General features: G+C 53.9%; 99 protein-coding genes, 1 pseudogene and 1 riboswitch (1 of these 101 running past the window's edge). Of the genes and pseudogenes, 55 read left to right on the forward strand and 45 right to left on the reverse strand.

Annotation, left to right across the window (positions count from 1 at the left end; all coding sequences use genetic code 11):
- The 4 genes from ACLJNW_RS18235 to citS all read right to left on the reverse strand — a co-directional run.
- The coding region (locus ACLJNW_RS18235) for a sodium ion-translocating decarboxylase subunit beta (RefSeq protein WP_107326621.1) at nucleotides 1-881 on the reverse strand (881 nt) is incomplete at its 3' end.
- Nucleotides 882-893: 12 nt separating this feature from the next.
- Nucleotides 894-2,663 (reverse strand): sodium-extruding oxaloacetate decarboxylase subunit alpha, encoded by a 1,770-nt coding sequence (gene oadA, locus ACLJNW_RS18240; RefSeq protein ID WP_129950299.1) that lies wholly within the window; start codon nucleotides 2,661-2,663, stop codon nucleotides 894-896.
- Between the two features lie 15 nt (nucleotides 2,664-2,678).
- Nucleotides 2,679-2,918, reverse strand: a complete 240-nt coding sequence (locus ACLJNW_RS18245) for an oxaloacetate decarboxylase subunit gamma (protein ID WP_001001151.1) — start codon at nucleotides 2,916-2,918, stop codon at nucleotides 2,679-2,681.
- Nucleotides 2,919-3,076: 158 nt separating this feature from the next.
- The gene (gene citS, locus ACLJNW_RS18250) at nucleotides 3,077-4,417 is read right to left on the reverse strand and encodes a citrate/sodium symporter CitS (protein WP_000183602.1); all 1,341 of its coding nucleotides are present in this window, start codon (nucleotides 4,415-4,417) and stop codon (nucleotides 3,077-3,079) included.
- A 244-nt stretch (nucleotides 4,418-4,661) separates the two neighbouring features.
- On the opposite strand from citS, the gene citC reads away from it, so the two are divergent.
- The 10 genes from citC to caiF all read left to right on the forward strand — a co-directional run bounded on the left by citC (nucleotide 4,662) and on the right by caiF (nucleotide 16,788).
- Complete coding sequence (gene citC, locus ACLJNW_RS18255; RefSeq protein WP_072209508.1) at nucleotides 4,662-5,705, forward strand: [citrate (pro-3S)-lyase] ligase; 1,044 nt, start codon at nucleotides 4,662-4,664, stop codon at nucleotides 5,703-5,705.
- A 29-nt stretch (nucleotides 5,706-5,734) separates the two neighbouring features.
- Nucleotides 5,735-6,028, forward strand: a complete 294-nt coding sequence (gene citD / locus ACLJNW_RS18260) for a citrate lyase acyl carrier protein (protein WP_000691461.1) — start codon at nucleotides 5,735-5,737, stop codon at nucleotides 6,026-6,028.
- On the forward strand, nucleotides 6,025-6,894 hold the full coding sequence (gene citE, locus ACLJNW_RS18265; RefSeq protein ID WP_001247811.1) for a citrate (pro-3S)-lyase subunit beta: 870 nt from the start codon (nucleotides 6,025-6,027) through the stop codon (nucleotides 6,892-6,894). The genes citD and citE overlap by 4 nt, the downstream gene beginning before the upstream one ends.
- Nucleotides 6,895-6,904: 10 nt before the next feature.
- Nucleotides 6,905-8,425 carry a citrate lyase subunit alpha gene (gene citF, locus ACLJNW_RS18270; protein ID WP_000665573.1) on the forward strand — a complete coding sequence of 507 codons (1,521 nt, stop codon included), beginning with the start codon at nucleotides 6,905-6,907 and terminating at the stop codon, nucleotides 8,423-8,425.
- The gene (gene citX, locus ACLJNW_RS18275; protein WP_024154859.1) at nucleotides 8,425-8,976 is read left to right on the forward strand and encodes a citrate lyase holo-[acyl-carrier protein] synthase; all 552 of its coding nucleotides are present in this window, start codon (nucleotides 8,425-8,427) and stop codon (nucleotides 8,974-8,976) included. The genes citF and citX overlap by 1 nt, the downstream gene beginning before the upstream one ends.
- Complete coding sequence (gene citG, locus ACLJNW_RS18280) at nucleotides 8,954-9,862, forward strand: triphosphoribosyl-dephospho-CoA synthase CitG (RefSeq protein WP_001103238.1); 909 nt, start codon at nucleotides 8,954-8,956, stop codon at nucleotides 9,860-9,862. The genes citX and citG overlap by 23 nt, the downstream gene beginning before the upstream one ends.
- A 179-nt stretch (nucleotides 9,863-10,041) precedes the next feature.
- Nucleotides 10,042-10,863, forward strand: coding sequence for a 4-hydroxy-tetrahydrodipicolinate reductase (gene dapB / locus ACLJNW_RS18285; protein ID WP_000544032.1), 822 nt, complete (start codon nucleotides 10,042-10,044; stop codon nucleotides 10,861-10,863).
- A gap of 861 nt (nucleotides 10,864-11,724) precedes the next feature.
- The gene (gene carA, locus ACLJNW_RS18290) at nucleotides 11,725-12,873 is read left to right on the forward strand and encodes a glutamine-hydrolyzing carbamoyl-phosphate synthase small subunit (protein WP_000597284.1); all 1,149 of its coding nucleotides are present in this window, start codon (nucleotides 11,725-11,727) and stop codon (nucleotides 12,871-12,873) included.
- 18 nt (nucleotides 12,874-12,891) lie between these two features.
- Nucleotides 12,892-16,119 (forward strand): carbamoyl-phosphate synthase large subunit, encoded by a 3,228-nt coding sequence (carB, locus tag ACLJNW_RS18295; RefSeq protein WP_001126305.1) that lies wholly within the window; start codon nucleotides 12,892-12,894, stop codon nucleotides 16,117-16,119.
- Between the two features lie 273 nt (nucleotides 16,120-16,392).
- Nucleotides 16,393-16,788: a carnitine metabolism transcriptional regulator CaiF gene (gene caiF / locus ACLJNW_RS18300; protein ID WP_000333324.1), complete on the forward strand. Its 396-nt coding sequence runs from the start codon at nucleotides 16,393-16,395 to the stop codon at nucleotides 16,786-16,788.
- 77 nt (nucleotides 16,789-16,865) lie between these two features.
- Here the strand turns inward: caiF and caiE are convergent, their stop codons facing one another.
- From caiE to caiT, 6 genes are all read right to left on the reverse strand, one after another.
- The gene (caiE, locus tag ACLJNW_RS18305) at nucleotides 16,866-17,462 is read right to left on the reverse strand and encodes a carnitine operon protein CaiE (RefSeq protein WP_023204312.1); all 597 of its coding nucleotides are present in this window, start codon (nucleotides 17,460-17,462) and stop codon (nucleotides 16,866-16,868) included.
- 109 nt (nucleotides 17,463-17,571) lie between these two features.
- Complete coding sequence (gene caiD, locus ACLJNW_RS18310) at nucleotides 17,572-18,357, reverse strand: crotonobetainyl-CoA hydratase (protein WP_023204311.1); 786 nt, start codon at nucleotides 18,355-18,357, stop codon at nucleotides 17,572-17,574.
- 53 nt (nucleotides 18,358-18,410) lie between these two features.
- Complete coding sequence (gene caiC, locus ACLJNW_RS18315; protein WP_024154860.1) at nucleotides 18,411-19,964, reverse strand: crotonobetaine/carnitine-CoA ligase; 1,554 nt, start codon at nucleotides 19,962-19,964, stop codon at nucleotides 18,411-18,413.
- Nucleotides 19,965-20,026: 62 nt separating this feature from the next.
- Complete coding sequence (caiB, locus tag ACLJNW_RS18320) at nucleotides 20,027-21,244, reverse strand: L-carnitine CoA-transferase (protein ID WP_001016212.1); 1,218 nt, start codon at nucleotides 21,242-21,244, stop codon at nucleotides 20,027-20,029.
- A 111-nt stretch (nucleotides 21,245-21,355) separates the two neighbouring features.
- Nucleotides 21,356-22,498, reverse strand: coding sequence for a crotonobetainyl-CoA dehydrogenase (gene caiA, locus ACLJNW_RS18325; RefSeq protein WP_024154861.1), 1,143 nt, complete (start codon nucleotides 22,496-22,498; stop codon nucleotides 21,356-21,358).
- A gap of 34 nt (nucleotides 22,499-22,532) precedes the next feature.
- Nucleotides 22,533-24,050, reverse strand: a complete 1,518-nt coding sequence (gene caiT / locus ACLJNW_RS18330) for an L-carnitine/gamma-butyrobetaine antiporter (RefSeq protein WP_000787073.1) — start codon at nucleotides 24,048-24,050, stop codon at nucleotides 22,533-22,535.
- A gap of 480 nt (nucleotides 24,051-24,530) precedes the next feature.
- On the opposite strand from caiT, the gene ACLJNW_RS18335 reads away from it, so the two are divergent.
- The 7 genes from ACLJNW_RS18335 to ACLJNW_RS18365 all read left to right on the forward strand — a co-directional run bounded on the left by ACLJNW_RS18335 (nucleotide 24,531) and on the right by ACLJNW_RS18365 (nucleotide 30,394).
- Nucleotides 24,531-25,301: an electron transfer flavoprotein FixA gene (locus ACLJNW_RS18335; RefSeq protein ID WP_000692190.1), complete on the forward strand. Its 771-nt coding sequence runs from the start codon at nucleotides 24,531-24,533 to the stop codon at nucleotides 25,299-25,301.
- 15 nt (nucleotides 25,302-25,316) lie between these two features.
- Entirely contained in the window at nucleotides 25,317-26,258 is a 942-nt protein-coding gene (locus ACLJNW_RS18340; RefSeq protein ID WP_023204309.1) for an electron transfer flavoprotein subunit alpha/FixB family protein, read from the forward strand.
- A 49-nt stretch (nucleotides 26,259-26,307) separates the two neighbouring features.
- Nucleotides 26,308-27,594, forward strand: coding sequence for an FAD-dependent oxidoreductase (locus tag ACLJNW_RS18345; RefSeq protein ID WP_001287758.1), 1,287 nt, complete (start codon nucleotides 26,308-26,310; stop codon nucleotides 27,592-27,594).
- Nucleotides 27,591-27,878, forward strand: a complete 288-nt coding sequence (fixX, locus tag ACLJNW_RS18350) for a ferredoxin-like protein FixX (protein WP_000203736.1) — start codon at nucleotides 27,591-27,593, stop codon at nucleotides 27,876-27,878. The genes ACLJNW_RS18345 and fixX overlap by 4 nt, the downstream gene beginning before the upstream one ends.
- 146 nt (nucleotides 27,879-28,024) lie before the next feature.
- Nucleotides 28,025-29,365, forward strand: a complete 1,341-nt coding sequence (locus ACLJNW_RS18355; protein WP_001187057.1) for an MFS transporter — start codon at nucleotides 28,025-28,027, stop codon at nucleotides 29,363-29,365.
- An 88-nt stretch (nucleotides 29,366-29,453) separates the two neighbouring features.
- Complete coding sequence (locus ACLJNW_RS18360; RefSeq protein WP_001172089.1) at nucleotides 29,454-29,684, forward strand: YgdI/YgdR family lipoprotein; 231 nt, start codon at nucleotides 29,454-29,456, stop codon at nucleotides 29,682-29,684.
- Between the two features lie 293 nt (nucleotides 29,685-29,977).
- Nucleotides 29,978-30,394 (forward strand): hypothetical protein, encoded by a 417-nt coding sequence (locus ACLJNW_RS18365; RefSeq protein WP_024154862.1) that lies wholly within the window; start codon nucleotides 29,978-29,980, stop codon nucleotides 30,392-30,394.
- Nucleotides 30,395-30,617: 223 nt separating this feature from the next.
- Here ACLJNW_RS18365 and srfN read toward each other — a convergent pair whose 3' ends face one another.
- Nucleotides 30,618-30,908: a DUF1471 family virulence protein SrfN gene (gene srfN / locus ACLJNW_RS18370; RefSeq protein WP_024154863.1), complete on the reverse strand. Its 291-nt coding sequence runs from the start codon at nucleotides 30,906-30,908 to the stop codon at nucleotides 30,618-30,620.
- 898 nt (nucleotides 30,909-31,806) lie between these two features.
- Between srfN and ACLJNW_RS18375 the strand changes: the two genes are divergently transcribed.
- Complete coding sequence (locus ACLJNW_RS18375) at nucleotides 31,807-33,696, forward strand: sulfatase-like hydrolase/transferase (protein ID WP_024154864.1); 1,890 nt, start codon at nucleotides 31,807-31,809, stop codon at nucleotides 33,694-33,696.
- 351 nt (nucleotides 33,697-34,047) lie between these two features.
- Here the strand turns inward: ACLJNW_RS18375 and ACLJNW_RS18380 are convergent.
- Nucleotides 34,048-34,128, reverse strand: a pseudogene (locus ACLJNW_RS18380) (hypothetical protein); the annotation flags it as partial.
- 121 nt (nucleotides 34,129-34,249) lie between these two features.
- On the opposite strand from ACLJNW_RS18380, the gene kefF reads away from it, so the two are divergent.
- From kefF to folA, 3 genes are all read left to right on the forward strand, one after another.
- The gene (gene kefF / locus ACLJNW_RS18385; protein ID WP_000600706.1) at nucleotides 34,250-34,780 is read left to right on the forward strand and encodes a glutathione-regulated potassium-efflux system oxidoreductase KefF; all 531 of its coding nucleotides are present in this window, start codon (nucleotides 34,250-34,252) and stop codon (nucleotides 34,778-34,780) included.
- Complete coding sequence (gene kefC, locus ACLJNW_RS18390) at nucleotides 34,773-36,635, forward strand: glutathione-regulated potassium-efflux system protein KefC (protein WP_000377164.1); 1,863 nt, start codon at nucleotides 34,773-34,775, stop codon at nucleotides 36,633-36,635. The genes kefF and kefC overlap by 8 nt, the downstream gene beginning before the upstream one ends.
- 198 nt (nucleotides 36,636-36,833) lie before the next feature.
- Nucleotides 36,834-37,313: a type 3 dihydrofolate reductase gene (folA, locus tag ACLJNW_RS18395; protein WP_000624379.1), complete on the forward strand. Its 480-nt coding sequence runs from the start codon at nucleotides 36,834-36,836 to the stop codon at nucleotides 37,311-37,313.
- A 105-nt stretch (nucleotides 37,314-37,418) separates the two neighbouring features.
- On the opposite strand, the gene apaH is transcribed toward folA, so the two are convergent.
- From apaH to lptD, 6 genes are read right to left on the reverse strand one after another with little or no spacing between them, the layout of a single operon-like run.
- On the reverse strand, nucleotides 37,419-38,267 hold the full coding sequence (apaH, locus tag ACLJNW_RS18400; RefSeq protein WP_000257211.1) for a bis(5'-nucleosyl)-tetraphosphatase (symmetrical) ApaH: 849 nt from the start codon (nucleotides 38,265-38,267) through the stop codon (nucleotides 37,419-37,421).
- Between the two features lie 10 nt (nucleotides 38,268-38,277).
- Entirely contained in the window at nucleotides 38,278-38,655 is a 378-nt protein-coding gene (gene apaG, locus ACLJNW_RS18405) for a Co2+/Mg2+ efflux protein ApaG (RefSeq protein WP_000610894.1), read from the reverse strand.
- Between the two features lie 2 nt (nucleotides 38,656-38,657).
- Nucleotides 38,658-39,479: a 16S rRNA (adenine(1518)-N(6)/adenine(1519)-N(6))-dimethyltransferase RsmA gene (gene rsmA / locus ACLJNW_RS18410; RefSeq protein WP_001065397.1), complete on the reverse strand. Its 822-nt coding sequence runs from the start codon at nucleotides 39,477-39,479 to the stop codon at nucleotides 38,658-38,660.
- A complete protein-coding gene (gene pdxA / locus ACLJNW_RS18415; RefSeq protein ID WP_000093011.1) occupies nucleotides 39,476-40,465 on the reverse strand; it encodes a 4-hydroxythreonine-4-phosphate dehydrogenase PdxA in 990 nt (329 codons plus the stop codon). The genes rsmA and pdxA overlap by 4 nt, the downstream gene beginning before the upstream one ends.
- The gene (surA, locus tag ACLJNW_RS18420; protein ID WP_000800482.1) at nucleotides 40,465-41,751 is read right to left on the reverse strand and encodes a peptidylprolyl isomerase SurA; all 1,287 of its coding nucleotides are present in this window, start codon (nucleotides 41,749-41,751) and stop codon (nucleotides 40,465-40,467) included. Before surA ends, pdxA begins: the two co-directional genes overlap by 1 nt.
- A 53-nt stretch (nucleotides 41,752-41,804) precedes the next feature.
- Entirely contained in the window at nucleotides 41,805-44,165 is a 2,361-nt protein-coding gene (lptD, locus tag ACLJNW_RS18425; RefSeq protein WP_000746127.1) for an LPS assembly protein LptD, read from the reverse strand.
- A 253-nt stretch (nucleotides 44,166-44,418) separates the two neighbouring features.
- Here lptD and djlA point away from each other — a divergent pair, with 253 nt between their 5' ends.
- A complete protein-coding gene (gene djlA / locus ACLJNW_RS18430; protein ID WP_001200595.1) occupies nucleotides 44,419-45,231 on the forward strand; it encodes a co-chaperone DjlA in 813 nt (270 codons plus the stop codon).
- A 94-nt stretch (nucleotides 45,232-45,325) separates the two neighbouring features.
- Here the strand turns inward: djlA and rluA are convergent, their stop codons facing one another.
- The 4 genes from rluA to ACLJNW_RS18450 form a co-directional block, all read right to left on the reverse strand.
- Nucleotides 45,326-45,985 carry a bifunctional tRNA pseudouridine(32) synthase/23S rRNA pseudouridine(746) synthase RluA gene (gene rluA / locus ACLJNW_RS18435; RefSeq protein ID WP_000525196.1) on the reverse strand — a complete coding sequence of 220 codons (660 nt, stop codon included), beginning with the start codon at nucleotides 45,983-45,985 and terminating at the stop codon, nucleotides 45,326-45,328.
- Between the two features lie 11 nt (nucleotides 45,986-45,996).
- Entirely contained in the window at nucleotides 45,997-48,903 is a 2,907-nt protein-coding gene (gene rapA / locus ACLJNW_RS18440) for an RNA polymerase-associated protein RapA (protein ID WP_023204306.1), read from the reverse strand.
- 173 nt (nucleotides 48,904-49,076) lie between these two features.
- Nucleotides 49,077-51,428, reverse strand: a complete 2,352-nt coding sequence (gene polB, locus ACLJNW_RS18445; protein WP_024154866.1) for a DNA polymerase II — start codon at nucleotides 51,426-51,428, stop codon at nucleotides 49,077-49,079.
- Nucleotides 51,429-51,471: 43 nt separating this feature from the next.
- The gene (locus tag ACLJNW_RS18450; protein ID WP_000877512.1) at nucleotides 51,472-52,092 is read right to left on the reverse strand and encodes a YdcF family protein; all 621 of its coding nucleotides are present in this window, start codon (nucleotides 52,090-52,092) and stop codon (nucleotides 51,472-51,474) included.
- A 718-nt stretch (nucleotides 52,093-52,810) separates the two neighbouring features.
- Between ACLJNW_RS18450 and ACLJNW_RS18455 the strand changes: the two genes are divergently transcribed.
- Nucleotides 52,811-53,230, forward strand: a complete 420-nt coding sequence (locus ACLJNW_RS18455; protein WP_001103147.1) for a DUF4751 family protein — start codon at nucleotides 52,811-52,813, stop codon at nucleotides 53,228-53,230.
- A 5-nt stretch (nucleotides 53,231-53,235) separates the two neighbouring features.
- On the opposite strand, the gene araD is transcribed toward ACLJNW_RS18455, so the two are convergent.
- The 3 genes from araD to araB form a co-directional block, all read right to left on the reverse strand.
- The gene (gene araD, locus ACLJNW_RS18460) at nucleotides 53,236-53,931 is read right to left on the reverse strand and encodes an L-ribulose-5-phosphate 4-epimerase (protein ID WP_000888683.1); all 696 of its coding nucleotides are present in this window, start codon (nucleotides 53,929-53,931) and stop codon (nucleotides 53,236-53,238) included.
- Between the two features lie 140 nt (nucleotides 53,932-54,071).
- Nucleotides 54,072-55,574, reverse strand: coding sequence for an L-arabinose isomerase (gene araA, locus ACLJNW_RS18465; protein WP_000151691.1), 1,503 nt, complete (start codon nucleotides 55,572-55,574; stop codon nucleotides 54,072-54,074).
- Nucleotides 55,575-55,584: 10 nt separating this feature from the next.
- Nucleotides 55,585-57,294, reverse strand: a complete 1,710-nt coding sequence (gene araB / locus ACLJNW_RS18470) for a ribulokinase (protein WP_000951802.1) — start codon at nucleotides 57,292-57,294, stop codon at nucleotides 55,585-55,587.
- A gap of 340 nt (nucleotides 57,295-57,634) precedes the next feature.
- On the opposite strand from araB, the gene araC reads away from it, so the two are divergent.
- Both araC and ACLJNW_RS18480 read left to right on the forward strand, forming a co-directional pair.
- Nucleotides 57,635-58,480 carry an arabinose operon transcriptional regulator AraC gene (gene araC / locus ACLJNW_RS18475; protein WP_000852387.1) on the forward strand — a complete coding sequence of 282 codons (846 nt, stop codon included), beginning with the start codon at nucleotides 57,635-57,637 and terminating at the stop codon, nucleotides 58,478-58,480.
- 118 nt (nucleotides 58,481-58,598) lie between these two features.
- Entirely contained in the window at nucleotides 58,599-59,366 is a 768-nt protein-coding gene (locus ACLJNW_RS18480) for a DedA family protein (RefSeq protein ID WP_001148369.1), read from the forward strand.
- Between the two features lie 38 nt (nucleotides 59,367-59,404).
- Here the strand turns inward: ACLJNW_RS18480 and thiQ are convergent, their stop codons facing one another.
- From thiQ to sgrR, 4 genes are all read right to left on the reverse strand, one after another.
- Nucleotides 59,405-60,112, reverse strand: a complete 708-nt coding sequence (gene thiQ, locus ACLJNW_RS18485; protein ID WP_000915965.1) for a thiamine ABC transporter ATP-binding protein ThiQ — start codon at nucleotides 60,110-60,112, stop codon at nucleotides 59,405-59,407.
- Nucleotides 60,096-61,706, reverse strand: coding sequence for a thiamine/thiamine pyrophosphate ABC transporter permease ThiP (gene thiP, locus ACLJNW_RS18490; protein ID WP_023204304.1), 1,611 nt, complete (start codon nucleotides 61,704-61,706; stop codon nucleotides 60,096-60,098). The genes thiQ and thiP overlap by 17 nt, the downstream gene beginning before the upstream one ends.
- Entirely contained in the window at nucleotides 61,682-62,665 is a 984-nt protein-coding gene (thiB, locus tag ACLJNW_RS18495; protein WP_000915326.1) for a thiamine ABC transporter substrate binding subunit, read from the reverse strand. The genes thiP and thiB overlap by 25 nt, the downstream gene beginning before the upstream one ends.
- Before the next feature lie 31 nt (nucleotides 62,666-62,696).
- A riboswitch (TPP riboswitch) is annotated at nucleotides 62,697-62,796 on the reverse strand.
- Nucleotides 62,797-62,843: 47 nt separating this feature from the next.
- Entirely contained in the window at nucleotides 62,844-64,502 is a 1,659-nt protein-coding gene (sgrR, locus tag ACLJNW_RS18500; RefSeq protein WP_023204302.1) for an HTH-type transcriptional regulator SgrR, read from the reverse strand.
- Between the two features lie 92 nt (nucleotides 64,503-64,594).
- Between sgrR and sgrT the strand changes: the two genes are divergently transcribed.
- Complete coding sequence (sgrT, locus tag ACLJNW_RS18505) at nucleotides 64,595-64,717, forward strand: glucose uptake inhibitor SgrT (RefSeq protein WP_001248755.1); 123 nt, start codon at nucleotides 64,595-64,597, stop codon at nucleotides 64,715-64,717.
- Nucleotides 64,718-65,052: 335 nt separating this feature from the next.
- Here the strand turns inward: sgrT and leuD are convergent, their stop codons facing one another.
- The 5 genes from leuD to leuL all read right to left on the reverse strand — a co-directional run bounded on the left by leuD (nucleotide 65,053) and on the right by leuL (nucleotide 69,908).
- Nucleotides 65,053-65,658 carry a 3-isopropylmalate dehydratase small subunit gene (gene leuD / locus ACLJNW_RS18510; RefSeq protein ID WP_000818267.1) on the reverse strand — a complete coding sequence of 202 codons (606 nt, stop codon included), beginning with the start codon at nucleotides 65,656-65,658 and terminating at the stop codon, nucleotides 65,053-65,055.
- A 10-nt stretch (nucleotides 65,659-65,668) separates the two neighbouring features.
- Nucleotides 65,669-67,069 (reverse strand): 3-isopropylmalate dehydratase large subunit, encoded by a 1,401-nt coding sequence (gene leuC, locus ACLJNW_RS18515; protein ID WP_001140629.1) that lies wholly within the window; start codon nucleotides 67,067-67,069, stop codon nucleotides 65,669-65,671.
- Between the two features lie 2 nt (nucleotides 67,070-67,071).
- Nucleotides 67,072-68,163 carry a 3-isopropylmalate dehydrogenase gene (leuB, locus tag ACLJNW_RS18520; protein ID WP_000042325.1) on the reverse strand — a complete coding sequence of 364 codons (1,092 nt, stop codon included), beginning with the start codon at nucleotides 68,161-68,163 and terminating at the stop codon, nucleotides 67,072-67,074.
- Nucleotides 68,163-69,734 carry a 2-isopropylmalate synthase gene (gene leuA / locus ACLJNW_RS18525; protein ID WP_000082819.1) on the reverse strand — a complete coding sequence of 524 codons (1,572 nt, stop codon included), beginning with the start codon at nucleotides 69,732-69,734 and terminating at the stop codon, nucleotides 68,163-68,165. Before leuA ends, leuB begins: the two co-directional genes overlap by 1 nt.
- An 87-nt stretch (nucleotides 69,735-69,821) precedes the next feature.
- Nucleotides 69,822-69,908, reverse strand: a complete 87-nt coding sequence (gene leuL / locus ACLJNW_RS18530; protein WP_001575587.1) for a leu operon leader peptide — start codon at nucleotides 69,906-69,908, stop codon at nucleotides 69,822-69,824.
- Between the two features lie 656 nt (nucleotides 69,909-70,564).
- Between leuL and leuO the strand changes: the two genes are divergently transcribed.
- From leuO to mutT, 23 genes are all read left to right on the forward strand, one after another.
- Nucleotides 70,565-71,509, forward strand: coding sequence for a transcriptional regulator LeuO (gene leuO, locus ACLJNW_RS18535; protein ID WP_001115420.1), 945 nt, complete (start codon nucleotides 70,565-70,567; stop codon nucleotides 71,507-71,509).
- 321 nt (nucleotides 71,510-71,830) lie between these two features.
- Nucleotides 71,831-73,555, forward strand: a complete 1,725-nt coding sequence (gene ilvI, locus ACLJNW_RS18540; RefSeq protein WP_000425604.1) for an acetolactate synthase 3 large subunit — start codon at nucleotides 71,831-71,833, stop codon at nucleotides 73,553-73,555.
- A 2-nt stretch (nucleotides 73,556-73,557) separates the two neighbouring features.
- Complete coding sequence (gene ilvN / locus ACLJNW_RS18545; RefSeq protein ID WP_001563086.1) at nucleotides 73,558-74,049, forward strand: acetolactate synthase small subunit; 492 nt, start codon at nucleotides 73,558-73,560, stop codon at nucleotides 74,047-74,049.
- A gap of 283 nt (nucleotides 74,050-74,332) precedes the next feature.
- Complete coding sequence (gene cra, locus ACLJNW_RS18550; RefSeq protein ID WP_000762406.1) at nucleotides 74,333-75,337, forward strand: catabolite repressor/activator; 1,005 nt, start codon at nucleotides 74,333-74,335, stop codon at nucleotides 75,335-75,337.
- 605 nt (nucleotides 75,338-75,942) lie between these two features.
- Nucleotides 75,943-76,401: a division/cell wall cluster transcriptional repressor MraZ gene (mraZ, locus tag ACLJNW_RS18555; RefSeq protein ID WP_000488294.1), complete on the forward strand. Its 459-nt coding sequence runs from the start codon at nucleotides 75,943-75,945 to the stop codon at nucleotides 76,399-76,401.
- A 1-nt stretch (nucleotide 76,402) separates the two neighbouring features.
- Nucleotides 76,403-77,344, forward strand: coding sequence for a 16S rRNA (cytosine(1402)-N(4))-methyltransferase RsmH (gene rsmH / locus ACLJNW_RS18560; protein ID WP_000970444.1), 942 nt, complete (start codon nucleotides 76,403-76,405; stop codon nucleotides 77,342-77,344).
- Nucleotides 77,341-77,706, forward strand: a complete 366-nt coding sequence (gene ftsL / locus ACLJNW_RS18565) for a cell division protein FtsL (RefSeq protein WP_000625651.1) — start codon at nucleotides 77,341-77,343, stop codon at nucleotides 77,704-77,706. The genes rsmH and ftsL overlap by 4 nt, the downstream gene beginning before the upstream one ends.
- Nucleotides 77,707-77,721: 15 nt before the next feature.
- Entirely contained in the window at nucleotides 77,722-79,488 is a 1,767-nt protein-coding gene (gene ftsI, locus ACLJNW_RS18570) for a peptidoglycan glycosyltransferase FtsI (protein ID WP_000642235.1), read from the forward strand.
- Nucleotides 79,475-80,962, forward strand: coding sequence for a UDP-N-acetylmuramoyl-L-alanyl-D-glutamate--2,6-diaminopimelate ligase (gene murE / locus ACLJNW_RS18575; protein ID WP_023204299.1), 1,488 nt, complete (start codon nucleotides 79,475-79,477; stop codon nucleotides 80,960-80,962). Before ftsI ends, murE begins: the two co-directional genes overlap by 14 nt.
- Nucleotides 80,959-82,317 (forward strand): UDP-N-acetylmuramoyl-tripeptide--D-alanyl-D-alanine ligase, encoded by a 1,359-nt coding sequence (gene murF / locus ACLJNW_RS18580; protein ID WP_023204298.1) that lies wholly within the window; start codon nucleotides 80,959-80,961, stop codon nucleotides 82,315-82,317. Before murE ends, murF begins: the two co-directional genes overlap by 4 nt.
- Entirely contained in the window at nucleotides 82,311-83,393 is a 1,083-nt protein-coding gene (gene mraY / locus ACLJNW_RS18585; RefSeq protein ID WP_000964138.1) for a phospho-N-acetylmuramoyl-pentapeptide-transferase, read from the forward strand. Before murF ends, mraY begins: the two co-directional genes overlap by 7 nt.
- A gap of 2 nt (nucleotides 83,394-83,395) precedes the next feature.
- Entirely contained in the window at nucleotides 83,396-84,712 is a 1,317-nt protein-coding gene (gene murD, locus ACLJNW_RS18590) for a UDP-N-acetylmuramoyl-L-alanine--D-glutamate ligase (protein WP_000796443.1), read from the forward strand.
- Nucleotides 84,712-85,956, forward strand: coding sequence for a cell division protein FtsW (gene ftsW / locus ACLJNW_RS18595; RefSeq protein ID WP_001239803.1), 1,245 nt, complete (start codon nucleotides 84,712-84,714; stop codon nucleotides 85,954-85,956). The genes murD and ftsW overlap by 1 nt, the downstream gene beginning before the upstream one ends.
- Complete coding sequence (murG, locus tag ACLJNW_RS18600) at nucleotides 85,953-87,020, forward strand: undecaprenyldiphospho-muramoylpentapeptide beta-N-acetylglucosaminyltransferase (RefSeq protein ID WP_000016619.1); 1,068 nt, start codon at nucleotides 85,953-85,955, stop codon at nucleotides 87,018-87,020. Before ftsW ends, murG begins: the two co-directional genes overlap by 4 nt.
- A gap of 118 nt (nucleotides 87,021-87,138) precedes the next feature.
- Nucleotides 87,139-88,614 carry a UDP-N-acetylmuramate--L-alanine ligase gene (gene murC / locus ACLJNW_RS18605; protein WP_001096070.1) on the forward strand — a complete coding sequence of 492 codons (1,476 nt, stop codon included), beginning with the start codon at nucleotides 87,139-87,141 and terminating at the stop codon, nucleotides 88,612-88,614.
- Nucleotides 88,607-89,527 carry a D-alanine--D-alanine ligase gene (locus ACLJNW_RS18610; protein ID WP_000763905.1) on the forward strand — a complete coding sequence of 307 codons (921 nt, stop codon included), beginning with the start codon at nucleotides 88,607-88,609 and terminating at the stop codon, nucleotides 89,525-89,527. Before murC ends, ACLJNW_RS18610 begins: the two co-directional genes overlap by 8 nt.
- Nucleotide 89,528: 1 nt before the next feature.
- A complete protein-coding gene (gene ftsQ, locus ACLJNW_RS18615) occupies nucleotides 89,529-90,359 on the forward strand; it encodes a cell division protein FtsQ (RefSeq protein ID WP_000075728.1) in 831 nt (276 codons plus the stop codon).
- Nucleotides 90,356-91,618: a cell division protein FtsA gene (gene ftsA / locus ACLJNW_RS18620; RefSeq protein ID WP_000588463.1), complete on the forward strand. Its 1,263-nt coding sequence runs from the start codon at nucleotides 90,356-90,358 to the stop codon at nucleotides 91,616-91,618. The genes ftsQ and ftsA overlap by 4 nt, the downstream gene beginning before the upstream one ends.
- 60 nt (nucleotides 91,619-91,678) lie before the next feature.
- Complete coding sequence (gene ftsZ, locus ACLJNW_RS18625) at nucleotides 91,679-92,830, forward strand: cell division protein FtsZ (RefSeq protein WP_000462785.1); 1,152 nt, start codon at nucleotides 91,679-91,681, stop codon at nucleotides 92,828-92,830.
- A 100-nt stretch (nucleotides 92,831-92,930) separates the two neighbouring features.
- Entirely contained in the window at nucleotides 92,931-93,848 is a 918-nt protein-coding gene (gene lpxC, locus ACLJNW_RS18630) for a UDP-3-O-acyl-N-acetylglucosamine deacetylase (protein ID WP_000595488.1), read from the forward strand.
- Nucleotides 93,849-94,126: 278 nt separating this feature from the next.
- A complete protein-coding gene (secM, locus tag ACLJNW_RS18635; protein ID WP_000014333.1) occupies nucleotides 94,127-94,624 on the forward strand; it encodes a secA translation cis-regulator SecM in 498 nt (165 codons plus the stop codon).
- Between the two features lie 61 nt (nucleotides 94,625-94,685).
- Nucleotides 94,686-97,391 carry a preprotein translocase subunit SecA gene (gene secA, locus ACLJNW_RS18640; protein ID WP_000905756.1) on the forward strand — a complete coding sequence of 902 codons (2,706 nt, stop codon included), beginning with the start codon at nucleotides 94,686-94,688 and terminating at the stop codon, nucleotides 97,389-97,391.
- Between the two features lie 151 nt (nucleotides 97,392-97,542).
- A complete protein-coding gene (gene mutT, locus ACLJNW_RS18645) occupies nucleotides 97,543-97,938 on the forward strand; it encodes an 8-oxo-dGTP diphosphatase MutT (protein ID WP_000736055.1) in 396 nt (131 codons plus the stop codon).
- A 33-nt stretch (nucleotides 97,939-97,971) separates the two neighbouring features.
- On the opposite strand, the gene ACLJNW_RS18650 is transcribed toward mutT, so the two are convergent.
- Nucleotides 97,972-98,961: an aldo/keto reductase gene (locus ACLJNW_RS18650; protein WP_001200034.1), complete on the reverse strand. Its 990-nt coding sequence runs from the start codon at nucleotides 98,959-98,961 to the stop codon at nucleotides 97,972-97,974.
- Nucleotides 98,962-99,046: 85 nt separating this feature from the next.
- Between ACLJNW_RS18650 and ACLJNW_RS18655 the strand changes: the two genes are divergently transcribed.
- Complete coding sequence (locus ACLJNW_RS18655) at nucleotides 99,047-99,988, forward strand: LysR family transcriptional regulator (protein WP_001622534.1); 942 nt, start codon at nucleotides 99,047-99,049, stop codon at nucleotides 99,986-99,988.
- Here the strand turns inward: ACLJNW_RS18655 and yacG are convergent.
- The 3 genes from yacG to coaE are packed head-to-tail and all read right to left on the reverse strand — an operon-like array spanning nucleotide 99,985 to nucleotide 101,549.
- Nucleotides 99,985-100,176: a DNA gyrase inhibitor YacG gene (gene yacG / locus ACLJNW_RS18660; protein ID WP_001286419.1), complete on the reverse strand. Its 192-nt coding sequence runs from the start codon at nucleotides 100,174-100,176 to the stop codon at nucleotides 99,985-99,987. The two genes, ACLJNW_RS18655 and yacG, sit on opposite strands and share 4 nt — an antisense overlap.
- 9 nt (nucleotides 100,177-100,185) lie before the next feature.
- The gene (zapD, locus tag ACLJNW_RS18665; protein ID WP_000557443.1) at nucleotides 100,186-100,929 is read right to left on the reverse strand and encodes a cell division protein ZapD; all 744 of its coding nucleotides are present in this window, start codon (nucleotides 100,927-100,929) and stop codon (nucleotides 100,186-100,188) included.
- Entirely contained in the window at nucleotides 100,929-101,549 is a 621-nt protein-coding gene (coaE, locus tag ACLJNW_RS18670) for a dephospho-CoA kinase (protein ID WP_001270913.1), read from the reverse strand. Before coaE ends, zapD begins: the two co-directional genes overlap by 1 nt.
- A gap of 225 nt (nucleotides 101,550-101,774) precedes the next feature.
- Between coaE and ACLJNW_RS18675 the strand changes: the two genes are divergently transcribed.
- A complete protein-coding gene (locus ACLJNW_RS18675) occupies nucleotides 101,775-102,818 on the forward strand; it encodes a GMP reductase (protein WP_001217365.1) in 1,044 nt (347 codons plus the stop codon).
- A 30-nt stretch (nucleotides 102,819-102,848) separates the two neighbouring features.
- On the opposite strand, the gene hofC is transcribed toward ACLJNW_RS18675, so the two are convergent.
- The 4 genes from hofC to nadC form a co-directional block, all read right to left on the reverse strand.
- Nucleotides 102,849-104,051 carry a protein transport protein HofC gene (gene hofC, locus ACLJNW_RS18680; RefSeq protein ID WP_000114101.1) on the reverse strand — a complete coding sequence of 401 codons (1,203 nt, stop codon included), beginning with the start codon at nucleotides 104,049-104,051 and terminating at the stop codon, nucleotides 102,849-102,851.
- Nucleotides 104,041-105,426, reverse strand: a complete 1,386-nt coding sequence (gene gspE, locus ACLJNW_RS18685) for a type II secretion system protein GspE (RefSeq protein ID WP_000650600.1) — start codon at nucleotides 105,424-105,426, stop codon at nucleotides 104,041-104,043. Before gspE ends, hofC begins: the two co-directional genes overlap by 11 nt.
- A 9-nt stretch (nucleotides 105,427-105,435) precedes the next feature.
- A complete protein-coding gene (gene ppdD / locus ACLJNW_RS18690; RefSeq protein ID WP_000414989.1) occupies nucleotides 105,436-105,873 on the reverse strand; it encodes a prepilin peptidase-dependent pilin in 438 nt (145 codons plus the stop codon).
- Nucleotides 105,874-106,094: 221 nt separating this feature from the next.
- A complete protein-coding gene (gene nadC / locus ACLJNW_RS18695; RefSeq protein ID WP_001135135.1) occupies nucleotides 106,095-106,988 on the reverse strand; it encodes a carboxylating nicotinate-nucleotide diphosphorylase in 894 nt (297 codons plus the stop codon).
- Between the two features lie 87 nt (nucleotides 106,989-107,075).
- On the opposite strand from nadC, the gene ampD reads away from it, so the two are divergent.
- Entirely contained in the window at nucleotides 107,076-107,639 is a 564-nt protein-coding gene (gene ampD, locus ACLJNW_RS18700; RefSeq protein WP_000936329.1) for a 1,6-anhydro-N-acetylmuramyl-L-alanine amidase AmpD, read from the forward strand.
- On the forward strand, nucleotides 107,636-108,490 hold the full coding sequence (gene ampE / locus ACLJNW_RS18705; RefSeq protein WP_000172039.1) for a beta-lactamase regulator AmpE: 855 nt from the start codon (nucleotides 107,636-107,638) through the stop codon (nucleotides 108,488-108,490). The genes ampD and ampE overlap by 4 nt, the downstream gene beginning before the upstream one ends.
- 91 nt (nucleotides 108,491-108,581) lie before the next feature.
- Here the strand turns inward: ampE and ACLJNW_RS18710 are convergent, their stop codons facing one another.
- The 3 genes from ACLJNW_RS18710 to aroP all read right to left on the reverse strand — a co-directional run bounded on the left by ACLJNW_RS18710 (nucleotide 108,582) and on the right by aroP (nucleotide 112,475).
- Nucleotides 108,582-109,532: a family 43 glycosylhydrolase gene (locus tag ACLJNW_RS18710; RefSeq protein WP_000024778.1), complete on the reverse strand. Its 951-nt coding sequence runs from the start codon at nucleotides 109,530-109,532 to the stop codon at nucleotides 108,582-108,584.
- The gene (locus ACLJNW_RS18715) at nucleotides 109,532-110,938 is read right to left on the reverse strand and encodes a glycoside-pentoside-hexuronide (GPH):cation symporter (RefSeq protein ID WP_000357534.1); all 1,407 of its coding nucleotides are present in this window, start codon (nucleotides 110,936-110,938) and stop codon (nucleotides 109,532-109,534) included. The genes ACLJNW_RS18710 and ACLJNW_RS18715 overlap by 1 nt, the downstream gene beginning before the upstream one ends.
- Before the next feature lie 163 nt (nucleotides 110,939-111,101).
- On the reverse strand, nucleotides 111,102-112,475 hold the full coding sequence (gene aroP / locus ACLJNW_RS18720; protein ID WP_000969487.1) for an aromatic amino acid transporter AroP: 1,374 nt from the start codon (nucleotides 112,473-112,475) through the stop codon (nucleotides 111,102-111,104).
- A 562-nt stretch (nucleotides 112,476-113,037) separates the two neighbouring features.
- Between aroP and pdhR the strand changes: the two genes are divergently transcribed.
- Complete coding sequence (gene pdhR / locus ACLJNW_RS18725) at nucleotides 113,038-113,802, forward strand: pyruvate dehydrogenase complex transcriptional repressor PdhR (protein WP_000331771.1); 765 nt, start codon at nucleotides 113,038-113,040, stop codon at nucleotides 113,800-113,802.
- 159 nt (nucleotides 113,803-113,961) lie between these two features.
- On the forward strand, nucleotides 113,962-115,343 hold the 5' portion of the coding sequence (gene aceE / locus ACLJNW_RS18730) for a pyruvate dehydrogenase (acetyl-transferring), homodimeric type (RefSeq protein ID WP_000003852.1). Its footprint extends 1,282 nt past the window's final position; 1,382 of the gene's 2,664 nt are visible here — the first part of the coding sequence; it begins with the start codon at nucleotides 113,962-113,964; the stop codon falls past the right edge of the window.

Below are 115,343 nucleotides of genomic sequence, written 5' to 3' on the forward strand. Positions count from 1 at the left end.
TTGCCAAAGCAGAACATCCCCAGCAGCGGCGCGGCGTCCGGCAGCAGCAGCGCCACCAGTAGTAACAGCACCACCGGGAAGAGGATTTTTTCCCGCTTACTCACCGTGCGCAGCTGCACCATGCGGATTTTGCGCTCTTTCTCGCTGGTCAGCGCGCGCATAATCGGTGGCTGGATTAACGGCACCAGCGCCATATACGAGTACGCCGCCACCGCGATGGCCCCCAGCAGCTCCGGGGCCAGCTTGCCCGACAGATAAATCGCCGTCGGGCCGTCCGCGCCGCCGATAATGCCGATGGCCGCCGCCTGCGGCAGGGTGAAGGAAATCAGGCCGAAGTAGTTCAGCGTCAGCGCCCCCAGCACGGTGGCGAAGATGCCGAACTGCGCCGCCGCGCCGAGCAGCAGGGTGCGCGGGTTGGCCAGCAGCGGGCCGAAGTCGGTCATCGCGCCCACGCCCATAAAGATGACCAGCGGCGCGACGCCGGAGCCAATCGCCACTTTATAGAACAGCGCCAGCACCCCCGGCGTGTAGCCCATGTCCACCGCCAGGTTCTCCATCTGTCCCTGCACCGACGGCAGCGCCAGCGCTAATGCCTCTTTAATGGCGTGGACGTCCGGCGCGCAGTTCAGCTTCGCGGCAATCACCGCCAGCTGCCCGGCGTCGTGATGCGCCAGCAGGCTTTCCAGCGCGGTCAGCGCCATGCCCGCTTCCGGGATGTTGGAGAGCAGCCCGCCGAAGCCAATTGGCAGCAGCAGTAACGGCTCGAACTTCTTCGCAATCGCCAGCCACAGCAGCAGCAGGCTGACCAGCAGCATGATGGCCTGGCCTGCGCCAAGGTGCATCAGCCCCATGCCCTGAAGCAGGGCGTTCAGACTTTCCATTTCAGTTCTCCGTTACGCCAGCGTCATCAGGGTGTCGCCGACGGAAACCGCGTCCCCGGACTTCACCGCGATACCGCGTACCGTCCCGGCCTGCGCGGCGCGGATTTCGGTTTCCATCTTCATGGCTTCCAGAATCAGCAGCACGTCGCCTTCGGCCACCGTCTGGCCCTCGGTGGCAATCACCTTCCAGATATTCCCCGCCAGCGGCGCGGTGACCGGGGTGCCGGCGCCTGCCGGGGCGGTGGCAGGAGCAGAAGAGGCAGCAGGTGCAGCCGCAGTGAGCTGGCTGATATCGCCGCCGTCGCTGACTTTCACCACAAAGGCTTTGCCTTCCACTTCCACGGTGTAGATACCGGAAGCTGCGGCTTTTGCCGGGGCAGCGGCAGGCTGCGCGGCTTCCGCCTGCGGCAGTGGCTCAAACGCCGCCGGATTATGGCGGTTCTCAAGGAATTTGAGGCCGATTTGCGGGAACAGCGCCACGGTGAGCACGTCGTCGATGGCGTTTCCCGCCAGAGTGATGCCCTTCTCCTGCGCCTGGCGCCTGACGTCCGCTTCCAGTTCAGCCAGTTCCGGCTTCAGCAGGTCCGCCGGGCGGCAGGTCACCGGAGCGCCCCCTTCCAGCACGCGGGCCTGTAACGCGGCGTTCACCGGCACCGGGGTGTGGCCGTATTCGCCTTTCAGAATGCCCGCCGTTTCTTTGGCAATGGTTTTGTAGCGCTCGCCGGTCAGCACGTTGAGCACCGCCTGGGTGCCGACAATCTGCGAGGTGGGGGTCACCAGCGGGATAAAGCCGAGGTCCTCGCGCACGCGGGGGATTTCCGCCAGCACCTGGTCGAGTTTGTCCGCCGCGTTCTGCTGCTTCAGCTGGCTTTCCAGGTTGGTGAGCATTCCGCCCGGTACCTGGGCCACCAGAATACGGCTGTCGTAGCCCTTCAGCTGGCCTTCAAAGGCGTGATACTTTTTGCGCACCTCGCGGAAGTACGCGGCGATATTTTCCAGCTTCAGGATATCCAGCCCGGTGTCGTGTTCCGTGCCGGCAAGCGTTGCCACCAGCGCTTCGGTGGCCGGGTGGCCGTAGGTGGAGCTCATGGAGGAAATCGCCGTGTCCACGCCGTCAACACCCGCCTCGATAGCCTTCAGCAGGGTCATCTCCGCCATCCCGGTGGTGGCATGGCAGTGCAGGTGCAGGCGCACGTCATAGCGTTTTTTGATTTCGCTGACCAGCTCATACGCCGCCATCGGCGTGAGAATGCCGGACATATCCTTGATGGCAATCGAGTCAACGCCGGTTTCCAGCAGTTGCTCCGTTAAATCCAGCCAGGTCTGCAACGTGTGCGCCGGACTGGTGGTATAGCTCAGCGTACCCTGGGCGTGCGCGCCGTGGCTGCGTACCGCCTGCAGGGCGGCCTTCATATTGCGCGGGTCGTTCATGGCATCGAAGACGCGGAAGACGTCCATGCCGTTTTTCACTGCCCGCTCAACGAAGCGTTCCACCACGTCATCGGCGTAATGGCGGTAGCCGAGCAGGTTCTGGCCGCGCAGCAGCATCTGCAGGGGGGTTTTGGGCATGGCTTTTTTGAGCTCGCGCAGGCGGACCCACGGGTCTTCGCCGAGGAAGCGGATACAGGCGTCAAAGGTGGCGCCGCCCCAGCACTCCAGCGACCCGTAGCCCACATCATCGAGCTGAGCGGCAATCGGCAGCATATCATCAAGGCGCAGGCGGGTGGCGAACAGGGACTGGTGGGCGTCACGCAGGACGACGTCGGTAATGGCAATAGTCATGGATCCCTCCGGGAATTAAGCGTTAAGGCGGTGATGGTGAATGGCGGCGGCAATCACCGGCTTTAAGCGGGTGAAGTCGTCCACGGCGGGAACGGCGCGCGGTGCGGGCGCGGCGACGGGTTCCGGGAAGAAGCGAGTAATCACGGCAGACATGCCGCGAATGGCAAAGATCAGCAGGAACAGAAAGCTCAGTACGAACCCCATCCCTAAAAACATCAGGGTGAAACCTTCACCCAGTAATACAGCTTCATTCATGAATCATTTTCCATAATGAGAGGCACGACGGTGGCCTTGACGACAACCTTCCTGGTGAATCCGGCTAAGGAGTAGAGTGGATTTCCCTTGGCCACCTCTGGCTTTGGCCTCTACTTTTCTCCAGGTCGTTTGCTGCCAAGACACCGCCGTGCGTTTTTTTACACCATCATGCTGAACACGATGCTAGCGATAACCAGCACAATACCGCCGCCCAGACGAGAGGAAATTTGTGCATATGAAATGAGGTTCATACGGTTACAGGCGGAGAGCACTTCCAGATCGCCGGAGCCGCCGCGGTTGGCCATACAAAGACCCGCAGTAATGGATGATTCAATCGGGTAGAAGCCAATCAACCAGCCCCCGATAGCTGCGCCAACGACTGCGCCGACCACAATGATTGCGGCGATAACTACGTTCGCGAACGTCAGGGCATCGATGATCTCTTGTAGATCGGTGTAGCAAACACCCACACCTACCATCAGCACCCACAGTAGCTGTTTGGAGAAGAAGTCAGAAAGACGTTTCGCCCCGGCTTTAATCTCCGGTGAGCAAAGACCTGATGCGTTCAGCGCAGCAACAATCAGAACCATCCAGGCGAAGTAGTGAATAGAGACGCCGCCGATGCTTGGCAGAATTTTCTTGGCAACAACATAGGCCAGCAGGAAGCAGGTGGTGGATAACACCATGCCAACCGCCGTTTCACGATGGGTAATCTGACCGGCCTTTTCATCATCTTCGGTTTTGAAGGAAGCCTTACGAACCAACTCACCTTCACCGCTAAGCCAGGTGTATTTTTTGCCTATCATATCGAGGAGGGCGGCGAAAATAATGGCGAAGATATTCGCAATGGTCAGAATAGCAATAGCCGTTGAGTAATACTCTTCGCGAGAACGTCCGGTAACCGAGTGATAAATTTCAGACAGAGGCACGGCGCCCGCGCCGTTACCACCGCCCATAATCGGCAGAACGTACAGCATCATGATACGGTCGACCGGGATACCGAAGCACAGACCAATGACGATACCGAAAAGGGACGCGCCGACAATCCCGGCGAGGATGGTTGGGATATAGCCCAGCAGTGATTTTAATAGCAGCTTACGGTTTACCGACAGGATCGCGCCTGTGATCAACACTGCGATAAACAGGTTAAGGAAGTTGCTTTTATCCATTACGTTGCTGATCGCATCAATTTCTTTCTGCGTAAATATGCCAGCATAGACAAAATAAGCTGCAACCAGAAATATCATAACCGGTGCGCCGCCAATATATTTATTGAAGATCGGTAAACGTTTGCCGATTTCACCAAAAATGGCCCCCATCACAAACATAAGGGCAAAACCACCGACTAAGTCAGTCGGTATAGCATTATAAAAATGAGAAAGTAATAAAGTAATTAATGCAAAGGCATAAAGCGGTAGCGGCATACCAAAGATTTTGAATCTGAGTAAATCGCTAGCCCCCTTTTTCTCCGTCGCCGAAGCTTGGGTCATGTTGGTCATAAACATTTTCCTGTGTATTGATGGGTAACAAGACCCGCGCATACTAATAAATTCAATGAACCATGAGATGTGACTATCTTCACTGAATGGTTGTGTTTTTAATTAATTTAATTATTTTTATTAACTCTGGTTAATTAAGGAAATAAAAACCATAAAGCTTATAAAAGCAAGGGGGAAAGTGTGATGTCTATTCCAGACGAGTAATACAAACGCTGGCGAAATATGCGACGTTATTTGCTGACGGATGCAGAATAGAGTGAATCTAATATTTAAACGCATTTATTTGCAAAAGGATGTATTGCGTCGCGAGTCGGTCGCCATGTTTCTGGAGGGCGTGGGACTAGCCCTGGAAGACGATTGTGAAATCGCGGTATGCGCATATTGGCAGGGTGAGATAGTCGGGTGCGGTTCTCTGGCCGGGAACGTACTGAAATGCATCGCCGTTTCCCCGGTTTTACAAGGGGAAGGGCTCAGCCTCAAACTGCTGACCGAGCTGCTTACATTGGCCTACGAGTTAAACCGCAGCGAGCTTTTCCTGTTCACTAAGCCGCAAAATCGGTTGCTGTTTTCTGGCGCGGGGTTTTGGCCCATTGCGCAGGCAGGTGAGCTGGCGGTGTTAATGGAGAACAGCAGTGAACGGTTAGCGCGCTTTTGTCGCCAACTGGCGCTTTATCGTCAACCGGGAAAAACGTTCGGCGCCATCGTCATGAACGCCAATCCGTTTACATTGGGCCACCGTTATCTGGTGGAGCAAGCGGCTGCGGCCTGTGACTGGTTGCATCTGTTTGTAGTCAAAGAAGATGCTTCATTTTTTTCCTATACCGACCGTTGGGCGCTGATCGAACAAGGAATCGGGGGCATTGACAACGTCACGTTGCATTCCGGCTCCGCTTATATGATCTCGCGTGCGACGTTTCCCGGCTATTTCCTCAAAGAAAAAGGGGTTGTGGACGACTGCCATTGCCAGATCGATCTGCAACTCTTCCGTGAACATCTGGCTCCAGCGCTGGGGATTACCCATCGTTTTGTCGGCAGTGAACCGTTTTGTCCTCTGACCTGTGCCTATAACCAGCGAATGCACGACATTTTGCACGATCCGAAGCGTAGCGGCCCGGTTATTGAGGTCGTCGAGCTGGCGCGGGTGGAGAAAAACGGCGCGGCTATTTCCGCCTCTCGCGTCAGAAAACTGTATAGCGAACGTAATTGGTCGGCAATAAGCGCGCTGGTGCCTGCTGGCACCCTGGCATATCTGCATCGGCATGCCGCCAGACACACTGAAACCATATGACGTAACACCGTTAACAAGGAACATAACTAATGAAAATCATTAAAGATGCCCTGGCAGGCACGCTGGAATCCAGCGATGTGATGATCAGGATTGGTCCATCCAGCGAGCCAGGAATTCGGCTGGAGCTAGAGAGTCTGGTGAAGCAGCAGTTTGGCGCGGCGATTGAGCAGGTGGTTCGGGAAACGCTGGCGAAGCTGGGCGTTGAACGCGCGCTGGTTAGCGTCGATGACAAAGGCGCGCTGGAGTGTATTTTACGCGCCCGAGTGCAGGCGGCGGCGTTACGCGCTGCAGAACAAACGGAAATTCAATGGAGTGCGTTATGAGACCACGTCGCAGTATGTTGTTTATCCCCGGCGCAAATGCGGCCATGTTGAGCACCTCGTTTGTCTACGGTGCGGACGCGGTGATGTTCGACTTAGAAGACGCCGTAGCGTTACGTGAGAAAGATACCGCCCGTCTTTTAGTCCATCACGCGCTTCAACATCCGTTCTATCAGGATGTTGAAAAAGTGGTGCGCATTAATCCACTGAACACGCCGTTTGGTCTGGCCGATCTTGAGGCCGTCGTGCGTGGTGGCGCGGATATCGTGCGTCTGCCGAAAACCGACAGCAAAAACGATGTGCTGGAGCTGGAAGCGCAGGTTGAACGGATCGAACGTGAATGTGGACGTGAAGTCGGCAGTACCAGGCTGATGGCGGCGATCGAATCAGCGAAAGGCGTGGTCAATGCCGTCGACATCGCCACCTCCAGCCCGCGCATGGTGGCAATTGCGCTGGCGGCATTTGATTACGTGATGGATATGGGCACCAGCCGGGGCGATGGCACCGAGCTGTTCTACGCCCGCTGCGCAGTGCTGCATGCGGCGCGCGTTGCGGGTATTGCCGCCTATGATGTCGTTTGGTCGGATATCAATAATGAAGAAGGCTTCCTGAAGGAAGTGCAGTTGGCGAAAGGGCTTGGTTTTAACGGTAAGTCCTTAGTGAACCCACGTCAGATTGAGCTGTTACATCAGGCTTATTCTCCGACACGTAAAGAAGTTGAGCATGCGTATGAGGTGATTGCCGCCGCTGAAGAGGCTGAGTCTCGCGGTCTGGGCGTCGTTTCACTCAACGGCAAAATGATTGACGGCCCGATTATCGACCACGCGCGTAAAGTGGTGGCGCTGTCGGCTTCCGGTATTCGTGATTAAGGAAGGAACCATGAAAGAGACTGTAACCATGCTCAACCAGCAATATGTCGTACCGGAAGGATTACAGCCCTACCAGGGGGTAACAGCGAACAGCCCGTGGCTTGCCAGTGAAACGGAAAAGCGTCGGCGTAAAATTTGTGACTCGCTTGAAGAGGCTATCCGTCGTTCCGGGCTTAAAAATGGCATGACGATATCCTTCCACCATGCGTTTCGTGGTGGCGACAAAGTTGTCAATATGGTGATGGCGAAGCTGGCGGAAATGGGATTCCGCGATCTGACGCTTGCCTCCAGCTCATTAATTGATGCCCACTGGCCGCTTATCGAACACATTAAAAATGGCGTGGTGCGGCAGATCTACACCTCCGGGCTGCGCGGCAAGTTAGGGGAAGAGATCTCCGCTGGCCTGATGGAAAACCCGGTACAGATCCACTCTCACGGCGGCCGCGTAAAGCTGATTCAGAGCGGTGAGCTGAATATTGATGTCGCTTTCCTCGGCGTGCCGTGCTGCGATGAATTTGGTAATGCTAACGGCTTTAGCGGCAAGTCACGCTGCGGCTCTTTGGGATATGCGCAGGTTGATGCGCAGTATGCTAAATGTGTGGTGCTCCTGACTGAAGAGTGGGTCGAATTTCCCAATTATCCGGCCAGTATCGCGCAGGATCAGGTTGATTTGATCGTACAGGTGGACGAAGTAGGGGATCCGGAAAAGATCACCGCGGGCGCGATTCGTCTGTCCAGCAACCCGCGTGAACTGTTGATCGCCCGGCAGGCGGCTAATGTGATCGAACACTCAGGTTATTTTTGTGACGGTTTCTCGCTGCAAACCGGCACCGGTGGCGCATCTCTGGCGGTCACCCGTTTCCTGGAAGACAAAATGCGTCGCCACAACATTACGGCGAGTTTTGGCCTGGGCGGGATCACCGGCACCATGGTGGATCTGCATGAGAAAGGGTTGATCAAAGCGCTGCTGGATACGCAATCATTCGATGGCGATGCAGCCCGTTCGCTGGCGCAGAATCCACATCATATTGAAATCTCAACCAATCAATACGCGAACCCCGCCTCTAAAGGCGCGGCATGCGAACGCCTGAACGTGGTGATGCTGAGCGCGCTGGAAATTGACGTGAATTTTAACGTTAACGTGATGACCGGTTCAAACGGCGTACTGCGTGGCGCATCGGGCGGCCATAGCGATACGGCAGCAGGGGCCGATCTCACCATTATTACCGCACCGCTGGTCCGTGGCCGAATCCCATGCGTGGTGGAAAAAGTGCTGACTACCGTCACGCCTGGGGCAAGTGTTGATGTGCTGGTTACCGACCATGGTATTGCGGTGAACCCTGCGCGTCAGGATCTGCTTGATAACCTGCGTGCTGCAGGTGTGGCGCTGATGACCATCGAACAACTGCAACAGCGCGCTGAGCAACTGACCGGTAAACCGCAGCCGATTGAGTTTACCGATCGGGTGGTGGCTGTGGTGCGTTATCGCGACGGTTCAGTGATTGACGTGATTCGCCAGGTTAAAGGCTGATGAAGGGCACAGACCTGCTGTACCAGGGCCAGGCAGTTACGCTGGAGGAGATGCTACAAGCGCGCGATAAACGTGCCGCCAGGCAGCGTCAGGCGTTGAACTGCTATCGGCTACCGTTGATTTCCCTCACGCTGGTTGCACCGGGCGCCGTTAAAAACTCAGCGGTCTGGCGGCGTGTCGCCGATTACGCAATTGCCGAAATACTGGCGCTTTGCGAACAGAAGGAGTGGGTCAACGTCTGGGAAATGCAGGTAAATGAACGCAGCGGCCCGGAATGGATGGCAGCGGTCTGTGCGCCGGCAATGGCGTTGAAACAGCACATGTCGACACTAGAGATGAGCCATCCGTTAGGGCGGCTTTGGGACATCGACATTATTGATAGCGACGGTAAGTCGCTATCACGCCGTGAACTCGGGTATCCTGCCCGGCCATGTTTGATATGCCAGCAGGATGCTCATCCCTGTGCCCGGGGCAAGCATCACACCCTTGACCTTTTGTTGGATGAAATTGCACGAAGGATCGAATGCTATGAACGTGAGCGTTGTGACTGAACGGCGTACGCCAGCGTACTCATCGCTGGCGGCTGGCGAACTTAATGGGTTGGTTGCAAGAGCGCTGCTGACGGAAGCCAGGCTGACACCAAAACCCGGTCTGGTCGATATTCGTAATTCGGGAGCGCATAGGGATATGGATCTGGCGGCATTTGAACGTAGTACTACCGCCATTGCTCCGTGGATGGAAAAGTTTTTTATCATGGGCAACAACACGGCGGCGCTGGCGGCAGAAAATGTCCTGGTGATGCTGCGTCCGCTGGGGATGGCCTGTGAGAACGATATGCTACAGGCGACCAATGGTGTGAATACCCATCGCGGGGCGATTTTCGCTTTTGGCCTGCTGAGCGCAGCGATTGGCCGACTTCTCGCGCGGGGAGAACCGTTGGAGCAAAATCGTATCTGCGACCAGGTTGCCCGCCTGAGTCGGAATATTGTTGCCCACGAGCTCTCAGCAAAAAAAGCGGGAAAACTGACAAAGAGTGAAACCCATTTCCAGTGTTATGGCCTGTCGGGCGCGCGGGGAGAAGCGGAAAGCGGTTTTCGAACCGTCAGAACGCAGGCTTTGCCGGTGTTTAACCGGGTCGTGCAGGAGCATGACGATACCCATCTTGCCCTACTGCAAACATTGTTGCATCTGATGGCGTGGAATGATGATACCAATCTGGTGTCACGGGGAGGCCTGGAAGGGCTTTACTACGTGCAGCAGCAGGCACAAAAATTGTTGTGGCAAGGGGGCGTATTGGTTGAGGGGGGCATTGAAGCGATGCAGTCCCTCGATGATGAACTCATCCTGCGTAACTTAAGCCCTGGCGGTAGCGCGGATTTACTGGCAGTGACCTGGTTTTTAAGTCATTTTCCTGCCGGTTCCCTCTATCCTGAGTAAGTTTCTCTTCTTTCATTCTCTCCAGCAATGATTCATCCTGCGGGATGAATCATGTCTTTTACTGATATCGCTCCCTGTTTATCATTAATTTCTAATTATCGGCGATTTTAGATGGCGGCCTCCGGGCGCGCTGGTTACTCTGAAAACGGTTTACGCAATTTTTACAAAAGAGAATAGCTATGCATGAAGCACAAATCCGCGTCGCCATTGCCGGCGCCGGTGGCCGCATGGGACGGCAGTTAATCCAGGCCGCCATGGCGATGGAAGGTGTTCAGCTGGGTGCCGCGCTGGAGCGCGAAGGCTCTTCCTTGCTGGGCAGCGATGCTGGCGAACTGGCAGGGGCGGGAAAGTCCGGCGTGATCGTTCAAAGCAGCCTTGAGGCGGTAAAAGATGATTTTGACGTTTTCATCGATTTTACCCGTCCGGAAGGCACGTTGACGCATCTGGCGTTTTGCCGCCAGCATGGTAAAGGGATGGTGATTGGTACTACCGGCTTTGACGACGCCGGTAAACAAGCCATTCGCGAGGCGTCACAAGAGATTGCGATCGTTTTCGCCGCAAACTTTAGCGTCGGCGTTAACGTCATGCTCAAGCTGCTGGAGAAAGCCGCGAAGGTAATGGGCGACTATAGCGATATTGAAATTATTGAAGCGCACCACCGCCATAAAGTGGATGCACCGTCGGGTACGGCGCTGGCAATGGGCGAGGCAATCGCCGGGGCGCTGGATAAAAATCTGAAGGACTGCGCGGTCTACTCGCGTGAAGGTTATACCGGCGAGCGCGTACCGGGCACGATTGGCTTTGCAACCGTTCGGGCGGGCGACATCGTCGGCGAACATACCGCGATGTTTGCCGATATTGGCGAGCGCGTAGAGATTACGCATAAAGCTTCCAGCCGCATGACGTTTGCAAATGGCGCGTTGCGATCGGCGTTATGGCTAAAAACGAAGAAAAATGGGCTATTTGACATGCGGGATGTGCTGGGGCTGGATGTATTATAGCGACTAAATACCTTCGTGATGTGGTTGTGGTAATCAAGATTAATTGATTACAAAGGGCAATATATTATTGCCCTTTTGTTTTTGCCCCCCGGTTATTCGGTCAGATAAATAACGCCTTTCACCATTCATGTTTCGACAGTTTCTTCTCCCACGACATGTTCTGCCGCAGTGGCTTACCGTATGCAAAAGGCACCTCGACCAGACTGATAAGACTGATATCCATTGGGGGGTTAGTGCTGTTCCACGGGATCGTTTTATCTATTTTGCTTCAATAAGTTAGCTTTTTTATGCTGTAGTGAGGCTGTTTGTGGTCCAATCGTATGCGCCTGTCTTAAAGAAAAAGAAGTTAGATATTAATATCTAAATTTGAGTTGTCATTATATTGTCTTAACTTGCTGTTTTTTGTGATTTTATGATGCGTTTGATTTGATTTTTTCTTTTTATAACAAGTTAATTTTTAAGTTATTTTTGTTGTTAATTTGCTTAATTTTGAATTTTTATTAATTTAATAACATTAATGGCTATTAAATGAATTTTTATCGTTGTTTTTTGTTGTTTTAATGTGAAATTTGACCATTTGGTCCACTTTTTATCATGCCAGCCAGTTTTTTTCGAACTCAAGGAAGCGCAAGCGTTTTCTATCGTCACTTAGTTGATCTTTTTGCCTATTAAACAGAATAACTTCCTTATAATGTGCAAAATAACATAAAAAATACCCTCTTTAAGTTGACTTTTATCCGGCTTAACTTCAGAATGCCGCCGTTTGCCAGAAATCCACGGGTAAGCAAATTTGCATTGCTTCATACTGACTGAATGAATTAATATGCAAATAAAGTGAGTGAATATTCTCTGGAGGGTGTTTTGATTAAGTCAGCGCTATTGGTTCTGGAAGACGGAACCCAGTTTCACGGTCGGGCCATTGGGGCAACGGGTTCGGCGGTTGGGGAAGTCGTTTTCAATACTTCAATGACCGGTTATCAAGAAATCCTCACTGATCCTTCCTATTCCCGCCAAATCGTCACTCTTACTTATCCCCATATTGGTAATGTCGGCACCAATGAAGCCGATGAAGAATCTTCTCAGGTTCATGCGCAAGGTTTAGTGATTCGCGATCTGCCGTTGATTGCCAGCAACTTCCGTAACACCGAAGACCTCTCTTCTTACCTGAAACGCCATAACATCGTGGCGATTGCTGATATCGATACCCGTAAGCTGACCCGACTGCTGCGTGAGAAAGGCGCACAGAACGGCTGCATCATTGCAGGCGATAGCCCGGATGCGAAGCTGGCGCTGGAAAAAGCGAAAGCATTTCCTGGACTTAACGGTATGGATCTGGCGAAAGAAGTGACCACGACGGAAACTTACCGCTGGACGCAGGGTAGCTGGACGCTGAAAGACGGTTTACCGGAAGCGAAATCTGAGGATGACCTGCCGTTCCATGTGGTGGCCTATGATTTCGGCGCCAAACGCAACATCCTGCGCATGCTGGTGGATCGCGGCTGCCGCCTGACGGTGGTGCCAGCGCAAACCTCTGCTGAAGAGGTGCTGAAAATGAATCCGGACGGCATCTTCCTGTCGAACGGCCCTGGCGACCCGGCCCCGTGCGACTACGCCATCGAGGCGATTAAGAAATTCCTCCAGACCGACATTCCTGTGTTCGGCATCTGCCTCGGCCATCAGCTGCTGGCGCTGGCGAGCGGTGCGAAGACCGTTAAGATGAAGTTCGGCCATCACGGCGGCAACCATCCGGTAAAAGATATGGACCGAAACGTGGTGATGATCACCGCGCAGAACCACGGCTTTGCGGTGGATGAAGACTCGCTGCCCGCCAACCTGCGCGTGACCCACAAGTCGCTGTTCGACGGCACCCTGCAAGGGATTCACCGTACCGATAAACCGGCGTTCAGCTTCCAGGGTCACCCGGAGGCGAGCCCAGGCCCGCACGATGCGGCGCCGCTGTTCGACCACTTTATCGAGCTTATTGAGCAATACCGTCAGTCCGCGAAATAATCAGGAGTAATAAGAGCCATGCCAAAACGTACAGATATAAAAAGCATCCTGATTCTGGGCGCGGGCCCGATTGTTATCGGTCAGGCGTGTGAGTTTGACTACTCCGGCGCTCAGGCGTGTAAAGCGCTGCGCGAAGAGGGTTACCGCGTTATTCTGGTGAACTCCAACCCGGCCACCATCATGACCGACCCGGAAATGGCCGATGCCACCTACATCGAGCCGATTCACTGGGAAGTGGTGCGCAAAATCATCGAAAAAGAGCGTCCGGATGCGGTGCTGCCGACCATGGGCGGCCAGACCGCGCTGAACTGTGCGCTGGAGCTGGAGCGTCAGGGCGTGCTCGAAGAGTTCGGTGTGACCATGATTGGCGCCACCGCCGACGCCATTGATAAAGCCGAAGACCGTCGTCGCTTCGATATCGCGATGAAGAAAATTGGTCTCGACACCGCGCGTTCCGGTATCGCGCACACTATGGAAGAAGCGCTGGCGGTTGCCGCTGACGTGGGCTTCCCGTGCATCATCCGTCCGTCCTTTACCATGGGCGGCACCGGCGGCGGTATCGCTTACAACCGTGAAGAGTTCGAAGAAATCTGCGAACGCGGTCTGGACCTCTCGCCAACCAACGAGCTGCTGATTGATGAATCGCTGATCGGCTGGAAAGAGTACGAGATGGAAGTGGTGCGTGATAAAAACGACAACTGCATCATCGTCTGCTCTATCGAAAACTTCGATGCGATGGGTATCCACACCGGTGACTCCATCACCGTGGCCCCGGCACAGACGCTGACCGACAAAGAATACCAAATCATGCGTAACGCCTCGATGGCGGTACTGCGTGAAATCGGCGTCGAAACCGGCGGTTCTAACGTCCAGTTCGCAGTGAACCCGAAAAACGGTCGTCTGATCGTTATCGAAATGAACCCGCGCGTCTCCCGCTCCTCGGCGCTGGCGTCGAAAGCCACCGGCTTCCCGATTGCCAAAGTAGCCGCCAAACTGGCGGTGGGTTACACCCTCGACGAACTGATGAACGACATCACCGGTGGCCGTACGCCGGCGTCGTTTGAGCCGTCTATTGACTATGTTGTCACCAAAATTCCGCGCTTTAACTTCGAGAAATTCGCCGGTGCCAATGACCGTCTGACCACTCAGATGAAATCGGTCGGGGAAGTGATGGCGATTGGTCGCACGCAGCAGGAATCCCTGCAGAAAGCGCTGCGCGGCCTGGAAGTGGGCGCCACCGGTTTCGACCCGAAAGTGAGCCTCGACGACCCGGAAGCTCTGACCAAAATCCGCCGCGAGCTGAAAGATGCGGGCGCTGATCGTATCTGGTATATCGCCGATGCCTTCCGTGCGGGCTTGTCTGTGGATGGCGTCTTTAACCTGACCAACATCGACCGCTGGTTCCTGGTGCAGATTGAAGAGCTGGTGCGTCTGGAAGAGAAAGTGGCTGAAGTCGGGATTACTGGCCTCAACGCCGACTTCCTGCGTCAGCTCAAGCGCAAAGGGTTTGCCGATGCGCGTCTGGCGAAACTGGCGGGCGTACGCGAAGCGGAAATCCGCAAACTGCGTGACCAGTATGACCTGCATCCGGTCTACAAGCGTGTGGATACCTGCGCGGCGGAATTCGCCACCGATACCGCCTACATGTACTCCACTTATGAAGATGAGTGCGAAGCGAACCCGTCCATTGACCGCGATAAAATCATGGTCCTCGGCGGCGGCCCGAACCGTATCGGCCAGGGCATTGAGTTTGACTACTGCTGCGTACACGCCTCGCTGGCGCTGCGCGAAGACGGTTACGAGACCATCATGGTCAACTGTAACCCGGAAACCGTCTCCACCGACTACGACACTTCCGACCGTCTGTACTTCGAGCCGGTGACGCTGGAAGACGTGCTGGAAATCGTGCGCATCGAGAAGCCGAAAGGCGTTATCGTGCAGTACGGCGGCCAGACCCCGCTGAAGCTGGCGCGCGCGCTGGAAGCGGCAGGCGTGCCGGTTATCGGCACCAGCCCGGACGCCATCGACCGCGCGGAAGACCGTGAACGCTTCCAGCATGCGGTTGACCGTCTGAAGCTGAAGCAACCGGCCAACGCCACCGTCACCGCCATTGAACAGGCTGTCGAAAAAGCGAAAGAGATCGGCTACCCGCTGGTGGTACGTCCTTCTTACGTGCTGGGCGGTCGGGCGATGGAAATTGTCTATGACGAAGCCGACCTGCGTCGCTACTTCCAGACGGCGGTCAGCGTCTCTAACGATGCGCCGGTGCTGCTGGACCGCTTCCTTGATGACGCGGTTGAAGTGGACGTGGACGCTATCTGCGACGGCGAAATGGTGCTGATTGGCGGCATTATGGAGCATATTGAGCAGGCGGGCGTACACTCCGGCGACTCCGCCTGTTCCCTGCCGGCCTACACGCTGAGCCAGGAAATTCAGGACGTGATGCGCCAGCAGGTGCAGAAGCTGGCCTTCGAGTTGCAGGTGCGCGGCCTGATGAACGTGCAGTTTGCGGTCAAGGACAACGAAGTCTACCTGATTGAAGTCAACCCGCGTGCGGCGCGTACCGTACCGTTCGTCTCCAAAGCCACCGGCGTTCCGCTGGCGAAAGTGGCGGCGCGCGTGATGGCCGGCAAATCGCTGACCGAGCAGGGCGTGACCCAAGAAATTATCCCGCCGTACTACTCGGTGAAAGAAGTGGTGCTGCCGTTCAACAAATTCCCCGGCGTTGACCCGCTGTTAGGGCCAGAAATGCGCTCCACCGGGGAAGTGATGGGCGTGGGCCGTACCTTCGCGGAAGCGTTCGCTAAGGCGCAGCTGGGCAGTAACTCCACCATGAAGAAACAGGGCCGTGCGCTGCTCTCCGTCCGCGAAGGCGACAAAGAGCGCGTGGTGGACCTGGCCGCTAAGCTGCTGAAACAGGGCTTTGAGCTGGATGCCACCCACGGTACGGCGATTGTGCTGGGCGAAGCCGGTATCAACCCGCGTCTGGTGAACAAGGTGCACGAAGGTCGTCCGCACATTCAGGACCGTATCAAGAATGGCGAATATACCTATATCATCAACACCACCGCAGGTCGCCGCGCGATTGAAGACTCCAGGGTGATTCGCCGCAGCGCGCTGCAGTATAAAGTGCATTATGACACCACGCTGAACGGCGGTTTTGCCACGACGATGGCGCTCAATGCCGATGCCACCGAGAAGGTAACCTCGGTGCAGGAAATGCACGCGCAGATCAAAAAGTCGTAAACAAAGGGTCCGGTGGATATTGCTCTAACCGGACCTGTAATACAATGTTGAAAGGGTTTCTGTAAAGAAACCCTTTTTTTATCTTGCGTAAGGTCATTCCTGGAGAAGTCCGTTTCCGTAACCACATTTTCAATGTAATAAGCACGATATTGCTCACACTAATCAATATTTAAGTCGCATACTATCTTGCATATCCACAATTTTAATATGGCTTAGTTTTTATTAGTTTGGACAGGCCGTAGCCAGATTTTTAATTTGTGAAATGGTGTGCTTATGTGTGAAAAATATGTTGAAAGACCGCTTTATTTGTTAATTGCTGACTGGATGATGGCAGAGAACCGATGGATCACTGCCAGGGAGATTTCCCGTCAATTTGATATTGAACATTGCAAAGCAATTAATACGCTCTCCTATATTCTGTCAGAAGTGGGGGAAATTGTTTGTGAAGTGAAGATGATCCCTAACCAAATTGCAGGACGAGGCTGCCAGTGCCAGCGTCTGGTGAAAGTCGTGAGTATCGACTCTCAACTCTATCGCCGATTGAATCATAATTTGCAGGAAAGAAAAGTGAGCGTGGCGAAAGCGCCGCGACTGTCTGCCGTTCCCCCCACAGAGCTAAACCGTGAGCAGAAATGGCAGATGATGCTGTCAAAAAGTATGCGTCGCTAATTGTCTGTTTAACCTGATGGCGGGGTAAACGGTAATTGACGCGTAGGCCGGATAAGCGTGAGCGCATCCGGCATCAATTACTGTGCTGATTTTGGCTTCACGTCCGTCGTGCCTTTCAGGCGCGGCCGGTTTTCTTCGACCTGCGTTAACGGCTTCGTTTCAGATAACCCCGTTCGACAGCGGACCGCAAGATCCTGATATTCTTTGGTGTTGAGGCGTTTCCAGTGCAGCTCCTGGTCCGTGACCTGGCGTAGTACGCGCGCAGGTGAACCCACCAGCAGTTGCCTTGCCTCACCCTGAAATCCGGCTTTGACAAAACTCATGGCGGCGACAATGCTCTCTTCGCCAATCACTGCGCCGTCCATAATGACGCTGTTCATGCCGACCAGGGCGTCCTGTCCCACCACGCAGCCATGTAGAATAGCGCCGTGGCCGATATGGCCGTTTTCATGCACGATGGTATCGGTATCGCAGTAGCCATGCATAATGCAGCCATCCTGCAGATTAGAGCCTGCCTCCAGGATCAGGCGACCATAATCCCCACGCAATGACGCGAGTGGGCCAATATAAACACCGGCGCCCACGATGACATCGCCAATCAGCACGGCGCTGGGATGGACAAACGCGTCCGGATGCACCACCGGGATCAGTCCTTCAAAGGCGTAATAGCTCATAGTTGTACCTCGGTTTTTTTGCCGGATGGCGGTGTAAACACCTTATCCGGCCTATGGTTGCGCATGTGCTGTAGGCCGGATAAGCGAAGCGCCATCCGGCATAGTCACATTAACGACCTTTCCACACCGGATCGCGTTTTTCGGCAAATGCCTGCGGTCCTTCGAGCGCATCTTCTGAATGCAGTACCGACGGATAATGCTTCAGCACGCCGCTGCGGATGTAGCGGTAGCCTTCTTCTACCGGCATTTCGCTGGTCGCGCGATAAATCTCTTTCAGCGCCGCGATAGCCAGCGGGGCGCTATTGACCAGTTGTTGCGCCAGTTCGCGCGCGCTCTCCATCAGTTCGCTCTGGCTGACAACGCGGTTCACGATCCCCCAACGCAGCGCTTCTTCGGCGCTCATTCGTCTGCCGGTCATTACCATTTCGTTGACGATAGCCGGTGGCAGCAGCTTAGGCAGACGCAATACGCCGCCGCTGTCAGGCACGATGCCGAGCTTTGCTTCCGGCAGCGCAAAACTGGCGTTTTCGGCGCAGACAATAAAGTCCGCCGCCAGCGCCAGCTCAAAACCGCCGCCAAACGCGTAGCCGTTCACCGCGGCGATAACCGGCTTATCGAGGTCAAATATTTCGGTTAAACCGGCAAAGCCGCCGGGACCAAAATCGGCATCCGGCGCTTCACCTTCCGCTGCCGCTTTTAAGTCCCAGCCAGCAGAAAAGAATTTCTCCCCGCCGCCGGTAATGATTGCTACGCGTAATTCCGGATCGTCACGGAAATTAAGAAAAGCTTCACCCATTGCAAAGCTGGTTTTGGCATCAATGGCATTCGCTTTAGGTCGGTCGAGGATAATTTCCAGGATCGGGCCGTTACGGGTCAGATGTAATGACTCACTCATAGTTCATCTCCAGATAAATAGTTTCCCGGCGGGAGGGATTCCTGCCGGAAGGTTTATTTCAGATTTTTTTTGATTATTTTTCCTGAACAGTTGCGCGGCAGGTCGGTTCTGATCTCCATAAAAGAGGGAACCTTGAATTTCGCCATATTGTTTTCGCAAAAGCTGAAAAACTCGGCTTCGCTTAATGTTTCACCTTCATTAAGGACGATAAACGCTTTAATGGCCTCATCACGGATCGCGTCTTTAATACCAACCACCACAATGTCCTGAATTTTCGGATGCGCAGAAATAATATTTTCCAGCTCGACGCAGGAGACATTTTCCCCGCCGCGTTTAATCATGTTGCAGCGTCTGTCGACAAAATAGAAATAGCCATCCTCATCCTGGTAACCCGAATCACCGGTATGTAACCAGCCCTCTGGTTCCAGCGCCCTGGCGGTTGCCTCCGGCTGCATGTAATACTCTTTGAAGATAGTCTTGCCGGGGATGCCTTTAATACAGATTTCGCCAATTTCTCCGGCGGGCAGCGGGCGATTTTGATCGTCGCGAATTTCAGCTTCATAGCTAAAACCCACGCGACCAATGGAAGGCCAGCGCCGTTTGTCTCCGGGACGGTCGCCAATAATTCCGACAATGGTTTCAGTCATACCATAAGAGGTCAGCAGCCTGACGCCAAAGCGTTCGGTAAAGGCGTCTTTTTCCTGCGCGGATAGATTGAGATAGAACATCACTTCGCGCAGATGATGCTGCCTGTCCGTTGGCGCGGCGGGCTGGACCATCAGCGTGCGGATCATCATCGGAATGCACTCGGTCACCGTCGCCTGATATTTACGTACCTGATCCCAGAAGGCCCTGGCGCTGTACTTCTCCAGGAGCACAAAGGTACTGCCGGCGGAAAAGGCTGGCATTGCGGCGGTACACTGGCAGTCGATATGAAAAGCGGGCATCACCGTCATGTACACGTCATCATCGCGCAGGGCGATTTGCCATGCAGAGTAATAGCCTGCAAAGCGCAGGTTATAGTGGGTAATCACCACCCCTTTTGGACGCGAGGTGGTACCGGAGGTAAACAGAATTTCCGCCGTATCGTCAGTGGATAACGCGGGCGTATAGCACAGCGTGGCCGATTGACGTGCTTGCAGTTGGGTAAAGTGGCTCACGCCGTCGTCAGCCGGAAGCTGCTCGCCAATCAGACAGATATGATTAAGCGGAGTGCTATTTTCCTGGCGTATTTCACGGTACATAGGATAAAACTGGGCGCTGGTAACCAGCAGACTCACCTGGCTGTTTTGCAGGATCCAGGCGCTTTCTTCGCCCAGTAAGCGGGCATTAATCGGCACCATAATGGCGCCGATTTTTGCCAGTCCAAACCAGCAAAAGATGAATTCCGGACAGTTATCCAGATGCAGCGCGACCCTATCACCCTTGCGGATCCCTAAGGAATAAAAAAGGTTCGCCGTGCGGTTAATCTCTTCATTGAGCGAAGCATAGCTAAACTGCCGAACGATTCCCTCACAGGATTCGAAAATTAACGCCGTTTTATCTCCGTACACCCCGGCCAGGTCGTCCCACATCTGACGTAAGTTTTGTCCGCCAACGATATCCATATTGCTTTATCCACTGAAATCAGGCGTGAGCGCTAACCGGAAAACCGATTAGCGCATCGCGTTTAATCCTCAACTTTGGCTAGGCCTTTGCCGACCAGTTCCTTAATATCTGCTTCGCTATAACCAATGTTTTTCAGAATGGCGGCGGTATCCATGCCGTGTGACGGCATGCCACGCCAGATTTTCCCCGGGTTGTTTTTAAATTTCGGCATGATGTTCGGCCCTTTACAGGTGCGGCCGTCCATTGTTTGCCACTGAGTAATGGATTCGCGGGCAACGTACTGCGGGTTACCTTCCAGTTCCGGAATGGTGAGCACCTTCGCACAGGCGATATTCAGCTCAGCAAAACGCGCCTGAACGTCGGCGATGGTGTGTGTTGCCAGCCAGGCGTCCAGTTTCTCTTCGACGAGCGGGCCGTAAGGGCATTCCACGCGATGGATGAGCTGCGTGCCTTCCGGAACTTCCGGCGTACCGAGAATATGGGCCAGACCAATATCTTTAAAACACTCGTTGATTTGCGTGATGCCGACCAACTCCATGACGATGTAGCCATCGGCGCATTTATACAGGCCGCAGCCGGCGTAGTAGGGGTCTTTCCCTTTCGTCATACGTGGACAGATTTCGCCGCCGTTGAAGTAATCCATCATGAAGTACTGACCCATGCGCAGCATCACTTCGTACATGGCGATATCGATGCTTTCACCTTTACCCGTTTCGCGTACTTTGTGCAGGGCTGCCAGCGCGGCTGTCGTCGCGGTCATCCCGGAGAAGTAATCGGCGGTATACGGGAAGGCTGGCATCGGTTGGTCAACGTCGCCGTTTTGGATCAGATAACCACTGAATGCCTGCGCGATGGTGTTATACGCCGGAAGATTGGTGTACTCCTCGGTACCATACTGGCCGAAGCCGGAAAGGTGGGCTATCACTAGTTTCGGGTTATGCTCCCACAGCACTTCATCAGTAATACCACGGCGGGCAAAGGCCGGGCCTTTACTGGCTTCAATGAAAATATCGGTGGTTTCCATCAGTTTCAGAAACGCTTCCCGACCTTCATCTTTGAAAATATTCAGCGACAGGGCGTGCAGGTTGCGGCGTGAGAGCTGCGGGTAGTTAGGCTGTACGCGGATGGTATCGGCCCATGCGACGTTTTCAATCCAGATAACCTCGGCGCCCCATTCGGCGAACATCTGTCCGGCGAATGGACCGGCGATTTCGATTCCTGAAAAAACAACGCGTACCCCAGCAAGCGGGCCAAAGGTTGGCATTGGTAAATGATTCATCATTTTTCTCCTGGCATTTTTTGCGGTATGTAGGCCGGATAAGCACAGCGCCATCCGGCATGATTGCCTGATGGCGACGCCCCGCGTCTTATCAGGCCTACAAGGGATCGATTAGCGGTATTGCTTGAGTACCGCACGACCCAACGTCAGGATCTGCATTTCGTCAGAACCACCAGAAACACGGTCAACGCGCAGGTCACGCCAGAAACGCGTGATGCGGTGGTTGCCCGCGATACCAACACCTCCCAGTACCTGCATGGCGGTGTCTACCACTTCAAACGCGGCGTTGGCGCAGAAGTATTTGCACATGGCCGCGTCGCCGGAGGTAATAGTGCCGTTATCTGCTTTCCACGCGGCTTCCAGCAGCATATTTTTCATGGAGTTCAGTTTGATCGCCATATGCGCAAACTTCTCCTGAATCAGCTGGAAACGGCCAATAGCTTCACCAAACTGCACGCGCTGATTAGCGTAACGCGCAGCGTCTTCAAAAGCGCACATTGCGGTACCGTAGTTGGTCAGCGCGACGAGGAAGCGCTCATGGTCAAACTCTTCTTTCACGCGGTTGAAGCCGTTACCTTCCCGACCGAACATGTCTTTTTCGTCCAGTTCAACGTCGTCAAAGGTGATTTCACAGCAGCTATCCATGCGCAGACCGAGTTTCTCCAGTTTGTTGACCTTGATACCTGCTTTGCTCATGTCCACAAACCACTCGGTGTAAACCGGTTTATCCGGCGATGCACCGTCTCTCGCCATGACCACGATGTACGGGGTATAGGCGCTACTGGTGATAAAGCACTTACTGCCATTAAGATAAACCTTACCATTTCTGCGTGTATAAGTGGTTTTCAGACTACCAACATCCGATCCCGCTCCCGGTTCGGTGATAGCAGAGTTCCACATCTGCTTACCGGTGCCCCGGAACGCCATGATTTTATCAATTTGCTCCTGAGTCCCTTCACGCAGGAAAGTGTTAAAACCTCCCGGCAATTGGTACAACACGTAAGTTGGCGCGCCAAGACGTCCCAGTTCCATCCAGACGGCGGCGACGGTAACAAAACCCGCTTCCAGACCGCCGTGTTCTTCCGGGATCAGCAGGCTATCAATACCCATATCCGCCAGCGCTTTTACAAAACGCTCAGGGTAGACGCTGTCACGATCGCACTCGGCAAAATAAGCTTCCCAGTTCTCACTGGCCATCAGTTCGCGAATACCGGCGACAAACAGCTCCTGTTCGTCATTTAAGTTGAAATCCATCTTTCAGCCTCTTGATCAATTGGGTTAATAAGAATTACTTGTCTTTCCAGTGCACTTTGGCGTCTTTAATAAAGGACAGCGTCACCATAATGTTGACGAAGAACAGCGGACATCCTCCGGCGATAATCGCGGTCTGAATCGGCTTCAACCCACCCAGCGCCAGCAGAACGATACCGATGATGCCGACCAGCACTGACCAGCCGATACGCACTAACAGAGGCGGCTCTTCACCATCGCGAACTTCGCGACAGGTCGACATCGCCAGGGTGTAAGAGCAGGCGTTAATCAGCGTGACGGTGGCAATAAAGCAGAGGATGAAGAAGCCCCACATGGTGGCGGTGCTGAGCGGCAAGGCGGCCCAGGTTTCGATAATGGCGCGCGCCACGCCGTGTTGCTCAATCAGTTGCGGAATGTTGAGGATGTTTTTATCCATCAGCAGCAGCGTGTTACTGCCAAGGACAGTCCACAGGATCCAGGTAGACGCGGTCAGACCCATCACCATCCCGAAGCACAGCTCACGTACGGTACGACCACGGGAAATACGGGCCAGGAAGATACTCATCTGGATGGCGTAAATAACCCACCACGCCCAGTAGAAAACGGTCCAGCCCTGCGGGAAGCCGCCTTTACCGATGGCGTCGGTATAGAACAGCATCCGTGGCAGGTGCATTAACAGCATCCCGACGGAGTCGGTGAAGTAGTTCATGATGAAGCTGGCGCCGCTGACGATAAACACCCAGCCGAGCATCAGGAAGCTCAGGTAACTACGCACATCGCTGGCGATTCTGACCCCTTTTTGCAGGCCGCAGGCCACGCAAATCGCGTTCAGAATGATCCAGCAGGTAATGATGATGGCATCCAATTGCAGCGTATGCGGAATACCGAACAGCCATTGCATACACTCGGTGACCAGCGGGGTAGCCAGACCGAGGCTGGTGCCCATCGCGAAGATCAGCGCCACCAGGTAGAAGTTATCGACGATGGTACCGAACAACCCTTTCGCATGCTTTTCACCGACGAGCGGTACCAGCGTGGAGCTGGGGCGGATGACGTCCATCTTGCGTACAAAGAAGAAGTAGGCGAAGGCCACGGAAAGGAAGCTATAGGTTGCCCACGGCAGCGGCCCCCAGTGGAACAGGCTGTACGCCAGGCCTATCTCTTTCGCGCCCGTGGAATTTGGTTCCAGGCCGAACGGCGGGGTGGAGATATAGTAGTAGATCTCAATAGAGCCCCAGAACAGAACCGCAGCGGATGTACAGGAGGCGAACATCATGAAAATCCAGCTGGCGGTGCTAAACTCCGGTTTTTCGTCACCTAATCTCTTTTTGGCATAGGGGCCAAAAACCAGCCAGAACCAGCCGAAGAGCATAACGACCATATACCATTCAAATGCCCAACCCCAGACGTTGGTGACATAACTGAATACCGCATTAATAACGACGTTAGCGGCATCAAGATCTCTGACTGTTAGCCAGCAAAGTATCCCGACAATTATTAATGGCGGAAAAAAAACCTTCGGTTCAATTCCCGATTTTTTCTTTTCATTTTTCATAAGTGAATTCCAGTGTGAAAACGAAATTTATTTAGCGTGCCAGTCCATGAACGTTTGTTTATTTATTATTAATGATTTGTTGATAAGTTTTTAACCTCTGGGACGCCTCAATGAGTAACTCATGATGGGTATTCACTTCGGGTGATTCTGTTATCTTTGTCACACTTTTTTGCGTTGATTATTTTGTGTCTAAATTTTGATTTTTGTTTTATTTATCAATTATTTGATTGTGATTTTTTAAGTTTTTTAAGTGTCTGACGTTCAATATTGTTGAGCCAGCAAACAATATTGAAAATTTTCATATTTGGCATATTTCTTTCAATATTGGTGAGGTGCGTAACACTATTGAAAGTTACGAATATCAATGTGTGACATTTTCAATATTGGTGATTAAGGTTTTATTTCCGAATTAAAGAGCGTGATATCTGTATTTAACACCGCCGATATAAATACGTTTCCTTCATGATTTCTGGAGATGCAATGAAGATAATTACTTGCTACAAATGCGTACCTGATGAGCAGGATATTGCGATTAATAATGCTGACGGAACACTCGATTTCAGCAAAGCGGATAGCAAAATCAGCCAATATGATCTGAATGCAATTGAAGCTGCTTGCCAGTTAAAACAGCAGTTGGGAGACGCTCAGGTTGTCGCCATGAGCGTTGGCGGCAAAGCGCTGACTAATGCAAAAGGGCGCAAAGATGTCCTCTCTCGTGGCCCTGATGAACTGATTGTGGTCATCGACGATCAATTTGAGCAGGCGCTGCCGCAACACACCGCTACCGCGCTGGCCGCTGCCGCGCAAAAATCAGGTTTCGATCTACTTATCTGCGGCGACGGTTCTTCCGATCTTTATGCTCAGCAGGTTGGTTTGCTGGTGGGCGAAGCGCTGAACATTCCGGCGATTAACGGCGTGAGTAAAATCCTCTCTCTTACCGACAGCACATTGACGGTAGAACGCGAACTGGAAGATGAAGTTGAAACGCTGAGCATCCCGCTCCCGGCGGTGATCGCGGTTTCCACCGACATTAACACCCCACAAATCCCTTCGATGAAAGCCATTCTTGGCGCGGCGAAAAAACCGGTTCAGGTCTGGTCGCCTGCGGATATCGGGCTGAACAGCGTCCCCACGTATTCCGCACAACAGGTTGCCGCACCGAAGCAGCGCGAGCGTCAGCGTGTGGTGATTGAAGGTGACGGTGAAGAACAAATCGCCGCGTTTGTCGAGAATCTGCGCAAAATCATTTAATTATCAGGGGATGTTATGAACAAATTTTCCAGTGTCTGGGTATTCAGCGATACCCCTTCTCGTCTGCCCGAACTGATGAGTGGCGCGCAGGCTGTAGGTGAAAAAGTTAACGCGTTCGTACTGAACGAAGCGGACAGCGCGACAGCATGCCATTTGGGCGCGGATCATGTCTGGCTGCTCAGCGGCAAATCAGAAGACCGCATGATCGAAGACTACGCTGCTGCGATGGCTGAGACTATTCGTCAGCATAGCGAGGGCGGCGCGGTGCTGCTGCCGAATACGCGTCGGGGCAAGCTGTTGGCGGCAAAGCTGGGCTATCGCTTGTCGGCTGCGGTTTCCAACGATGCCAGCGAAGTCGCCCTGCAGGATGGAAAAGCGGCGGTTAAACATATGGTCTACGGCGGTCTGGCGATAGGGGCAGAAACCATCGCTTCGCCGTTTGCCGTGATCACGCTCAGCAGCGGAACGTTTGACGCACAACAACCGGATGCTTCTCGCAGCGGCGAGATGCACACCGTGCAGTGGCAGGCTCCGGCCACTGCCGTGACCCGCACCGCAACCCAGGCGCGTCAGAGCAACAGCGTTGACCTCGACAAAGCGCGTCTGGTGGTCAGCGTGGGACGCGGCATCGGCAGCAAAGAGAATATCTCGCTGGCCGAAGCGCTGTGCCAGACGATTGGCGCCGAGCTGGCCTGTTCCCGCCCTGTAGCGGAAAACGAGAAGTGGATGGAGCACGAGCGCTACGTCGGTATCTCCAACCTGATGCTCAAACCTGAACTGTATCTGGCGGTGGGGATCTCCGGGCAGATCCAACACATGGTCGGCGCCAACGGCGCGCAGACGATTTTCGCCATCAACAAAGATAAAAACGCGCCAATCTTCCAGTATGCGGATTTTGGCATCGTTGGCGATGCGCTGAAGATCCTGCCTGCGTTGACGGCTGCCTTAGCGCGATAAACCATTTCGGGCAGGATGCGAAGGTATCCTGCCGCTGACAGGAGTACGTATGTCCGAAGATATCTTTGATGCCATCATCGTGGGTGCAGGTCTGGCCGGTTCGGTTGCGGCGCTGGTGCTTGCTCGCGAAGGTGCACAGGTGCTGGTTATCGAGCGCGGCAATTCTGCTGGCGCGAAGAATGTCACCGGTGGGCGTTTGTATGCACATAGCCTGGAACGCATCATTCCCGGCTTTGCGGATCAGGCCCCCATTGAACGCATGATCACCCACGAAAAACTCGCCTTTATGACCGACAAAGGGGCGATGACGATGGATTATTGCAACGGCGAGGACGCCGCATCGTCGCAAGTTTCTTATTCCGTTTTGCGCAGTAAATTTGACGCCTGGCTGATGGAGCAGGCCGAAGAGGCGGGGGCGCAACTGATCACCGGTATTCGCGTCGATAACGTCGTTCAGCGTGATGGCAAAGTCGTGGGCGTGGAAGCCGATGGCGATATTCTGGAAGCCAAAGTCGTGATCCTCGCTGATGGGGTGAATTCTCTGCTGGCTGAAAAGCTGGGCATGGCCAAGCGTGTTGAGGCATCGCATGTTGCTGTCGGCGTGAAGGAACTGATCGAATTGCCGAAGTCGGTCATTGAAGATCGTTTCCAGTTACAGGGCAACGAAGGTGCCGCCTGTCTGTTTGCCGGGGCGCCAACCGATGGTCTGATGGGCGGTGGCTTCCTGTATACGAATGAAACAACCCTTTCCCTGGGGCTGGTCTGTGGACTTCATCATCTGAAAGACGCGAAAAAATCGGTCCCGCAAATGCTGGAAGATTTCAAACAGCATCCGGCAGTTGCGCCGCTGATCGCCGGTGGCAAGCTGGTGGAATATGCCGCGCACGTTGTACCCGAGGCGGGAATGAATATGCAGCCTGAACTGGTGGGCGATGGCGTGCTGATTGCCGGAGACGCTGCCGGCATGTGTATGAACCTCGGCTTTACCATTCGGGGTATGGATCTCGCCATATCCGCAGGCGAAGCGGCGGCGAAGACGGTGCTTTCGGCGATGAAGCGCGACGATTTTAGCAAGCAGTCGCTGGATGAATACCGTCAGCATCTGGACGAAGGCCCGATGCGCGATATGCGCATGTATCAGAAACTGCCAGCTTTTCTTGATAATCCCCGCATGTTTACCGCTTATCCCGAAATGGCGGTCAGTATCGCGCGCGACCTGTTCACCGTGGATGGCTCCGCTCCGGTGCCGATGCGTAAAAAAATCCTGCGCCATGCGAAGAAAGTGGGCTTCATCAACCTGATGAAAGATGGCCTGAAAGGAGTGACCGTATTATGACATCTCCCGTCAATGTGGACGTCAAACTGGGCGTCAATAAGTTCAATGTGGATGAAGACAGCCCGCACATCATTCTCAAAACCGATCCTGATAAACAGGCGCTGGAGGTGCTGATTAAGGCCTGTCCGGCGGGACTGTATAAAAAGCAGGACGACGGTAGCGTTCGTTTTGATTACGCCGGGTGCCTGGAGTGCGGAACGTGCCGGATCCTCGGCCTTGATACGGCGCTGGAAAAATGGGAATACCCGCGCGGGACGTTTGGCGTGGAGTTCCGCTACGGCTAATAAGTACGAAGTTGTGCCCCCGTTGGCCGGATAAGATGCGGTAGCGTCGCCATCCGGCAATCATGTGGCGCCAATGCCGGATGGCGGCGGAAACGCCTTATCCGGCCTACAGATGCGCTTTGCCCGTGTTGAAACAGGACATCACCATGCAGCAGCCCAGGAACTTTGATGACCTTAAATTCTCCTCCATTCATCGCAGAATTATGCTGTGGGGAAGCGGCGGCCCGTTCCTTGATGGCTACGTGCTGGTGATCATTGGCGTGGCGCTGGAACAACTGACGCCGCTATTGCACCTTGATGCTGAATGGATTGGCGCGCTCGGCGCGGCTACGCTTGCCGGACTGTTTATCGGCACCTCGTTGTTTGGCTATATTTGCGATAAAGTCGGGCGGCGTAAAATGTTCCTGCTTGATATTATCGCTATCGGCGTTATCTCCGTGGCGACCATGTTTGTTTCCACGCCGCTTGAATTGCTGGTGATGCGCGTTTTAATTGGCATTGTTATCGGCGCGGATTACCCTATCGCCACTTCCATGATTACGGAGTTTTCCAACACCCGCCAGCGCGCGTTCTCCATCGGTTTTATCGCCGCGATGTGGTACGTCGGCGCGACCTGCGCCAACCTGGTGGGTTACTGGCTGTATGACATGGAAGGCGGCTGGCGCTGGATGCTTGGCAGCGCCTTTATCCCGTGCTTAATCATTTTGATTGGCCGCTTTGACCTGCCGGAATCGCCACGCTGGCTATTGCGAAAAGGACGGGTAAAAGAGTGTGAACAAATGATGATCAAACTGTTCGGCGAACCGGTCTGCTTTGACGATGAGCCGCCGCAGGAGACCCGCTTCCTGCAGTTGTTTAACCGCCGTCATTTTCCGTTTGTACTGTTCGTTGCGGCTATCTGGACCTGTCAGGTAATCCCGATGTTCGCTATATATACCTTTGGGCCGCAGATCGTCGGGTTACTCGGCTGGGAACAGGGGCGTAACGCGGCGCTCGGCAATGTGGTGATTAGCCTCTTTTTTATGCTGGGCTGTATACCGGCGATGTTCTGGCTAAACAGTATTGGCCGTCGCCCTCTGCTTATTGGCAGCTTCGCCATGATGACTATCGCGCTGGCGCTGCTGGGGCTGGTGTCAAATCTGGGCATCATACTGGTCGTGGTGGCGTTTGCGGTATACGCCTTCTTTTCCGGCGGACCGGGCATACTGCAATGGCTTTATCCTAATGAACTCTTCCCGACGGATATTCGCGCTTCGGCCGTGGGGGTTATCATGTCGTTAAGCCGCATCGGAACCATTGTCTCCACCTGGGCATTACCGATTTTTATTACTCGTTACGGTATTAATAACGTCATGCTGATTGGCGCGTTGATTTCGTTAGTCGGGCTTGGCGTATCGGTGATGTTTGCCCCGGAAACGCGCGGCTTGACGCTAACACAGACCGGAAACATGACTTTGCGCGGAACGCCATCGGATAACCCGCGTTAAGAGTGTTCTGCATTTCTCCCTGCTTTTCGCCAATAACGCTACAGTTAACAGTCACATGCTAAAACAACTGAAAAGCAGGGAGAACACCATGCAAAAACGTCTTATGACCGCACTGTTTACCGCAGCAACACTATTCACCGTCGCAGGATGCTCTTCTAACCAGGCGGTTGAAACCACGGATGGCAAAACTATTGTCACCGACGGGAAACCCGAGGTCGATAACGATACCGGTATGGTGTCTTACAAAAACGCCGCCACCGGGAAAACCGAACAGATTAACCGCGATCAGCTGAAAAATATGAGCGAGCTGGATAATTAATTCAATCTTTTCTGGTTAGCCGCGCAATAATATTTTCTCTTTATGCGCATCCATTTATTCCCATGCGAATAAACGGATGCCTGAACAGGCAGGGACGCCGGAAAACGTCGAAATACGTTAGACCATTCGCCCGTGTTCCCGCTTTCCCCACCGCGCTGTCCGCTTACATGAGGTTACACTCATCGACATTTCTCTGAACAGCGGCTCAACATTTCCCGGAAAAAAACATATCGCAGGGCATTTATCCTTATGATTAGGTATAAATGATGAGGTATAAGGAACAGGAGTCTGTAATGAAACCAATACCTTTTTATTTGCTCGCGCTATTTTCTGCCGCCTCCGGGGCTACGGAGATAAACGTCTGCAAAGACCTGATCGGAACATGGAAAACCACGGCAGATAACCCGCCTTATACCATGACAATATCGCCGCCAGTAGAAAGCTGCGGGGAAAAATGTGTGAAACTGAACGTGCAGTATGAACTTGACGTGACTCACCGCAACGCGCTTTATTGCCATGAAGGACAAGAGGGGGTAAAAGGGCAGGGACCCATGGTGATAGCATTTGAAGGGGCGTATGGTGGACACGCTATCGGAACCTATAACCGACAGCTGCAATTATTTTGGGCTGGCGTAATACCGAAAAATAAAAAGGGGAAATGGATAACGAAAATGGAAAATTACTGGTTCAGGCAGGTAAAAGCGCATTAAACATCATCTTAAAACAGCCCGCAAAACCGTCTTATTCACGAAGGGCTTACTGCCTGCGCGCATACATTCTACCGACTTGCCTGCCCCGGATGAACTGTTGATAAAAAAGAGGGCCAGCATCTGTTTCCAGACGGCCCTGAGTGGATTGTGACGTAACATGGCACCTTGCTGGCGCTCTCTTATTATTTCATGCCTGTGCCCTCGTTATGGCGCAATCAGAGCTTTATTTCGTCGCATCGTTATAAACTTCGGCAACGGCTTCAAAATTCGGACCATGCTCACGTGCAGCGATAATATGATAATATTTTCCGCCTTTCGCATGGGCTAATTCTGACAGTTTTTCGCGTAGATCAGAGAGTGAGGAAATCTGCCCGCCACTCTGGGACACATTTATGGTGCCGACCTTAACCAGTTTGAAGTGGCTGATTTCTTGCTTAGAGACCTGCTCTGCCGCAAGTGTGCTGAATGAAGCAACCGTTGCCAGTAATGCGGCGGCAATAATGCATTTTTTCATGGTTCTGTTCCTGTTGCATTGATGATAAGGTTTGCGCAATATCAGTAATCCGTAACGAAATTATTTATCCCCTTCATACTTCAGGTTGCTTATGGGTTGGCTACGGATTACCCGGCCCATCCATGGGCCTCGCCCTGACGGACTGTCGCACGCGACGTTCAAATCTGCTCCCGGCAGATTTGTCACTCACCCCAGTCATATAATTATCTATGCTCCTGGGGACTCACTCCCTTGCCGCCTTTAAGCAACTCGAATTATTTTGGGTATATAACCTCGGTTGATTATCTGAAAATAGACTTATTTGGTGTGACCGTCTTATATCTTGTTATAGTCACCTCTTTATGTTGTTGTCAATGTGAAATAATGCACTACCAGCTAAAAAGAAACTTAACCCACTGTAAATAATAGTTTTTATATTATTTCTGGTAATGACGGAATTTTTATTGAATCACGCGGTAATACGCTAGTTTTATTCATAAGCAACATAACAGAATTGAGTTATGTTTTAATTTCCCAGAGTGATATTACCGGTTGTATGTCTATGGTTGCGCGGCCTGTTACTGATAGTGTTTCTTTCGGGGCGATTTTATTGTAGCGGCATAGGGTAATCACCGTAGCTGAAGGGAAAAGGCACGAACACAGCGCTATAGAGTATGTTTAATAATGTATTTTTTTATGAAGTAATGTCTGCAGTTGTATCTCTAAAATAAAAACAATGAACTTTTCATCTAAATGATTTTTCAATGAATTATGCTCATTTATTAATATATTTCTAATTTGAAATACAAATCAATTTATAACACATATTCTTACCCGGAAGGCATTGATACATATCCACGCTTCCTCGTACAGTAATAAATGAATATGTGATAAAGTTACTGACTACAGGTATAATAATATGAGTAATAAAAAAAATCTGTCCGCAGAAGAGACGGATCTTACGCGTAGGAAACTGTTAACCAGCGCCGGTATTCTTGCCGCCGGCGGTATGCTATCCGGCGCGGTAAAAGCTGATGAAAAATGTGCCGTCAAGGCGAAACCGGCGTGGGATAAACCGTTTACCGGCGAAATCCCGGAAAAATTGCCAGAAGGATATAATATTCTGTTAGTCGTGACCGACCAGGAGCGTTTTTTTCCTACGTTTCCTTTCCCGGTACCCGGCAGAGAGCGGCTCATGAAAACGGGGGTGACATTCTGTAATCATCAGAATACCAGTAATGTCTGTACGCCTTCCCGCTCCGTATTGTATACCGGCTTACATATGCCCCAGACAAAAATGTTTGATAATCTGGGCTTACCCTGGATGCCTTATGACCTTGACCCCGCTCTTGGAACCACAGGCCATATGATGCGGGAACTGGGATACTATACGGCCTATAAAGGTAAGTGGCATCTTACAGAAAAACTGGAGAAGCCTTTGCCTGACGAAAAAGATGAGGATATTGATGTCGGGGATATTCCTGAACCAGAATTACATAAAATTATGGAAAAATATGGTTTTGCTGACTATCACGGCATTGGCGATATTATAGGCCATAGTAAAGGCGGCTATTTTTATGATTCAACCACCACGGCTCAGACTATAAACTGGTTAAGATGCAAGGGGCAGCCCTTGAATGACCAACACAAGCCCTGGTTCCTGGCCGTTAACCTCGTTAATCCTCATGACGTCATGTTTATTGATACCGATAAAGAGGGAGAAAAGGTACAGTGGCGTGGCGAGTTGGATCAGGATGATAATACCCTGGCGCCCACGCAGCCGCCGGAAAACGAGCTTTATCAGGCAAGCTGGCCGAACTATCCGCTGCCGGCAAACAGGCATCAATCATTCAATGAGCAGGGAAGACCGCCGGCGCATCTTGAATACCAGACGGCGCGCGCTGCGCTGGAAGGGCAGTTTCCTGATGAAGATCGTCGTTGGCGTAAACTGCTTGACTACTATTTCAACTGTATCCGCGATTGTGATACTCACCTTGACCGGATATTAAATGAACTGGATGCCCTCAAGTTAACTGATAAAACGATTGTTGTATTTACTGCCGATCATGGCGAATTAGGCGGAAGCCATCAGATGCACGGTAAAGGCGCTTCCGTTTATAAAGAACAGATCCATGTACCGATGATTATTTCCCACCCGGCGTACCCCGGTAATAAGAAATGTCAGGCGTTGACCTGTCATCTTGATATCGCGCCGACATTAGTTGGACTGACCGGTTTGCCGGAAGAAAAACAGCACCAGGCGTTAGGCAACCGCAAAGGCGTTAATTTTAGCGGATTGCTAAAAAACCCGGAGGGCGTTGCGGTTAATGCGGTGAGAAATGCCAGCTTATATTGCTATGGCATGATCTTGTATACCGATGCCCATTATCTCCACCGCGTTATCGCGCTACAAAGAGATAAACAAAAAACGGTGGCGCAAATCAAGCAGGAAATATCCCATTTGCATCCTGATTTTAGCCATCGTTCAGGGACGCGGATGATTAACGATGGTCGTTATAAGTTTGCGCGTTATTTCTCGCTAAGGGAGCATAATACGCCGGAAACCTGGGAGGATCTTATTAAGTACAACGATCTTGAACTTTACGATCTTAAAAATGATCCCGATGAGAACCATAACCTTGCTGCTGATAAACAGAAATATCAGGATCTCATTCTTACGATGAATGAAAAACTGAATAAAATTATCAAGGACGAAATTGGCGTGGATGACGGCAGTTTTATGCCAGATGCGGCCCGTGAGCAGTGGGATCTTACCATTGAGCAGTTTAACCGCATGGCGAAAGATTAAGTGCCTGACCCATTAGGCTATTTTATTCGCCATTTTGGGTCCGGGCAGTGCTCAAAATCCTCACGTACTACGTGTACGCTCCGGTTTCTGCGCTCTGGTCGGCCCCAAACTGGCTTCAACAATTACGCCTACTGGGCCAGGCTCTAAGTGTCTGACCCATTAGGTTAATTTATGCGTCGGCGATCTGGCATCCAGCGTGTCTGGAGGTTCAGATGCTGTTGGCGCTGCGCTTATTGGGCCTGTGTCATCATGTAATGGATTGATATTAGAGTCATTACAGGAAAATTTAGCGCAGCGCCGCCCGACAAGAAGGCCTTAAACCGATTTGTCAGCGATTTAAGACTGCTATCATCACCGACCTTTCCACACCGGATCGCGCTTTTCCGCAAACGCCTGCGGCCCTTCGAGGTCATCTTCGGGGAGCAGGATGGCGTCAACTCCTGGCTGGCGTTAATTCAATTTTTTCTGGTTAGCCGCTCAATAATATTCACTATTAGCCTGGCGAATTTGTCACTACACTTTGTAATAAAAAACAGATCATCACAGGCTAATCATGATCCTCATTATTTATGCGCATCCGTATCCGCATCATTCTCATGCGAATAAGCGGATGCTTGAACAGGCAGGGACGCTGGAAAACGTCGAAATACGTTCGCTTTATCACCTCTATCCCGATTTCAATATTGACGTTGCCGCCGAGCAGGAGGCGCTGTCGCGCGCGAGTCTTATCGTCTGGCAGCATCCGATGCAGTGGTACAGCGTCCCTCCTTTACTCAAATTATGGATGGATAAAGTCCTCACCCACGGCTGGGCTTACGGTCATGGCGGTACGGCATTGCACGGTAAACATCTGCTGTGGGCGGTAACGACCGGCGGTGGTGAAAACCACTTTGCTATCGGCTCCCATCCCGGATTTGACGTCCTTTCTCAGCCGCTACAGGCGACGGCGCTCTATTGCGGCCTCAAATGGCTGCCGCCGTTTGCCATGCACTGCACGTTCATTTGCGATGACGACACCTTACAGGCGCAGGCGCGTCAGTATAAACAGCGTTTACTGGCATGGCAGGAGGTGAATCATGGATAGCCATACTCTACTGCAGGCGCTGATCTATCTTGGTTCGGCGGCGCTGATTGTGCCGATTGCGGTACGTTTGGGCTTAGGATCGGTGCTGGGGTATCTGATTGCGGGTTGCATTATCGGCCCCTGGGGGCTACGGCTGGTGACGGACGCCGAATCTATTCTGCATTTTGCGGAAATCGGCGTCGTGCTGATGTTGTTTGTTATTGGGCTTGAGCTGGACCCGCAACGGTTATGGAAGCTGCGCGCCTCGGTATTTGGCGGCGGCGCGTTACAGATGGTGGTCTGCGGCGGACTGATCGGTCTGTTCTGCATGTTTCTTGGCCTGCGTTGGCAGGTGGCGGAACTGATTGGCATGACGCTGGCGCTTTCGTCCACGGCTATCGCCATGCAGGCAATGAATGAGCGTAACCTGACCGTTTCGCAAGTAGGGCGTAGCGCATTCGCAGTGCTCTTGTTCCAGGATATCGCGGCGATCCCGCTGGTGGCGATGATTCCGCTGCTGGCCGCCAGCGGCGCATCCACCACGCTTGGCGCGTTTGCGCTGTCGGCGTTGAAAGTCGCAGGCGCGTTGGCGCTGGTGGTGCTGCTGGGACGCTACGTTACGCGCCCGGCGCTGCGCTTTGTCGCGCGTTCTGGTTTGCGGGAAGTGTTCAGCGCCGTGGCGCTATTTCTGGTGTTTGGTTTCGGCCTGTTGCTGGAAGAGGTTGGGCTGTCAATGGCGATGGGCGCGTTCCTGGCGGGCGTTCTGCTGGCGAGTTCAGAATATCGTCATGCGCTGGAAAGCGATATTGAACCCTTTAAGGGGTTGCTGCTGGGGCTGTTCTTTATTGGCGTCGGCATGTCGATTGATTTCGGCACGCTGGTGGAGAATCCGCTGCGCATTCTGCTGTTGTTGGCCGGTTTTCTGGCAATCAAAATCGTCATGTTGTGGCTGGTCGCGAGGCCGCTGGGCGTACCGGCAAAACAGCGTCGCTGGTTTGCCGTCTTATTAGGCCAGGGAAGTGAGTTTGCGTTTGTGGTTTTTGGCGCGGCGCAAATGGCGGATGTACTTGAGCCGGAATGGGCAAAAGCGCTGACGCTGGCGGTCGCGCTGTCGATGGCGGCAACGCCGATTTTTCTGGTGCTGCTGACGCGCATGGAGAAGACCGCGACGGGGGAAGCGCGCGAGGCGGATGAAATCGACGAAGAGCAGCCGCGGGTTATTGTGGCCGGGTTTGGACGATTTGGGCAGATAGCCGGGCGTCTGCTGCTGTCGAGCGGGGTGAAGATGGTGGTACTCGATCACGACCCCGATCATATCGAAACGCTGCGTAAATTCGGCATGAAGGTTTTTTATGGCGACGCGACGCGTATGGATTTGCTGGAATCTGCCGGAGCGGCGAAGGCGGAGGTATTGATTAACGCCATTGACGATCCGCAAACCAATTTGCAACTGAGTGAACTGGTGAAGTCGCATTTCCCGCATCTGCAGATTATCGCCCGTGCCCGTGATGTCGATCATTACATTCGCCTGCGCCAGGCTGGTGTGGCGATGCCCGAACGTGAAACCTTCGAAGGCGCGCTCAAAAGCGGGCGACAGGCGCTGGAGGCGCTGGGGCTGGGGCGTTATGAAGCCCGCGAGCGCGCGGATCTGTTCCGCCATTTTAATACCCGGATGGTGGAAGAGATGGCGAAAGGGGAAAACGATCCGTTATCTCGCGCCGCCGCCTATAAACGTACCAGCGCGATGTTGAGCGAAATTATTACCGAGGACCGGGAGCATCTGTCGTTGATTCAGCGCCACGGCTGGCAGGGAACGGCTGAGGGCAAACATTCCGGGGAGGTCGCCGATGAACCCGAGGTCAAACCGTCAATCTAAAGTAAAAAATGTGATGTTCTGCAAACTTTACTGCTAATTGGCTGTTTTTGAACTACTGTAATGCTGGCGCTCCACATCAAATGAGTGGCGTCGCCAGCAGAACGAAAAATTTTCGTGCTCATCCTCTTTTCGTCAGTCGACGAAAGATTGCGCTTTACGTATAGTGGCGGCAATTTTTTTTGTATCAGGAAATAATTAATGATCAGTCTGATTGCGGCGTTAGCGGTGGATCGCGTCATCGGTATGGAAAACGCCATGCCGTGGAACCTGCCTGCCGATCTCGCCTGGTTTAAACGTAACACGTTAAATAAACCTGTCGTCATGGGACGTCACACCTGGGAGTCCATCGGTCGCCCCTTACCGGGACGTAAAAATATTGTTATCAGCAGCCAGCCGGGCACCGACGATCGCGTGCAGTGGGTGAAGTCTGTCGATGAGGCGATTGCCGCTTGCGGCGATGCGCCGGAAATTATGGTCATTGGCGGCGGGCGCGTGTACGAGCAGTTCTTGCCAAAAGCGCAGAAGCTTTATCTGACGCATATTGATGCGGAAGTCGAAGGCGATACCCATTTTCCGGATTATGAACCGGATGACTGGGAATCGGTATTCAGTGAGTTTCACGATGCCGACGCGCAGAATTCTCACAGCTATTGTTTCGAGATTCTGGAACGTCGTTAACGCTGTAGTGCCGGATGGCGGCGAAACGCCTTATCCGGCCTACTCTTGAGCCAGATGTAGCCGGATGTAGGCCTGATAAGCGTAGCGCCATCAGGCATAAACCTATCAGGCGTTGACCGCTTCGCCTTCGCCCATATCCATCTGGCGGTTTGACGGCTGCACAAAATACTGTTTATCTTCCCAGCGTAAACAGGTCAACTCCCCGCCCCAGCAGCAGCCGGTATCCAGCGCGTAAATACCTTCCGGCGTCCCTTTCCCTTCCAGCGACGCCCAGTGCCCGAACGCAATACTGTAAGCCTCGCTCACCGGCCCCGGAATGGCGAACCACGGCTTCAGCGGCGCAGGGGCATTTTCCGGCGACGCTTTACTGTACATATCCAGTTGACCGTTAGGAAAGCAGTAACGCATACGGGTAAAAGCATTAGTAATAAAGCGTAGCCGCGCCAGACCGCTTAACTCCGGCGACCAGTTATTCGGCATATCGCCATACATCGCGTCGAGGAAAAACGGGTACGAGTCGCTCGACAGCACCGCTTCAACATCGCGGGCGCACTCTTTTGCCGTCTGCAAATCCCACTGCGGGGTAATACCCGCATGCGCCATGACCAGCTTTTTCTCTTCATCTACCTGCAACAGCGGCTGACGGCGTAACCAATTCAACAGCTCATCGGCGTCCGGCGCTTCAAGAAGCGGGGTCAGCCGGTCTTTAGGTTTGTTGCGGCTAATCCCGGCGAATACGGCCAACAGGTGTAAATCGTGATTCCCCAGCACCAAACGCACGCTATTGCCAAGTGATTTGACGTAGCGTAACACGTCCAGCGAACCGGGACCGCGGGCGACCAAATCGCCAGTCAGCCATAGAGTGTCTGTATCTGGCGTAAATTCCACTTGCTGTAATAAGGCGATCAGTTCGTCGTAGCAACCGTGAACGTCGCCGATGAGATAAGTTGCCATTGTTATAATTTTAGTGAATGAGTGTAGGGACGGCGAGTCGAAACACGGGAATGTCGATGGTAAAGGCGTCGCCATTTTCATCGATCATTTCGTAATGACCCTGCATGGTGCCCAGCGGCGTTTCAATTACCGCGCCGCTGGTGTACTGATACTCTTCGCCAGGCGCAATGCGCGGCTGGACGCCAACCACACCTTCGCCCTGGACTTCGGTTTCACGGCCATGACCATTGGTAATCAGCCAGTAGCGGCCCAATAGCTGCACTGGCGCCCGGCCCAGATTGCGGATGGTTACGGTATAGGCAAAAACGTAACGTTCATCGTCAGGTGAGGATTGCGCCTCAATGTAGACGCTTTGCACCTGAATACACACTCTGGGCGAATTGATCATGTTTAACTCTCCTTCAAAGGCGCGTTTTCCGACAGATAATTGGCCATCTGGCAGTACTGCGCGACAGAGATATTTTCCGCGCGCATTGCCGGGTCAATACCCATTTCCGTCAACGTCTCAACGCTAAAAAGATTGCCGAGACTGTTACGGATCGTTTTACGGCGCTGGTTAAAGGCCTCGGTGGTAATACGGCTCAACACGCGAATATCTTTAACCGGGTAAGGCATTGTTGCGTGTGGAACCAGACGCACCACGGCGGAGTCCACTTTGGGCGGCGGCGTGAAGGCGGATGGCGGCACTTCAAGCACCGGGATCACCTGACAGTAATATTGCGCCATCACGCTTAAACGACCATACGCTTTGCTGTTCGGCCCTGCAACCAGACGATTTACCACTTCTTTTTGCAACATAAAGTGCATGTCGGCAATGGCATCAGTATAGCTAAAGAGATGGAACATCAGCGGGGTGGAGATATTATAGGGCAGATTGCCGAACACACGCAGCGGTTGGCCCAACTGCGCAGACAGTTCGCCAAAGTTCATGGTCATGGCGTCCTGCTGATAAATAGTCAGCTTCGGCCCTAAAAACGGATGGGTTTGCAAACGCGCCGCCAGATCGCGGTCAAGTTCAATGACCGTGAGCTTATCCAGTCGTTCGCCGACCGGCTCCGTCAGCGCCGCCAGGCCGGGGCCGATTTCAACCATCGCCTGGCCTTTTTGCGGATTAATAGCAGAAACAATACTGTCGATCACAAACCGATCGTTGAGAAAGTTTTGCCCGAAGCGTTTACGGGCTAAATGGCCCTGATGGACTCGATTATTCATTGGGTATTAACAATCATTTTGATGGCGAGATTAAGCGCCGTAATAAAACTGCCGACATCCGCTTTTCCACGGCCCGCCAGTTCAAGCGCGGTGCCGTGGTCAACGGAGGTTCGAATAAAAGGTAGGCCGAGCGTAATATTCACTCCCCGACCGAATCCCTGGTATTTTAGCACGGGCAGGCCCTGATCGTGGTACATCGCCAGCACCGCGTCGGCATTATCGAGATATTTGGGCTGAAACAGCGTATCAGCAGGTAGCGGCCCGTTGAGTTTCATCCCCTGCGCCCGCAGCTCGTCGAGCACCGGAATGATGGTGTCTATCTCTTCCGTGCCCATATGACCGCCTTCGCCCGCGTGCGGATTCAGGCCACAGACAAGAATGCGCGGTTCGGCAATACCAAATTTGGTCCGCAAATCGTGATGCAAAATAGCAATCACTTCGTGCAAAAGCGCAGGGGTGATGGCGTCTGCAATCGCCCGTAGCGGCAGATGCGTGGTCGCCAGCGCCACGCGAAGTTCTTCGGTTGCCAGCATCATCACGACTTTTTTCGCCTGCGAACGCTCTTCGAAAAACTCGGTATGACCGGTAAACGAAATGCCTGCGTCGTTAATAACGCCTTTGTGCACGGGGCCTGTGATCAGCGCGGCAAATTCACCGTTCAGACAGCCATCACACGCTCGCGCCAGCGTCTCTACCACGTAGGGGCCATTTTCTACCGTCAACTGACCGGAGATGGCAGGCGCGCGCAGCGAGACCGGCAATAGGGTCAGCGTTCCCGCGGGCTGCGGCGCAGCGGGGACATCAGGCGAGTAAGGGAGAAGCGAGAGAGGCAGGCCGAGCATGGCGGCCCGCTCCGTCAGGAGCGCGCCGTCCGCACAGACGACCAGTTCAATCGGCCACGCGCGTTGCGCCAGTTGGACGACAAGATCGGGGCCAATCCCGGCGGGTTCGCCGGGAGTGATAACAACGCGTTGCGCACTGCTCATTAGTTACTCAAAATCTTAACGTAAGCGCTGGCGCGCTGTTCTTGCATCCAGGTCGCCGCTTCTTCTGAGAATTTACGGTTCATCAGCATACGATAAGCGCGATCTTTCTGCGCCGCATCGGTTTTGTCTACCTTACGCGTATCCAGCAATTCGATCAGATGCCAGCCGAAAGAGGAGTGTACCGGCGCGCTTATTTGGCCTTTATGCAGCTTCGTTAGCGCGTCGCGGAACGCCGGGTCGAAAATATCTGGCGTAGCCCAACCCAAATCACCGCCCTGGTTAGCGGAGCCCGGGTCCTGAGAGTACTCTTTCGCCGCAGCGGCAAAGGTGGTTTTACCACTCTTAATGTCAGCCGCGATTTCTTCCAGCTTCAGGCGCGCCTGCTGATCGTTCATGATCGGCGACGGCTTAAGCAGAATGTGACGAGCGTGAACTTCGGTCACGGAGATACTCTGGCTCTGACCGCGCAGGTCATTTACTTTCAGAATGTGGAAGCCGACGCCGGAGCGAATCGGGCCGACAATGTCGCCTTTCTTCGCGGTGCTCAGCGCCTGGGCGAAAATCCCCGGCAGCTCCTGGATACGGCCCCAGCCCATCTGACCGCCTTTTAACGCCTGCTGGTCGGCAGAGTAGGTAATCGCCAGTTTGCCGAAATCTGCGCCGTTACGCGCTTCTTCAACAATGCTTTCCGCCTGGCGCTGTGCGTCGTTAACCTGCTCGGAGGTTGGGTTTTCCGGCAGAGCAATCAGGATATGGCTCAGGTTCAGCTCGGTGCTGGCGTCGTTTTGGGTGCCAATCTGTTTTGCCAGCGCGTCAACTTCTTGCGGCAAAACGGTGATACGGCGACGAACCTCGTTGTTGCGCACTTCAGAGATAATCATCTCTTTACGAATCTGGTTACGGTAGGTTGAATAGTTCAGCCCATCGTAAGCCAGACGGCTGCGCATCTGATCCATCGTCATATTGTTTTGTTTGGCGATGTTGGCGATGGCCTGATCCAACTGCTCATCCGTGATCTTCACCCCCATCTTCTGACCCATCTGCAGGATAATTTGATCCATAATCAAACGTTCCAGGATCTGGTGACGCAGCGTGGCGTCGTCCGGAAGCTGCTGACCTGCCTGACCCGCGTTGAGTTTGACTGATTGCATTAAGCCATCAACGTCGCTTTCCAGCACGACGCCATTATTGACGACGGCTGCGACTTTATCGACTACCTGGGGGGCAGCGAAACTGGTATTCGCGATCATGGCGATACCGAGAAGCAGCGTTTTCCAGTTCTTCATACTTTTTCCATTTCAATTAACCGCAATGCGGATTACGTTGTAAATCAATCAGATTACATAGAGCTTTGGTACGGCAGAATGTTCGAACGCAACATTTCTTGCGTGCCGAGGCCGTAGTTAGAGCTCAAACCGCGCAGCTCAATGTTGAAGCCAATCGCGTTATCATAAATCGCGTGTTGTTTATCGTTATCCCAACCGTTCAGCTTACGTTCGTATCCGACGCGGATCGCATAGCAGCAAGAGTTGTACTGCAAGCCGAGCATCTGGTCTGCAGGTTTGCTCGAATTGGTATCGAAGTAGTACGCGCCGACAATCGACCAGCGATCGGCAATCGGCCAACTTGCCACCGCGCCCACCTGGTTGATGCCGTTTTTATACTGCTCTGCCGTGGAATAATACGAAGGCAACGTAGCCTGAATATATTCCGGGCTGGCATAGCGGTAGTTCAACTGTACCAGACGATCCTGATCCCGACGGTATTCGAGGCTGCTGCTGCTGGTAGCGACGCTATCCAGACGGGTATCGTACTGCACTCCGCTACGCAGCCCCCAGCGTTCTGAAATACGCCAGTAAGTGTCGCCTGCCCAAACCAGCGAACCGGTTTTGTCGTCATTCTCCCATTTAATGTTGTCATCGCCGGTGCGAGACTCCGTGAAATAGTAGATTTGACCAACAGAAACGTTAAAACGTTCAACGGCGGCATCATCATAAATGCGTGTTGTGACGCCGGTCGTGACCTGGTTGGCGGAAGCAATACGGTCGAGACCGCCATAAGTGCGGTCGCGGAACAGGCCGTTATAGTCGGATTGCAGCAAAGAAGAATCGTAGTTATAGATGCCGCTCTGGTCGCGGTACGGCACATACAGGTACTGCACGCGTGGTTCCAGCGTCTGGGTATACCCCGGCGCCAGCATCGCCATATCGCGTTCGAAGATGAGCTTACCGTCGACTTTAAACTGCGGCATGACGCGGTTAACCGAATCTTCCAGCTTATTTTTATTGTTTGGATCGCTGTTATAGCTGTCCAGATTCGTTTGCTGATAGTGCGTCGCCATCAGCTTCGCTTCGGTGTTCAGGCTGCCCCAGCGGTTGGAGAGCGGCAAATTGATGGTTGGCTCCAGGTGGACGCGGGTCGCTTCCGGCATATTGTCTTTGGTGTTGACGAAATGTACCGCCTGGCCGTAAATCCGGGTATCAAACGGCCCGAGATCGTTATGGTAGTAGTTAACGTCTAACTGCGGCTCCGCAGAGTAGCTGCTGGTGTTTTGATCGTTAAAGACCTGGAATTGTTTGGTCGACACCGTAGCGTCAAAGTTTTGTACGGCGTAGCCGACGCTGAATTTCTGCGTTGCGTAACCGTCGGTACTGGAACCGTACTTACTGTCGAAATCGTTAAAGTAGCTGGAGTCGCTGACTTTGGTGTAATCGACGTTAAAACGCCACACCTGATCCATCACGCCTGAGTGCTGCCAGTAGAATAACCAGCGGTGCTTATCGCCCTCTTTGGGATGATCGTCCTCGTAGACTTTATCAGAAGGCAGATAATCTAATTCCATCACTCCCTCGCCTGCCTGCGTGAGATAACGGAATTCGTTCTCCCACATAATATTGCCGCGGCGGTGCATATAGTGCGGGGTGATGGTGGCGTCCATATTGGGCGCGATGTTCCAGTAATACGGTAAGTAGAACTCGAAATAGTTCTTGGTCGTGTATTTCGCGTTCGGGATCAGGAAACCTGAGCGACGTTTGTCACCGACGGGTAGCTGTAAATAGGGGCTATAAAAGATCGGAACCGGACCTACTTTAAACCGGGCGTTCCAGATCTCCGCAACCTGTTCTTCGCGGTCATGGATGACTTCACTCCCCACCACGCTCCAGGTATCGGAGCCAGGCAGACAGGAGGTAAAGCTGCCGTTTTCCAGAATGGTATAGCGGTTTTCGCCGCGCTGTTTCATGAGATCGGCTTTACCGCGCCCCTGACGGCCCACCATCTGGTAATCGCCTTCCCAGACGTTCGTGTCTTTGGTGTTCAGGTTCGCCCAGCCCTTCGGCCCTTTAAGGATGACCTGATTGTCATCATAATGCACATTACCCAGCGCATCGACGGTGCGTACAGGTTCCGGCTGACCTTCCGCCTGCTTCTGATGAAGCTGCACTTCATCCGCTTGCAGGCGGCTATTCCCCTGCATAATGTCCACGTTGCCGGTAAAAACGGCATCGTCCGGGTAGTTACCTTTAGCGTTATCGGCATTGATAGTAACCGGCAGATCGTTGGTATCGCCTTTTACCAGAGGACGATCGTAGCTTGGCACGCCCAACATACACTGTGAGGCGAGATCGGCTGCCAGCCCCTGATGACTATAAAGGGCGCTGGCGATCATGGTGGCCAGAAGAGTGGGAATACGTTTTTTCATACGTTGTATTTATTGTTCCATCATCGGTAGCGTTGCGCGTGACAAACGGTCACAGCCTAACTTACTCATCTTCGCTGCGCCAGTGTTAATCCTGCCGTTTAGCGTCTGTGGTGTTAGGCACGGCATTGAATGACAGGTATGATAATGCAAATTATAGGCGATGTCCCACAAATGACCGTAGCCTTCATTCGCGGAAAAGCACCTTATTTTGTGGGAGATAGCCTCACCGATAGCGTAACGTTTTGGGGAGTCTATGCAGTACTGGGGAAAGATAATTGGCGTCGCCGTAGCCCTGATGATGGGCGGCGGCTTTTGGGGCGTGGTCCTGGGTCTGCTGGTGGGCCATATGTTCGACAAAGCCCGCAGCCGAAAAATGGCGTGGTTTGCCAACCAGCGGGAACGGCAGGCGCTGTTTTTTGCCACCACCTTTGAGGTGATGGGCCACTTAACCAAATCAAAAGGACGGGTGACGGAAGCGGATATTCATATCGCCAGTCAGTTGATGGATCGTATGAATTTACACGGCGATTCACGTACTGCCGCGCAGAACGCCTTTCGGGTCGGAAAAGCGGATAATTACCCATTACGTGAAAAGATGCGGCAGTTTCGTAGCGTCTGCTTCGGGCGTTTTGATCTGATCCGGATGTTTCTGGAAATTCAGATCCAGGCGGCGTTTGCCGATGGCTCGCTACACCCTAATGAGCGGGAAGTGCTGTATGTGATTGCGGAAGAGTTAGGTATTTCCCGCGTACAGTTCGATCAGTTTCTGCGCATGATGCAGGGCGGCGCGCAGTTTGGCGGCGGTTATCATCAACAGTCCGGCGGCGGCTGGCAGCAGGCGCAGCGCGGCCCGACGCTGGAAGATGCCTGTAATGTGCTGGGGGTTAAAACCACCGATGATGCAACCACCATTAAACGCGCTTATCGCAAACTGATGAGCGAGCATCATCCCGATAAGCTGGTGGCCAAAGGTTTGCCGCCGGAGATGATGGAGATGGCGAAGCAAAAAGCGCAGGAAATTCAGAAAGCGTATGAGCTAATCAAAGAACAGAAAGGCTTCAAGTGATTGAATTGCCGGATGCGGCTAGCGCCTTATCCGGCCTACGTTAATGAATGTAGGCCGGGCAAGCGAAGCGCCCCGGCATAAATTGGCTCAGAATTTAAAAATCTGCCGGGACTTTAAACGTCATGCTGTTACCGTAAGCGGGGTGGGTAATGGTCAGCATTTCGGCGTGTAACTGCAAACGCGGCGCCAGCGACAACGCTTCCGGCGAGGCGTAAAACCGATCGCCTAAAATCGGGTGGCCTAACGCCAGCATATGCACACGAAGCTGATGCGAACGTCCGGTGATCGGCTTGAGCACCACGCGGGCGGTATTATCCGCCGCAAACTCCACCACGTTATATTCCGTTTGCGCCGGTTTGCCGGTTTCATAACACACTTTCTGCTTTGGCCGGTTCGGCCAGTCGCAGATGAGCGGTAAGTCAACCAGCCCTTCCGCCGGGGAGGGATGACCCCATACGCGCGCCACATACTGCTTTTTCGGCTCACGTTCGCGGAACTGGCGTTTTAGCTCCCGCTCCGCGGCTTTGGTCAGCGCCACTACAATCACGCCGCTGGTGGCCATATCCAGACGATGCACCGATTCTGCCTGCGGGTAGTCGCGCTGGATACGCGTCATAATGCTGTCTTTGTGCGCTTCCAGACGCCCCGGCACGGACAACAGGCCGCTGGGCTTATTGACCACCATAATGTGCTCATCCTGATACAGGATAACCAGCCAGGGTTCCTGCGGCGGATTGTAGTTTTCCATCCCCATGTACGGCTCCGTTATTGGTGCGTGACGACGATAAGACGCAGCGCGTCCAGACGCCAGCCTGCCTGATTCAGGCTTTCCAGCACCTGCTGACGGTTGCTGTCGATAGCGGCAAGTTCGTCGTCGCGAATGTTCGGGTTGACGGCGCGCAGCGCTTCCAGACGCGACAGTTCCCCGGACAGTTTTTCATCCGCCTCGCGACGCGCGTTATCAATCAGCGCTCTGGCGGACTTTTCAATCTGCGTCTCGCCCAGTTGCAAAATGGCGTGGACGTCCTGTTGCACGGCGTTAACCAGTTTGCTGCCGGTGTGGCGATTCACGGCGCTGAGCTGACGGTTGAAGGTTTCAAACTCGACCTGGGCGGCCAGATTGTTGCCGTTTTTATCTAACAGCATACGTACCGGCGTCGGCGGCAGGAAGCGGTTCAGTTGTAGCTGTTTCGGCGCCTGCGCTTCCACGACGTAAACCAGTTCGACCAGCAGCGTGCCGACGGGCAGCGCTTTATTTTTCAACAGCGAAATGGTGCTGCTGCCGGTGTCGCCGGAGAGGATCAGATCCAGTCCGTTACGGATGAGCGGATGTTCCCAGGTAATAAACTGCGCATCTTCGCGAGACAGGGCTACGTCACGTTCAAACGTGATAGTACAGCCGTCTTCCGGCAGGCCGGGGAAATCCGGCACCAACATGTGGTCGGACGGCGTCAGCACGATCAGGTTGTCGCCGCGATCGTCCTGGTTAATGCCGACGATATCGAACAGGTTCATGGCGAACGCGATCAGGTTGGTGTCGTCGTCCTGTTCTTCAATGCTTTGTGCGAGCTGTTGGGCTTTTTCTCCGCCGTTGGAGTGGATCTCCAGCAGGCGGTCGCGGCCCTGTTCTAACTGGGCTTTTAGCGCTTCATGTTGCTCGCGGCAGGATTTGATCAGATCGTCAAACCCGTCGGTTTCTTCAGGCGCGGCCAGATAGTTAATCAGATTGGCGTAGGCTGAATCATAAATCGCGCGACCGGTTGGGCAGGTGTGCTCAAAGGCGTCCAGCCCTTCGTGATACCAGCGAACCAGCACCGACTGGGCGGTTTTTTCCAGGTACGGGACGTGGATCTGGATATCATGCGCCTGGCCGATACGATCCAGACGACCAATACGCTGTTCCAGCAGATCCGGGTTAAACGGCAAGTCGAACATCACCAGATTGCTGGCAAACTGGAAGTTACGTCCTTCGGAGCCGATTTCGGAACATAACAGCACCTGCGCGCCGGTATCTTCTTCGGCGAACCAGGCGGCGGCGCGGTCGCGTTCGATAATCGACATGCCCTCATGGAACACGGCGGCGCGGATGCCTTCGCGTTCGCGCAGCACCTGCTCCAGCTGTAACGCGGTGGTCGCTTTGGCGCAGATCACCAGCACTTTTTGCGAACGATGGCTGGTCAGATAGCCCATTAGCCACTCAACGCGTGGGTCGAAGTTCCACCAGGTGCCAGTATCGCCTTCGAACTCCTGATAAATTTGTTCCGGATAGAGCATATCGCGGGCGCGATCTTCCGCGCTTTTACGCGCGCCCATAATGCCGGAGACCTTAATGGCGGTCTGATACTGGGTCGGCAGCGGCAGTTTTACCGTATGCAGTTCACGTTTCGGGAACCCCTTGACGCCGTTACGGGTGTTGCGGAACAGAACGCGGCTGGTGCCGTGGCGATCCATCAGCATCGACACCAGCTCATCACGGGCGGCCTGCGCATCGTCGCGATCGCTATTAGCGGCCTGCAACAGCGGTTCAATATCCTGTTCGCCGATCAGATCGCCCAGCCTGTTCAGTTCGTCGTTGCTGAGTTTATTGCCCGCCAGCAGCATGGCCACCGCATCGGCGACAGGGCGGTAGTTTTTCTGTTCTTCGACAAACTGTTCGAAATCGTGGAAACGGTTCGGATCCAGCAGGCGCAGACGGGCGAAATGGCTTTCCATCCCCAGCTGTTCTGGCGTGGCGGTCAGCAGCAGCACGCCCGGTACGCGTTCAGCTAACTGTTCGATGGCCATATATTCACGGCTCGGCGCATCGGTACTCCACACCAGATGATGCGCTTCGTCGACCACCAGCAGATCCCACTCGGCGTCGCACAAATGTTCCAGACGCTGCTTATTACGGCGGGCGAAATCCAGCGAGCAGATCACCAGTTGTTCGGTTTCAAACGGGTTATACGCGTCGTGCTGCGCTTCGGTATAGCGTTCGTCATCGAACAGCGCGAAGCGCAGGTTGAAACGGCGCAGCATTTCTACCAGCCACTGGTGTTGCAGGGTTTCCGGAACGATGATCAATACGCGTTCCGCCGCGCCGGATAATAACTGTTGATGCAGAATCATCCCGGCTTCAATGGTTTTACCTAAGCCCACTTCATCCGCCAGCAGTACGCGCGGCGCGTGGCGACGACCTACATCATGAGCGATATTAAGCTGATGCGGGATCAGATTGGTCCGCTGACCGCGCAGACCGCTGTATGGCATCCGGTACTGCTCGCTCTGAAATTTACGGGCGCGATAGCGCAGCGCGAACCGATCCATTCGATCGATTTGACCGGCGAACAGACGATCCTGGGGCTTACTGAAAACCAACTTGCTGTCGAGCAGAACTTCGCGCAACGTCACATTGGTCTCTTCGGTATCCAGGCGGGTGCCGACATAAACAAGCAGGCCATTTTCTTCTTTTACTTCATCGATATGTAGCTGCCAGCCTTCATGGCTTGTAATCGTATCGCCAGGGTTGAACATGACGCGGGTCACGGGAGAATCACTGCGCGCATACAGGCGGTTTTCCCCCGTGGACGGGAAAAGTAAGGTGACGGTTCGCGCATCCATCGCAACAACGGTTCCAAGTCCCAGCTCGCTTTCTGTATCGCTGATCCAGCGTTGACCAAGTGTAAAAGGCATATGTGTTCGGCTCTATATCTTTAATTGCAGGCATTACTCGCCATTCCCAGGCGACAGCACTGGATAATTGCGAGTATACGACCCCGCTACCAGGCTAATGTGGTAGTGGCGTTAATTAGGTCCAGGAATGGAAAGGGCGCTATGGTACTGGAAGGCGGCGCTTTCGTCACGCGTCAAAATAGCCCCAGTTGCCCGGTCAGTAGTGTAGCAAAATTATCTTCAACGAAGGGAAGAATTCCTTCCGCCACGGGTTGTAGCTGGCGGGTAAGATAGTGTTCGTAATCCAGCGGCGACTGCTGGTAATCCACGGGCTCGGGGCCGTTAACAGTCCAGACATATTTTATGGCGCCGCGATTCTGATACTGCGCCGGACGACCCTGCTTCAGGTTTTGTTCATCCGCCAGCCGGGCGGCGCGAACGTGCGGCGGAACGTTACGTTGGTACTCATGTAAAGGGCGACGCAGACGCTTACGATAAACCAGCTGTGCGTCCAGTTCGCCCGCCATCAGTTTATCGATAGTCTCACGCACATAGTCTTGATAAGGTTCATTGCGAAAAACACGCAGATACAGCTCCTGTTGAAAGCGCTGCGCCAGCGGCGTCCAGTCGGTCCGCACCGTTTCCAGACCTTTAAATACCATGCGCTGGCTGTCGCCTTCCTGAATCAGGCCCGCGTAGCGTTTTTTACTGCCAGTATCCGCGCCGCGGATGGTCGGCATCAGAAAACGGCAAAAGTGGGTTTCAAACTCCAGCTCCAGCGCGCTGGTCAAATTTTGCTGTTGTAACGTCTGCGCCCACCATTCGTTCACGTGACGCACCAGCCTGTGCCCGATTTCCGCCGCATCGGCTTCTGAATGCGCGCGCCGGAGCCAGACGAAAGTGGAATCGGTATCGCCATAAATTACGTTATAACCCTGCGCCTCAATCAGCGCTTTGGTCTGGCGCATAATCGCATGACCGCGCATGGTGATTGACGACGCCAGACGGGGATCGAAAAAGCGGCAGGCCGTGGTGCCGAGTACGCCATAAAAGGCGTTCATAATGATTTTAAGCGCCTGCGAGAGCGGTTTATTGCCCTGACGTTTGGCTTCATCGCGCCCGTGCCAGATTTGGCTAACAATTTCCGGCAGGCAGTGCTTTTCTCGTGAAAACCAGGCGTCAAGGAAACCTTCGGTACTGTGTTCCGGATCCGGCTGCGCCATGCCTTCGACCAGCCCGACGGGATCAATCAAAAACGTGCGGATAATCGACGGGTACAGGCTTTTATAATCCAGCACCAGTACTGAATCGTATAATCCGGGTTGTGAATCCATTACGTAGCCGCCGGGACTTGCCAGCGGCGGCACTTCGCCGAGATTGGGCGCGACATAGCCGGCGCGGTGCATTCGCGGAAAGTAAAGATGCCCGAATGCGGCGACCGAACCGCCGTGGCGATCGACCGGCAGGCCGTTGATCGTCGCGCGTTCCAGCAAAAACGGCATGATCTCGGTTTTATGGAAAATGCGCGTGACCAGCTCGCAGTCTTTCAGGTTGTAGGTGGCGAGGGCGGGTTTATCCTGGGCAAAGCGGCGATCGATCTCATCCATACGATCCCAGGGATTATCAATGGATTTTCCTTCGCCGAGCAGTTCCTGCGAGACGGCTTCCAGCGAAAAAGACGAAAAATTCCAGAACGCGGATTTAAGCGCGTCGATACCATCGATAATGACTCGCCCTCTGGCCTGGGCGAAAAAAACGCCGTTTTTGAAGCCATGTTCGCGCCACTCCAGTTCGCTATTGTCTCGCCCCAGCCGTAAAGGGATACGGTAGCGTTCGGCATATTTTTGCAGCATACGCAGGTCGAACTGCACCACGTTCCAGCCGATGATGACGTCAGGATCATGCTCGGCAAACCAGGCGTTGAGTTTTTCCAGCAACTGCGGGCGGCTGGCGACATACACAAGCTCGAAGTCCAGTTGGCGGTCATCGCCATTCGCCGGACCCAGCATATAAACGGTACGCTGGCCGCAGCCTTCCAGACCAATGCAATACAGTTCGCCGTGTCGCGTGGTTTCGATATCCAGCGAGACCCATTTTAGCGGCGGTCGATAGTCGGGGTGGGGTTTAAGACGCGCATTGCGGATAACGCCGTTGCGCATCTCGCCGTCTACCCAAACGGGCGACGTAATAAAACGCTCCATCAGGTAACGTTCCGGCGGGCGTACATCCGCTTCATAAACGGTGACGCCGTTTTCGCGCAGCAGTTTCTCCATCCGCATAAGCTGGCGGTGAGTACGGCAATACAGACCGGAGACCGGCTGACGATGAAAGTCTCGCAGCTGGAGCGGCGTCAGGCGATAGTCTTTTTCCGCCTGTAGCAGCGAGGCGGCGCGGGAGGTCTGGCTGGTCGGAATAAACGCCACGGACTCTTGCGGCGCCAGCGTCGCCTGCACAGGGCCGTTGTCTGTCGCCAGCCAGAAAGAGACCTCCGTCCCTTGCGGCGTATCCCGCCAGTGCCGGGTTAAAATGAAACCTGCCTGCGCCACGATGATTACCTGTCTAAAAAATTCACGCTAATTATAACCTGTTTTAGGGGGTAATACTGTTATTTTGTACAGGCATATAACGTAAAAGCCGATATCCGCTGTAATAAAAAGTTTCTCGCAGTAAGAAGCGGGTTTGCGCCCACCAGGATTTATAGCGGGTGGATCGCGTGGGTGATGAGCGGCTATCGATACCATTATCCTGAGCGATAGTTTTCAGACGCAGCATATGCAGCGGATCGCTGACCAGTAACGCTGTGCGCCATTGTTGTTGTCGCAGTATCTGTTTTGCGTAACGAATATTTTCGCGCGTCACGGTAGAGCGCTCTTCAATAAAAATCGCCTTAGCCGGAATCCCTTTTTCCAGAACGTATTGACGGGCTATCGCCGCGTCGGAAACCGTTGCGCCAGCGCCGTAGCCGCCGGTTAATACCAACGCGCGGACAATGTGTTGTTGGTAAAGCCAGATGGCATGATCCAGTCTGGCCTGAAAAACGGGAGAAGGCGTTTTTCCGCTAACGCCTGCTCCTGCGACAATCGCGCAGTCAGCTACGCGCGTCTGGTTTTGCTGACTGAACTGATAAATAGCGATGGCATTATGGATAAACACCGTAGCCATAATGAGAATTATGCCTGCCGCGATTCTGATGATGTAGCGATATTTCATGAATGAGTTCGTTCCCCGTGACGGGTGTAATGGATATTTTAACGATAAAATGGCTTTTAGCGTCAGATATTTTTGCTGACGTATATTTATCAATATATACCCAAAATAATTCGAGTTGCTTAAAGGCGGCAAGGGAGTGAGTCCCCAGGAGCATAGATAACTATGTGACTGGGGTGAGCGACAAATCTGCCGGGAGCAGATTTGAACGTCGCGTGCGACGGCCCGTCAGGGCAAGGCCCATGGATGGGCCGAGTAATCCGTAGCCAACACATAAGCAACTCGAAGTATGAAGGGTATAATGATGCTGGTGTAGACAGCAGATATAATTATCCTATAACTGCTAATTTTGAATCATTTTTATTTACAGTTTTTACCCATGTATTAGCCGTTTTGTGTCAAGTCTGTTTTCATACATTAAGTATTTTTCAGAAAGGCGCTTGTTCGAATCTGTTACTTATTTCTCGGATTAACAAAAAAGCGATATTTTTTGTTTGTTTTAATTAATGAAAAGTGTAACAATTTCATTTGGAACATCCGCACCGTCAGGTAGAAATATAATATTCCAATTGGCCGCTATGGTTAAATAAAAATGGATTACAGTGCGAATTCGTCGGGAACTCTCTGCATAATTTAATTTTTATTTTAGAATATAATTTTATTTTGACTTTCGGGTGCGGGTGTTTTTATCAAAATTTGTGGTATTCGGGAATGATCTTTTATGAATGTGAGTATGCAGGCGCGTCTGGTAGGGAACGACCGTTATCTTTTCGTCAATACTCAACGCGCTAACCCTTCCATAAAAACCGTGAGTCGATTTTTTGAGTATAAAACATGGACAGAACAGATTTGGCGTACCGAGATTATTGAAAACGGCAATGCTTTTTTTCACTGGCAAGGACACGACAGAAAAAACGGACATCGGGATACCATTATTAACTATCTGTTAAATGGGCAACGCTGGCAGTCAACAATCGAAGATTATATTTTCTTCCATGCGCTGGAAGGAAAAGCGTGGCAGGGACATTATGACAATATTATTGAATATGTGAGTTCTGATCATTACGTCTATCAAAGCGCATTTGCTGAATATATCACCGACCAGATTCATCAACGCGCCCCCCATGGGACGCGTTTTTAGAGGCATTACTGCCCGTAATAGGCTTTTGCGCCGTGTTTGCGTAGATAGTGTTTATCCAGCAGGGATTGCTGCATGTCGGGCAACTGCGGCGCAAGCTGGCGGCAGAAGATCCCCATATAGGCCACTTCTTCCAGCACGATGGCGTTATGCACTGCATCCTCGGCATTTTTACCCCAGGCAAACGGGCCGTGCGAATGGACAAGCACGCCGGGCATTTGAGCGGCGTCAATGCCTTGTTTTTCAAAGGTTTCAACAATGACATTGCCCGTTTCCCATTCATACTCGCCATTAATTTCCGCCTCGGTCATTTTGCGAGTGCAGGGAATCGTACCGTAGAAATAGTCGGCATGGGTGGTTCCCGTCGCCGGAATTGGCTGACCCGCCTGCGCCCAGATAGTCGCGTGGCGCGAATGGGTGTGTACGATGCCGCCGATAGTCGGAAATGCCTGGTACAACAGACGGTGGGTTGGCGTATCGGACGACGGTTTCTTATGACCTTCAACGACTTCACCGCTCTCCAGGCTGACCACCACCATATCGTCAGCGGTCATGACGCTATAATCGACGCCGGACGGCTTAATCACCAGTACGCCGCGTTCGCGATCGACGGCGCTAACGTTACCCCAGGTAAGGGTGACCAGGTTGTGTTTTGGCAGCGCCAGATTAGCTTCCAGTACCTGGCGTTTGAGATCTTCTAACATTGTTTTCTCCCTGCCGGATGGCGCTTCGCTTATCCGGCCTACGAGCGACGGTGTGCCGGATGGCGACATAAATGCCTTATTCGGCCTACAGGACCGTAGGCCCGGTAAACGCAGTGCCACCGGGCAATCCGTTTCACCAATTAACGTTTGAACCCGTAATACACCTCGTTCCAGCGCAGCGCGTCCTTAAAGGCCGGCAGATGGGTATCGTTATCAATCACCGCGATTTCGATATCGTGTATTTCTGCAAACTGGCGCATATCGTTCAGATCCAGCGCGTGGCTGAAGACGGTATGGTGCGCGCCGCCAGCCAGAATCCACGCTTCGGAGGCGGTCGGCAGATCCGGCTGCGCCTTCCACAGCGCGTTAGCCACCGGCAGTTTCGGCAGGGAGTGCGGCGTTTTTACGGTGTCAATGCAGTTGACCAGCAGGCGATAACGATCGCCGAGGTCGATCAGGCTGGCGACGATCGCCGGGCCGGTTTGGGTATTGAAAATCAAACGCGCCGGATCTTCCTTGCCGCCAATGCCGAGGTGCTGGACGTCGAGGATCGGTTTCTCTTCCACCGCGATGGACGGACACACTTCCAGCATGTGCGAGCCGAGCACCAGATCGTTGCCTTTCTCGAAGTGGTAGGTGTAATCCTCCATAAATGAGGTGCCGCCCTGCAGACCGGTTGACATCACTTTCATAATGCGAAGCAGAGCGGCGGTTTTCCAGTCGCCTTCGCCCGCAAAGCCGTAGCCTTGCTGCATCAGACGCTGTACGGCCAGACCCGGAAGCTGTTTCAGACCGTGTAAATCTTCAAAGGTAGTAGTGAATGCGTGGAAGCCGCCCTGTTCCAGGAAACGCTTCATACCGAGTTCAATACGCGCCGCCTCCCGCACGTTCTGGCGTTTATCGCCGTGGATTTGGGTGGCGGGCGTCAGGGTATAGCTGCTTTCATACTCGTCAATCAGAGCGTTGATATCGCCGTCGCCGATAGAATTCACCACCTGCACCAGATCGCCGACCGCCCAGGTATTGACCGAAAAGCCAAATTTGATTTGCGCGGCCACTTTATCACCGTCAGTCACTGCGACTTCACGCATATTGTCGCCGAAGCGGCAGACTTTTAGCTGGCGGGTATCCTGTTTAGAGACCGCCTGGCGCATCCAGGCACCGATACGCGTATGGGCCTCTTTATCCTGCCAGTGACCGGTGACGACCGCGTGCTGCTGGCGCATCCGCGCGCCGATAAAACCGAACTCACGACCGCCGTGCGCAGTCTGGTTCAGGTTCATAAAGTCCATATCAATGCTGTCCCACGGCAGGGCGGCGTTAAATTGGGTATGGAATTGCAGTAGTGGTTTGTTAAGGATACTCAGCCCGTTGATCCACATTTTGGCCGGGGAGAAGGTGTGCAGCCAGACCACCAGCCCTGCGCAGCGATCGTCATAATTGGCGTCACGACAAATGGCGGTAATCTCATCCGGCGAGGTGCCCAGCGGTTTTAATACCAGTTTACATGGCAGTTTGGCTTCGGTATTCAGCGCGTTGACCACATGCTCGGCATGTTGGGTGACCTGACGCAGGGTTTCTGCGCCATACAAATGCTGGCTGCCAATCACAAACCATACTTCATAATTATCAAAAATCGTCATTGTCGTGTCCTTAATGAGTCAGGATTGCCTGATTGGCCGGGGTCGTTGGCGCCGGCGCGGCAGTCGGAAGATAATGTTGTTCTGCGCTTAGCGCCCACTGCTGGTAGCGGCGGTAAAGCTGTTCGAAGCGTTGCGCCTGTTCAGGGTGGGGGCGCAGAGTGCGTTCTACCGCGCTCGCCATGCTTTGCTGGGCGGCTGGAATGTCGGCATGGACTTTCGCAGCGACGGCGGCAAAGATAGCGGCGCCTAATGCGCAACACTGGTCGGAAGCGACGATCTGCAACGGACGATTCAGTACGTCGCAGCAGACCTGCATAATGACCTGATTTTTACGGGCGATGCCGCCAAGCGCCATCACGTTATTGACCGCGATACCCTGATCGGTAAAACACTCCTGAATGGCGCGCGCGCCGAAGGCGGTCGAAGCGACCAGACCGCCAAACAGCGCTGGCGCGTCGGTGGCGAGATTGAGATCGGTAATGACGCCTTTCAGACGCTGATTAGCGTTTGGCGTGCGGCGACCGTTAAACCAGTCGAGCACCACCGGCAGGTGATCCAGGGACGGATTTTTCGCCCAGGCGTCGGTGAGCGCTGGCAGTAGCTGCTTCTGGCTGGCGTTAATCTGGGGTTTCAGTTCCGGGTGCTGCGCGGCAAGTTGCTCCAGCGGCCAGCTCAACACGCGGCTAAACCAGGCGTAGATATCGCCGAAAGCAGATTGCCCCGCTTCCAGACCGATAAAGTTCGGCACCACGCTGCCGTCAACCTGACCGCAAATGCCTTTCACGGCGCGATCCCCGACGCTCTGTTTATCCGCAATCAGAATGTCGCAGGTAGACGTGCCGATGACTTTCACCAGCGTATTGGGCTGTGCGCCCGCGCCGACCGCGCCCATGTGACAGTCGAACGCGCCGCCGGAAATCACTACGCTTTCCGGCAAGTCGAGGCGCTGCGCCCATTCGGCGCACAGGGTGCCCACGGGCAGATCGGCGGTGAAGGTTTCGCTAAATAACGGGTAGCGCAGATGACGGTTAATGCACGGATCGAGTTCATCAAAGAAGCTCGCGGGCGGCAGACCGCCCCAGCTTTCATGCCACAGCGTTTTGTGCCCGGCGCTGCAGCGGCCACGGCGGATATCCTGCGGGCGAGTGGTGCCGGAAAGCAGCGCCGGCACCCAGTCGCACAGCTCAATCCACGAGACGGCGGCCTGCGCGACGGCGCTATCCTGCCGGGTGACGTGCAGAATCTTCGCCCAGAACCATTCGCTGGAGTAAATGCCGCCAATATAGCGGGAGTAGTCGACCTTGCCTGGCTTATGGCACAGACGAGTGATTTCGTCGGCCTCTTCCACGGCGGTGTGATCTTTCCACAGCACAAACATCGCATTCGGGTTCTCGGCGAACTCTGGACGCAGCGCCAGGACGTTACCGTCGGCGTCAATCGGCGCTGGCGTAGAGCCGGTGCTGTCAACGCCAATGCCAACGACATTTGCGCGTTGCGCGGCGCTTAATTGTGCCAGAACGGCTTTCAGCGCGGCCTCCATTGACTCCATGTAGTCGCGCGGATGATGACGGAACTGGTTGTTCGGGCCGTCGCAATAACGGCCTTCTTGCCAGCGCGGATACCACTCTATGCTGGTGGCGATCTCGTCGCCGGTGGCGCAGTCCACTGCCAGAGCGCGCACTGAATCACTGCCAAAATCGAGGCCAATTGCAATTGCCATCGTCTTACTCCATCCAGAAAAACAGGTATGGAGAAACAGTAGAGAGTCGCGGCAAAAACCGTCAGGCAGGATCCGCTAATCTTATGGACAAAAATGCTAATGCTTTGCAAAGTGTGACGCTGTGCAAATATTCAATGTGGACATTCCAGCCATAGTTATAGACACTTCTGTTACTTAATTTTATCGCCTGAACTGTACGATTTTGTTACAAAGCGCTTTTCACAAGCGGGGTTGATACGTGCTTTCATCAAGCGCAAAGTCTTGCGGAGACGGAAGCTCTGTCGTCCTGGTCGATATGGACAATTTGTTTCTTCTCTGAACATCGGGGGGTAGAGAAATCATGGCTGAAACGCAAAATGATCCGCTATTGCCGGGATATTCATTTAATGCCCATCTGGTCGCCGGGCTGACGCCAATTGAAGCGAATGGATATCTGGATTTTTTTATCGATCGTCCGTTGGGCATGAAGGGATATATTCTTAACCTGACCATCCGCGGAGAGGGCGTCATTAATAATAATGGCGAGCAGTTTGTCTGTCGGCCTGGCGATATATTATTGTTTCCGCCGGGCGAGATTCATCACTATGGACGGCATCCGGACGCCAGCGAGTGGTATCACCAGTGGGTTTATTTCCGGCCTCGCGCCTACTGGCAGGAGTGGCTGACCTGGCCGACAATCTTTGCCCAGACAGGATTTTTCCGCCCGGACGAGGCGCGCCAGCCGCATTTCAGCGAACTGTTCGGGCAGATCATCAGCGCCGGGCAAGGGGAAGGTCGCTATTCTGAGCTACTGGCGATCAATCTGCTGGAGCAGTTGTTGCTCAGACGTATGGCGGTAATTAATGAGTCGTTGCACCCGCCGATGGATAGCCGTGTGCGCGATGCCTGCCAGTATATCAGCGACCATCTGGCGGACAGCCATTTTGATATCGCCAGCGTCGCCCAGCATGTCTGCCTGTCGCCCTCCCGGTTATCACATCTGTTCCGCCAGCAGTTAGGCATTAGCGTATTGAGCTGGCGCGAAGATCAGCGTATCAGCCAGGCGAAACTTCTGCTTAGCACTACGCGAATGCCGATAGCGACCGTTGGGCGCAATGTTGGATTTGACGATCAGCTCTATTTTTCGCGGGTATTTAAAAAATGCACCGGGGCAAGTCCTAGCGAGTTCAGGGCCGGATGTGAATAAAAAGTGAATGATGTGTCCACAAAGATGTCATAAGCCGTAACTATTCGGATAATTGACGGCTTGACGAAGGGGGACGGGGTAAGCAGAATCCCTGCTTCATCACGCTGACGGACACACTATGCAAGCACTGCTGGAACACTTTATCACCCAATCCACTCTGTATTCGCTCATCGCCGTGTTGCTGGTCGCCTTCCTGGAATCGCTGGCGCTGGTGGGGTTGATTTTACCCGGCACGGTACTGATGGCGGGGCTGGGCGCGCTTATCGGCAGCGGCGAGCTCAATTTTTGGCATGCCTGGCTGGTGGGTATTATCGGCTGTCTGATGGGCGACTGGATTTCGTTCTGGCTGGGGTGGCGCTTTAAAAAGCCGCTACACCGCTGGTCTTTTATGAAAAAGAACAAGTCGCTGCTGGATAAAACCGAACACGCGCTGCATCAGCACAGTATGTTCACGATCCTGGTCGGACGTTTTGTCGGTCCGACGAGGCCGCTGGTGCCGATGGTGGCAGGGATGCTGGATCTTCCCGTGGCGAAATTTATTGGGCCGAACTTGATTGGCTGTTTGCTGTGGCCGCCGTTTTATTTCCTGCCGGGCATTCTGGCGGGAGCGGCAATCGATATTCCTTCCGATATGCAGAGCGGAGATTTCAAATGGCTGCTGCTGGCGACGGCGTTGCTGCTGTGGGTCGGAGGCTGGCTATGCTGGCGGCTGTGGCGCAGCGGCAAAGCGGCAGTCGATCGTTTAACCGCGTATTTCCCCCGCAGCCGTTTGCTGTATCTGGCGCCGTTGACGCTCGGGATCGGCGTGGTCGCGCTGGTGGTGCTGGTTCGCCACCCGCTGATGCCGGTATATATCGATATTCTGCGCAAAGTTGTGGGTTACTAACGATTCCTTTGCCGGATGGCAGCTTCGCCTTATCCGGCCTACAAAATATGGGATTTGATGCCCAATAGCGCTGAGGCGCTGGCTTGACCGCTTAGTAGCTCGTCTGTTTTGCCTTGCCACGCGATACGCCCGTCGGCCACGACGATTGACCGGGGCGCAATTCGCGCCGCATCTTCCACGCTGTGCGAGACCATCAACAGCGTGAGCTGTCGCTCGCGGCAGATATCGCTGACCAACGTCAGCATCTCCTGGCGCAGCGCGGGATCGAGCGCGGAGAACGGTTCATCCAGCAGCAGTACCGGCTGTTCGCGTACCAGGCAGCGCGCCAGCGCTACCCGCTGACGCTGGCCGCCGGACAGTTCGCCCGGTAAACGCGTCATCAGACTCTCAATGCCCATCTGATGTGCGATAGCGTCCCGTTTTTCCCGCTGGCTGGCGTTGAGCGTTAACCCAGGGTTTAGCCCCAGACCGATATTTTGCTGCACATTCAGGTGGCTGAATAAATTATTCTCCTGAAACAGCATTGAGACCGGACGGCGTGAGGGCGGCGTAAGCGTATGATCGTCGCCGGCAATCAGTAGCGTACCGCTGGCAGGCGCAAGAAAACCGGCAATTAAATTCAACAACGTGCTTTTCCCCGCGCCGCTGGGGCCAAGAATCGCCACCTGCTCGCCGCGTTCTACCGCCAGCGTAAAACGCATCGGCAAATGATGGTAAAGCCAGGTGATATCAATCAGTTTTAGCATGTCGGCCCGGTAGTTTCTCTATGAGGGTAAATAACGTAAAGCAGAGCAGCAGCAGTATCAGCGCGGTCACTGCGCCGTCCTGGCTGCGGTAGGAGCCGATCTGCTGATACAGATAAAACGGCAGCGTGCGGAAATTGTCATTGCCGAAAAGCGCGACGACGCCAAAATCACCGATAGAAAGTACGCAGGCAAACGCCAGCGCCTGCGCCAGCGGACGTTTCAGCGCCCGCAGTTCCACGACCTTTAACCGCGACCAGCCTTCAATTCCTAATGACTGGCACAGCATTCCATAACGGGCGGTAATATCGCGCATTGGGTTTTCCAGGACTTTTAGCGCGTAGGGGATTGCCATCAGCGCATTGGTGAAAATCACGATGCCGTCGGCGGATTCCGGTAAGCCAACGCTGCTATTGAGCAGTAAAAAGAAGCCTGTCGCCAGCACGATCCCCGGCATCGCGAGGATCAACATCCCGCTGAGTTCCAGCGTTTGTCCGGCGAATAGTTGCTGGCGTTGGCGTAGCTCGCGGCTACTCCACAGCAGCATCATGGTCAGCACCACACACAGAACGCCCGCCGCCAGCGCAATGCGTAGCGATGTCCAGACAGCCTGCCACAGAATGGGTTGCGCCAGCACCTCCGGCAGGCTGCGGTTGACGCCATCGACCACCACGGCGACCAGCGGCGGAAGCAGCAGCAGCAGCGCCAGCACGATTAATAAGGCGTCCGTCAGACGGCTGTGGAGACGATCGTCAGGATCGCGCCAACCCTGCGTCAGCGTCATCCCCGGCGCAATCGCTTTGCTCAGCCGTTGGCTTAGCAGTACCAGCGCCAGGCAGCAGACCATCTGGATTAATGCCAGCATCGCCGCGCGGGCGGGATCGTAGTCATAACTAAGCGCCTGAAAGATAGCCAGTTCGATAGTGGTGGCCTGCGGGCCGCCGCCGAGCGACAGAACCGTTGCGAAACTGGCGAAGCAGAGCATAAAAATCAGCGCCGCGACGGGCGGAATTTGGCGGCGCAGCCACGGCCATTCGACAAAACGGAAAAAATGCCAGCCGCGCATACCGAGCTGGGCGGCGAGCTGGCGCTGCTCGCCGGGAATGCTTTCCAAAGATTGCAGCAACAAACGGCTCGCCATTGGCAGGTTAAAAAAGGCGTGCGCCAGTAAAATGCCCTGCAAGCCGTAGGGGGAGAATGTCCACTGAAGCCCCAGCATCTGCCACAGCGAGGCCAGCCAGCCCTGACGGCCATACACGCTAAGAATACCGAACACGGCAACCAGTACCGGCAGAATCAGCGTCATGGCGCACAGACGCAGCAGCGCCAGACGTCCAGGAAAACGGCGTCGATAAAGCGCGCGGGCGAGAAAAACCGCCGGGACCACAGACAGCACTGCGGACAGAAACGCCTGCCAGAATGAGAAGCGCACCACATGCCACAGGTAGCTATCCCGCCAGATTGTCGACCACGCGCCCGACGGCGCGTTCAGCCAAAGCGCCAGAAAGGCCGCCAGCGAGACGGTTATCATCAGCGCGGCGGCGCACAGCCCCGGAATCAGCCAGCCGGGAATTAACGGCTGACGGCGCGTTGCCATTCGCTAATCCATGCCTGGCGTTGTGCTGCCACTTGTTGCGGCGTGAATTCCAGCGTTGTGGCGGGTTTTGCCAATGATTCAAACCCTGCGGGTAAGGCGACGTCCGCTACCGGGTACATCCAGTTGCCGGTGGGTATGGCGTTTTGAAACGCCGGAGAAACCATAAATTTGAGGAATTTCTCCGCCAGTTCCGGCTGCTTACTGGCGACGGTACGCGCCGCGACTTCTACCTGTAAGTAATGGCCTTCGCTGAAGTTCGCGGCGGCGTAATTGTCCTTCTTCTCTTCAATAATGTGATACGCCGGAGAGGTGGTGTAACTGAGCACCAAATCGCTTTCACCTTTCAGAAATAAACCGTAGGCCTCGCTCCAGCCTTTCGTCACCGTCACCGTTTTGGCCGCCAGTTTTTGCCAGGCCTGCGGCGCGTTATCGCCATAGACTTTGCGCATCCACAGTAACAGCCCCAGCCCTGGCGTACTGGTACGCGGGTCCTGATAAATCACCCGCCATTTTTGATCGCTCTCGACCAGTTCTTTCAGGCTTTTCGGCGGATTTTTCAGCTTGCTTTTATCGTAGACAAAGGCGAAATAGCCGTAATCGAACGGCACAAATGTGTCGTTTTTCCAGCCGCCGGGCACCTTGACCGCTTCATTCGCCACGCCGCTTTTGGCAAAAAGTTTAGTTTGCGTGGCCGCTTCCAGCAGATTATTGTCCAGCCCCAACACCACATCGGCTTTGCTGTTCTTCCCCTCCATCCGCAGGCGGTTGAGCAGCGAAACGCCATCCTCCAGCGCCACCAGTTTCAGCTCGCAGTTGCAATCGGCTTCAAACGCTTTTTTCACCGCCGGGCCTGGCCCCCAGTCGGCGGCGAACGAGTCGTAGGTATAGACGGTGAGAACGGGTTTGGCGAAAGCAGGCGCCGCGCACAGGAGTAAAAGCGGAAGATATTTTTTTAACACTTTGCACCTCAGTTAAAGAGTGGCAAAGGACTTGAGAGGTAACCTCAAATCCCTTCGCCGGCATTATCCGGATCAGGTTCGACGGGTATTTTCTCAGCGCGCGCATGAGCGCGGCACCCCGTTGAGTTCGGCGTTAGTGTAGTGATTTTGTTGCCGGGCAGCAATTAAGAGCTGGCTTTTAAGGGTCCGGCGGCGCAAACCACGCCGATTTAAAATCAAACCAGCCGAGGGTATTCATGCGCAGCCCGCGCATACTGCGTTGTCCCTGGATAATCAGCCAGTGGTGGATCAACGGCACAATCGCTTTGTTGACCAGCAGTTGCTGGCACCAGTTCGCCAGGTTCATCTCGCCAGCGCGCCACTGCGCGGCGTCGCCCTGCCAGTCGCGCGGAATGCAGTTCTGCAAGAGCGGTACTTCGCACAGGTGCGCGAACAGCGAGAAATCCAGCGGCAGCGTAAAGTTAGCGCTATTGAGCCAGATATCGCTTTCGATCTCGCCGGCGTGCCATTGATCGTAGTCGATCTCTTGAATATGCAGATGCACCTGATGTTCAGCCAGAAGCGCGCTCATGATACGGGCGATAACCCGGTGCTCAATGTGTTCGCGATAGAAGGTCAGCGTGAGGGTTTCCAGACCGGCGGGTTTTTCGCCCGGGCCTGGACGGGCGTGATGCCAGCGCGGTAAAAGCCCATAGGCCGGGAACCAGAGCTGCTGTAGCGGTTCATCGGCATGATAGAGTAAATTGGTGGGGGAGAGGACGTGGCTTACCCATTCTCTGACCTGCGGATGCGCGCCGCGCGGCGTTCTGGCGTCGAATAGCAGGTAATAGCACCCCTCTTCTAGTCGGCTTTCTATCGCTTTTTCACCGCCTTGTATCGGCCCTTCCAGCATCAAGCCGCAGGCCGGTTCTTCACTGATATCCGGCAGTACCCAGACGTTCACTTCGTCTATCAACGCCCGATAGCCGAAGTAGTCATCAAAGGCGAGTATCTTGAGCTGGTTTGGCGTATTACGCCGCACGGCATAAGGCCCGGTGCCGATAGGGTGGCTGGCGAAATTAGCCAGCGTTTCCCACTCCCGCGGCAAAATCATCGCCGGGACCTGGCCCAGCAGCCACGGCAACCAGCGATCCGGCTGGGAAAGATGAATATCCAGCGTCCACGCGGTAGGGGAGTCTATCTTTGTGATGTGCGAGTAAAGTGGAAGCGTATTGATACGCGTCAGCGAGGCGATGACATCTTCCATCTCCAGCTCGCGGCCATGATGAAAATGAATGCCGGGGCGCAGGTAGAAGCGCCACAGTAAAGGGGAAATTTGCTGCCAGTGGTGCGCAATGTCCGCTTCCAGTTCCCCGTTTTCCTCATTTACCCGCGTGAGCGAACTGAAAATTTGCCGGGCAATATGAGTTTCCGAGCGACGTAATGCGGTTCCCGGCAGGAGATTGTGCATCGGACGATAGTAAAGAACCCGCAGAATATGCCGCCCCTGGCGGAAGCTGCGTCCCAGATGGGAAATCAGCATTTGCCTGACAGCGCTTTTATCGCCGACCAGTTGTACCAGTTGATCGATTCGATCTTGTTCCAGCAGGTCTTCCGCCCGCTGCTGTTGCAGCGCCAGTCCGGTATACAGGAACGTCAGACGCGAACGCTTTCCGCGTCCAACTTCGGCTTCCCATGTTAGCCAACCGCGCGCCTGCATCGTATTTAGCAGCGTACGCATATGGCGACGCGAACAGTTCAGCAGATCCGCCAGCTCATTAAGCGTGGTGTCTTGCGTTTTACCGTCACAGCATTGCCAGAGACGGATAAATTGTTGTTGCAGGCGACCTGAGGGCATAAAAGGGGAACTCCGATGAAAAACTCAGCAATTTTATTATCCCTATATTAGGCCAATAATATCTTTCGATGAAGCAAGAGGAAGAGGTCACTATGCGCCAGTTCTGGTTGAGATATTTTGCCGCGACGGAAAAAACGTCCTGGCTGGCTTGCCTGAGCGCACCGCAGCGCTTAAAAATGCTCGCGGAACTGATGCAGTGGGAGGCGACCGATTGAAGCCAATTGCAGACATCATGTGTGACTGAGTATTGGTGTAGGCGATAGCCTAAAATCACCCGCCAGCAGATAATATCTGCTGGCTTTTTTTATTTCGGCTGTTTCTGGATGACGATGATGGGACGGCGTTTCAACGGGATTTATACGGCGGTTTCTGTGGTCACGCAGGTGGTGACCGGGCGAGTAAAAATCGTATAAAAAATGCCGGAATATCCCCGGCATGAGCGACTGATGAGTAACCCGGAGCTTGATGGCGCTACGCTTATCAGGCCTACAGAATATAATGGCAACCGGGTGATATTGCATAACCTGTAGGCCCGGTAAGGCGTCAAGGGTTACCGCATAAATGCCGGTTGTTTATTTTCGTAGGCGGCAATCGCGTCTTCGTGCTGCAGCGTCAGCCCAATGCTGTCCAGACCGTTCAACATGCAGTGGCGGCGGAAGTCGTCGATTTTAAAGCTGTAGGTTTTATCGCCTGCTTTCACCACCTGTGCTTCCAGATCCACTTCAAATTTAATGCCCGGATTGGCTTTCACCAGGGCAAACAGCTCATCGACCTGTGCGTCGCTCAGGGTTACCGGCAGCAGTTGATTATTGAAACTGTTGCCGTAGAAGATGTCGGCGAAGCTTGGCGCGATCACCACTTTAAAGCCGTAATCGGTCAACGCCCACGGCGCGTGCTCGCGTGACGAGCCGCAGCCAAAGTTTTCCCGCGCCAACAGTATCGACGCGCCTTGATATTCCGGAAAGTTCAACACGAATTCCGGATTTGGCTGTTGGCCCTTTTCGTCCAGGAAACGCCAGTCGTTAAACAGATGGGCGCCAAAACCGGTGCGCGTAACCTTCTGCAAAAACTGTTTAGGGATAATTGCATCGGTATCGACGTTGGCGGCATCCAGTGGGACAACCAGGCCGGTATGCTGGGTAAATTTCTCTGCCATGGTAGTTTCCTTATTTGATGCTGCGAATGTCGGCGAAGTGGCCGGTAACGGCGGCAGCGGCGGCCATCGCCGGGCTGACTAAATGCGTGCGACCCCCGCGGCCCTGACGACCTTCAAAGTTACGGTTGCTGGTGGAGGCGCAGCGCTCGCCCGGGTTCAGGCGGTCGTTATTCATGGCCAGGCACATGGAACAGCCCGGTAAGCGCCATTCAAATCCTGCTTCGATAAAGATCTTGTCCAGACCTTCCGCTTCCGCCTGCGCTTTCACCGGACCTGAACCCGGCACCACCAGCGCCTGCACGCCCGGCGCAACTTTGCGCCCTTTGGCGACTTCCGCCGCCGCGCGCAAATCTTCAATGCGTGAATTGGTACAAGAGCCGATAAAGACTTTATCGATAGCAACGTCCGTTAACGGTACGCCCGGCTGTAAGCCCATATAAGCCAGCGCTTTTTCGGCGCTGGCGCGCTCAACCGGATCGCTAAAGGAGGCGGGATCGGGGATGATGTCGGTGACGGAAATCACCTGGCCCGGATTCGTGCCCCAGGTCACCTGCGGCGCGATCTCTTCTGCTCGCAGGGCGACGACAGTATCAAAGGTCGCGCCGTCATCGGTTTTCAGCGTTTTCCAGTACTCGACGGCTTCGTCAAAATCGCGGCCCTTCGGCGCGTGCAAACGCCCTTTTACGTAGTTGAAAGTGGTTTCATCCGGGGCGACCAGACCGGCTTTGGCGCCCATCTCAATCGCCATATTGCACAGCGTCATGCGGCCTTCCATACTCAGCGCGCGGATAGCGTCGCCGCAAAATTCAACCACGTGTCCGGTGCCGCCGGCGCTACCGGTTTTACCGATGATCGCCAGCACGATGTCTTTGGCGGTAATGCCCGGCGCGGCGTTGCCCGTGACTTCAATCTTCATGGTTTTAGCGCGTCCCTGTTTCAGGGTTTGCGTCGCCAGTACATGTTCTACCTCAGAAGTGCCGATGCCGAAGGCCAGCGCACCAAACGCGCCGTGGGTGGCGGTGTGGGAGTCGCCGCAGACGATGGTCATGCCCGGCAGGGTGACGCCCTGTTCCGGCCCCATCACATGGACGATGCCCTGATATGGGTGATTCAGGTCATACAGCTCGACGCCGAACTCGTTACAGTTCTTAATCAGCTCCTGCATCTGGATACGCGCCATTTCACCGGAAGCATTAATGTCTTTAGTCTGCGTCGAGACGTTGTGATCCATCGTAGCGAAGGTTTTCCCTGGCTGACGTACCGGACGATGGTGCGCGCGCAGACCGTCAAACGCCTGCGGAGAGGTGACTTCATGCACCAGGTGGCGGTCGATGTACAGCAGCGGCGTTTCGTTTGGCGCCTCAAAGACCACGTGGGCATCAAATAATTTTTCGTATAACGTTTTGGCCATGATTACACCCCTTCTGCGACATAGCGGGCGATAATATCGCCCATCTCATCGGTACTGACTGCGGCAGCGCCCCTGGCTAAATCGCCGGTGCGAACGCCCTCTTCTAATGCGCGATTGATCGCCTGTTCAATGGCCGTTGCCGCATCGTTGGCATCCAGGCTGTAGCGCAGCAGCAGCGCCAGTGACAGGATCTGCGCAATTGGGTTGGCGATATTTTTCCCGGCGATATCCGGCGCGGAGCCGCCAGCCGGTTCATACAGGCCAAACCCTTGCTCGTTCAGGCTGGCGGAGGGCAACATCCCCATTGAGCCGGTGATCATGGCGCATTCGTCGGACAGAATGTCGCCGAACAGGTTAGAGCACAGCAGTACGTCAAACTGCGACGGGTCTTTAATCAACTGCATGGTGGCGTTATCGATATACATGTGCGCGAGTTCCACATCGGGATACGTTTTCGCGACATCATTGACGATTTCACGCCACAGGATAGAGCTTTGCAGTACGTTGGCTTTATCAATAGAGGTGACTTTACGGCGGCGTTTACGCGCCGATTCAAAGGCGATACGGGCAATGCGCTCGATCTCAAAGCGGTGATAAACTTCGGTATCAAAGGCTTTTTCGTACTGACCGCTGCCTTCACGGCCTTTTGGCTGTCCGAAATAGATCCCGCCGGTCAGCTCGCGCACGCACAGGATATCGAAACCGTTAGCGGCGATATCGGCGCGCAACGGGCAAAATGCTTCCAGTCCCTGATACAGTTTCGCCGGACGCAGGTTACTGAATAATTTGAAATGTTTGCGCAGCGGCAGCAGGGCGCCGCGCTCCGGCTGGCTTTCCGGGGGCAAATTTTCCCATTTCGGGCCGCCGACGGAGCCAAACAGAATGGCATCCGCCTGCTCGCACCCTTCAACGGTGGCTTTCGGCAGTGGATGACCATGATTGTCGATAGCAATACCGCCGACGTCATAGTGGCTGGTGGTTATACGCATATCAAAACGGCTGCGTACCGCATCCATAACTTTCAGGGCTTGCGCCATGACTTCCGGGCCGATACCGTCGCCCGGCAGTACGGCAATATGATAGTTCTTCGACATTACACGGTTTCCTTGTTGTTCTCTTTATTTTGAGCTTTGCGTTGCAATTCTTTTTCAACTTCGGCGGCGCGCCAGATATTGTTCAGTACGTGCACCATCGCTTTGGCGGAGGATTCGACGATATCCGTCGCCAGCCCGACGCCGTGGAAGCGGCGACCATGATGGTTCACGACGATATCGACCTGACCCAGCGCGTCTTTGCCCTGGCCTTTGGCGTTCAGGTCGTATTTAACCAACTCAACGTCGTAGCCAGTGATGCGGTTAATCGCCTGATAGATGGCGTCGACCGGACCGTTGCCGTTCGCCGCTTCGGCCTTGATCTCTTCACCACAGGCCAGCTTCACGGAAGCGGTGGCGATATCGCTGGAGCCGGACTGCACGCTGAAGTAATCCAGACGGAAATGCTCTGGTTCTTCTTGCTGTTTATTAATAAACGCCAGCGCTTCCAGGTCATAGTCGAACACCTGGCCTTTTTTGTCCGCCAGCTTCAGGAACGCGTCGTACAGGTGGTCCATGTTGTAGTCTGTGTCCTTGTAACCCATCTCTTCCATGCGATGTTTCACGGCGGCACGGCCAGAGCGGGAGGTCAGGTTCAGCTGTATCTGGTTCAGACCGATGGACTCTGGCGTCATGATTTCATAGTTTTCGCGGTTCTTGAGGACGCCATCCTGGTGGATGCCGGAAGAGTGGGCGAAAGCGCCGCTGCCGACAATCGCTTTGTTGGCTGGGATCGGCATGTTACAGATCTGGCTGACGGTCTGGCTGGTGCGCCAGATTTCGTGGTGATTGATGTTGGTGTGTACGTTCATGATGTCTTTGCGCACTTTAATCGCCATGATCACTTCTTCCAGTGCGCAGTTACCGGCACGTTCTCCGATACCGTTCATCGCGCCTTCAACCTGACGCGCGCCCGCATGTACTGCCGCCAGCGAGTTGCCTACTGCTATCCCTAAATCGTCGTGGGTATGAACGGAGATGATAGCTTTGTCGATATTGGGGACACGTTCATACAGGCCGGAAATGATTCCCGCAAACTCAAACGGCATGGTATAGCCCACGGTATCGGGAATATTAATGGTTCTCGCGCCGGCGTTTATAGCGGCTTCCACCACGCGCGCCAGATCGTCAACAGGCGTCCGGCCAGCATCTTCGCAGGAGAACTCTACGTCATCAGTGTAATTACGCGCCCGCTTAACCATGTATACCGCGCGTTCGATAACCTCATCCAGCGTGCTGCGCAGCTTGGTGGCGATGTGCATTGGCGAGGTGGCGATAAAAGTATGGATGCGAAACGCGTCGGCGACCTTCAGCGCCTGTGCCGCGACGTCGATGTCTTTTTCTACACAACGCGCCAGGGCGCAAACGCGGCTGTTTTTAATGGTGCGGGCGATGGTTTGGACGGATTCAAAATCACCCGGAGAAGAGACCGGGAAGCCTACTTCCATGACATCAACACCCATGCGCTCAAGGGCCAGGGCAATCTGCAGCTTCTCTTTCGCGCTCAGGCTGGCCTGTAACGCTTGTTCGCCGTCGCGTAAGGTCGTATCAAAAATAATGACTTGCTGGCTCATGATGTGGTCCTTGTCTCCAGGGGCGCCTTGCGTCAGGCATAAAAAAACCCGCGCAACGGCGCGGGTTTTGTTTGACTTCGAGCTGACTTAATGTTGAATGCCGCCCACCGGTCTACCGCGCACAATAAATGCGTTGAGTAGTAGTAGCCCAGTGAAACGAACGATATGTGACATTAATTCAGCTCCAGCGAATGCGTTATGCTTTTAGTGGTACTGGATATGCCGTTTAATGTCAACTCTATTTTCTGTCGCCATTGCATTTTGTTGACGATATCCGGATACGTACTTTAGCTAATTGTGCTGGGCTGCGCGTCCAATAAAGGATAAAAGAACGAGTGGACATTCATACTTTTCATTGTTTGAAATATTTAGGCATTTTTGTTTGCAAATTGGTTAGGGGAATGGCCTGTTAAAGGTATGCTAAAGGTTTGGTTTATCTTTTTGATTTGTTTTATATTTTAACAAATAACCTTGTTTGCTTAATGGATAAGGATAAAGTTATTGATAAATTAATGTTAACTTTTTAGCTATTAATAATATAAACATTTAATTGAAACTTAAATGATCATTCACTTGGTGTATGATTGTGTATTCGCCATAGTTATGGTTATATTGCTTGCGTAATTTAAACATTATGAATCGCAATGGTGTGACTCAGGACACATTACGCTTGCGCTGGCATTCTATTTGTCTCTGTCAGCGTCTTTATGTTTTCCGAATTTTAACGCTTTCCCTTTTTCTTATTTTATATGCATGGTAAATCATATTTTCAGGAATTATTTCTGCCTTCAGCCAGAAAAAGGGAGTTAAGCGTGACAGTGGAGTTAAATATGCCAGAGGTCAAAACCGAAAAGCCGCATCTTTTAGATATGGGCAAACCACAGCTTCGCATGGTTGATTTGAACCTATTGACCGTGTTCGATGCGGTAATGCAAGAGCAGAATATTACGCGCGCCGCCCACACGCTGGGAATGTCGCAGCCTGCGGTCAGTAACGCCGTAGCGCGTCTGAAGGTTATGTTTAATGACGAACTTTTTGTTCGATATGGACGAGGAATTCAGCCGACTGCCCGTGCATTTCAGTTATTTGGTTCAGTCCGTCAGGCGTTGCAATTGGTGCAAAATGAATTGCCGGGATCGGGGTTTGAGCCGACCAGCAGCGAACGTGTATTCAATCTTTGCGTGTGCAGTCCGCTGGATAATATCCTGACGTCACAGATTTATAATCGTGTAGAAAAAATTGCGCCAAATATTCATGTCGTTTTTAAAGCGTCGTTGAATCAGAATACTGAGCATCAGTTACGCTATCAGGAAACCGAGTTCGTTATTAGTTATGAAGAATTCCGTCGTCCTGAGTTTACCAGCGTACCGCTATTTAAAGATGAAATGGTTTTAGTCGCCAGCCGAAAACACCCGCGTATTAGCGGCCCGCTACTGGAAGGCGATGTTTATAATGAACAACATGCGGTTGTTTCCCTCGATCGTTATGCGTCATTTAGTCAGCCGTGGTATGACACGCCGGATAAACAGTCGAGCGTGGCTTATCAGGGCATGGCGCTTATCAGCGTTCTGAACGTGGTTTCGCAGACGCATTTGGTCGCTATTGCCCCGCGCTGGCTGGCGGAAGAGTTTGCGGAATCGCTGGATCTGCAAATATTGCCGTTGCCTTTAAAACTGAATAGCCGGACATGCTACCTTTCCTGGCATGAAGCGGCTGGGCGTGATAAAGGGCATCAATGGATGGAAGATTTATTAGTCTCTGTTTGTAAGCGATAAAACCGGGCAGAATAAATCAGAAACAAATTCTGGTTTATTCTGCTTTTTAGCGTATATCAAAAATTTTATGCTGAATTAACGGTGAGCGATGCTTTTCGTCGCTGTGAAAAATAGATGAATTGCTGTAAGTCTGCATTTATAAGCGATTATTTATTACCAGGTGTGATTCAGACGGAGTATTTCTCCATTTCTTCTCTTCTTGCCTCCTGATTATTCTAACCTTCCCCATCTTTACGTCATTCCACCCAATTGCCAGGCGTGATAGCGAGCGGTTAAGGTGTCCGTCAAACCGTGATGACAGGTATAAAGTGGAGGCAAGCCGTGGAAATGTTGTCTGGAGCCGAGATGGTCGTCCGATCGCTTATCGATCAAGGCGTAAAGCAGGTGTTCGGCTATCCTGGAGGCGCAGTGCTTGATATTTATGATGCGCTACATACCGTTGGAGGGATCGATCATGTGCTGGTGCGTCATGAGCAGGCCGCGGTGCATATGGCGGATGGCCTGGCGCGAGCCACTGGCGACGTTGGCGTGGTGCTGGTGACTTCCGGACCGGGAGCGACCAATGCGATTACCGGGATTGCTACGGCCTATATGGATTCCATTCCGCTGGTGATTCTTTCCGGCCAGGTCGCCACCTCATTGATTGGCTATGATGCCTTTCAGGAGTGCGACATGGTGGGGATTTCCCGACCGGTGGTCAAACATAGCTTCCTGGTCAAACAGACGGAAGATATTCCCCTGGTGCTTAAAAAGGCCTTCTGGCTGGCGGCAAGCGGACGTCCTGGGCCGGTGGTCGTGGATTTGCCGAAAGATATTTTGAATCCGGCGAAAAAAATGCCGTATGCCTGGCCGGAGACGGTCAGTATGCGCTCTTACAATCCCACAACATCAGGACATAAAGGACAAATTAAGCGTGCCTTGCAAACGCTGGCGTCGGCAAAAAAGCCGGTGGTCTACGTTGGGGGAGGGGCGATAAGCGCGGCCTGCTATGCGCCGTTGCGCCACATCATTGAAACCTTTAACCTGCCGGTGGTCTCTTCATTAATGGGACTGGGCGCGTTTCCTGCTACTCATCGCCAGTCGTTAGGAATGCTGGGAATGCATGGCACTTATGAAGCCAATATGACCATGCATAACGCCGACGTGATTTTCGCTGTTGGCGTACGATTTGACGACCGCACGACGAATAATCTCGCTAAATATTGTCCGAACGCGACGGTATTACACATCGACATTGACCCGACGTCCATATCCAAAACGGTTAACGCTGATATCCCGGTGGTGGGCGATGCCCGCCTGGTACTGGAACAAATGCTGGAGCTACTGGCGCAGGATGCGCCGTCTCAGCCGCAGGATGATATTCGCGACTGGTGGCAGCAGATAGAGAGCTGGCGCGCCCGTCAGTGCCTGAAATATGACGCGGAAAGCGAAAGCATTAAACCCCAGGCGGTGATTGAAACCCTCTGGCGTCTGACGAAGGGCGATGCGTACGTGACGTCCGATGTAGGACAACACCAGATGTTTGCCGCCCTCTATTACCCGTTCGATAAGCCACGTCGCTGGATTAATTCCGGCGGGCTCGGCACGATGGGTTTTGGCCTACCGGCTGCGCTGGGCGTTAAAATGGCCCTGCCGAAAGAAATGGTGGTCTGCGTGACCGGCGATGGCAGTATACAGATGAACATTCAGGAGCTGTCGACAGCCTTACAGTATGAACTGCCGGTACTGGTTTTGAACCTGAACAACCGTTATCTGGGGATGGTGAAACAGTGGCAGGATATGATCTATTCCGGTCGCCATTCTCAGTCTTATATGCAGTCGTTACCGGATTTTGTGCGCCTGGCGGAAGCATATGGCCATGTCGGGCTGCAGATTAACCGTCCGGATGAGCTGGAAAGTAAACTCAGCGAAGCCCTTGAGCATGTGCGTAATAACCGACTGGTGTTCGTCGATGTCACCGTTGATGGCAGCGAGCATGTCTATCCGATGCAGATTCGCGGGGGCGGGATGGACGAAATGTGGTTAAGCAAAACGGAGAGGACCTGATGATGCGCCGGATTTTATCGGTATTACTGGAAAACGAATCTGGGGCGTTATCGCGGGTTATCGGCCTCTTTTCGCAACGCGGATATAATATTGAAAGCCTGACCGTCGCGCCGACAGACGATCCGACGTTGTCGCGCATGACTATCCAGACGGTAGGCGATGAAAAAGTGCTTGAGCAAATTGAAAAGCAACTGCACAAGCTGGTTGATGTGCTGCGCGTCAGCGAGCTGGGACAGGGAGCGCACGTTGAGCGGGAAATCATGCTGGTGAAAATCCAGGCCAGCGGCTACGGACGGGAAGAGGTGAAGCGTAATACGGAAATTTTCCGTGGTCAGATTATTGACGTTACGCCAACGCTGTATACCGTTCAACTGGCGGGCACCAGCGATAAACTGGATGCTTTTCTGGCCTCGCTGCGCGACGTGGCGAAAATTGTTGAAGTGGCGCGTTCAGGCGTCGTCGGGCTTTCGCGCGGCGATAAGATTATGCGCTGAGCAGATTCGCCGGATGACGACGCGCGTGCGTTTTATCCGGTCTACTGGCTGATATCTGGCCCAGGTCCGATAAGCGTAGCGCCATCAGGCAGGTTTGCCGGATATCAGCCAACAGGAATTATCGCCCAACCCAATATCATCGGTTGGGCTTTTTTTTGCGAAATCCGTGGTAACCCGGAATAAAAGCGGTTGCCGGAGTGATCAAACTGCGCTTAGATGTTAACGATTTTAACCCATGCCGACATAAAGGTTATGGTTTGTACAATTTACACAAGGGGCAATTGTGAAACTGGATGAAATCGCTCGGCTGGCCGGTGTCTCGCGCACAACTGCAAGCTACGTTATAAACGGTAAAGCAAAGCAATACCGCGTGAGCGACAAAACCGTAGAAAAAGTCATGGCGGTAGTGCGTGAGCACAATTACCATCCTAACGCTGTGGCTGCCGGGCTGCGTGCTGGACGCACACGTTCCATTGGTCTGGTGATCCCGGACCTTGAAAACACGAGCTACACCCGTATCGCAAACTATCTTGAGCGCCAGGCACGCCAGCGTGGCTACCAACTGCTGATCGCCTGTTCTGAAGATCAGCCGGATAACGAAATGCGCTGCATTGAGCACCTTTTGCAACGCCAGGTGGATGCAATCATTGTTTCAACTTCGTTACCGCCGGAGCATCCCTTCTATCAGCGCTGGGCCAACGATCCGTTCCCCATCGTCGCGCTCGACCGCGCGCTGGATCGCGAACATTTCACCAGCGTGGTCGGCGCCGATCAGGATGATGCCGAGATGTTGGCGGAAGAGCTGCGTAAATTCCCGGCGGAAACGGTGCTTTATTTGGGCGCGCTGCCGGAGTTGTCCGTCAGTTTCCTGCGCGAGCAGGGGTTCCGCACCGCATGGAAAGACGATCCGCGGGAGGTGAATTTCTTATATGCCAACAGCTATGAGCGCGAAGCCGCCGCGCAGTTGTTTGAGAAATGGCTGGAAACGCATCCTATGCCGCAGGCGCTCTTTACGACATCGTTCGCGCTATTACAGGGCGTGATGGACGTAACGCTGCGGCGCGATGGAAAACTGCCTTCGGATTTAGCGATTGCGACCTTCGGCGATCATGAGCTGCTGGATTTTCTGCAATGCCCGGTACTGGCGGTGGCGCAGCGTCATCGTGATGTCGCGGAACGCGTGCTGGAGATTGTGCTGGCAAGTCTTGATGAACCGCGTAAACCGAAACCCGGCTTAACGCGTATTCGGCGAAACCTTTATCGTCGCGGCATTCTGAGCCGTAGCTAAAGGACCGGCGGTAAAAGACTCTCTCTTCTGCCGCCGTCAAACAAATGCGTATCAGTAAAAATATCCCTTAAATAATTAAGATTATTCCTTAAAATTATCCGAAAATTCTTTTTTATTACCTTTCTTTTGTCCGAAATCGTCCACATTCCACTAATTAAGACGTAACGAGTCTTTTCCTTTGTATTGTTTTGTTACAAGCAGGCAAGAAATCGTCGAATTAACAGCCACTTTTTGTCTTTGGCGCGACAGTCGCTCGTAGGCGCTGGTATAGCAGGCACCGCACACGTTAAACAGGCACTGTTAACACGGTGCAATATGTCCTAAAATGCCGCTCGCGTCGCAAACTGACACTTTATATTTTTCTCGGATTATATTGAGTCCGTTTTAAACGGCGGTGGGCCTTTGGTTTTTTTCTTACAAATATTCATAACGTTAATTTGGCTTGCACGCTGGGCGGAAATTAATCAACGCAGATATTCGCCGTAAACATTGGCTTTTTTACTTAGGTAAGCGTTGTGACTTGCTTGACAAGCTTTTCCTCCGCTCCGTAAACTCCTTCGAGTGGGAATTTGTGGGATAAAGTGGTAAGAAGGGGTGAGACTGGCATGTTCCGGGGGGCAACGTTAGTCAATCTCGACAGTAAAGGGCGCCTGACCGTGCCGACCCGTTATCGGGAGCAACTGATCGAGAGCGCTACCGGTCAAATGGTATGTACCATTGACATCCATCACCCATGCCTGCTGCTTTACCCCCTGCCTGAATGGGAAATTATTGAGCAAAAGTTATCTCGTCTGTCGAGCATGAACCCGGTAGAACGTCGCGTACAGCGTTTACTGTTGGGCCATGCCAGCGAATGTCAGATGGATGGTGCAGGTCGATTACTGATCGCGCCAGTTCTGCGGCAACATGCCGGACTGACGAAAGAAGTGATGCTGGTTGGACAGTTCAACAAATTTGAGCTGTGGGATGAAACGACCTGGTATCAACAGGTCAAGGAAGATATCGACGCTGAACAGTCAGCTACCGAAACGTTATCGGAGCGGCTGCAGGACTTGTCTCTATAAGATGATGGAAAATTTTAAACACACTACGGTACTGTTGGATGAAGCCGTTAATGGGCTGAATATTCGTCCGGATGGTATCTATATTGATGGCACATTTGGTCGCGGCGGCCACTCGCGCCTGATCCTCTCGCAACTGGGCGAAGAGGGGCGCTTGCTGGCGATCGATCGCGATCCGCAGGCGATCGCCGTTGCGCAGACCATTAATGATCCTCGCTTCTCCATCATTCATGGACCTTTTTCCGCGCTGGCTGATTATGTAGCCGAGCGCGAGCTTACCGGCAAGATTGACGGGATCCTTCTCGATCTTGGCGTCTCTTCTCCGCAGCTTGACGATGCGGAGCGCGGTTTTTCATTTATGCGCGACGGTCCGCTGGATATGCGAATGGACCCGACGCGCGGCCAGTCTGCCGCCGAGTGGTTACAAACGGCGGAGGAAGCGGATATCGCCTGGGTGCTGAAAACATTCGGCGAGGAGCGTTTTGCCAAACGTATTGCTCGCGCCATTGTTGAGCGCAATCGCGAACAGCCGATGACCCGCACCAAAGAGCTGGCGGAAGTGGTTGCGGCGGCGACCCCGGTAAAAGACAAATTCAAACATCCCGCGACCCGTACCTTCCAGGCGGTGCGCATCTGGGTAAACAGTGAACTGGAGGAGATAGAGCAGGCGCTAAAAAGCTCGCTCAGCGTACTGGCCCCAGGCGGGCGGCTTTCAATCATCAGTTTCCACTCGCTGGAAGACCGTATTGTGAAACGCTTTATGCGTGAGCAAAGCCGCGGTCCGCAGGTACCGGCGGGATTACCGATGACGGAAGCGCAGCTCAAAAAACTGGGCGGTCGTGAGTTACGAGCGTTAGGCAAGTTGATGCCGGGTGAAAAAGAGGTAGCTGAAAATCCTCGGGCCCGTAGTTCAGTTCTGCGTATCGCAGAGAGGACGAACGCATGATCAGCAGAGTGACAGAAGCCCTAAGCAAAGTGAAGGGATCGATAGGAAGCAACGAGCGCCATGCCTTGCCTGGCGTGATCGGTGACGATCTTTTGCGGTTCGGGAAGCTGCCACTCTGCTTGTTCATTTGCATCATTTTAACGGCGGTGACGGTGGTCACGACGGCGCACCATACTCGTTTACTCACCGCGCAGCGTGAACAATTGGTTCTGGAGCGCGATGCATTGGACATTGAATGGCGCAACCTGATCCTTGAAGAAAATGCGCTCGGCGATCACAGCCGGGTGGAGCGGATCGCAACGGAAAAGCTGCAAATGCAGCATGTTGATCCGTCCCAAGAAAATATTGTAGTGCAAAAATAAGGATAAACGCGACGCATGAAAGCAGCGGCAAAAACGCAAAAATCGAAACGCCAGGAAGAACAGACCAACTTCATCAGTTGGCGTTTTGCGTTGCTGTGCGGCTGTATTTTACTGGCGCTGGTTTTTTTACTTGGACGCGCGGCGTGGCTACAGATTATCGCCCCGGATATGCTGGTGCGTCAGGGCGATATGCGTTCGCTGCGTGTTCAGGAAGTCTCCACCTCACGCGGTATGATTACCGACCGTTCCGGGCGTCCACTGGCGGTCAGCGTACCGGTTAAGGCGATCTGGGCCGACCCGAAAGAAGTTCATGACGCCGGCGGCATCAGCGTTGGCGATCGCTGGAAAGCGCTTTCTACTGCGCTCAATATTCCACTCGATCAGCTCTCCGCCCGTATCAACGCCAACCCGAAAGGGCGTTTTATTTATCTGGCGCGCCAGGTAAATCCTGACATGGCGGACTACATCAAAAAACTCAAACTGCCGGGGATTCATTTGCGTGAAGAGTCCCGCCGCTACTACCCGTCAGGAGAAGTAACCGCTCACCTCATCGGTTTTACCAACGTCGACAGTCAGGGGATTGAAGGCGTTGAAAAGAGCTTTGATAAGTGGCTTACCGGTCAGCCTGGCGAGCGAATCGTGCGTAAAGACCGCTATGGCCGCGTGATTGAGGATATCTCCTCCACTGACAGTCAGGCAGCGCACAATCTGGCGTTAAGCATTGATGAACGCTTACAGGCGCTGGTTTACCGCGAACTGAACAACGCGGTGGCGTTTAACAAGGCGGAATCCGGTAGCGCGGTGCTGGTCGATGTCAATACCGGTGAAGTACTGGCGATGGCGAATAGCCCTTCCTATAACCCCAACAACCTTGCCGGTACGCCGAAAGACGCGATGCGTAACCGTACCATCACCGACGTGTTTGAACCGGGTTCTACGGTTAAGCCGATGGTGGTGATGACTGCGCTTCAGCGCGGTATCGTCAACGAAAATACGGTGTTGAATACCGTTCCATACCGAATTAACGGCCACGAAATTAAAGACGTGGCGCGCTACAGCGAATTAACCCTGACCGGGGTTCTACAGAAGTCGAGTAACGTCGGTGTATCCAAACTGGCGTTAGCGATGCCGTCCTCAGCGTTAGTAGATACTTACTCACGTTTTGGGCTAGGAAAGGCGACCAATTTGGGGTTGGTCGGAGAACGCAGTGGCTTATATCCTCAAAAACAACGGTGGTCCGACATAGAGAGGGCCACCTTCTCTTTCGGCTATGGGCTAATGGTAACGCCGTTACAGTTAGCGCGAGTCTATGCAACGATCGGCAGCTATGGCATTTATCGCCCGCTGTCGATTACCAAAGTTGATCCGCCTGTACCCGGCGAACGCATCTTCCCTGAATCCACCGTACGCACCGTGGTGCATATGATGGAAAGCGTGGCGCTGCCGGGCGGCGGCGGCGTGAAGGCAGCGATTAAAGGCTACCGTATCGCGATTAAAACCGGTACGGCGAAAAAAGTGGGGCCGGACGGTCGCTACATCAACAAATACATTGCTTACACCGCAGGCGTCGCGCCTGCGAGTCAGCCGCGCTTCGCGCTGGTGGTTGTCATCAACGATCCGCAGGCGGGTAAATACTACGGCGGCGCCGTTTCCGCGCCGGTATTTGGTGCCATCATGGGCGGCGTTCTGCGCACCATGAACATCGAACCGGACGCGCTGGCAACGGGCGAAAAAAATGAATTCGTAATTAATCAAGGCGAGGGAACAGGTGGCAGATCGTAATTTGCGCGACCTTCTTGCTCCGTGGGTGGCTGGACTACCCGCGCGAGAACTGCGAGAGATGACGCTCGACAGCCGTGTGGCTGCGGCGGGCGATCTCTTTGTGGCAGTGGTGGGTCATCAGGCGGACGGGCGTCGATATATCCCGCAGGCGATAGCGCAAGGCGTAGCTGCCATTATTGCAGAGGCGAAAGACGAGGCGAGCGACGGTGAGATTCGCGAAATGCACGGCGTACCGGTTGTCTATCTCAGCCAGCTCAATGAGCGTTTATCTGCGCTGGCGGGCCGCTTTTACCATGAGCCATCTGAAAACATGCGTCTGGTGGCGGTGACCGGCACCAATGGCAAGACCACCACCACCCAACTACTGGCGCAGTGGAGCCAGTTGCTCGGCGAAACCAGCGCAGTGATGGGGACGGTAGGTAACGGACTGTTGGGTAAAGTGATCCCGACGGAGAACACAACCGGTTCCGCTGTGGATGTTCAGCATGTGCTGGCCAGTCTGGTTGCGCAGGGCGCGACCTTCGGCGCGATGGAAGTCTCTTCTCACGGCCTGGTGCAGCATCGCGTGGCGGCGCTGAAATTTGCCGCCTCCGTGTTTACTAATTTGAGCCGCGACCATCTCGACTATCATGGCGATATGGCGCATTACGAGGCGGCAAAATGGATGCTTTATTCCACCCACCATCACGGTCAGGCAATCGTCAACGCCGATGATGAAGTTGGACGCCGCTGGCTGGCGTCGCTACCCGATGCGGTCGCGGTATCAATGGAAGGGCATATCAACCCTAACTGTCACGGTCGTTGGCTGAAAGCGGAGGCGGTGGACTACCACGACCGCGGAGCGACGATTCGTTTTGCTTCAAGTTGGGGTGAAGGCGAAATCGAAAGCCGCCTGATGGGCGCGTTTAACGTCAGCAACTTACTGCTGGCATTGGCGACGCTGCTGGCGCTGGGCTATCCGTTAACGGATTTGCTGAAAACCGCCGCGCGTTTGCAGCCGGTTTGCGGGCGTATGGAAGTGTTCACTGCGCCAGGCAAACCGACGGTGGTGGTGGATTACGCGCACACGCCGGATGCGCTGGAAAAAGCGTTGCAGGCGGCGCGTCTGCATTGCGCCGGAAAATTGTGGTGCGTCTTTGGCTGTGGCGGGGATCGTGACAAAGGTAAGCGCCCACTCATGGGGGCCATTGCCGAAGAATTCGCGGATATCGTCGTGGTGACTGACGATAACCCGCGTACCGAGGAGCCGCGCGCCATTATCAACGATATTCTGGCCGGAATGCTGGACGCCGGGCAGGTCAGGGTAATGGAAGGCCGCGCTGAGGCGGTAACCAATGCCATTATGCAGGCAAAAGACAATGACGTCGTGCTGATTGCAGGTAAAGGGCACGAGGATTACCAGATTGTCGGCACGCAGCGTCTTGATTATTCAGACCGCGTGACCGCAGCGCGTTTGCTGGGGGTGATCGCATGATTAGCGTAACGCTCAGCAAAATTGCCGATGTCCTTGGCGCCGAACACCGCGGGGCGGATCTCACGCTCGATACGGTCATTACCGACACACGGAAAGTGACGCCGGGATGCCTGTTCGTGGCGCTGAAAGGGGAACGCTTTGATGCGCATGATTTTGCTGATAAAGCAAAAGCGAACGGCGCTGGCGCCCTGCTGGTCAGTCGTCCTCTGGATATCGATCTCCCGCAGGTGATTGTAAAAGACACGCGTCAGGCATTTGGCCAACTGGCCGCCTGGGTACGTATGCAGGTACCGGCGCGGGTGGTGGCGTTAACCGGTTCGTCCGGCAAAACCTCGGTCAAAGAGATGACCGCCGCGATTCTTAGCCAGTGCGGAAATACTCTGTATACCGCAGGCAATTTTAACAACGACATCGGCGTGCCGATAACGCTGCTGCGCTTAAACCATGATTATGACTATGCGGTAATCGAGTTAGGCGCTAATCACCAGGGAGAAATCGCCTGGACCGTTAGCCTGACGCGCCCGGAAGCGGCGCTGGTCAATAACCTGGCGGCGGCGCATCTGGAAGGCTTCGGCTCGTTGGCCGGCGTGGCGAAAGCGAAAGGCGAAATCTATACCGGTTTGCCTGAGAACGGTATCGCGATTATGAATGCCGATAATAATGACTGGCTGAACTGGCAAAGCATTATTGGCGATCGTCAGGTGTGGCGCTTTTCGCCGAATGCGGCAAACAGCGACTTTACCGCTGCGAATATCCACGTGACGTCACACGGTACCGAATTTACCCTGCAAACGCCGATGGGCAGCATTGATGTGCTGCTGCCGTTGCCGGGGCGGCACAATATTGCCAACGCGCTGGCGGCCGCTGCTTTATCAATGGCGGTGGGGGCTACGCTGACGGCGATTAAAGCAGGGCTGGCGGCGTTAAAAGCCGTACCCGGGCGTCTGTTCCCGATTCAGCTAAGTGAAAACCAACTGGTACTGGATGACTCTTATAACGCCAACGTCGGTTCGATGACCGCCGCAGTGCAGGTCCTTTCTGAAATGCCCGGCTACCGCGTGCTGGTGGTAGGCGATATGGCCGAGCTGGGCGCAGAAAGCGAAGCGTGCCACCTCCAGGTTGGCGAGGCCGCAAAAGCGGCGGGTATTGATCGCGTGTTAAGCACCGGAAAACTCAGTCAGGCTATCAGCCACGCCAGCGGCGTCGGCGAACATTTTGCCGATAAAGCCGCGCTCATTGCGCGTTTACACGCTCTGCTTCAGGAGCAACCGATGATGACTATTTTAGTGAAAGGATCACGCAGCGCCGCGATGGAAGATGTGGTTCATGCGTTACAGGAGAAAGGTTCATGTTAGTTTGGCTGGCCGAGCATTTGGTCAAATATTATTCCGGCTTTAACGTCTTTTCTTATCTGACGTTTCGCGCCATCGTCAGCCTGTTGACCGCGCTGTTCATCTCTTTATGGATGGGCCCGCGTATGATCGCTCGTCTGCAAAAACTCTCTTTTGGCCAGGTGGTACGTAACGATGGCCCGGAATCGCACTTCAGTAAACGCGGTACGCCAACGATGGGCGGCATCATGATCCTGACGGCGATTGTGATTTCCGTTCTGTTATGGGCTTACCCGTCTAACCCGTACGTCTGGTGCGTGCTGGTGGTATTGATTGGCTACGGCATTATCGGTTTTGTCGATGACTACCGCAAAGTGGTGCGGAAAGATACCAAAGGGCTGATTGCGCGCTGGAAATATTTCTGGATGTCGGTTATCGCGCTCGGCGTGGCCTTTGCGCTTTATCTCGTCGGGAAAGACACGCCCGCGACCCAACTGGTGGTGCCGTTCTTTAAAGATGTTATGCCGCAATTGGGGCTGTTTTACATTCTGCTGTCCTACTTTGTCATCGTCGGTACGGGTAACGCCGTGAACCTGACCGACGGGCTTGATGGTCTGGCGATTATGCCGACTGTCTTCGTTGCCGCCGGCTTTGCGCTGGTGGCCTGGGCGACCGGGAACATGAACTTCGCCAATTACCTGCATATTCCGTATTTACGCCATGCGGGCGAGCTGGTGATTGTCTGTACGGCGATTGTCGGCGCGGGATTAGGATTCTTGTGGTTTAACACCTATCCGGCGCAGGTTTTTATGGGCGATGTCGGATCGCTGGCGTTGGGCGGTGCGTTGGGCATTATCGCCGTGCTGCTGCGTCAGGAATTTCTGCTGGTGATCATGGGCGGCGTCTTTGTGGTGGAAACTCTGTCGGTCATCCTGCAGGTGGGTTCCTTTAAACTACGCGGACAGCGTATTTTCCGTATGGCGCCTATCCATCACCACTATGAACTGAAAGGCTGGCCGGAACCGCGCGTGATTGTGCGCTTCTGGATTATTTCGCTGATGCTGGTGCTGATTGGCCTGGCAACGCTGAAGGTACGTTAATCATGGCTGATTACCAGGACAAAAACGTCGTCATTATTGGTCTGGGCTTAACCGGACTCTCTTGCGTGGACTTTTTTCTCGCTCGCGGCGTGACGCCGCGGGTGATGGATACTCGCGTGACGCCGCCGGGTCTGGATAAGCTGCCGCAAGAGGTTGAGCGTCACGTTGGCGGCCTGAACGACGAGTGGCTCTTAGCGGCGGATTTAATCGTCGCCAGCCCTGGTATTGCTCTGGCGCACCCTTCGCTGAGCGCTGCCGCCAGCGCTGGAGTAGAAATTGTCGGCGATATCGAACTGTTTTGCCGCGAAGCGCAGGCGCCGATTGTGGCCATCACCGGCTCGAACGGCAAAAGCACCGTGACCACCTTAGTGGGCGAGATGGCGAAAGCGGCGGGCGTCAATGTCGGCGTTGGCGGCAATATCGGTCTTCCGGCGCTGATGCTGCTGGATGCCGATCGCGAATTGTACGTGCTGGAATTATCCAGTTTCCAACTGGAAACTACCTCAAGTTTGCAAGCGGCGGCGGCAACGGTGCTCAACGTCACTGAAGATCATATGGACCGGTATCCGTTTGGTTTGCAACAGTACCGGGCGGCGAAACTGCGCGTCTACGAGAAGGCGAAAGTGTGCGTGGTGAATGCCGATGACGCGTTGACGATGCCGGTACGCGGGGCCGATGAGCGCTGCGTCAGCTTTGGCGTCAATATGGGTGATTATCACCTTAATCGTCAGCAGGGCGAAACCTGGCTGCGAGTCAAAGGCGAGAAGGTGCTGAACGTGAAAGAGATGAAGCTTTCCGGTCAGCATAACTATACCAATGCGTTAGCGGCGCTGGCGCTGGCGGATGCCGTAGGTCTGCCGCGCGCCAGCAGTTTGAAGGCGTTGACGACATTTACCGGTCTGGCGCATCGCTTCCAGCTGGCGTTGGAGCATAACGGCGTACGTTGGATCAATGACTCGAAAGCGACCAACGTCGGCAGTACCGAAGCGGCGCTAAACGGTTTGCATGTGGACGGTACGCTGCATCTGCTGCTGGGCGGCGACGGTAAGTCGGCAGACTTTTCTCCGCTGGCGCGCTATCTGACCGGCGATCGTATCCGCCTGTATTGCTTTGGGCGCGATGGCGCGCAGCTTGCCGCACTGCGTCCGGAAATCGCCCAACAGACTGAGACGATGGAAGAGGCGATGCGTTTGCTGGCGCCGCGCGTTCAGCCGGGTGATATGGTGCTGCTGTCGCCCGCCTGCGCCAGCCTCGATCAGTTTAAAAATTTTGAGCAACGGGGCGATGTCTTTACCCGTCTGGCGAAGGAGTTAGGTTGATGCGTTTATCTCTCCCCCGTCTGAGAATGCCGCGCGTACCAGGCTTTGGCCTCCTGGCCTGGCTGTTTGCGGCGCTTAAAGGCTGGGTGATGGCTTCGCGCGATAAAGACGCCGACAGTCTGATCATGTATGACCGCACGCTGCTATGGCTGACCTTCGGGCTGGCGGCGATTGGTTTTGTCATGGTGACGTCGGCCTCCATGCCAGTCGGGCAGCGCCTGGCGAACGATCCGTTTTTGTTTGCCAAACGTGATGCGCTCTATATCTTCCTGGCATTTTGTCTGGCGATGGTCACGCTACGTTTGCCCATGACCTTCTGGCAAAAATACAGCACGACGATGCTGATTGCGTCGATCATTATGCTGCTTATCGTGCTGGTCGTCGGGAGCTCGGTCAACGGGGCGTCGCGCTGGATTGCGCTGGGGCCGCTGCGTATTCAGCCTGCGGAGTTTACCAAGCTGTCGCTGTTCTGCTACCTCGCGAACTATCTGGTGCGTAAGGTTGATGAGGTGCGAAATAACCTGCGCGGCTTTTTAAAACCAATGGGCGTGATTCTGGTGCTGGCGGTGTTACTGCTGGCGCAGCCTGACCTCGGGACAGTGGTCGTACTGTTTGTCACCACGCTGGCGATGCTGTTTCTCGCCGGGGCGAAATTATGGCAGTTCATCGCCATTATCGGGATGGGCATCTCGGCGGTGATTCTGTTAATCCTCGCCGAACCGTATCGTATTCGCCGCGTTACCTCGTTCTGGAACCCCTGGGAAGATCCGTTCGGCAGCGGTTATCAGCTGACGCAGTCGCTGATGGCTTTTGGTCGCGGTGAGATATGGGGGCAAGGGCTGGGGAATTCGGTGCAGAAACTGGAGTATTTGCCCGAGGCGCACACCGATTTCATCTTCGCCATTATTGGGGAAGAACTGGGTTATATCGGTGTGGTATTGGCGCTTTTAATGGTATTCTTCGTCGCTTTTCGCGCGATGTCGATTGGCCGTAAGGCATTGGAGATTGACCACCGTTTTTCCGGATTTTTAGCGTGTTCTATCGGTATCTGGTTTAGTTTCCAGGCGCTGGTAAACGTTGGCGCGGCCGCGGGGATGCTGCCGACCAAAGGTCTTACGCTGCCGCTGATCAGTTATGGCGGGTCGAGTCTGTTGATTATGTCGACGGCCATTATGTTTTTATTACGTATTGATTATGAAACGCGTCTGGAAAAAGCGCAGGCGTTTACACGAGGTTCTCGATGAGTGGTCAACCGAAGCGGTTAATGGTGATGGCGGGCGGTACCGGCGGGCACGTGTTCCCGGGACTGGCCGTTGCGCATCATTTAATGGCCCAGGGCTGGCAGGTTCGCTGGCTGGGTACCGCCGATCGTATGGAAGCGGATTTAGTGCCGAAGCATGGCATCGACATTGACTTTATTCGGATCTCCGGTCTGCGCGGTAAAGGCGTAAAAGCGCTTCTGGCGGCGCCGCTGCGGATTTTTAACGCCTGGCGGCAGGCGCGGGCGATCATGAAGCGATTTAAGCCGGATGTCGTGCTGGGAATGGGCGGTTATGTTTCCGGCCCCGGCGGTCTTGCCGCCTGGTCATTGGGTATTCCGGTCGTTTTGCATGAGCAAAACGGTATCGCCGGGCTAACCAATCAGTGGCTGGCCAGAATCGCGACCACGGTGATGCAGGCGTTTCCCGGTGCGTTTCCGAACGCGGAAGTGGTGGGTAACCCGGTGCGTACCGACGTACTGGCGTTGCCGTTGCCGCAGGTGCGTCTGGCCGGTCGTGACGGCCCGATTCGCGTGTTGGTGGTCGGCGGTTCTCAGGGGGCGCGAGTCCTGAACCAGACGATGCCGCAGGTTGCCGCCAGACTGGGCGATACGGTTACAATCTGGCATCAAAGCGGAAAAGGCGCGCAGCACACGGTAGAGCAGGCGTATGCCGGGGCGGGACAACCGCAACATAAGGTAACGGAATTTATCGATGACATGGCCGCCGCCTATGCGTGGGCGGATGTGGTGGTATGTCGTTCCGGCGCTTTAACGGTGAGCGAGATCGCTGCCGCCGGATTACCGGCGATATTCGTGCCGTTTCAGCATAAAGACAGGCAGCAGTACTGGAATGCGCTGCCGTTAGAAAACGCCGGCGCAGCTAAGATTTTTGAGCAGCCGCAGTTTACTGTAGAGGCTGTCGCCGACACCCTGGCGGGGTGGTCGCGCGAGGCGTTGTTAACCATGGCGGAGCGTGCCCGCGCGGTATCCATTCCGGATGCTACCGAACGCGTCGCCAGTGAAGTCAGCCGGGTTGCCCGGACATAATTTGTGGCGGTGCCTTTTGCATCGCAGGGTTTTTCTACCCTCAATAATTTGGGTTGCAGGCAAGCCAACGCATCTGCAATTTGAAGTATGGCGGGTATTGGAGTTAATGGCGTAAAGAATGAATACACAACAACTGGCAAAACTGCGTTCCATCGTGCCCGAAATGCGTCGCGTTCGGCACATTCACTTTGTCGGCATCGGTGGTGCTGGTATGGGCGGTATTGCCGAAGTTCTGGCCAATGAAGGGTATCAGATCAGTGGTTCCGATTTAGCGCCGAATCCGGTGACCCAGCAGTTGACGAGCCTGGGGGCGACGATTTTCTTTAACCATCGTCCGGAAAATGTGCGTGATGCCAGCGTGGTCGTCGTTTCCAGCGCAATTTCCGCGGATAACCCGGAAATTGTCGCGGCGCATGAAGCGCGTATTCCGGTTATTCGCCGTGCGGAAATGCTGGCGGAACTGATGCGTTTTCGCCACGGCATCGCCATTGCCGGGACGCACGGAAAAACCACAACGACCGCGATGGTGTCCAGTATTTATGCCGAAGCGGGGCTGGACCCGACTTTCGTGAATGGCGGACTGGTGAAAGCCGCAGGCGTTCATGCGCGTCTGGGCCATAGTCGTTACCTGATTGCCGAGGCAGATGAGAGCGACGCGTCCTTCCTGCATTTGCAGCCGATGGTCGCGATCGTCACCAACATCGAAGCCGACCATATGGATACCTATCATGGCGACTTTGAAAATTTAAAGCAGACGTTTATTAACTTCCTGCATAACCTGCCGTTCTACGGTCGCGCGGTAATGTGCGTCGATGATCCGGTCATCCGCGAGTTGCTGCCGCGGGTGGGGCGTCAGACCACGACGTATGGCTTTAGCGAGGATGCTGACGTCCGCGTAGAAGATTATCAGCAGATAGGGCCGCAGGGGCACTTTACGCTGTTGCGCCAGGGAATGCCGGATCTGCATGTCACGTTGAATGCGCCGGGTCGCCACAATGCCCTGAATGCCGCGGCGGCAGTGGCGGTAGCGACCGAAGAAGGCATCGCCGATGACGCTATCCTGCGCGCGCTGGAAAGCTTCCAGGGGACCGGGCGTCGTTTTGACTTCCTCGGCGAGTTCCCGCTTGAGCCGGTGAATGGTAAAGCCGGGACGGCGATGCTGGTGGATGACTATGGTCATCATCCGACTGAAGTAGATGCCACCATTAAAGCTGCGCGAGCAGGGTGGCCGGATAAAAACCTGGTGATGCTGTTTCAGCCGCACCGTTACACGCGCACGCGCGATCTGTATGACGATTTCGCCAATGTGCTGACCCAGGTCGATGCGCTGCTGATGCTGGACGTTTACCCGGCGGGTGAAGCGCCGATTCCGGGCGCGGATAGCCGTTCTTTATGTCGTACGATTCGTAATCGGGGAAAAATTGACCCGATTCTGGTTTCCGATCCGGCTCAGGTTGCGACAATGTTAGCGCCGGTGCTGACGGGTAACGACTTGATATTAGTGCAAGGCGCAGGAAATGTTGGCAAAATTGCGCGTTACTTATCTGAAATCAAGCTGAAGCCGCAAATCCAGGAGGAAGAGCAACATGGCTGATAAAATCGCGGTCCTGTTGGGCGGAACCTCTGCGGAGCGGGACGTTTCGTTAAATTCCGGCGCGGCAGTGTTGGCCGGGCTACGTGAAGGCGGCATTAATGCGCATCCCGTCGATCCGCAAGAGGTCGATGTCGCGCAGCTTAAAGCAATGGGCTTTCAGAAGGTCTTTATTGCGTTGCATGGCCGTGGCGGTGAAGATGGCACCTTACAGGGAATGCTTGAACTGCTCGGCCTGCCTTATACCGGTAGCGGCGTGATGGCCTCGGCGCTTTCCATGGATAAACTGCGCAGTAAATTGCTGTGGCAGGGCGCAGGCTTACCGGTTGCGCCGTGGGTCGCGCTGACGCGCGCTGAGTTTGAAAAAGGTCTTAGCGAAGAACAAAAAGCGCGAATTTCGGCGCTGGGTTTACCGCTGATCGTCAAACCCAGCCGTGAAGGCTCCAGCGTCGGTATGACGAAAGTAGTAGAAGAAAATGCTTTACAGGGTGCGTTATCATTGGCTTTTCAGCATGATGACGAAATACTGATTGAGAAATGGCTGTGCGGTCCGGAATTTACAGTGGCGATAGTTGGCGAAGAAATTTTACCGTCAATTCGTATCCAACCGGCAGGAACCTTCTATGATTATGAGGCGAAGTATCTCTCTGATGAGACTCAGTATTTCTGCCCTGCCGGTTTAGATGCGTCCCAGGAAGCCGCGCTACAGTCTCTCGTCCTGCAGGCATGGAAAGCTTTAGGCTGCACGGGATGGGGGCGTATTGACGTCATGCTGGACAGCGATGGTCAGTTTTATCTGCTGGAAGCCAATACTTCTCCGGGGATGACCAGCCATAGTCTGGTGCCGATGGCGGCGCGTCAGGCGGGAATGAGCTTCTCGCAGTTAGTGGTACGAATTCTGGAGTTGGCGGACTGATATGTCGCAGGCTGCGCTGAACACGCGAAACAGTGATGAAGAGACGCCTTCTTCACGCCGCAATAATGGAACGCGTCTTGCAGGAATTTTATTCCTGCTGACGGTACTGTGCACCGTGTTTGTTAGCGGGTGGGTCGTGTTAGGGTGGATGGAAGATGCGCAGCGTTTACCGTTATCAAAGCTGGTATTAACCGGCGAGCGTCACTACACGCGTAACGATGATATCCGTCAGGCGATACTGGCTCTGGGCGCGCCGGGAACCTTCATGACGCAGGATGTGAACATTATCCAGAGCCAGATTGAGCGTTTGCCGTGGATTAAACAGGCCAGCGTCAGAAAACAGTGGCCTGATGAATTGAAGATTCATCTGGTTGAATATGTGCCGATTGCGCGTTGGAATGATCAACATATGGTCGATGCTGAAGGGAACACCTTCAGCGTGCCGTCAGACCGCATCGGCAAACAGGTTTTACCCATGTTGTATGGCCCGGAAGGCAGCGCGAGTGAAGTGTTGCAGGGATACCGCGAGATGGGGCAGGTGCTGGCTAAGGATAAATTCACTCTAAAGGAAGCGGCGATGACCGCACGTCGCTCCTGGCAATTGACGCTTAATAACGGCATTAAGCTCAATCTCGGCAGGGGCGATACGATGAAAAGGTTGGCTCGCTTTGTAGAACTCTATCCGGTTTTACAGCAGCAGGCGCAAACCGATGGCAAACGGATTAGCTACGTTGATTTGCGTTATGACTCAGGTGCGGCAGTTGGCTGGGCGCCGCTCCCCCCTGAGGAATCTAATCAGCAACAGAATCAGGCACAGGCAGAACAACAATGATCAAGGCGACGGACAGAAAACTGGTAGTAGGACTGGAGATTGGCACCGCGAAGGTTGCCGCTTTAGTAGGGGAAGTTCTGCCCGACGGTATGGTCAATATCATTGGCGTGGGCAGTTGCCCATCGCGGGGTATGGATAAAGGCGGGGTGAATGACCTTGAGTCAGTGGTGAAATGCGTTCAGCGCGCCATTGACCAGGCGGAATTGATGGCCGATTGCCAGATCTCCTCGGTATATCTGGCGCTTTCCGGCAAACATATTAGCTGTCAGAATGAAATTGGTATGGTGCCCATTTCCGAAGAGGAAGTGACGCAAGAAGATGTGGAAAACGTCGTGCATACTGCGAAGTCAGTGCGCGTGCGCGATGAACATCGCGTGCTGCATGTGATTCCTCAGGAGTACGCCATTGACTACCAGGAAGGCATTAAAAATCCGGTCGGTCTTTCCGGCGTGCGTATGCAGGCGAAAGTACATTTGATTACCTGCCACAACGATATGGCAAAAAACATTGTCAAAGCTGTTGAACGTTGTGGTCTGAAAGTTGACCAACTGATATTTGCCGGACTGGCGGCCAGTTATTCCGTGTTAACGGAAGATGAACGTGAACTGGGCGTCTGTGTCGTGGATATCGGCGGTGGTACAATGGATATCGCCGTTTATACTGGCGGCGCGCTGCGTCATACCAAAGTGATCCCTTACGCGGGGAACGTGGTGACCAGCGATATCGCTTATGCCTTTGGTACGCCGCCGAGCGATGCTGAAGCCATTAAAGTTCGCCACGGTTGCGCGCTGGGTTCCATTGTCGGTAAAGACGAGAGCGTTGAAGTACCGAGCGTAGGCGGGCGTCCGCCGCGCAGCCTGCAACGCCAGACGCTGGCGGAAGTGATTGAGCCGCGTTACACCGAGCTGCTCAATCTGGTCAACGAAGAGATATTGCAATTACAGGAACAGCTTCGCCAACAAGGGGTAAAACATCACCTGGCGGCGGGGATTGTGTTAACCGGCGGCGCGGCGCAAATCGAAGGGCTTGCTGCTTGCGCTCAGCGCGTGTTTCATACGCAGGTGCGTATCGGCGCGCCGCTGAATATCACCGGTCTGACGGATTATGCCCAGGAGCCGTATTACTCAACGGCGGTGGGATTGCTTCACTACGGGAAAGAGTCCCACTTAAACGGTGAAGCAGAAGTGGAAAAACGTGTTACGGCATCAGTTGGCTCGTGGATCAAGCGACTTAATAGCTGGCTGCGAAAAGAGTTTTAATTTTTATGAGGCCGCCAGATATTACGGCCTCAGGCGACAGGCACATGACGGAGAGAGATTATGTTTGAACCTATGGAACTAACCAACGACGCGGTGATTAAAGTCATCGGCGTCGGTGGTGGCGGCGGTAACGCTGTTGAACACATGGTGCGCGAGCGCATCGAAGGTGTTGAATTCTTCGCGGTGAATACCGACGCTCAGGCGTTGCGTAAAACGGCGGTTGGCCAGACCATTCAAATTGGTAGCGGCATTACCAAAGGTCTGGGCGCTGGCGCTAACCCGGAAGTCGGTCGTAACGCGGCGGACGAAGACCGTGAAGCGCTGCGTGCGGCGCTTGAAGGCGCAGACATGGTATTTATCGCGGCAGGCATGGGCGGCGGTACCGGAACCGGCGCGGCGCCAGTGGTTGCTGAAGTGGCAAAAGATTTAGGTATTCTGACCGTTGCCGTGGTGACTAAGCCTTTCAATTTTGAAGGCAAAAAGCGCATGGCATTTGCGGAGCAGGGTATCACCGAGCTGTCCAAGCATGTGGACTCGTTGATCACCATCCCGAACGACAAGCTGCTGAAAGTGCTGGGCCGTGGTATCTCCCTGCTCGACGCGTTCGGCGCGGCTAACGACGTGCTGAAAGGCGCGGTTCAGGGCATCGCAGAGCTGATCACCCGCCCGGGTCTGATGAACGTCGACTTTGCTGACGTGCGTACCGTGATGTCTGAAATGGGCTACGCAATGATGGGCTCCGGCGTGGCGAGCGGTGAAGACCGTGCGGAAGAAGCGGCTGAAATGGCTATTTCTTCTCCGCTGCTGGAAGATATCGACCTGTCCGGCGCGCGCGGCGTGTTGGTCAACATTACTGCGGGCTTCGACCTGCGTCTGGATGAGTTCGAAACCGTCGGTAACACCATCCGTGCCTTTGCATCGGATAACGCCACCGTGGTTATCGGTACTTCTCTGGACCCGGATATGAACGACGAACTGCGCGTGACCGTTGTTGCCACTGGAATTGGTATGGACAAGCGTCCTGAAATCACTCTGGTCACCAATAAACAGGTGCAGCAGCCGGTGTTGGATCGTTATCAGCAGCACGGTATGGCGCCGCTGACGCAGGAGCAAAAAACGGTCGCGAAAGTGGTTAACGACAATACACCACAGGCGGCGAAAGAGCCGGATTATCTGGATATCCCCGCATTCCTGCGTAAGCAAGCTGATTAAGAATTAGCTGGAATTTGGGATTCTGGGCTCTTTGTGCTAAACTGGCCCGCCGAATGTATAGTACACTTCGGTTGGATAGGTAATTTGGCGAGATTATACGATGATCAAACAAAGGACACTTAAACGTATCGTTCAGGCGACTGGCGTCGGTTTACACACCGGCAAAAAAGTCACCCTGACATTACGCCCTGCGCCGGCCAATACCGGGGTCATCTATCGTCGCACCGACTTGAATCCACCGGTAGATTTCCCGGCCGATGCCAAATCTGTGCGTGATACCATGCTCTGTACGTGTCTGGTGAATGAGCATGATGTACGGATTTCAACCGTTGAGCACCTGAACGCTGCTCTGGCGGGCTTAGGTATCGATAACATCGTTATTGAGGTTAATGCCCCGGAAATCCCGATCATGGATGGCAGTGCCGCTCCGTTTGTCTACCTGCTGCTTGATGCCGGTATTGATGAACTGAACTGCGCCAAAAAATTCGTACGCATCAAAGAGACTGTTCGGGTTGAAGATGGCGATAAATGGGCTGAATTCAGACCGTACAATGGTTTTACGTTGGATTTCACCATCGACTTTAACCATCCGGCGATCGATTCCAGCAGCCAGCGCTACGCGATGAACTTCTCTGCGGATGCGTTCATGCGCCAGATCAGCCGTGCGCGTACCTTCGGTTTTATGCGTGATATCGAATATCTGCAGTCCCGCGGCCTGTGCCTGGGCGGCAGCTTCGATTGTGCCATCGTTGTTGACGATTATCGCGTATTGAACGAAGACGGCCTGCGTTTTGAAGATGAATTCGTTCGTCACAAAATGCTTGACGCGATCGGTGACTTGTTCATGTGTGGTCACAATATTATTGGTGCGTTTACCGCGTATAAATCCGGTCACGCATTGAATAATAAATTGTTACAGGCAGTCCTGGCAAAACAGGAAGCCTGGGAATTTGTGACCTTCCAGGACGACACAGAACTGCCGTTGGCTTTCAAAGCGCCTTCGACGGTACTGGCATAACGACATACGCTGTCGTATAAAATTCGACTGGTTAACCTGGCACTCTCTCCGGCCAGGCGAGCCAGTCGTTTTTTTTACTATCCTTTATCTGCGCTTTCCTTAATACAGCCATTTTGACAGGGTTAAATGGAAACACGGCGCGTTCGCTGTTTTCTTAGCCGATTTTCACCTTAGCTTCTCGTCATTACTGCTGTAGCGCGTACGCTTTAATGATAAGATTTGTGCGCAAATTGTTTTGATTCCGTAAGCCCATGAGGGGCATATCAGGTGGCAATGACGTGAGTGGAATACTGACGCGCTGGCGACAGTTAGGCAGACGATACTTCTGGCCGCATCTCTTATTAGGGATGGTCGCGGCGAGTTTTGGTTTGCCCGCGCTCAGTAACGCCGCTGAAACCAATACGCCTGCAAGGACGACCGCCAGCACCGCGTCTAAAGTTAACTTTAGCCATTTTGCGCTGTTAGAAGCCTCTAACCGTCGTCCCAATTTCACCGTAGATTACTGGCATCAGCACGCTATTCGCACGGTGATTCGCCACCTTTCTTTTGCAATGGCGCCGCAAACGCTGCCCGTTGCCGACGCGCCGTCGCCATTACAGGCGCATCATATCGCCTTACTGAATACGCTCAGCGCGATGCTCACGCAGGAGGGCACGCCGCCGGCGATTGTTCGTCGCCTCTCCCTGGCGTATTTTGCGCCACAAACCGCATTTAGCATCCCGGCCTGGATAAGTCAGGCGCAGGGTATCCGCGCCGGTCCGCAACGTCTCAGCTAACGAAAAAAGACCCTTTTACTTTATTTGTAGCTCCGCGGCGCGGGGCATTTGAGACTTTATTATGCTAATCAAATTATTAACCAAAGTATTCGGTAGCCGTAACGATCGTACGCTGCGTCGTATGCGTAAGGCCGTCAGCCTTATTAATGCGATGGAACCGGAGATGGAAAAACTCTCCGATGACGAACTGAAAGCGAAAACCAACGAATTTCGCGCCCGTATTGAAAAAGGCGAAAGCGTAGAGAGCCTGATTCCGGAAGCGTTCGCGGTGGTGCGTGAAGCCAGTAAACGCGTCTTTGGGATGCGTCACTTCGACGTTCAGCTATTGGGTGGTATGGTGCTCAACGATCGCTGTATCGCCGAAATGCGTACTGGTGAAGGTAAGACGCTGACCGCAACGCTGCCAGCCTACCTGAACGCGCTGTCCGGCAAAGGCGTTCATGTGGTGACCGTGAACGACTATCTGGCGCAGCGTGACGCCGAAAACAACCGTCCGCTATTCGAATTCCTCGGTATGTCCGTTGGTATCAACCTGCCAGGTATGCCTGCGCCAGCCAAACGTGAAGCTTACGCTGCCGACATCACTTACGGCACTAACAACGAATACGGTTTTGACTACCTGCGCGACAACATGGCGTTCAGCCCGGAAGAGCGCGTGCAGCGTAAACTGCATTATGCGCTGGTGGATGAGGTTGACTCCATCCTGATCGATGAAGCGCGTACGCCGCTGATTATTTCCGGCCCGGCGGAAGATAGCTCGGAAATGTACAAAAAAGTGAACAAAATCATTCCGCACCTGATTCGTCAGGAGAAAGAAGATTCTGACACTTTCCAGGGCGAAGGCCACTTCTCCGTTGATGAGAAAGCGCGCCAGGTTAACCTGACCGAACGCGGTCTGGTGCTGATTGAAGAGCTACTGGTGCAAGAAGGCATTATGGATGAAGGCGAGTCGCTCTACTCGCCTGGCAATATTATGCTGATGCATCACGTCACCGCCGCGCTGCGCGCGCACGCGCTGTTTACCCGTGACGTGGATTACATTGTGAAAGACGGCGAAGTCATCATTGTTGATGAACATACCGGTCGTACCATGCAGGGGCGTCGCTGGTCTGACGGTCTGCACCAGGCGGTAGAAGCGAAAGAAGGCGTTGAAATTCAGAATGAAAACCAGACGCTGGCGTCTATTACCTTCCAGAACTACTTCCGTCTGTATGAAAAGCTGGCCGGTATGACCGGTACGGCGGATACTGAAGCCTTCGAATTTAGCTCTATCTATAAGCTGGACACCGTCGTTGTTCCGACCAACCGTCCGATGATCCGTAAAGATTTGCCGGATCTGGTCTACATGACCGAAGCGGAAAAAATCCAGGCCATTATCGAAGATATTAAAGAGCGTACCGCGAACGGTCAGCCAGTGCTGGTCGGGACGATTTCTATCGAGAAATCTGAAGTGGTCTCCAGAGAGCTGACCAAAGCGGGCATCAAACATAACGTCCTGAACGCAAAATTCCACGCCAACGAAGCAGGCATCGTTGCGCAGGCTGGTTATCCAGCGGCGGTCACTATCGCTACCAACATGGCGGGGCGTGGTACCGATATTATGCTGGGCGGTAGCTGGCAGGCGGAAGTCGCCGCGCTGGAAGCGCCGACGGAAGAACAGATTGCGCAGATTAAAGCGGACTGGCAGGTACGCCATGACGCGGTTCTGGCTGCCGGCGGTCTGCATATCATTGGCACCGAGCGCCATGAATCCCGCCGTATCGACAACCAGCTGCGTGGCCGTTCCGGTCGCCAGGGCGATCCGGGTTCTTCCCGTTTCTACCTGTCGATGGAAGATGCGCTGATGCGTATTTTCGCCTCCGATCGTGTCTCCGGTATGATGCGTAAACTGGGGATGAAGCCGGGCGAAGCGATTGAGCACCCGTGGGTGACGAAAGCTATCGCTAACGCGCAGCGTAAAGTAGAAAGCCGTAACTTCGATATTCGTAAGCAACTGCTGGAATATGATGATGTGGCGAACGATCAGCGCCGTGCAATTTATACCCAGCGTAACGAACTGCTGGATGTGTCTGACGTGAGCGACACCATTAACAGCATTCGCGAAGATGTCTTTAAGGCGACTATCGACGCCTACATTCCGCCGCAGTCGCTGGAAGAGATGTGGGATATCCCGGGTTTGCAGGAACGCCTGAAAAACGACTTCGACCTGGAGATGCCGATTGCCGAATGGCTGGATAAAGAGCCGGAGCTGCATGAGGAGACGCTGCGTGAGCGCATCCTGGCGCAGTCCATCGAGGTGTATCAGCGTAAAGAAGAGGTGGTTGGCGCTGAAATGATGCGTCATTTCGAAAAAGGCGTGATGCTGCAAACGCTCGATTCCCTGTGGAAAGAGCACCTGGCGGCGATGGATTACCTGCGTCAGGGTATTCATCTGCGCGGCTATGCGCAAAAAGATCCGAAGCAGGAATACAAGCGCGAATCCTTCGCTATGTTCGCCGCGATGCTGGAATCGCTGAAATATGAAGTGATCAGTACCCTGAGCAAAGTCCAGGTACGTATGCCTGAAGAGGTCGAAGCGATGGAAATGCAGCGTCGCGAAGAGGCGGAGCGCCTGGCGCAGATGCAGCAGCTAAGCCATCAGGATGACGATGCCGCCGTGGCTGCCGATCTGGCCGCCCAAACCGGCGAACGTAAGATTGGACGTAACGATCCTTGCCCTTGCGGTTCCGGTAAGAAATACAAACAGTGTCACGGTCGCCTGAGCTAATGCGATAAACTTACCGGCCTGATAAGACATAATGTGTTGCCATCAGGTCGGTGCTGGCATTATTGCCGAAGGGCGCTACGCTTATTCGGCCTGGCATTGAACACAGATAAAAAGGCGCAGGCGACTGCGCCTTTTTTATGGATGCACCAAGATGAAAAAACTGCAAATCGCGGTTGGGATTATCCGCAACCCGAACGACGAAATTTTTATTACCCAACGCGCCGCTGATGCGCATATGGCGAACAAGCTGGAATTTCCCGGCGGAAAAATTGAAGCCGGCGAAACACCAGAGCAGGCGTTGATCCGGGAGCTACAGGAAGAGGTGGGGATTACGCCAACACAGGTGACATTATTCGACACTCTGGAATATCAATTCCCGGATAGACACATTACGCTGTGGTTTTGGCTGGTTGAACGCTGGGAGGGCGAACCGTGGGGGAAAGAAGGACAGCCGGGACGGTGGATCGCGCAAAACGCGTTGAATACGGACGATTTTCCGCCGGCCAATGAACCGATTATTCGTAAATTACGCCAATTTGCGCCTTAGTGGGGGATCGCAACACGATCCCCATCGATCTTATTAGCGATTTAATGTCGACATAATTTCCGGCCAGTAGCGGGGGCCGGCCGCGGCGTCGTGAGGAAAAACCGCCTCAATTGCCGCCAGCTCCTGCGGGCTTAGGGTCAGTGATAACGCGCCGAGGTTTTCATCCACCCTGGCGCAGTGGCGGGTGCCGGGAATGGGAACGATGTGCCTGTTGCGGGCCAGCAGCCAGGCCAGCGCTAATTGTGCGGGGGTACACTCTTTTTCGCGTGCCATTTGTTTTATTGCTTCAGCCAGACGTAAATTGCGCGAGAAGTTCTCACCCATGAACCTGGGATTTGTGCGACGGAAGTCATTCGCAGCAAAATCTTCTGGCGTTTTAATCGTACCGGTCAGAAATCCGCGTCCCAGCGGGCTGTAAGCGACAAATCCTATACCCAACCGTTCACAGGTGGAAAGTGCTGAAATTTCCGCTTCGCGGGACCAAAGCGAATACTCACTTTGCAGCGCGGTAATAGGGTGAACGTTATGGGCGCGTTCCAGCGTTTGCGTTGATGCTTCGGATAGCCCGAGATAACGCACTTTTCCCTCGCGCACCAGGTCCGCCATTGCACCGACAGTCTCTTCTATGGGAACTGATGGATCAACGCGATGTTGATAGTACAGATCGATATGATCGACCCCCAGGCGTTGCAGGCTTTGCTCACAACTACGGCGAACGTACTCCGGTCTGCCATTGACGCCACGCGCCATAGGGTTAGCAGGGTCGAGAACGATACCAAATTTCGTCGCTAAAAATACCCGATCGCGACGATCGGCGATGGCTCTTCCAACTAACCTTTCATTGGTATAAGGGCCATACATATCTGCGGTATCGAGCAGTGTTACCCCCTGATCTAACGCATAATGTAGCGTCTTAATTGAGGTGCTGTCGTCATGAGCGCCGTAAAATGCGCTCATGCCCATACATCCCAGTCCGATGGCTGACACTCGCGGTCCGTTTGCGCCTAATGTACGATATTGCATACTACCTCCATGAGGATATTTTGTGCATGGCAGGCAGTCTATACCTGGCGTATAAGATGAAAAATAGGGGGAATAAGCATGGTTTATGAAGGCTGGCTTAATAATGCGTCATGATGTGATGTCCATATTGCATGCTTTTTGCATGATTGCTGAAAACCATAGCTTCACGCGGGCAGCGGCGCAGTTACATATTTCTACATCGGCGTTAAGTCAGAATATGCGTCAACTGGAGGATGAACTTGGCGTGAAATTGTTGAACCGAACCACCCGGCGTGTCGGTTTGACAGAAGCAGGACATGCCTTTCTTGCCAGTATCAGGCCCGCATTAAACCATATTGATGAGGCGATGGAACATGCCCGCCAGAGCCGCGATATACCCGGAGGGACATTACGCCTGACCGTACCGCGCACGGCGGCTACGCTTCTGTTACAACCTAATCTCGCCGGTTTCATGCGCGATTATCCCGATATTCGGCTGGATATCGATGTGAATGACGGTTTTGTGGATTTAATTAACGAACGCTTTGATGCCGGTATTCGCTTTGGCGATGCGGTACAACTTGATATGAATGTCGTTCCGCTCGGTGATGTTTTACGCCCGGCGATCGTAGCATCCCCTGCATACCTTGCGCGTTTTGGCACGCCGCTGCACCCTCAGGAACTCATCAATCACCGCTGCCTTTGCCATCGTTTTACGCGTGAGAGCGGGCTATATCGGTGGGAGTTTGTTCACGGAGCGCAACGGCTGGAAATTACGCCGGAAGCCGCGTTAATGGTGAATGATAAAGCGTTGCGTCTCTCCGCCGCGCGTGATGGGGCAGGGCTAACCTATGTTTTTGAACAGGATGTCCACGAAGACTTACAGGATGGGCGGTTGTGTTCCGTACTTGAGGAGTGGCTGCCTGCGGCGGACCGGTTTTATTTGTATTATCCCGGCCGCGCGCATATGGCGCCAAAACTACGCGTATTTATTGATTATTTTTGTCATAAGGCGATATTGCCATCTCAACAGAGCCATCACTGTTAGCGCTCTTCGCTCCAGTCGTCGCTATCAGACTGGTCGCCGCTGCTGGCGATTCGTTTCTCTTCGGCGGCCCATTCGCCCAAATCAATTAACTGACAGCGTTTAGAACAAAATGGGCGGAAGGGGCTAATTTCCCCCCAGACGACCGGTTTACCGCAGGTCGGACAGTTTACGACGGTCACGTCAGACATTTTTACTCCTTAGCAACAGGCCAGTTCAAAATCAAGACGCTCCGGCACCAGACCATTTTCACTATCCAGCGGCATAAAGCGAATGGCAAAACGGCTCTTATGGCCGGAAATTTGCGGATAAAGTTGTGAATCGAGCGTCAGCATAAGACGCAGCAAATCGGCGTCGTCCCCGTTATCCTGATAAAAACCGTTCAGGCTGGTTTGCTTACGGAAAGGCGCTGAATTACGGATCAGATCAAGCACCAGCGTCAGCGCCTGGGTGAGGGGATTCAGGCTGGCAAGCCAGGTTTCAATCTGGGCGTCGCGCTGCGCCTGTTGTAGGTGCAACCAGATATGCAGAGTGGGTAAATCGAAACTGCAACAGCCGCCAGGAATACTTAAGCGTTGACGCACAAGGGCAATCAAGCGATCTTCGCGTAGCTGCTGGCCAATCCTCGGGGCGGAGATCAGCACGCTGCCCGCCGATTTTAACTGCTGGCGCAGGGCTTCAATACGGTCTTGATCGACGCCGGGAACCTCAACCCAGGCCTGTAATTTACGCTGCTGGCGCTCCAGTTCTTTCAGCAGTTCGGTACGGACTTCGCCCCGTTCGAACACATCCAGTAGATCGCTGATATTACGGAAAAAATGCAGTGCGCCAGCATGGTCTGCAATTGGCAGGTTGATGGAGAGCTGTTGGATCAAAAACTCTATGCGCAGCCACGTACGCATCTTCTCATTGAGAGGGTGTTCAAATAGGACCTGGGTGTGCATTACGGTTTTTCCTGTGAGACAAACTGCGACGCGAGCTTAAGATAACTGGCGTGCAGGCGGGCCACATCTGATGCGATAGCATCCGGTGCGCCGTTATTATCAATAACATCGTCCGCCACGGCAAGGCGCGCTTCACGCGTCGCCTGCGCAGCGAGAATGTGTTCAACATGCTCGCGCGTAACATCATCACGCTGCATTGTGCGTATGAGCTGCGTTTCGGGCGTCACGTCAACCACCAGTACGCGGTTGGCTTTTTGATACAGCCTGTTTTCAACCAGCAGAGGCACAACCCATAACACATAGGGCGACGTAGCCTGTTGAAACTGTCGTTGGGTTTCCTGCTGAATTAAGGGGTGAAGCAGGGCGTTAAGCCAGGCTTTTTCTTCCGGATGCGAAAAAATACGCTCACGCAGCGCCCGGCGACGTAACGTGCCGTCGGCGGCGATAAGTTCAGAACCAAAATGTTCCGCTATTGCGTTCAGGGCGGGCTGCCCTGGCTCAACCATCTGGCGCGCGATAATATCCGCGTCGATGACGGTTATTCCGAGGTCAGCGAAGGCATCAGCGACGGTACTTTTACCGCTGCCAATACCGCCGGTTAAGGCTACGGTATACCTCATATCTCCAGCTTCCGGAATTTTAGTTTGATAATCAAAAGGTTAAATTTTAAACATACAAAGACAATACGCTCTGAGCATTAACCTACTATTCGCCAGGTAAATTTATGGGATTGTAACGTAAAAAAAGAGAATTTCGCAGTCTTGTACGGCCATGATTAGTGCGTATGATAGCGTCACTGGAGTTGTGAGTTTCGATTTTTCGCCATTAACCCCAGGAATCCGTACATGCGTATTGAAGAAGATCTGAAGTTAGGTTTCAAAGACGTTCTTATCCGTCCTAAGCGTTCTACCCTCAAAAGCCGTTCCGATGTCGAACTGGAACGTCAATTCACCTTTAAACACTCAGGTCAGACCTGGTCTGGCGTACCGATTATCGCGGCCAATATGGATACCGTCGGGACGTTTGAAATGGCGCAAGCATTGGCCGGGTTTGATATTCTGACTGCTGTACATAAACATTATACCGTTGAAGAATGGGCAGCTTTTATCAACACGGCCTCGGCTGATGTTCTGAAGCATGTGATGGTTTCCACCGGGACCTCTGATGCTGATTTCGAAAAAACCGTGCAGATTCTGGCGCTGAATCCTGCGCTGAACTTTGTCTGTATTGATGTGGCCAATGGCTATTCAGAACATTTTGTGCAGTTCGTCGCAAAAGCGCGTGAAGCATGGCCGACAAAAACAATCTGCGCAGGCAATGTGGTAACGGGCGAGATGTGCGAAGAGCTTATCCTCTCCGGCGCCGATATCGTGAAAGTGGGAATTGGTCCCGGCTCCGTATGCACGACGCGTGTAAAAACCGGCGTTGGTTATCCGCAACTGTCGGCGGTTATCGAATGTGCTGACGCGGCGCATGGCCTGGGCGGTATGATCGTCAGCGATGGCGGCTGCACCATGCCAGGCGACGTAGCAAAAGCCTTTGGCGGCGGCGCGGATTTCGTTATGTTGGGCGGCATGCTGGCGGGGCACGAAGAGAGCGGCGGCAGCGTGGTAGAAGAGAACGGCGAGAAATTTATGCTGTTCTACGGCATGAGTTCGGAATCTGCGATGAACCGTCATGTCGGCGGCGTTGCGAAATACCGCGCGGCAGAAGGTAAAACGGTTAAATTGCCGCTGCGTGGGCCGGTGGGCAATACTGCCCGCGATATCCTGGGCGGTCTACGCTCAGCCTGCACTTATGTCGGCGCGTCTCGCCTGAAAGAGTTGACCAAACGCACCACCTTTATTCGGGTGCAGGAACAAGAAAACCGCATTTTCAATAGCCTCTAATATTCTGGCTGGCGTAAATGTGCGCCAGCCTTATCCCATCCCGCTCATCGCGTCTCCCAGATGAAAAATCGGCAAATACATCGCCACCACCAGCGTACCGATAATTAAGCCGGTGATGATCAATAACGCCGGTTCCAACAACGACGCCAGATTATCGGCCAGCGCCAGCGTAGTTTCACTGTGGTGACGGGCAAGGTTATGCAGCATGATATCGAGTGAACCGGACGCTTCGCCCGTTCTGACCAGTTGCAGGCATAGCGGACTAAATTCCTGGGTATTTTTTAGCGCCAACCAGACCGGATTGCCCGCGGCGATCTCCTGATGTACCTGCGTTAAACGCTGTGACCAGTAAGGGCAGCCGAGACTATCGATAGCGCTTTCCAGTCCCTGAAGAAAAGGAATACCTGCGCTTTGGGTTAATGCCAGTACGGTGAATATTTGCGCTAGTTTCTGGCCTCTTATCAGGCGACCCATAACGGGAAGCCGTAGCAGAAGACGCTGCCGCTGCGCTTGCCAGGACGGCTTTTGTTTTACCCTGCGGTGAGCGATAGCAACGAGCATCGTCAGGAACAAGATGAGCCAACCCCATGCCGACCCCCATTGCGCTATCGCAATAATACCGCGTGTCAGAAGAGGAAGCGGGGTATTGAAGCTACGGTAAATGGCGGCAAATTCCGGCAGGACAAAGTGCAGCATGGCGAAAACGACCAGGGCGGCCATTGTTAGAATAATGGCGGGATAGCGCAGCGCCTTTTTCACGCTAACCGTAATCTGCCGTTGCGCTTTTTGCTGACGGGCCAGTTCAAAGCAGCATTCGGCCAGTTTGCCGGTCAGTTCTCCGGTGCGGATCATCGTCTGGTAGAGCGGCGGAAATACCTGCGGCCAGGAGACTAATGCGCTGGAAAAAGGGACGCCCTGTTCAAGCTCGTGAGCCAGCGTGCGCAACAGCGCTTGCCATTGTCGGTGGGGATGCTGTTTCGCAAGGAGTTCCAGCCCTTCTGAAAGCGTCAGCCCGGCATGAATGAGCGTGGCCAACTGATGAATAATTTCAGCGCTTTGCTCTTCTTTCCACAGTGCGGCGTTAACGCCTATGCGCTTGATGCGAAGCGGCATAATGCGCTGATGTTGCAGGGTGATGATCAGCGCCAGACGATTGTCCACCCATACAACGTCTTGTTCCAGTTGACCTTTATCGTTAACGCCTTGCCAGCGCCAGAGCTGTTTAACGCTCATGGGGCATTCCCAGAACGCGCAGTATCTCTTCAAAGGACGTCATGCCTTGCTCAACGGCGCGACAGCCATTTTCAAAAAGCGTCCCTGTACCGGTCTGTTGGAGGTGGGCTTCCAGTGCTTGCGCCGATGCGCCGCTCGCAATTAACTGACGTAATGCCGGGGTAACGGTTAACACTTCGAATAACGCGGTTCGGCCATAAAAGCCGTGGTAGCAATGCTGACAGCCGTTTGCCTGCCAGCGCGGTAGCGCGCTGGGCCAAAGATTGGGCGATAGCACTACGGGATCGCTCAGGCGCTGTTTGCAGTGCGGGCAAAGCTTCCTTACCAGGCGTTGCGCTACCACCAGCGTAAGCGCCGATGAGATCATCCAGCGTGCTACGCCCATTTGCTGCAAACGTATCAGGGTTTCACTGGTGGAGTTCGTATGTAGCGTTGAAAGTACCAGATGGCCCGTTTGTGCCGCCTTAATGGCGATTTCTGCGGTGTCGCCGTCACGAATTTCACCTACCATGATGATGTCAGGGTCCTGGCGTAATAGCGCACGCAGCACATTTTGAAAGGTGAGCCCGGCGCGGGGATGGATCTGCGTCTGGTTAATCCCATCCAGTGGAATTTCTATCGGATCCTCAACGCTACAGAGGTTGATACCCGGCGTATTCCGGGTTTGTAGCGCGCTGTATAGCGTGACCGTTTTTCCGCTACCGGTGGGGCCAGTCACCAGTACCAGCCCCTGAGGTTGCTGTAGGGCTTGTCTAAAAGCGGTAAGTTGTGCCCCGTACATGCCCAGCGTGTCCAGATCCAGCGTTTGTTCAACCTGATGCAACAACCGTAAGACGACTTTTTCGCCTTCTTTACAGGGAAGCGTGGCGATACGAAAAGAGATGCTGTCTCCCGACAGGTCAACGGTAAATTGCCCGTCCTGCGGCAGTCGATGTTCAGCGATGTCCAAATTTCCCAGGACTTTCAATCTGGCCGTCAGCGCAAGCCCCGTCTCTTTGGCGATGTCCTGCAGAATATGAAGAACGCCGTCGATGCGGAGTCTTATTCGGTAGCGGCTGGCGCCGGGTTCAAGATGGATATCAGAGGCGCGTTTCGCCATCGCCGAGCGTAATGTCTGATTGAGAAGCTGGGCTGCGGTTTCTCCGCCTTTCGCGGCGTTTGCCGAGGGTGCCTGATCCGGCTTATGCCGATGATTTTCCATTTGCTGGCGAGTCCAGCACACAATATCAATCTGTTTTTGCGTGGCGAAATGCAGAGCGTCCAGTAACGCATGAGAGGGCGCGTCGACCACCGCAACAGTGATACTGTTGCTGGCGCTATTGATCAGTACAGCCTGATGACGTTGACACAAGGTGTTGAGCTGAGCGTCTTTCATCTTGTCTCCTTAGTTGGCGTCAAAACGGAAGACATCTTCACAAGCCTGTTGTAACGCGCTGTCGCTTTGAATATTGCAGTTACGCGTCCAGCCAGTAATGCCGTTAGCATTGTCCCAGGCGGGCGTCATGATGACGCTAAGCCCGCTCAGACTCTCCTGGCCGGTAAGCGTGATGACGCCTTTTTCCACGCTCATGCCCGAAACATAACGGGTGATGACGGGCGAGGGGATACCGTTGACGCCCGCATCGCATGTGCTCGTCCCACCATGTTCCAGAGCGCAGAGTTCGACGGCAGTACGGTAGGGGACAAACGTTTGCAACATATCCGTCAGCGCCGCTTTACGCAGATAGTTCTGGTAAGCCGGAATGCCAATGGCGCTTAAAATGGCGATGATGCCAATAACGACCATCAGTTCGATAAGCGTGAAACCGCGTTGTTTTTCCATTGTTCGCTCCTTGAGTTAGCTGGCGCTACTGTGGCAAACGCGGGAAGAGCGGGCGAGCGGTAAAAGGTAAAACGGGAAGGCGGATTCTGAAGATTTTCGCTGCGTTACATGACACGGCAACGTTATTGCGAGGCGCTACGAATATTTTACCGAATAATGACGCGGATCTACGGACAGGTGATTTATAGACCCGACGGCGCAGCGCCATCGGGTGGAGAGGATCAGCAAAAACGCATGGAGAGATCGAGCGCGCGCACGTGCTTGGTCAGCGCGCCAACGGAGATGAAATCCACCCCGGTTTCAGCAAATTCGCGTAAGGTTTCCGCGGTGACGTTGCCGGATACTTCCAGCCGCGCCTGGCCGTTGACGCGTTTCACCGCCTCGCGCATCTGGTCGGTGTTGAAATTATCCAGCATGATAATATCCGCGCCTGCTTTCAGCGCATCGTCCAGTTCATCCAGATTTTCGACCTCGACTTCTACCGGCACGTCCGGATGTAGCCAGAACGCTTTTTCCACCGCCTGACGAACCGAACCGGAGGCGATGATATGGTTTTCTTTAATCAGGAACGCGTCAGTGAGGCCCAGACGATGATTGGCGCCGCCGCCGCATAAAACCGCATATTTGAGCGCGGTGCGCAGACCCGGCAGCGTTTTACGCGTGTCGAGCAACTGGGTTTGGGTGCCAGCCAGCAGTCCAACGTAGCGGCGTACTTCACTGGCGACGCCGGAAAGGGTCTGGACAAAGTTTAGCGCCGTGCGCTCGCCGGTCAGCAATACGCGAGCCGGGCCGTTCAGTTCAAACACTGTTTGGTTGGCGTGAATGGCGTCGCCGTCATCGACATGCCAGGTGAGGCGCACATCATCGCCCGCCAGTTGGATGAAGACCTCTTCAACCCAGCGCTTGCCGCAGAAAACGCCGTCTTCACGAGTGATCACCGTGGCATGGGCTTGCGTATCTGCCGGCAAAAGTTGCGCGGTGATATCGTTGCCAGCATCGACTTCTCCACCTAAATCTTCACGCAGCGCCTGAGCAACGGCGGCAGGGATATCGAGATTAATGCGTTCCAGTAGCGCGTCACGTCGGTCGTCTGGGTTATAACGGCGAGGCGGCATGATAAAACTCCAAATTGCTAACGAATCATAAGGTAGAAACATGCTACTCTGAAGCAGCTATAAGCACCACTCAAAAGGAGACTCTGCATGTTGCCAGATAAGGGTTGGTTGGTAGAGGCGCGACGCGTCCCTTCTCCGCATTATGATTGCCGTCCGGATGACGAAAAACCGTCCTTGCTGGTGGTGCATAATATTAGCCTGCCCCCCGGCGAGTTTGGCGGTCCGTGGATCGATGCATTATTCACCGGAACGATAGATCCAGACGCCCATCCTTTTTTTGCAGAAATCGCTCATCTTCGTGTTTCGGCCCATTGTCTGATTCGTCGCGACGGTGAAATCGTCCAGTATGTGCCTTTTGATAAGCGTGCGTGGCATGCGGGCGTGTCAAACTATCAGGGGCGGGAACGTTGTAATGATTTCTCCATTGGTATTGAGCTGGAGGGGACGGATACGCTGGCTTATACCGATGCGCAGTATCAGCAGCTAGCCGCCGTGACGCGCACGCTTATCGCTAGCTATCCGGCGATCGCCGACAATATGACCGGACACTGCAACATTGCGCCTGACCGCAAAACGGACCCTGGCCCTGCCTTTGACTGGCCGCGCTTTCGCGCTTTGGTAGCCCTCTCGTCGCACAAGGAGATGACATGACGCTGTTTACGACATTACTGGTGCTGATTGTCGAGCGCCTGTTTAAGCTGGGCGAGCACTGGCAGCTCGATCATCGGCTGGAGGCGCTATTCCGTCGGATTACGCATTTTTCGATGTTGCGCACGATGGGAATGACGGCGATCGCGATGGTGGTGACTTTTCTACTGCTCCAGGCGTTAAAAGGGCTGCTATTTAACGTGCCGACGCTGGTGGTGTGGATTCTCCTGGGCGTGCTGTGTATCGGCGCGGGCAAAGTGCGAGTACATTATCACGCCTGGCTGAAAGCGGCGTCCCGTAACGATCCGCATCCTTGCGAGGCGATGGCCAGCGAGCTTACGCTGATTCACGGCGTGCCGCCGGATTGTAATGAGCGTGAATTTTTGCGTGAGCTGCAAAATGCGTTGTTATGGATAAATTTCCGTTTTTACCTCGCACCGCTATTTTGGTTTATCGTTGGCGGTCCGTGGGGGCCGGTAACGCTGGTGGGCTATGCGTTTTTACGGGCCTGGCAGACCTGGCTGGCGCGCTATCAGACGCCGCACCAACGTTTGCAATCCGGCATTGACGCTATTCTTCATGTGCTGGACTGGATTCCGGTACGTCTGGCGGGCGTAGTGTATGCATTACTGGGGCATGGCGAGAAAGCGTTGCCGGCCTGGTTTGCCTCGCTGGCGGATCTGCATACTTCGCAGTATCAGGTACTCACACGTCTGGCGCAGTTCTCACTGGCGCGTGAACCGCATACTGACAAAGTAGAAACCCCCAAAGCGGCGGTGTCGATGGCGAAGAAGGCCTCGTTTGTGGTGGTGGTGATTATTGCGTTGCTCACCATTTATGGGGCATTAGTGTAGCGTTGTGCCGATGGCGCTAACGCTTATGCTGCCTACAATGGAAAAATCTGTAGGCCCGGTAAGCGCTAGCGCCACCGGGCAGTGCAACGGCTTAGATCGTATCGGCTGGCGGCACGCCAAAATCAGGCATCCCGTTTTCGTCCCAGCGCACCCGTTTCAGACGCGTATGGCGGTTGGGATCGTACAACGGATCGCCTTCAATTTCGGTGTAATTTCTCGCGTGGTACACCAGTACATCTTCACCTTCCGGCGTTTGCGTAAAGCTGTTATGTCCCGGCCCATACTGGCGATTTTCATAGCTGGTGGTAAAGACCGGGCGCGGTGATTTATGCCAGTTGGCCGGATCGCGCGGATCGTCGTTTACGTTAATCCACAGTAATCCCATACAGTAGTTTTCATCGGTGGCGCTGGCCGAATAGCTGATAAACAGCTTGTCGCCATGCACCACGACGGCCGGACCTTCGTTAACCCAAAAACCCCGACACTCCCAGTCGTACTCTGGCTTACTGAGTCTTACCGGCTCGCCTTTAATCGTCCACGGATTTTCCAGTTCAGCCAGATAAATATTTGAGTTACCGGCAATATCCGGCGCTTTTTGCGCCCACAGATACCACTGCTTTCCCTGATGATAAAAAGTGGTGGCATCGAGGGCGAAGGTATCAAACGGTGTTTTAATTTGACCTTTCTCCGTCCACTTGCCGGTGAGTGGGTCGGCATCGGCGCACTCCAGGGCAAACATGCGATGCTGGAACATTCCCAGCTTATCAAGCGCTTGAGTATGGGTAGCGGCAAAATAGATGTACCACTTGCCGTTGATGCGGTGCATTTCCGGTGCCCAGATGAGCTGGCTCATCGGGCCGCTTTCCGGTTTACGCCAGACGACAACGGGGTCGGCGGCGCGCAACCCTTCCAGCGAATTAGCCCGGCGGATTTCCAGCCTGTCATATTCCGGTACGGAGGCAATAAAGTAGTAATCGCTGCCGTCGCGTAAAATAAACGGATCGGCACGTTGTTCAATAAACGGGTTTGGCCAGTTTGCCATCAGGCTTTCCTTACGCTTTCAGCGGCTTTGAGCTCCTGCAACTCACTCAATTCGCGGTAATTAGTGCGACGTTTTTCCAAATCGTCCTGGATTTTTTTCATCAGTTCACGGTCAACTTTCAGCAGACGTACCACGCCTGCGGTAATCAGATAGCCAACGCCGGGGATAACGGTAAACAACAGCATAATACCGTTCATCGCCGAGGCGCTTTGCGCTTTAGCGCTGGCGTCATAACCGTACCAGGAGAGCAAAAAGCCGACCATCGCCCCGGCAATCGCCAGGCCCAGCTTGAGGAAGAACAGGTTACCGGAGAAGCTGATACCGGTAATGCGTTTGCCGGTTTTCCATTCGCCGTAATCATCGACGTCCGCCATCAGCGACCAGTGCAGCGGGGAAGGGATCTGATGCAGAATATTGAGCAGGAAGTAGAGCGCCACTATCATCACGGTGGCTTTCGGATCAAAGAAATAGAACGCGCAGGAGAAAATCGCCAGCGCAATATTGGTCCAGAAAAATACCTTCAATTTACACCAGCGATCGGTTAAGACTTTTGCCAGCATACTGCCGATCATCATACCGACCACGCCAAGGCTAATAAAAAGCGTAGCGAAATGGGGGCTTTGTCCCATCACCCAGGTGACGTAATACATGGTCGCCGCCATACGGATAAACCCCGGGCAGACGTTACATAAGGTCAATAGCAGAATGCGTACCCATTGATCGTTTTTCCACACGTCTTTGAAATCATTCTTCATATCATCGTGCGTCGGAACGGCAGGGCGAACGCGTTCGCGGACGCTGGCAAAGCAGAACAGAAACATACCCATGCCGATAATCGCCAGCACGGTCATCGCCAACTGATAGCCTTTGGCTTTGTCGCCGCCGCCAAACCAGTCCACCATCGGCAATAGCGTTAACGATAGCAACAGCGTCGCGATGCCGACTAACACGAAGCGATAAGCCTGACAGGCCACGCGCTCTTTTGGATCGTTGGTGATCACGCCGCCCAGTGAGCAATAGGGAATATTGATGGCGGTGTAGGTCACGGAAAGCAGAAAATAGGTGACGAAAGCATAGACAACTTTGCTGTTATAGCCCCAGTCCGGCGTCGTGAACATCAGAACGCTGAACAGCGCGTAGGGAAATGCAATCCACAGTAGCCAGGGGCGGAAACGACCATATTTACTTTGGGTACGATCGGCAAGCGCGCCCATCACCGGATCGGTAACGGCATCGATAACGCGTACTGAAAGGAGTAAAACACCGACTAACGCCGGGGCAAGACCAAAAATATCCGTATAAAAATAATTAACAAACAGCATGATAGCACCAAAAATAATGTTACATCCGGCGTCGCCCATGCCATACCCGATTTTCTCTCTTACCGAAAGTCTGCCCTTATCCATTGAGACTTCTCCCCATCAGATGATGGCGGTAATTATTCGCCTGCGAGCTTTTATTTGCGTAGCAGGATCACGCCGCTGATATGGATAAAATGGTTATACGTGGGAAACTGTGAGGCAGATAACACCCTCCCCGGACGGGGAGGGCGGAAAAGTAATGCCACGATCAGTGGGCTTTCACCGTTTTTGCCGTTTTTTCTTTACACAGGTAGCCGACGCCCAGGATGAGCAGCCATACCGGAATCAGCCACACGGAGATCGCCATACCTGGCGTCATCAGCATAATGATCAATACCGCCGCCATAAACAGCAGGCAGAGAACGTTGCCGAACGGATAAAACAGGGCCGGGAAGCGGGTTTTCACGCCCTGTTGCTGTTTCGCGCGACGGAACATCATATGGGCAAGGCTAATCATCGCCCAGTTAATGACCAGCGCGGAGACCACCAGCGCCATCAGCAGTCCGAATGCGGACTCTGGAGCCAGGTAGTTGAGCAGCACGCACAACGCCGTCACGACGGCGGAAACCAAAATGGAGCTCACCGGCACGCCGCGTTTGTCGACGTTCAGCAGCGCTTTCGGCGCATTTCCCTGCTGGGCCAGACCGAACAGCATACGGCTGTTGCAGTAAACGCAGCTGTTATAAACCGATAGCGCGGCGGTGAGAACCACGATATTCAGTGCATTGGCGACAAACGTATCGCCCAGCTCATGGAAGATAAGGACAAATGGGCTGGTATCGGCGGTGACGCGAGTCCATGGCAGCAGCGAAAGCAGAACCGCCAGCGAGCCGATATAAAAAATCAGGATGCGATAGATAACCTGATTAGTGGCTTTGGGGATGCTCTGTTCCGGGTTATCGGCTTCAGCGGCGGTGATCCCTACCAGCTCCAGTCCGCCGAACGAAAACATAATAATGGCCATCATCATCACCAGCCCGGTCCAGCCATGCGGCAGAAAGCCGCCCTGTTCCCACAGGTTGCGCACGGTGGCCTGCGGACCAGCGGTATCGCTGAAGAGTAACCACGCGCCGAACAGAATCATAGCGATGACGGCGATCACTTTAATAATGGCGAACCAAAACTCCATCTCACCGAACACTTTAACGTTGGTCAGGTTGATGGCGTTGATAATCACAAAGAAGGCTGCCGCAGAAGCCCAGGTGGGGATCTCCGGATACCAGAACTGGATATATTTACCCACTGCGGTCAGTTCCGCCATGGCAACTAATACGTACAGCACCCAGTAGTTCCAGCCGGAAGCGAATCCGGCAAAGCCGCCCCAGTATTTATAGGCGAAGTGGCTAAAAGAGCCGGCGACCGGTTCTTCAACCACCATCTCCCCCAGCTGGCGCATAATCAGAAAGGCAATAAAGCCTGCAATCGCATAGCCCAGGATAATTCCTGGCCCCGCCGACTGAATAACGGAGGCGCTTCCCAGGAACAAGCCTGTCCCTATCGCGCCGCCCAATGCGATAAGCTGAATATGGCGGTTTTTCAGGCCGCGCTTGAGCTGCTCGCCGTGCTGCTGACTGTCCATCATAAAACCTCGTGTATCGGGCGCGGTTTATTCATAACGCGCTTATTTTGAACGATGCAGTAGTGCGTGTGTAAGTTTGCAATTCCGCTTTTTGTATTGATTTATTTACAAGCTAGTTTTTTAAAATGTCACTTCAACTCTTTCGTCTTGATCAGAATAATGGTATGTGGCCGCGAATGCACCTGCTTTGTGCAGGGGTGATGACGAGTTGCGTAAAAAGAAAGCACTTGTAAATACCTCCTTTTATTTTCCCTTACAGATGTTAATTTGTTTTTATTCATTATTTATGCATAAAAATGCATTTAATCTACTGTTGAATCGGTTCAGATGAGATTTTTTATCGTTTCAAATACGTTAAATCTACCTCCAGGTGGGTAAATTTAACATTTGTGCACAGTTACAGTTTTGAAACATGATTTCTGTAAAATTGTTAAAATGTGCCTCCTTTACTGATTTCAATCAAAACCTGTATGGACAGAAGGTGAATACTTTGTTACTTTAGCGTCACAGACATGAAATTGGTAAGACCAATTGACTCCGGGCAAATGGCTTAAGACAGGAAATCATGGCCTACAGCAAAATCCGCCAACCAAAACTCTCCGATGTGATCGAGCAGCAGCTGGAGTTTTTAATCCTTGAGGGAACATTGCGTCCCGGAGAAAAACTCCCACCGGAACGTGAACTGGCAAAACAGTTCGACGTCTCCCGTCCCTCCTTGCGCGAGGCGATTCAACGTCTCGAAGCGAAGGGATTGTTGCTTCGTCGTCAGGGCGGCGGAACCTTCGTGCAGAGCAGCCTGTGGCAGAGCTTTAGCGACCCGCTGGTGGAACTGCTCTCCGATCACCCTGAATCCCAGTTTGACCTGCTCGAAACGCGCCATGCTCTGGAAGGCATTGCGGCTTATTACGCGGCGCTGCGCAGCACCGATGAAGATAAAGACCGTATTCGCGAGCTGCACCATGCTATTGAGCTGGCGCAAGAGTCCGGCGATCTGGATGCCGAGTCCGAAGCCGTGCTCCAGTATCAAATCGCCGTCACCGAAGCGGCGCACAACGTGGTATTGCTTCATCTGCTAAGGTGTATGGAGCCGATGCTGGCGCAAAACGTGCGGCAGAACTTCGAATTGCTGTATGCGCGTCGGGAGATGCTGCCGCTGGTGAGTACGCATCGCACCCGTATATTTGAAGCCATTATGGCCGGAAAACCAGAAGAAGCGCGTGAAGCGTCACACCGACATCTGGCGTTTATCGAAGAGATTATGCTGGACAGAAGCCGTGAGGAGAGCCGTCGTGAACGCGCTTTACGCCGCCTGGAACAGCGCAAGAATTAGTTTTTTCTGGCAGAACGTTAACCAGAAGATGTTGTGAATAACGCGCAAAAATGTGCGCGGCAACTAAACGCAGAACCTGTCTTATTAAGCTTTCTGACGAAAGTTTAATGGGACAGGTTCCAGATAACTCAACGTATTAGATAGATAAGGAATACCCCCATGTCAGAACGTTTCCAAAATGACGTGGATCCGATCGAAACTCGCGACTGGCTACAGGCGATCGAATCGGTCATCCGTGAAGAAGGTGTTGAGCGCGCTCAGTATCTGATTGACCAACTGCTTTCTGAAGCTCGTAAAGGCGGCGTGAAAGTCGCGGCAGGCGCAGGGGCCAGTAATTACATCAACACTATTGCCGTTGAAGACGAACCGGAATACCCGGGTAATCTGGAGCTGGAACGTCGCATTCGTTCTGCGATCCGCTGGAACGCCATCATGACCGTGCTGCGCGCGTCTAAAAAAGACCTTGAGTTGGGCGGCCACATGGCGTCCTTCCAGTCTTCCGCCACGATCTATGATGTCTGTTTTAACCATTTCTTCCGTGCGCGCAACGAACAGGATGGCGGCGACCTGGTGTACTTCCAGGGCCACATCTCTCCGGGCATCTACGCTCGCGCGTTCCTGGAAGGTCGTCTGACCCAGGAACAGATGGATAACTTCCGTCAGGAAGTTCACGGCAATGGCCTCTCTTCCTATCCGCACCCGAAACTGATGCCGGAATTCTGGCAGTTCCCGACCGTCTCTATGGGGCTGGGCCCAATCGGTGCTATCTACCAGGCGAAATTCCTGAAATATCTGGAACACCGTGGCCTGAAAGATACCTCTAAACAGACCGTTTACGCCTTCCTCGGCGACGGCGAGATGGATGAGCCGGAATCCAAAGGCGCGATCACCATCGCCACCCGTGAAAAACTGGACAACCTGGTTTTTGTTATCAACTGTAACCTGCAGCGTCTTGACGGCCCGGTCACCGGTAACGGCAAGATTGTTAACGAACTGGAAGGCATCTTTGCAGGTGCTGGCTGGAACGTTATTAAAGTCATGTGGGGCGGTCGTTGGGATGAACTGCTGCGTAAAGACACCAGCGGTAAACTGATCCAGCTGATGAACGAAACCGTTGACGGCGACTACCAGACCTTCAAATCCAAAGACGGCGCTTACGTGCGTGAGCACTTCTTCGGTAAATATCCGGAAACCGCAGCCCTGGTGGCCGACTGGACTGACGAGCAGATTTGGGCGCTGAACCGTGGTGGTCACGATCCGAAGAAAGTCTACGCAGCACTGAAAAAAGCGCAGGAAACCAAAGGCAAAGCGACCGTAATCCTGGCCCATACCATTAAAGGTTACGGCATGGGTGACACCGCGGAAGGTAAAAACATCGCTCACCAGGTTAAGAAAATGAACATGGACGGCGTGCGTTACGTCCGCGATCGTTTCAACGTGCCGGTTGCCGATGCTGATCTCGAAAAACTGCCGTACATTACCTTCCCGGAAGGTTCTGAAGAACACAAATACCTGCATGAACGCCGTCAGGCGCTGCACGG

It is taken from the genome of Salmonella sp. SAL4457 (genome assembly GCF_046548235.1).
In the GTDB taxonomy this organism is placed as follows: Bacteria; Pseudomonadota; Gammaproteobacteria; order Enterobacterales; family Enterobacteriaceae; genus Salmonella; species Salmonella enterica.

Excerpts from the sequence above, each read along its gene's own strand:
- oadA (WP_129950299.1), bottom strand. The coding sequence starts at position 2,663 with ATGACTATTGCCATTACCGACGTCGTCCTGCGTGACGCCCACCAGTCC.
- ACLJNW_RS18245 (WP_001001151.1), bottom strand. The coding sequence starts at position 2,918 with ATGAATGAAGCTGTATTACTGGGTGAAGGTTTCACCCTGATGTTTTTA.
- citS (WP_000183602.1), bottom strand. The coding sequence starts at position 4,417 with ATGACCAACATGACCCAAGCTTCGGCGACGGAGAAAAAGGGGGCTAGC.
- citC (WP_072209508.1), top strand. The coding sequence starts at position 4,662 with ATGCAGAATAGAGTGAATCTAATATTTAAACGCATTTATTTGCAAAAG.
- citD (WP_000691461.1), top strand. The coding sequence starts at position 5,735 with ATGAAAATCATTAAAGATGCCCTGGCAGGCACGCTGGAATCCAGCGAT.
- citE (WP_001247811.1), top strand. The coding sequence starts at position 6,025 with ATGAGACCACGTCGCAGTATGTTGTTTATCCCCGGCGCAAATGCGGCC.
- citF (WP_000665573.1), top strand. The coding sequence starts at position 6,905 with ATGAAAGAGACTGTAACCATGCTCAACCAGCAATATGTCGTACCGGAA.
- citX (WP_024154859.1), top strand. The coding sequence starts at position 8,425 with ATGAAGGGCACAGACCTGCTGTACCAGGGCCAGGCAGTTACGCTGGAG.
- citG (WP_001103238.1), top strand. The coding sequence starts at position 8,954 with ATGAACGTGAGCGTTGTGACTGAACGGCGTACGCCAGCGTACTCATCG.
- dapB (WP_000544032.1), top strand. The coding sequence starts at position 10,042 with ATGCATGAAGCACAAATCCGCGTCGCCATTGCCGGCGCCGGTGGCCGC.
- carB (WP_001126305.1), top strand. The coding sequence starts at position 12,892 with ATGCCAAAACGTACAGATATAAAAAGCATCCTGATTCTGGGCGCGGGC.
- caiF (WP_000333324.1), top strand. The coding sequence starts at position 16,393 with ATGTGTGAAAAATATGTTGAAAGACCGCTTTATTTGTTAATTGCTGAC.
- caiE (WP_023204312.1), bottom strand. The coding sequence starts at position 17,462 with ATGAGCTATTACGCCTTTGAAGGACTGATCCCGGTGGTGCATCCGGAC.
- caiD (WP_023204311.1), bottom strand. The coding sequence starts at position 18,357 with ATGAGTGAGTCATTACATCTGACCCGTAACGGCCCGATCCTGGAAATT.
- caiC (WP_024154860.1), bottom strand. The coding sequence starts at position 19,964 with ATGGATATCGTTGGCGGACAAAACTTACGTCAGATGTGGGACGACCTG.
- caiB (WP_001016212.1), bottom strand. The coding sequence starts at position 21,244 with ATGAATCATTTACCAATGCCAACCTTTGGCCCGCTTGCTGGGGTACGC.
- caiA (WP_024154861.1), bottom strand. The coding sequence starts at position 22,498 with ATGGATTTCAACTTAAATGACGAACAGGAGCTGTTTGTCGCCGGTATT.
- caiT (WP_000787073.1), bottom strand. The coding sequence starts at position 24,050 with ATGAAAAATGAAAAGAAAAAATCGGGAATTGAACCGAAGGTTTTTTTT.
- ACLJNW_RS18335 (WP_000692190.1), top strand. The coding sequence starts at position 24,531 with ATGAAGATAATTACTTGCTACAAATGCGTACCTGATGAGCAGGATATT.
- ACLJNW_RS18340 (WP_023204309.1), top strand. The coding sequence starts at position 25,317 with ATGAACAAATTTTCCAGTGTCTGGGTATTCAGCGATACCCCTTCTCGT.
- ACLJNW_RS18345 (WP_001287758.1), top strand. The coding sequence starts at position 26,308 with ATGTCCGAAGATATCTTTGATGCCATCATCGTGGGTGCAGGTCTGGCC.
- fixX (WP_000203736.1), top strand. The coding sequence starts at position 27,591 with ATGACATCTCCCGTCAATGTGGACGTCAAACTGGGCGTCAATAAGTTC.
- ACLJNW_RS18355 (WP_001187057.1), top strand. The coding sequence starts at position 28,025 with ATGCAGCAGCCCAGGAACTTTGATGACCTTAAATTCTCCTCCATTCAT.
- ACLJNW_RS18360 (WP_001172089.1), top strand. The coding sequence starts at position 29,454 with ATGCAAAAACGTCTTATGACCGCACTGTTTACCGCAGCAACACTATTC.
- ACLJNW_RS18365 (WP_024154862.1), top strand. The coding sequence starts at position 29,978 with ATGAAACCAATACCTTTTTATTTGCTCGCGCTATTTTCTGCCGCCTCC.
- srfN (WP_024154863.1), bottom strand. The coding sequence starts at position 30,908 with ATGAAAAAATGCATTATTGCCGCCGCATTACTGGCAACGGTTGCTTCA.
- ACLJNW_RS18375 (WP_024154864.1), top strand. The coding sequence starts at position 31,807 with ATGAGTAATAAAAAAAATCTGTCCGCAGAAGAGACGGATCTTACGCGT.
- kefF (WP_000600706.1), top strand. The coding sequence starts at position 34,250 with ATGATCCTCATTATTTATGCGCATCCGTATCCGCATCATTCTCATGCG.
- kefC (WP_000377164.1), top strand. The coding sequence starts at position 34,773 with ATGGATAGCCATACTCTACTGCAGGCGCTGATCTATCTTGGTTCGGCG.
- folA (WP_000624379.1), top strand. The coding sequence starts at position 36,834 with ATGATCAGTCTGATTGCGGCGTTAGCGGTGGATCGCGTCATCGGTATG.
- apaH (WP_000257211.1), bottom strand. The coding sequence starts at position 38,267 with ATGGCAACTTATCTCATCGGCGACGTTCACGGTTGCTACGACGAACTG.
- apaG (WP_000610894.1), bottom strand. The coding sequence starts at position 38,655 with ATGATCAATTCGCCCAGAGTGTGTATTCAGGTGCAAAGCGTCTACATT.
- rsmA (WP_001065397.1), bottom strand. The coding sequence starts at position 39,479 with ATGAATAATCGAGTCCATCAGGGCCATTTAGCCCGTAAACGCTTCGGG.
- pdxA (WP_000093011.1), bottom strand. The coding sequence starts at position 40,465 with ATGAGCAGTGCGCAACGCGTTGTTATCACTCCCGGCGAACCCGCCGGG.
- surA (WP_000800482.1), bottom strand. The coding sequence starts at position 41,751 with ATGAAGAACTGGAAAACGCTGCTTCTCGGTATCGCCATGATCGCGAAT.
- lptD (WP_000746127.1), bottom strand. The coding sequence starts at position 44,165 with ATGAAAAAACGTATTCCCACTCTTCTGGCCACCATGATCGCCAGCGCC.
- djlA (WP_001200595.1), top strand. The coding sequence starts at position 44,419 with ATGCAGTACTGGGGAAAGATAATTGGCGTCGCCGTAGCCCTGATGATG.
- rluA (WP_000525196.1), bottom strand. The coding sequence starts at position 45,985 with ATGGGGATGGAAAACTACAATCCGCCGCAGGAACCCTGGCTGGTTATC.
- rapA (WP_023204306.1), bottom strand. The coding sequence starts at position 48,903 with ATGCCTTTTACACTTGGTCAACGCTGGATCAGCGATACAGAAAGCGAG.
- ACLJNW_RS18450 (WP_000877512.1), bottom strand. The coding sequence starts at position 52,092 with ATGAAATATCGCTACATCATCAGAATCGCGGCAGGCATAATTCTCATT.
- ACLJNW_RS18455 (WP_001103147.1), top strand. The coding sequence starts at position 52,811 with ATGAATGTGAGTATGCAGGCGCGTCTGGTAGGGAACGACCGTTATCTT.
- araD (WP_000888683.1), bottom strand. The coding sequence starts at position 53,931 with ATGTTAGAAGATCTCAAACGCCAGGTACTGGAAGCTAATCTGGCGCTG.
- araA (WP_000151691.1), bottom strand. The coding sequence starts at position 55,574 with ATGACGATTTTTGATAATTATGAAGTATGGTTTGTGATTGGCAGCCAG.
- araB (WP_000951802.1), bottom strand. The coding sequence starts at position 57,294 with ATGGCAATTGCAATTGGCCTCGATTTTGGCAGTGATTCAGTGCGCGCT.
- araC (WP_000852387.1), top strand. The coding sequence starts at position 57,635 with ATGGCTGAAACGCAAAATGATCCGCTATTGCCGGGATATTCATTTAAT.
- ACLJNW_RS18480 (WP_001148369.1), top strand. The coding sequence starts at position 58,599 with ATGCAAGCACTGCTGGAACACTTTATCACCCAATCCACTCTGTATTCG.
- thiQ (WP_000915965.1), bottom strand. The coding sequence starts at position 60,112 with ATGCTAAAACTGATTGATATCACCTGGCTTTACCATCATTTGCCGATG.
- thiP (WP_023204304.1), bottom strand. The coding sequence starts at position 61,706 with ATGGCAACGCGCCGTCAGCCGTTAATTCCCGGCTGGCTGATTCCGGGG.
- sgrR (WP_023204302.1), bottom strand. The coding sequence starts at position 64,502 with ATGCCCTCAGGTCGCCTGCAACAACAATTTATCCGTCTCTGGCAATGC.
- sgrT (WP_001248755.1), top strand. The coding sequence starts at position 64,595 with ATGCGCCAGTTCTGGTTGAGATATTTTGCCGCGACGGAAAAAACGTCC.
- leuD (WP_000818267.1), bottom strand. The coding sequence starts at position 65,658 with ATGGCAGAGAAATTTACCCAGCATACCGGCCTGGTTGTCCCACTGGAT.
- leuC (WP_001140629.1), bottom strand. The coding sequence starts at position 67,069 with ATGGCCAAAACGTTATACGAAAAATTATTTGATGCCCACGTGGTCTTT.
- leuB (WP_000042325.1), bottom strand. The coding sequence starts at position 68,163 with ATGTCGAAGAACTATCATATTGCCGTACTGCCGGGCGACGGTATCGGC.
- leuA (WP_000082819.1), bottom strand. The coding sequence starts at position 69,734 with ATGAGCCAGCAAGTCATTATTTTTGATACGACCTTACGCGACGGCGAA.
- leuL (WP_001575587.1), bottom strand. The coding sequence starts at position 69,908 with ATGTCACATATCGTTCGTTTCACTGGGCTACTACTACTCAACGCATTT.
- leuO (WP_001115420.1), top strand. The coding sequence starts at position 70,565 with ATGCCAGAGGTCAAAACCGAAAAGCCGCATCTTTTAGATATGGGCAAA.
- ilvN (WP_001563086.1), top strand. The coding sequence starts at position 73,558 with ATGCGCCGGATTTTATCGGTATTACTGGAAAACGAATCTGGGGCGTTA.
- mraZ (WP_000488294.1), top strand. The coding sequence starts at position 75,943 with ATGTTCCGGGGGGCAACGTTAGTCAATCTCGACAGTAAAGGGCGCCTG.
- rsmH (WP_000970444.1), top strand. The coding sequence starts at position 76,403 with ATGATGGAAAATTTTAAACACACTACGGTACTGTTGGATGAAGCCGTT.
- ftsL (WP_000625651.1), top strand. The coding sequence starts at position 77,341 with ATGATCAGCAGAGTGACAGAAGCCCTAAGCAAAGTGAAGGGATCGATA.
- ftsI (WP_000642235.1), top strand. The coding sequence starts at position 77,722 with ATGAAAGCAGCGGCAAAAACGCAAAAATCGAAACGCCAGGAAGAACAG.
- murF (WP_023204298.1), top strand. The coding sequence starts at position 80,959 with ATGATTAGCGTAACGCTCAGCAAAATTGCCGATGTCCTTGGCGCCGAA.
- mraY (WP_000964138.1), top strand. The coding sequence starts at position 82,311 with ATGTTAGTTTGGCTGGCCGAGCATTTGGTCAAATATTATTCCGGCTTT.
- murD (WP_000796443.1), top strand. The coding sequence starts at position 83,396 with ATGGCTGATTACCAGGACAAAAACGTCGTCATTATTGGTCTGGGCTTA.
- ftsW (WP_001239803.1), top strand. The coding sequence starts at position 84,712 with ATGCGTTTATCTCTCCCCCGTCTGAGAATGCCGCGCGTACCAGGCTTT.
- murG (WP_000016619.1), top strand. The coding sequence starts at position 85,953 with ATGAGTGGTCAACCGAAGCGGTTAATGGTGATGGCGGGCGGTACCGGC.
- murC (WP_001096070.1), top strand. The coding sequence starts at position 87,139 with ATGAATACACAACAACTGGCAAAACTGCGTTCCATCGTGCCCGAAATG.
- ACLJNW_RS18610 (WP_000763905.1), top strand. The coding sequence starts at position 88,607 with ATGGCTGATAAAATCGCGGTCCTGTTGGGCGGAACCTCTGCGGAGCGG.
- ftsQ (WP_000075728.1), top strand. The coding sequence starts at position 89,529 with ATGTCGCAGGCTGCGCTGAACACGCGAAACAGTGATGAAGAGACGCCT.
- ftsA (WP_000588463.1), top strand. The coding sequence starts at position 90,356 with ATGATCAAGGCGACGGACAGAAAACTGGTAGTAGGACTGGAGATTGGC.
- ftsZ (WP_000462785.1), top strand. The coding sequence starts at position 91,679 with ATGTTTGAACCTATGGAACTAACCAACGACGCGGTGATTAAAGTCATC.
- lpxC (WP_000595488.1), top strand. The coding sequence starts at position 92,931 with ATGATCAAACAAAGGACACTTAAACGTATCGTTCAGGCGACTGGCGTC.
- secA (WP_000905756.1), top strand. The coding sequence starts at position 94,686 with ATGCTAATCAAATTATTAACCAAAGTATTCGGTAGCCGTAACGATCGT.
- mutT (WP_000736055.1), top strand. The coding sequence starts at position 97,543 with ATGAAAAAACTGCAAATCGCGGTTGGGATTATCCGCAACCCGAACGAC.
- ACLJNW_RS18650 (WP_001200034.1), bottom strand. The coding sequence starts at position 98,961 with ATGCAATATCGTACATTAGGCGCAAACGGACCGCGAGTGTCAGCCATC.
- ACLJNW_RS18655 (WP_001622534.1), top strand. The coding sequence starts at position 99,047 with ATGAAGGCTGGCTTAATAATGCGTCATGATGTGATGTCCATATTGCAT.
- yacG (WP_001286419.1), bottom strand. The coding sequence starts at position 100,176 with ATGTCTGACGTGACCGTCGTAAACTGTCCGACCTGCGGTAAACCGGTC.
- zapD (WP_000557443.1), bottom strand. The coding sequence starts at position 100,929 with ATGCACACCCAGGTCCTATTTGAACACCCTCTCAATGAGAAGATGCGT.
- coaE (WP_001270913.1), bottom strand. The coding sequence starts at position 101,549 with ATGAGGTATACCGTAGCCTTAACCGGCGGTATTGGCAGCGGTAAAAGT.
- ACLJNW_RS18675 (WP_001217365.1), top strand. The coding sequence starts at position 101,775 with ATGCGTATTGAAGAAGATCTGAAGTTAGGTTTCAAAGACGTTCTTATC.
- hofC (WP_000114101.1), bottom strand. The coding sequence starts at position 104,051 with ATGAGCGTTAAACAGCTCTGGCGCTGGCAAGGCGTTAACGATAAAGGT.
- gspE (WP_000650600.1), bottom strand. The coding sequence starts at position 105,426 with ATGAAAGACGCTCAGCTCAACACCTTGTGTCAACGTCATCAGGCTGTA.
- ppdD (WP_000414989.1), bottom strand. The coding sequence starts at position 105,873 with ATGGAAAAACAACGCGGTTTCACGCTTATCGAACTGATGGTCGTTATT.
- nadC (WP_001135135.1), bottom strand. The coding sequence starts at position 106,988 with ATGCCGCCTCGCCGTTATAACCCAGACGACCGACGTGACGCGCTACTG.
- ampD (WP_000936329.1), top strand. The coding sequence starts at position 107,076 with ATGTTGCCAGATAAGGGTTGGTTGGTAGAGGCGCGACGCGTCCCTTCT.
- ampE (WP_000172039.1), top strand. The coding sequence starts at position 107,636 with ATGACGCTGTTTACGACATTACTGGTGCTGATTGTCGAGCGCCTGTTT.
- ACLJNW_RS18710 (WP_000024778.1), bottom strand. The coding sequence starts at position 109,532 with ATGGCAAACTGGCCAAACCCGTTTATTGAACAACGTGCCGATCCGTTT.
- ACLJNW_RS18715 (WP_000357534.1), bottom strand. The coding sequence starts at position 110,938 with ATGGATAAGGGCAGACTTTCGGTAAGAGAGAAAATCGGGTATGGCATG.
- aroP (WP_000969487.1), bottom strand. The coding sequence starts at position 112,475 with ATGATGGACAGTCAGCAGCACGGCGAGCAGCTCAAGCGCGGCCTGAAA.
- pdhR (WP_000331771.1), top strand. The coding sequence starts at position 113,038 with ATGGCCTACAGCAAAATCCGCCAACCAAAACTCTCCGATGTGATCGAG.